An 83,685-nucleotide genomic window follows, 5' to 3' on the forward strand; every position below is an offset into this window, starting at 1 on the left:
AGTAGGACACCGCCGAACACAACATCCCAGAATGGCCCCCGACCACGGTCGAGGGCCATTCTGCATTTCGAAACCACCCATCACCACACCACGAGCATCCGACGAACGCGCGCGCACCTCACGAACGCGCGCACCCGACGACGAACGCGCACCCGCCACGAGTGCGGCCTGCCTGAACTAGTCAGCCGGCAGACGACGCCACCGCGGACGCTCTTACGAACGCGCGCGCCTTTGCGACGAGCGGGGTCTGTGTCTGAACTGGAGTGCGGGCAGACGACGCGACCGCGGACCACGAATCCGCACGCATCCGGTACGGTCCGGGCCTGGACCCGGTTGCCGACAGGCGACGCGACCGCGGACGCTCATAGGAGCGCAGACGCGCGCGCGTTCGCTATCCGCGCGCAGAATCGCGCCCCGACCACTCGCCATTTCCCGCGCACCTGACGAACGCGCGCGCGTTTGCGAAGAGCGAGGCCTGGACCCATGTGCCGGCGCGAGGTTGCGGGTTCGCAATCTCCATCTCGACTCAGCGAACGTCAGAAACGAGTAGTACCGGGCAGCGTCCAGGGTGTCGGTTCGATGTGTCGTCACTGTCGGGGTCTCACGGCATCGCAGAGAGGGCGTAGTCGACGCGAATCACCATCTGCGCCAGGAGAATTGGTGAACAACAGGTCCTTCGTCGTCACCCGCTGAATTTAATCGGTGGAGTTCGTCGCCGCAGCCGTGCATGATCGTGGCACAGGCACATCGCAGAGACCGTGGAGGTGGACAATGACAGCAGACGCGAATTCCGTGCGCCGTCGATTCGTCTACACGCGGATTGCCATGGCCGCCGATCATGCTCTCTGAGTGAGCCTTCGGCGCAATCGGCCGGTTCCTGCCGACGATATGCATCGATCGACTCAATACTTCGCCGCACAGCAATGCTCTGTGCTCGGCGTCCACTCTTGTTGTAGGAGAACAGATGTACCACTACGAACAGATCCTGAACGAACATCGACAACGCGTCGCGCGGGGTGCGCAGAACTACGAACGGCGTCGGGTCGCGGCGGAGAGAGCTGCCGAAGCAACTGTTGCAGAAGAGATTTCATGTGACGGTGGGGCTGCGGAGGACATGGCCTCGAAGGACTGCGAATCGGAATCCGAGATCAGCTTCGAGGTGATGTCGTCCCGTCGCTGACGGTCAGAGGACGGTCAGAGGACGGTCAGATGTGAATAGCGATCGCCCGCGGCTGCGATGAAGTCGCGAACGAACCAGCACGCGGGGACAACGCGCAGACCATGCGTGCTGGTGTCGTCGAGCGCGTATTCGGTGAGGGCGGCGGCAAGTCCTCGGCCGCGAAACTGCGGAAGCGTCACGGTGTGATGAAACGTTCGCGATCCGTCCGATTCGAGGTACTCCGAGTAGCCTGCCAGCTCGGAATCGACATGGATCTCGAACCTGTGGTCAACAGTGTCGTGGGTGATCTTGACCGGCATGGTGGTACCTCCTGGCCGAGTTTCGGTGTCACCACGGTAACCGGCACTCCTCCGGTGGGGCGTTCTGCGGTTACTCGAGCAGGCATCGACGCAGTAGGGTGAGGGAAACCGAGTCGTGCCAGCGCCACCCGTCGCAACACCGCTCTTCATAAGTACGGGTCGCTCTCGAGGCTGAAGGTGGCAATCCGTGGAAGACACATCCGACCGGGGAATCAAGGCATTCATTCGAACCGTCGCTCAGCGCGGTGGACGTGCGGAGCGGCTGACAACGTCGCGTCGAAATCCCGTGCAGGTCTGGTCGATGGACGGCACGTCGTCGTGCATAGTTCGCGTTCGATCGAAGGTGACGGGTGATTGGAAGGCCCGCAGGCAGGACGAATCGCTCGAGAGTGACGACACCGGATCCTCGTACTGGGTGTTCGTCGATCTCGCGAACGAAGAGCCGCGTTTCTACATGGTGTCGTCGGAAGAGATGGCCACCGACATTCGCGGAGAGGTCGACCTCTGGGTCCAGGATTCGCCACTGCGCACCAGGACCGGGCACCACGCAATCGCGGTGGACCGAGTGCTGCACGGCAGCGAGCGTTGGGACCTGCTTGGTCTGAGCTCGACGCTGGACACGACGATCGATGTCGGCCCCGAACAGACGTGGGTACGTACTCCCCGGGTGAAAGCACCCCGTAAGTCGGCCAAGGCGGCCTTGGAAGAAGAAGTGATCGACAACCGAGTACGCGTGGTCGCCGATTGCGAGGGCTATCGGCTGAGCGGACGCTACGATCCCGAAACGCAGCGACTCGAGATCACCGCAGGACCGATGGAAGGCCGACGGTTCGACAATCCTTCCGTCGCTGCCAGTGCGGTGGCAACGCATATCAGTGGTGATGTCGAAGAGCGTGACGGTTGGGAGTTCTGGCAACTGGACACTCCGGATCGTGCTCCGCTGGGATCGTTTCAGTAGAGAACCACAGCCCGGGACTGTGTAGTTGTGACTCCTCATCAAATCGCCTTTTCCGGTCAAAACCGGAGAAAGGTCCGATTAATCTGGCCCTGGTAGGACGAGCTCCCTGTTTTAGCCCCTGGGTCGAATCGATGTTCGAGAGTTCGTCCGATCATCGAAATTCGGGTACCAGCGAGCTCAACGGTCGACAGTGCGAGGGGTGCTGTCGACCGTGGGGAGAGGTCTTCACCATGGAACATTCCTTCCGGACGGGCTCCGCCCATGCGTCCCGCTTCCTGTTCCTCATCGCCCAGTTCGTCGATCGCAGGATCCCAGCCGAGTTCTTCTCGGCTCAGTTCCGCGAGCTGCAGAACACCCAATCCACGTATCTCGATGCCGACGTCTCTTCGGTCATCGGAATGCTGTCGGTCGACGTCGGCGCTTACCTTGGAGACGTCGAGGTCCGAGGGGTGGACTACATAGACTCCGAACAGCTCTGGCTGGCCGCCGGACAGGCGTTCCGTGATCTCATGACGGTCCAGTCCGAGCACTTCGAGCGCGAGGCCGGGTGACGGCAACCGTCATCGTCACCGGAATCGATCACGATGCCGCAGAAGGTCTTCGAGCCGAAATCGCCTGTGGGTGCCGCGCATTTCGATCGGTAGATCGCCCGCATCGGCCAACCGTCTGACATAGGTGTCCGAAACACCGAGCACCTCGGCAGCGTGCGAGGTGGTCAGCAACTCGTCCACGGTACCGACGGCCACCGCCCGGCCGGTCGCGAGCTGGGTGAGAAGTTCCAACACCGCGCTGCGTGTCGCGTCGTCGAGTCGGACCTCCGAACCGCCGATTCTGATGTCGACGTCTGACCCGGTGCGCTCGTGAACGACCGCCGCCAGCGAGGTGGCCGATCGCGAGTCGAGGGCAGGCATGACGAATCGGAAGTCCATTCGTCCAGGATAGGAGCGAGCGAACGCGGCGGTACGCATAGGCTCGAAGCACCCAGCATGTGAGGAGCGTTCAGTGCCGCAGTTGTTGCACCTCGATTCGTCCGCCGACCCGGTCCGCTCGACCAGCCGGCGGGTCACGGCCCGCTTCTCTGACGCCTGGCATGGGATCGGCACGGACCACTCGGTGATCCATCGAGACCTGCACACGAGTCCGCTGCCGCATCTGCCCACCTCCGCGCTGCATTGGGCACCTCATCTGCGAACCGCAGACGAAACCGTCGAGCCATCTGCCGAGGCGCTGCAGGTCGAACTGATCGAGGAACTGATCTCTGCGGACGCGGTGCTGATCGGTGCGCCGATGTACAACTGGTCGATCCCATCGACCCTGAAGGCATGGATCGACTACATACACGTTCCGGGCCTCACCGTGCCGTTCGACAGTGACACCGCACCCCTCGTCGGCAAGCCCGTCGTCGTGGTGACCAGTCGGGGTAACGACTACACCCCCGGTACGGACAACGCGTCCGCCGATCACACCACTGCACAACTGCGTCAGGTGCTCGGAGTTGCGCTGGGAATGGAGGTTCACTTCGTTCCGGTCGACTTGACGCTCGCCGAGCGGGTGCCGGCACTCGCGCCGCAGATTCCCAAGGCGCAAGCCAATCTCGAGGCGGCGTTCTCCGCCGTCGACGATCTCGCGCTGCGATTGGGTGGGACAACTGCCAGGTGAGGGCCCAGTAGCCTGGCGAAGTCCGCTCGAACGGCCAGGCAACGACACCACCCGAGGTCGGCGTCGTGATGTCGGTCAGAGCGTCGACGCGCTGAGCAGAACGTCCATCAGCTGCTTCTCGACCGCTGCGAACTGCGGCGTCGTGACGATCTCGAGCCCGCGTGGGCGGGGTAGCGTCACCTCGACCTGGCGTCGAACGTGGGCGGGTCTGGGGGAGAGGACGATCACGCGATCGGAAAAGTAGACCGCTTCACGGATGTCGTGCGTGATCATCAGTACCGTCCATCGAAACTCCGACCAGACCTGCTGCAACCAGGCCTGCATGTCGCTTCGCGTCAACGAGTCAAGCGCCCCGAAGGGCTCATCGAGCAGCAGTACCGATCGACCCTGAACCACCGTGCGCAACAGCGCCGCTCGCTGGCGCATACCGCCGGAGAGCTCGAACGGCCTGGCCGACTCGTACCCGTCCAGGCCGAAGACCGGGAAAAGCTCGCGTGCCCGCGCACGCGCCTCCTTCTTGGCGACGCCCTGCACTTCGAGACCGAGGGTGGTGTTGTCCAACACCGAACGCCACGGAAACAGCAGATCCTTCTGCGGCATGTAGGCGCACGGCGGTACGCGAACCGTGCCGGAATCGGGTCGGTCGAGCCCGGCGAGCATGTTGAACACAGTGCTCTTGCCCGAGCCACTGGGACCGATGATCGATACGAACTGACCAGGCTGCACCCCGAACGAAATGCCGTCGAGCACAGGCTTTTCGCCGAACGACTTGGTGAGATCGCGAACATCGATGAAGGTGTCGGGTTCAGACATGAAGACCCACCGTACCGTGGCGCGCCCAAGGTGCGACGAACCGCTCCACCACAAAGGTGGAGACGAACAGGACCACACTGATCACGGCCGTCACGGCAACCGCGGCGAGAACCAGATCGGTACGAAACGAGTTCTTCTGTTGACTCATGTAGATGCCGAGCCCTGCACTGGCTCCGGCATATTCGGCAAAGATCGCGCCGACCACGGCGTAGGTGATTCCGATGCGAAGAGAGGTGAAGAACCGCGGAAGCGCCGACGGTAGCCGCACGTATCGAAACTGTTGCCAGCGCGATGCTCCCATGCTGGCCAGCAGCGATCGTGCGTCTCGATCGGCCGCCGCGAAACCCTCGATGAGCCCGATGGCCATCGGGAAGAACGTGGCCAGTGCGATCACCAGGATCTTCGGAAGCAGCCCGAAGCCGAACCAGATGATCAGCAGCGGCGCGATCGCGATGATCGGGAGCGTCTGCGATACGACGAAGAGGGGAACGAACGCGCGCCGCAGCCACGGCGAGAAATCCACCGCGATGGCCAGCAACCACGCCAGGGCCAGGGAGACCGCGAAGCCGACGAGGGTCACCTGCAGGGTCGCCGCTGCGTTCTCGGCGATCGCGTCGCGCTGCGCCCAACCCTGGACCACCACGCGGCTCGGGGACGGCAGCACCTGCGGCCGGATGCCGCTGATCTCGACATAGATCTGCCAGGCGGCGATGAGTAGGACGACGACGGTCAGCGCGGGCCACGCCCACCGTAGCGAGGCTCGGATACCGCTGAACGAGTAGGAACCTCGGTCAGCGGCTACCGACTCATCGATCGCCGAGGTAGTCATTGGTGAAGTACGTCGACCAGTCCGGCTCCGCAGTCAGAGGCGCGCCGTTCTGATCGGCCAGCACACCGCTGTCGTAGAGGAATTTCGAGTAGGCGGCCCACTTGTCGAGGCTCTGTCGTCCCACCTCGCCGTTGGAGTCCTTCATGTACTTCGCGGCGAGCATCTCCTGGCTCTCGAAGACGAGCGATTCGTCGGTGAAGGTTCCCGGGTTGGCGTCGATCAGATCCTGTGCGGCCTTGTCCGGATCGTCGGCAGCGAGCTGGTAGCCGCGCTGCAGTGCCTGCACGAACTTCCTCGCCTCGTCCGGGTGGGCGTCGAGCCACGGTTCGTTGCCGCTGATCGTGATGGCGTAGGCGTCGGGAAATCCGTAGTCGGTGTAGTCGAAGTACTTCATCGGAGTTCCGCTGTGCTCGGCCTCGATGCCTTCCCACGCGAAGTAGGAGACGGTGAAGTCGGCGGTACCGGAGTAGACCGCCTCGTACGCCGATGTGCCCAGTACCACCGTCTCGTATTCGCCTGTGCCGCCGTCGTTCTTGATCACCTGTTGCAGGCCGGCCTGTTCGCCGGACTCGCCGAAGCCGGCATAGACCTTGCCGTCGAGTGCTTTCGGGCTCGGGATGTCGTCTCTGTCTGCACGAACTCCGATACCGGTCGCCCAGTGCTGGAGCGGCGCGAGGACCGAGACGGTCTGCGCGCCCGCCGAGGTGGCGAAGACGCCCGAACTCTGTGTGCTGATTCCGAACTCGGCGTTTCCGGCATCGACGAGAGTGTCTGCCGCGGTGTTGTTGTACGGGAGGATCTCCACGTCCAGACCTGCGTCTGCGAAATAGCCCTCTTGCAGGGCCACGTACAGGCCGGTGTGGTTGGTGTTCGGCGTCCAGTCGAGGGCGAACCGAATGGTGTTCGAGTCCGTCGAGTCCGAGCACCCCACCAGGCCGGTCGTGGCAACGACTGCCGCCGCCAACGCGGCGAGAATCCGAGTGGTTCTCATGCGTACACCGCACTCTCGGCCAGGGGCCATGGGGTGGGATGTAATGCGCTGTCCCAGAACATCAATTCGTATCTCGATGCCACGACGAAGGCGTCGATCATCTGTTCGCGCTGCGTCGGCGTCGCGGCCGCTGCGGCGTCATCGACGAATGTCCTGGCGGCGTCGACGATGGCATGGAATTCCGGCGCATCGTACGCGGCCACCCACTGCGCGTACGGATGCTCGGGATCTCGATCGAGAACAGCCTTCGCTGCACTGGCGAGTGAGCGACCGACGTCGGCGTAGATCCAGAAGCACGGCAGAACAGCTGCTGCCGCAACAGGATACGGTTCGGTTGCCGCCGTCGCGGTCAGGTAGGACGTGTAGCCCAGGCATGCCGGTGAGGGCTCGGGCGTCCGGGGCGACGGGGGCAGTGCTCCACCGTTCAGCATCGCTTCGTGCGATGCGGCTTCGTCCATCGCACTCGCGGCGGCGCTTGCCCAGAACGCGCCGACGGCCGGGTTCGGTGCGTGCGCTGCCAGCAGTGACAGCGATTTGACGTATCCGCCCAGATAGAGCGAGTCCTGTTCGAGGTACCGACGGAACGCATCGAGCGGAAGCGTCCCCGCCCCGAGGAGCCGAAGAAATTCGAGGTCGTCGATCGCCCGTCGAATGTTCTCGGACGCATCCCACAGTAGATCGGTGAAGCGGACCGGGTCCGCAGATACAACAGGCGTCATCGCCTTGACATCCCTTCGTCAGCATTACCTGCATCAGGTTCGGCGGGTTTGATCTCAGCATCCGCATCGGCGGACACACCCCGTGTCAGAACGACAGTGACAGTAACACCGGTCACTCGATGGTGCTGCTGTTGCCCCTGTATCTGCGGTCCGGCATCACCCCAGCATGTCTTCTAGCTCCATACCCTTGGTCTCCCGGATCTTGGCCTTGACGAAGAAGAACGAGAGCGCGGCGAACAACGCGAACCCTGCGTAGATCACCCACAGACCCACAGACGACGTCAGCGGCGGGAAAGCAAGCGTGACAGCGAAGTTGGCCATCCAGTTGGCTGCGGTACCGATGCCGAGTGCCATGGCGCGCATGCGGTTGGGGAACATCTCACCGAGCATGACCCACATGATCGGACCCCAGGTCGAGGCGAAGAAGATGACGAACAGATTGGCCCCGACCAAGGCGATCGCACCCCACGGAGCGGGCAAGGTGACGTTGTCGCCGCTGCCGGTCGCTTGCGAGAACGCCACCGACGCCATGACCAGTCCGCCGAACATGCCGATCGAGCCGGCCATCAGCAGTTTGCGCCTACCGATACGGTCGACGAACAGGATCGCCACGAACGTCATGACGACGTTGATCACCGCGGTGATGACGGAGGTGGTGAACGACTGATCCTCGGTGAAACCGACCGAACGCCACAGAGTCGTCGAGTAGTAGAAGATCGCATTGATGCCGACCAGCTGCTGCAGCACAGCCATGGTGATGCCCACCCAGACGATGGGTTGCAGGCCGAACTTCGGACCGCGAATGTCGGCGAACGACGAACGCGACTCCTTGCGCAGCGTCAGCCTGATCTCGTGGATGCGCTCGTCCGGGTGCAGTTCCCCGGTGATCTCGGCGAGGACTCGGGCTGCTTCCTCGTCGAGATGCTGACCGACGAGGTAACGCGGAGACTCCGGGATCAGGGTGGCCAGCAACCCGTACACGAGAGCGGGAACCACGCCGACCAGGAACATCCAGCGCCATGCCTCGATGCCGAACCACAGGTCGTTGGACGCGCCGTCGGCTGCGCCGGCGAGAAGGGCGTCGGACAGTAGAGCGGCGAAAATGCCGATGGTGATGGCCAATTGCTGGAGCGAGGCCAAGGAGCCGCGCCATTTGGCCGGAGCGATCTCGGCGATGTAGGCCGGGGCGATCACCGAGGCGATGCCGATTCCGAGGCCACCGAGTACGCGCCAGAGCATGAGGTCGGGGACGCTGAAGGCCAATCCCGAACCGATCGAGGAAATGACGAACAGGGCCGAGCCCAGCAGCATGACTTTCTTGCGTCCCCAGCGGTCTGCGAGGCTGCCGGCGAACCAGGCACCCACTGCGCACCCGATGAGCGCGATCGCGACCACGAAGCCTGTGGTGAACGAACCGAGGAGGAAGTGATCTTCGATCGAGTCGACAGCGCCGTTGATGACCGAGCTGTCGAAGCCGAACAGGAATCCGCCCACAGCAGCGGCGATGCTGACGCCGATGACCTTCGCTGTGTGGCGGTCCGAGGTCTGATTCATGAGTGATGCACCTTCCGGCCGCGCGCACAGGCGTCGGCCGCTGGGGAGACCGTACGGCAGGGATTGTCGTACCGTCCCCGGACATTACGCCTGGTTGTTTGCCGCGCGAACGAGACCGTCAACGAAGGTCGAAATCGTCGTCCGAGACGGTGAAACCGTGGCCTACCTGATCGGTGCACGTGACCCCGGTCTGCTCGTCGACGCTGCACTGGAGGCCGTTGGTGGAGCCACTTCCGGGGATTGTGAGCACTTCGCCGTACGGCAAGGCCGCCGCAGGGCCGTCGAAACGGTGGAACTTGGGATCACCCAAGCTCTCGAACTTCGCCGCAGACCCGGCAATCAGCTGCACAGCGTTGGGTTTCACCGCCGTTCCCGACGCCCCGCTGCCGGGAACCTCGGGTGCCGAATCAGGCAGTGACCCGTGGCATCCGGCGATCGAGGACTCGAGCACGGCGATACCGCACTCGAATTTTCCGCTCGGGCTCGTGAAGTAGTACCAGCCGGGTGCTTTGCCCGCGTAGTCCTGCGGTTCTGCCTGGGCTGCAACAGGACTCGTCGGTGCCGCCGTGGTGGACGTCGGCGTGGTCGTCGTTGGGGTGGACGGTGATGCCGGCGCGGCGGAGGTGACGGAGGGAGCCGTGGTGATCGGGGTGGGGCGGTCGGTGATCACGGTCGCCATCGGACCGTTGCCTTCCCCGCTCGAGCCGCAGCCTCCGAGCAGGCACGCCCCGACGATTGCCACTGCGGCACATCCGATTGTCTTCATCGCCGGTTCCTTCGCTCGCGGGCGTCGACGCTGTGCGTATCGTCGCCGAGGGGATGGTTGATGTTGGTACGTTGGGCAACGACCGAAGGGGAGGTTCCATGGACACCGCGTCTGACTCCGCTGCGTCCGATTCCACCGTGCTCGTGAGCACGCCCTACGGCGACGTTCTCGGCTATCCGGTCGCTGCCGATGCGTCGCCCATCGTGGCCTGGAGGGGTATTCCCTACGCGACGCCGCCGGTGGGCAAGCTCCGGTTCCGTGCGCCGCGTCCGTTGCAGCCCTGGTCGGGAGTGCTTGACGGCCTCGAGTTCGGTGCGATGGCTCCGCAGGGTCGCGACAGTCCGGTGCCGATCGATCCGTCGCTGTCGATTTCCGAGGACTGTCTCACGCTCAACATCTGGGCTCCCCGTCCCGGCGCGGAACTGCGGCCGGTGCTGGTCTGGATCCACGGCGGTGCGTACTCGCTCGGATCGTCCGCCCAGCGGGTCTACGACGGGAGGAACCTCAGCGAGAACGGCGACGTGGTGGTGGTGACCATCAATTTCCGGCTGGGCCCGTTCGGGTTCCTCGACCTTTCCTCGTTCTCCACCGACGAGCACACGTTCGAGACCAATTTGGGGCTGCGAGATCAGATTGCCGCACTGCAGTGGGTCCGCGAGTGCATCTCTGCGTTCGGCGGTGATCCCGATCAGGTGACGGTGTTCGGTGAATCCTCCGGGGGAGCGTCGGTCACCACGTTGATGACTTCTCCCAAGGCCGAGGGGCTGTTCCAGCGCGCTATCGTGCAGAGCGCGCCTGCGACCTCGGTGTACGGCCCCGACCGCGGAGCCGCGGTGGCGTCGAGATTCCTCGAATTGGTGGGCGTCGACCGGAAAGACATCGGCGAATTGTTCGACATGCATTTCACCAGGCTGGTCACCGCCGGCGACACGCTCTGTTACGAGATCCCGACGACAGTTCCTGGGACACTTGGTCTTTCGCCGGTCGTCGACGGCGATATCGTTCCGCGTTATCCCGTGGCTGCCTTCCAGAAGGGGCTCTCGCACAAGATCCCGTTGATCATCGGCACCAACCACGACGAGCCCTCGATCTTCCGATTCATGAAGTCTCCGTTGATGCCGATCACCTCGGACACCGTCTCCGAGATGTTCCGCGCCATCGCGCACGACCACGCGGATCTGCCGGCCTATCGTGTCGCCGAAATCATGGCGGCGTATCCGGACAGGGACAAACCCGCTGGAGCACAGGCTATTTCGCGGGACGCAGGATTTCTCATGCCCAGTTTGTGGATCGCCGACGCGCACAGCAGGCATTCGCCGACATGGATGTACCGATTCGATCATGCGACGCCGATGCTCAAGGCCGCACGGGTGGGAGCGGGACATGCGACCGAGCTGCCGTACGTCTTCGGCAATTTCGGAACGCTCAACCGAGACCCCACCTTCTGGCTCGGTGGCCGAAAGCCCGCAATGGCGGTGTCCGCGCGGATGCAGAGACGCTGGCTCGCTTTCGCGCGGTACGGTGTCCCCGCCGCGCTCGATGCGTCCAAGCATTGGGCTCCGTACACCGAGAAGACGCGCTGGACGCTGGTGATCGATGCATCCGACACTCTCGTCGACGACCCCGACGGTGACATGCGCGCGGCGTGGGGCGACCGCGTTCTCGGGTTCAGCTGACACGTCGTCCATGCAACGGAGTCGTTCCGCAGGCTCCACTCCTGCGCGTTCTGTCGCACGGACGTGGCTGACATGAATCGAACGTAACAGCAAGAACAGTGGTCGCTCGAGTCACACCGGTAACAATTGGATGTCAGCGCGCGGGAGTGGAGCCTGCGGAATGACCTGATCAGGCGAGTCTGTCGGTGGGGGCGGTTATGTTCGATGTGTGTTGATGTCGAAGATCGTCGAAACGTCCCGCGCAGTATCGGCGACGCGTTCGCGCAAGATCAAGATCGGGCAGATCGCTGCCCTGCTCGCCGAGGCCGAGACCGACGACATCGAGCCCGCTGTGTCGTGGCTGTCGGGGGAATTGCCGCAGGGGCGGATAGGAGTCGGCTGGCGCACCCTGGCCGATCTCGACGTGGCGGCCGCTGCCGACTCGACGCTGACGGTTGCCGAGGTGGACGAGGCGATATCTTCGGTCGCGGCGACGTCGGGGGCCGGTTCTGCTGCTCGGCGGGTAGCGATACTGACCGACCTGTTCTCGCGCAGCACAGCCGAGGAGCGTCGGTTTTTGATCCGGCTCGTCACCGGCGAGCTGCGTCAGGGCGCGCTCGAAGGAATCATGGTCGACGCTGTTGCCGCGGCCACGAACCTGCCGCAGGCACCGGTGCGTCGCGCATTCATGCTCTCGGGTCGTTTGCCTGCGACGGCCAATGCCGCCATCACCGGTGGCGTCGAGGCGTTGGATGCATTCCGGCTCGAGGTCGGTCGCCCGGTCCGTCCGATGCTTGCCTCTCCCGCGGAGTCTCTACACGCTGCCTGGGAACAGTTGTCCGGCGACCTCACCGTCGAATACAAGCTCGATGGTGCGCGAATTCAGGTGCACCGCTCCGGAACCGACGTGAGCATCTACACGCGAACCCTGCGCGACATCACTGCGAGTGTGCCCGAGCTGGTGGAACTGGTTCTCGAGCTGCCGTGCGATTCGGTGGTCCTGGACGGGGAGACCCTCGCGCTCGAAGACAGCGGACGGCCCAGGCCGTTCCAGGAAACGATGAGTCGGTTCGGTGCCGAGAGTGCACACGAGCTGCTGCTGCAGCCCTACTTCTTCGACTGCCTGCACCTCGACGGCGTGGACCTGCTCGATGCCCCGCTGGAGCAGCGCCTCGCCGCACTGGACCGGGTAGCGCCGGGGCACCGAATTCCGAGTGCCGTTCGGCCCGATGCGGACGCAGCAGCGGCCCACTTCGACGCTGCACTCGACGCCGGGCACGAAGGGGTCATGCTCAAAGCGCTCGGTGCGCCGTACGCCGCAGGCCGCCGCGGAAAGAGCTGGCAGAAGGTCAAACCCGAACACACGCTCGACCTCGTCGTCCTCGGAGCCGAGTGGGGATACGGGCGTCGCACCGGTTACCTGTCCAACCTGCACCTCGGAGCTCGCAATCCCGACGGCGGTGACCCGATCATGGTCGGTAAGACATTCAAGGGCCTGACCGACGTTCTGTTGCAGTGGCAGACCGACGAATTCCCGAAACACGAGCGCGAACGCGACGAGCACACGGTGTACCTGCGTCCCGAACTGATCGTCGAAATCGAACTCGACGGTGTGCAGGTCAGCCCGCGCTACCCGGGCGGCGTGGCCCTGCGATTCGCGCGAGTACTGCGGTATCGCCCCGACAAGGACCTCGCCACCGCGGACTCCATCGACGCCGTGCGCGCACTCCTTCCACACTCGTGAAAACAGTCCCGACGATTAATACATACGAAACCGGCCGAACGACCCCGTAACACGGCGCAAAATATTCTCGAGGGTGCAAGCCAGCGAGAGATGGAGTGCCAATGATGTCCACAGTTCGAGCTGCTCTGGTCCAAAGCAAGTGGACCGGTGACAAAGAATCGATGATCGCGGCACACGAGGGGTTTGCTCGGTCCGCCGCCGAGCAGGGCGCGAAAGTCGTCTGCTTCCAAGAACTTTTCTACGGTCCGTACTTCTGCCAATTGCAGGACGCGAAATTCTACGAATATGCCGAATCGGTACCTGGGCCTACCGTCGACCGTTTCGCCGCGTTGGCCAAAGAACTCGGCATCGTGATGATTCTGCCCGTGTACGAGCAGGAACAGCCCGGACTTCTGTACAACACCGCTGCCGTGGTGGACGCCGACGGCACCTATCTCGGCAAGTATCGAAAACACCACATCCCCCACGTGAACGGATTCTGGGAGAAGTTCTACTTTCGCCCCGGCAATCTGGGGTGGCCGGTGTTCGACACCGCGGTCGGGCGTATCGGTGTCTACATCTGCTACGACAGGCATTTTCCGGAAGGTTGGCGGGCGCTCGGTCTTGCCGGTGCCGAAATCGTCTTCAATCCGTCGGCTACCTCGCGTGGATTGTCGAACTATCTGTGGAAGCTCGAACAGCCCGCTTCGGCCGTCGCCAACGAGTACTACGTGGGCGCGATCAATCGAGTCGGAATCGAATCCGAATACGGTGACGACGACTTCTACGGGACCAGCTATTTCGTGGACCCCGAAGGTAAATTCGTCGGCGAAGTGGCGTCGGATACGGAACCCGAAATAATCGTGCGTGACCTCGACATGGACCTGCTCAAGGTGGTACGCGACCGGTGGGCCTTCTATCGTGACCGCAGGCCCGACGCATACGGACCGCTGGTGCAACCCTGATGGCCACCACCTTCGTGCACGGCGGAACCGTGGTATCCACCACCGGCGCACAGGAATTGGATGTGCTCATCGACGGTGAGAGCATCGTCGCCGTGCTGGCACCAGGATCGGTCTCCCTGGCCGCGGACCTGAAGACCTCGGCGGACGTCGTCGTCGACGCGACCGGCAAATACGTCATTCCCGGTGGGGTCGACGGACACACGCACATGGAGATGCCGTTCGGCGGTACGTTCGCCTCCGACACCTTCGAAACCGGAACGCGCGCAGCCGCTTGGGGTGGCACGACGACGATCGTGGACTTCGCGATTCAGACACCCGAACAGCGCGTCCAGGACACTCTCGCGCAATGGCACGACAAGGCCGCGGGGCAATGCGCTGTCGATTACGGCTTTCATCAGATCATCGGCGATGTCACCGACGATTCGCTGAAAGCCATGAGCGAGTTGGTATCCGAGGGCGTCACCAGCTTCAAGCTGTTCATGGCCTATCCGGGCGTGTTCTACTCCGACGACGGCAAGATCCTGCGCGCGATGCAGTCCGCCGCCGAAACGGGTGCACTGCTGATGATGCACGCGGAGAACGGCATCGCGATCGATGTACTCGTCGCTCAATCGATCGCGCGTGGAGACACGGCCCCGTACTTCCACGGCACGTCGCGGCCGTGGCAGCTCGAGGAGGAGGCGACGCATCGAGCCATCATGTTGGCCGACGTCACCGGTGCACCGCTCTACGTCGTGCACGTCTCGGCCAAGCAGGCTCTGGAACAGATCGCGCAGGCCCGGGGCAACGGGCAGAACGTGTTTGCCGAGACATGTCCGCAGTACCTCTATCTCTCGCTCGAGGAACAACTCGGTGCACCGGGCTTCGAAGGTGCCAAATGGGTCTGCTCGACGCCACTGCGGTCGCGAGCCGAGGGACATCAAGACGAGTTGTGGCGGTACCTGCGCACCGGTGACGTGTCGACCGTCAGTACCGATCACTGCCCGTTCTGTATGAAGGACCAGAAGGAGATGGGTGTCGGCGATTTCTCCAGGATTCCCAACGGGATCGGTTCGGTGGAACACCGCATCGATCTGATGTTCCAGGGAGTCAAGAGCGGCAAGATCACGCTGGAGAAGTGGGTCGATGTCTGCTGCACCACTCCGGCCAGGATGTTCGGGATGTATCCGAGGAAAGGCGTCATCACTCCGGGTGCCGACGCGGACATCGTGATCTACGACCCGAACGGACACACCAGCATCGGCGTCGACAAGACCCACCACATGAACATGGACTATTCGGCGTACGAGGGTTTCGAGATCGACGGGCATGTCGATACCGTGATCTCGCGTGGCCGGATCATCGTCGACGGTGGATCCTATTCCGGCACTGCGGGACACGGCCGATTCGTCCGACGCGACTTGTCTCAGAATCTGATCTGAGCCATGGACATCGGGGTAGTGCTCCAGTGCAATCCGCCGGCGTCCCGTGTTGTCGACCTGGCCAGACAGGCAGAGACACATGGTTTCTCGCATGTGTGGACGTTCGATTCGCACCTGCTGTGGCAGGAACCGTACGTCATCTACAGCCAAATTCTGGCCGCGACGAGGCGGGTGACCGTTGGCCCGATGGTCACCAATCCCGCCACCCGCGACTGGACGGTGACGGCATCGACGTTCGCGACGCTCAACGACATGTTCGGCAATCGGACCGTCTGCGGCATCGGCCGCGGTGATTCGGCCGTCCGTGCCCTCGGCGGCAAGCCGACAACCCTTGCAACGCTGCGGGAATCGATAGAGGTGATCCGTAACCTGGCCAACGGGCGGAGCGCCCGGGTCGGTGAGACGACGGTGCAGTTCCCGTGGGCGGAGCGGTCCCGGCTCGAGGTATGGGTTGCGGCGTACGGACCCAAAGCCCTCGAGCTCACCGGTCAGGTGGCGGACGGGTTCATTCTGCAGCTGGCCGATCCCGATATCGCGGCCTGGACGATCGGTCGGGTCCGCGCTGCGGCCGAGCAGGCGGGTCGCGACCCGGATTCGATCTCGATCTGCGTTGCAGCTCCCGCCTACGTGACCGACGGTACCGACGCAGGGCTCGAACACGCCCGAGATCAGTGTCGTTGGTTCGGCGGGATGGTCGGCAACCACGTCGCCGATATCGTCTCGCGATACGGCGGCGATGGCGGTGGTGTTCCGCAGGCTCTCACCGACTACATCGCAGCGCGCAAAGGGTACGACTACAACGAGCACGGTCGAGCAGGAAACTCGCACGCAGAATTCGTTCCGAACGAAGTGATCGACAGGTTCTGCCTACTGGGCACCCCGGCCGATCACATCGCCAAGCTGAAAGAGCTGGAAACACTCGGCGTCGACCAGTTCTCGGTGTACCTGCAGCACGACGCCAAGGCCGCGACACTCGAGGCCTACGGAGAGAGCATCATTCCGCAGATCCGCCCGAGCGTGACGGCAACGTCGTGACGAGTCTGCTCGATCAGGCTGCGGTGGTGGCACCCACTTCCGCCGGTGCGAATCGAGGAGTGCGGCGTCCGGTGATGGCAGTGGTGGCCGTCGGCTCGTTGCTGGCGGTCTGGGAGCTGGTGAAAGTGCTCGTCCCCGAGAACGGGGTGAGTGTCGCCGGAGTGCGGGTGCTGCCGCGCACCGACGACGGTGCACTACCGCACGTGTGGTCGGTGTTGGCGGCGCTGACCGAGCCCGAGGTGAACGTCGCCGGCGCTCGCAGTGTCGGTGCCGCGATCGTGTCCAGTGGACTGTTCACGTTCGGGCTCGCCGTACTCGGGTTCGCGCTGGGGACGGTGGTCGGGCTGTTGCTGGCCGTGACGATGCAACGGTTCGTGTGGGTCGAGCGGTCCGTGTCGCCGTATGTGATCGTCTCGCAGACGGTTCCGCTGATCGCGTTGGCACCGCTCGTCGCGGGCTGGGGCGGGAAGATCGCCATCGGCGGTTACGCCTGGCAGCCGTGGATGAGCATCACCGTCATCGCGTCGTATCTCGCCTTCTTCCCGGTGGCGGTGGGAATGCTGCGCGGCCTGCGTGCACCCGATCGGGCAGCACTCGATCTGATGCACAGTTACGCGGCCGGATGGTGGAGCACCCTCGTTCGACTTCGCCTGCCCGCCTCTGTGCCGCATCTGATTCCGGCGCTGCGTCTGGCTGCTGCCGCCGCCGTGATCGGTGCCGTGGTCGCCGAAATCTCCACCGGAACGACCGGCGGTATCGGTAGGCAGATCATCGTGTTCTCGCAGCAGGCAACTGGAGACGCGTCCCGCCTGTACGCCGCTGTTCTCGGCGCAGCGGTGCTCGGGTTGGTGGTGACCGCACTGGTATCGCTGCTCGATATCGCGCTCGGCCGTTATGCGGGCCGCTCGCCCGGTCGAAAGGATCGGTCATGACCGAGCATGCGGTACTCGTCGAGGGCGTGGGGAAGACGTTCGACGGGGGAGTGACTGCGCTGGAGGATGTATCGCTCGCGATCGCCCCCGGTGAATTCGTCTCGCTGATCGGGCCTTCGGGGTGCGGTAAGTCGACGTTGCTCCGCATCGTGGCCGATCTCGAGCAACCGACGTCCGGTTCGGTATCGGTGTTCGGCCTGTCTGCTCGCCGAGCCCGCGTCGAACAGAAGTACGGCATCGCCTTTCAACAGGCAGGGCTGCTCGATTGGCGCACAGTGCAATCGAACGTCGCATTGCCGCTGGAACTGCACAAGGTTCCCAAACGCCAGCGGGCAGAACGGGTTCGCGAGTTGCTGAACCTCGTCGGACTCACCGATTTCGCAGAGAAATTTCCCAGCCAGCTGTCCGGTGGGATGCAGCAACGAGTGGCGATCGCACGGGCGCTGGCTCGAACGCCTGGACTGTTGTTGATGGACGAACCGTTCGGGGCCCTGGACGAGATGACCCGTGAGAAGATGCAGAACGACCTACTCCGCATCGCCGAGGAGTCCAGCGCAGCAGTGGTGTTCGTGACCCACTCGATTCCCGAAGCGGTGTACCTGTCCGATCGGGTGGTTGTCATGTCACCTCGGCCGGGACGGATCGTCGACGCACTCACGATCGACAGTTTCGATGCGAACGGGGATCCACGCGAATCGGCGGAGTTCTTCGCGTCCATCACCGCGGTTCGTGACGCATTGCACGGCCGTGCGGTTCGCAGTGCGGATCTGCGATGAAGCTCTGGCTGCCACCGGTGGTGTTCGGCGCGGCGGCGCTCGCACTGTGGCAGTTGCTCACGGTCGTCGCGGGGGTTCCGTCGTTCCTGCTGCCGTCGCCGAGCGCCATCGCCGAGCAATTCGTGCGCAACCTCGGCAACATCGGATCGGCAAGTCTGGCAACGGGAACCAATGCTCTCGTGGGGTTGATTGCAGGTTCGGTCCTGGGTCTCCTCGCAGCAATGGCCGCGGTTCGCCTGCGGATCGTCGACGAACTGCTCACCCCGTTGGCGGCGGGTGCCGCAGCCGTTCCCATCGTCGCTCTTGCGCCGGTGTTCAACTCGATGTTCTCCTCGACCACCGACCTACCGCGGCGACTCGTGGTGACCATCGTCGTGTTCTTCCCGGTATTCGTCAGCGCGGCAAAAGGACTGCGGCAGGTCTCGGCTGTGCACCACGACCTGATGACGTCGTATGCCGTCGGCGGTTGGCAGTTCACCCGCATCGTTCGCCTCCCATCCGCCGTTCCGCACATCTTCACCGGGTTGCGGGTTGCCGCTCCCAATGCTGTCATTGCTGCCATCATCTGCGAGTACTTCGGTGGACTGCAGAACGGTTTGGGGTCGCGGATCACCTCCGCCGCGGCGAACACGGCCTACCCCCGGGCGTGGGCCTACGTGATGGGTGCCATCGCAGTCGGTTTGCTCTTCTTCGTGGTTGTTCTGTTGCTCGAGAAACTCGTGTCCCGGCGTCGTCCCCAGGAAAGATGGATATGAACATCACTCGAACCCCCCGACCCCTTCTCGCCGTCGTCATGGCTCTGGCGGTGGTCGCCTCGGCCTGCAGCACCACCACGACCGACACCGACACCGCGGCCGACGGGAACACCACGATCAAGCTGCAACTGCAGTGGTTCAAACAGGGCCAGTTCGCGGGCTACCTCGCCGCCGTCGATCAGGGTTTCTATGCGGAACAGGGGCTGGACGTCGAAATCCTCGACGGTGGAACGGATATCGTTCCGCAAACCGTGCTCGCCCAGGGGCAGGCCGATTACGCCGTCGCGTGGGTACCCAAGGCGCTCGCATCCCGTGAGGCCGGAGCCGGCATCACCGACGTGGCCCAGATCTATCAGAAGTCGGGCACATTGCAGGTCTCGTTCAAGGATCAGAACATCGCCACACCGGCCGACCTCCAGGGCAAGACCGTCGGAAACTGGGGCTACGGCAACGAATTCGAGCTGTTCGCCGGTATGACCAAGGCCGGGGTCAGTCCCTCCGACGTGACGTTGGTGCAGCAGCAGTTCGACATGAACGGCCTTCTGTCCGGAGATATCGCCGCAGCCCAGGCGATGTCCTACAACGAGTACGCCCAGTTGCTCGAGACCGTGAACCCCGCAACCGGTGCGCTCTACACCGAGGACGATTTCACGTCGCTGAACTGGAACGACGACGGCGTCGCGATGCTGCAGGACGCGATCTGGGCCAATACCGACAAGCTCTCCGACGAGGCGTACCGGGAGCAGACCGTCAAATTCTTGGCGGCATCGTTGAAGGGCTGGATATTCTGCCGCGACAACGTCGAGACGTGCCGCGACATCACCGTCGCTGCGGGCTCGACACTCGGCGCGAGTCATCAGCTGTGGCAGGTCAACGAAGTCAACAAACTGATCTGGCCGTCCGCGGACGGGATCGGAATGATCGACGAGGCGGCCTGGCAGCAGACGGTCGACATCGCGAAGTCCACCCGGAATGCCGAGGGATCGACGGTACTGACGGCCGACCCCGACGCCGAGGCGTACACCAACGAGTACGTCACCGAGGCTTTGGATTTGTTGAAGGCCGACGGTGTGGACGTGACCGGAGAGTCGTACGCTCCGATGGAGGTCACACTGGAGGAAGGCGGCAAGTAGATGGATCACGTGTTTTACTCCTGGTCGGCGCAGGCCGAACTGAATCCGATCACCGTCGAGGGTGCGGAGGGATCGTGGTTCTGGGACGACAAGGGCAAGCGATACCTGGACTTCTCGTCACAGTTGGTCAACGTCAACCTCGGGCATCAGCACCCTGACGTCGTCGCCGCCATCGTCGAACAGGCCCAGGTTCTGACGACCATCTCTCCGACCGTGGCCAACAACAAGCGCAGTGAACTCGCGGCGTTGATCGCCGAACGTGCGCCGGGTGATCTCGACCGAGTGTTCTTCACGACCGGTGGCGCAGAAGCCGTCGAGCACGCGGTGCGGCTGGCGCGACAGCACACCGGACGCACGAAGATGCTTGCGGCGTACCGCTCGTACCACGGTGGAACCGGAGTTGCGATCGGTCTCACCGGTGAGCCGAGGCGTTGGGGCACCGAACCCACCAACGTCGACGTCGTCCGGTTCTTCGGGCCGTATCCCTACCGGTCACCATGGGGGACAACGACTCCCGAGGACGAAACGGCCGCAGCACTGGCACACCTCGAACAGGTCATCGTGCTCGAGGGAGCGCAGAACATCGCCGGACTGATCCTCGAATCGGTCATCGGCACCAACGGTGTGCTGATCCCGCCGCCCGGATATCTGGCCGGCGTTCGGGCGCTGTGCGACAAGTACGGAATCGTCTACATCGCCGACGAAGTGATGGTCGGGTTCGGGCGAATCGGCGAATGGTTCGCATGCCAGGCCTGGGATGTGACACCGGATCTGATCACGTTCGCCAAGGGCGTCAACTCCGGGTACGTGCCTCTGGGCGGGGTGGTCATCTCGGAGAAGATCGCCTCGCAGTTCGATCACAAGCCCTATCCCGGCGGGTTGACCTACTCCGGTCACGTGCTCGGGTGCGCCGCGGGCGTGGCATCCATCGGAGTGTTCGAGCGCGACAAGATTCTTCCGCACGTGCGTCATGTGGGGGAGGACGTACTCGGGGCGGGCCTGTCCAAGCTGGCCGAATCTCATCCGAGCGTGGGCGAGGTGCGCGGCAAGGGATTCTTCTGGGCCGTCGAACTGGTCAGGGACGGCCAGACGAGGGAACCGCTGGTGCCGTTCGCCGCGTCGGGCAAGGACGCGGCGGCCATGGGCACGGTGACCGCAGCGGCGAAGTCCCGCGGTCTGTGGCCCTTCGTATCGGGCAATCGCCTCCAGATCGCGCCGCCGCTGACGACATCCGAGGACGAGATTCGTCAGGGACTGGAAATCCTCGACGAGGTGTTGACGGTGGCGGACGGGTTCACCGTCGACGGGTGATCAGAGCACCGCACCGGGGTTGAGGATGCCCGCTGGATCGAGTGCCGACTTGATTCGGCGGGTGAGTTCCATGACGTCCTCACCGACCTGATCGGGCAGCCAGGCCTTCTTGAGGCGACCGACGCCGTGTTCGCCGGTGATGGTGCCGCCCAACGAAATCGCCAGATCCATGATCGCGCCGAAGGCGATGTTGGCGCGCCGTGTCATGTCGGCGTCCTCGGGGTCGAAGACGATCAGGGGGTGGGTGTTGCCGTCACCGGCGTGGGCGATGACCGCCACCAGCACGTCGTATTTCCTGGATAGCTCGGCGATTCCGTCGACGAGGGCCGGCAGTGCGGGCAGTGGAACCCCGACGTCCTCGAGCAGCAGGCTGCCGAGTCGCTCGACCGCGGGAATGGCGAATCGCCGTGCGGCAGCGAAGGCCTCACCCTCGTCGGGGTCGTCGGTGGTGAAGACATCCGATGCGCCGGCCTCGGTGCACGCGGCCGCCATGATCTCGATCTCGCGACCTCGGTCGGCACCGGGGGAGTCGGACCGAGCAATGAGCATCGCTGCCGCCTCGCGATCGAGTCCCATGTTCATGGCATCTTCGACGGCACCGATGGACGCGCGGTCCATGAACTCGAGCATCGACGGCCGCAGGTTTCGGGTGATGGCCAGAATGGCGGCGGTCGCGTCGTGCACCGACGCGAACGACGCGACCACCGTACTGGCGGGTGGTTGCGCCGGAATCAATCGAAGAGTGATCTCGGTGATGATGCCCAGCGTGCCCTCGGAGCCGACGAACAGCTTCGCAAGGGACAGTCCCGCAACGTCTTTCATGCGTGGCCCACCCAGTCGGACGGCGGTACCGTCGGCCAGGACGACCTCGAGACCGAGAACGTAATCGGTGGTGACGCCGTACTTCACACAGCACAGGCCGCCCGCATTGGTGGCCGCATTGCCTCCGATGGAGCACATCTCGAACGAGGACGGGTCCGGTGGGTACCAGAGGCCGTGTTCTGCGACGGCCTTCTTGACCTCGACGTTGAGCAGCCCGGGTTGTACAACGGCGATGCGGGTCACCGGGTCGACGGTGATCTCACGCATCAACTCGGTGGTGAGCACGATTCCGCCGTCCACGGCGGTGGCACCACCGGACAGGCCCGACCCGGCGCCGCGTGGGACGACCGCCACGTTGTGCTCGGTGGCCCACCGCATGACGGCACGAACGTCCTCGGTGGATTGTGCGCGCACGACGGCCAGTGGGGTGCCGGCGTCGGGATCCTTCGCCCAGTCGCGGCGGTAGCCCTCGGTGATGTCCGGGTCGGTGACCACCGCGCCGGGTGACAGCAGGGATTCGAGCTCGCTCAGGCGGGCATCTGTATCGGTCGTCACCGACATCTCGGTCTCCTCACATCGAAGTTGTGACCGTCGCCACTCGAGTGTGTCACGGCCGCGTGTGCGGTGGAGTCGGGGCCGGTCGGCGCTCGGTCACTGATTGCGTTGCAGCGTCAGTTCTGCGAGTTCGGTGGCGGCGGCGCACGGGTCGGCCGGACTGGCGCCTCGGTACTGCACCCACCAAGTGATGACACCCGAGTACGCCGCGCTGATTCCGCACGACGACGGATCGTCCGGCCGTCGTGACAGGAACGCCGTGGTGCCGGCAACGGCGACGTCTTCGGTCGCGTAGCCGAGCCGATCGGCCAGGTCTCGCTCGCGCGGTAGTGCATCGTTCTCGAACCAGGCGAAAGTCACATCGATGAGTCCGCCGCCGCCGATGCCGGTCCACATGCACACTGCACCGTAGAAGTACTGCTCGACGAGGTCGGCACCCACTGTTTCGGCGATGGTGGGATCGGGGACGGCGATGCACTCCTCGAGCAGCTTGTCGAACTGCCCACTGCCGCCGGATCGAGCGGGCACGGCCGTACCGGTCACGGTGGTGGTGCATCCGGTACCGACGGCCGCAGTGACGAGGACAGCGGCGACGACGCGGCGGGTGGAATCGGCGGAGCGGAATGTCGACATCGGGCTACTTCGCCTTCGAGATCGTGGTTCTGGCCAGATCCTCGACGACGTCGCAGGAATCGCGGGGGCCGTCGACCACGAAGTTGACGGACCAGTGCACGAAGCCGTCTCCGTTCTCGACTCCGGCCTCGCACGACGCTCCCGACGCCGCGGCGGTGAATCCAGGGTGACCGTCCACATCGATGCGCTCGATGGTGCGACCGACGGCCTCGGCCACGGTACTCTCTCGGTCGATGGGGCTGCCGCGGTACCAGGTGAACATCGCGTACGCGCCGCTCGCGGATTCCCAGCGGCAACGAATGGCGTTCTCGGACACCGCCGTCAGGTCGGATACGGCCGTGAGTTCCTGCACTTCGGCGTCGTCCATCGAGCCGCATTCACCGACGAAGAGTTCTTCGGTGATGGGCCGGTCGGCCGTCTCGGACGTATCCGGACCGGCCTCGGTGGCCGGCGTGTTCGAGCATCCGACCAGCCCGAATGCGACCGCAGCGATCAAGGCTGCAACGGCTCGAGTGCGCACGAACTCGGACTTTACCCACCCTGTCGGGGAGAGGGTGAGCGTTTGATGGAAGAGAGTCACATCAGTAACACCAGCCTCAGGCGTTACCAGATCGATGCGTCGTCGACACGTAAATTTGTAGTTCGCCACGCTAGCGTCCAGCGCAGCGAACCTCGCACTCCACGCGGTGCGAGTCGACAAGGAGGCTGCACCATGATCGATCCCGGAAGTGACTCCTGGAACTACGTGGCCGCGATGTTCTCGTACGAATTTCTCGGGGGCGGAATCGAATACGACACCATCGAGCGCATTCACCGAGGCGAGATCGACGAGTGGGTTCAGGCGTTGACACAATCGGGGCTCTTCGATCGAGCAGCCATCGCGCAGATTGCCGACTCGTGGCATCAGGCCCCTCGCCAGTTGTTCGACATGCTGGTACTCGATGCGGACGAAATGACCGCCAGACGGTGCTCGCTGGCGTGGTCCTCGCTGGACCGACTCGCTCCACTTGCTCGCCTGGGCTGAAGACTCGCCCGGGCCGAAGGACGGTCAACTACCGAGCACACGCGTTCCCGACGCATCGACGACGATGGCCTGTTCGTCGGTCAACCCACGGCAGTCGATGCCGTCCCTGCGCAGGCGCTGCATCGTTGCATGCCCTGAATCATTCTCGTCCAGAACGGAATTCAGGTGCGGGACGATCGAGAAACCGACCAGGCCCAGTCCGGTCCACACCGGATCGATACCTGTCGCGGGCCGAACCTCGCCGGGGTCGTCCGCGTCCTCGACGCCGATCAACGACGGTGCGGCAACACACGCGCCCGCGCTGTATCCGCCGTACACGATCGATCCTCGCCGAACACGCTCGGCGATGACCTCGTCTGCGCCCGAGCGGGCGAGTTGAGCGCGCAGGACGAACGTATTGCCCCCGCGAACCCACACCGCGCCGAAGTCGTCGAGGGCGCGCTCGAGAGCAGCGGACCGACCCACGTACTCGCGCAGATCCAGCTCGGCAGGCCGATACCCGAGCGCCCGCAGCGGAACGAACTCGCTTGTGAGCGAGGATTCGCGAGCGGCGCGCGGCCACGCGTCCGATGCGTTCGCAATCACGGCGAGATCGGACGGTGGGCCGGTGAGCTCGACGAAAGCGTCGGAGTGGCCACCGAATCGGTACGACGACAGGAACAGCTTCATGCCGTCGGTTCGCCATCGAGCCGGGCCAACCCGACACGAACGGCGTCCGCGACACGCTCGGGCTCACTCAGACGACGTGTCACGAAGCCGGCCGCGAACCGGAAGCGGTCCCGATGCCAACGAGGCACCACGTGCAGATGCAGGTGGAAGACCGTCTGAAATGCGGCCTTACCGTCGTTGATCACGAGATTGGCTCCGTCGGCGCGCAGGTCCGAGTGCCGGACCGCGCGCGCCAGCGTGTGCCCGACGCGAAACACGTCTGCGGCCGCGTCCGGGTGGGTCGCATTCAGATCGGTGGCGTGCTCGCGCGGAACGACGAGCAGGTGGCCGCGAGTGACCGGCCGAATGTCGAGAAACGCGACAGCATGGTCGTTCTCGAACACGCGATGCGCGGGAGCGTCGCCCGCGACGATGGCACAGAAGATGCAAGGTTCCACGGTTGTCACTGTAGGGTCCGTTCATCACCGATAGACCCATATGGCGCGCATCACAATTGCGCTCCCCGTGGCCGAGGAATGTCGAAACGGACTCGATTCAGAACGAATCGGACTGTGTTCCGGGCTACCCGCGGTCTGTCTCCTCTGGCTACTATCAGGGACCTTGTGCCTTGTCGCATGGGTTCGTCCGCTCGTCGCAGGCTCGGAGCCGTTGGTCGATTCGTGGACACCATTCAACGCAGGAAGACGGAGATTTGGATACATCGCAGAGCACTGAGAAGGGTTCGGGATCCACGACTGTCGTCGGTGTGGTTCGGGAATCGGGGGAGGGCGAACGTCGTGTCGCTCTGGTGCCCAAGATCGTTGCCTCCCTGGCGGGCAAGGGCGTCGAGATCGTCGTCGAGTCCGGCGCCGGTCTCGGCGCTCTGATTCCCGACGAGTTGTACGTCGCCGCCGGAGCGACCATCGGTGATCCATGGTCGGCCGACGTCGTGGTGAAGGTCGCGCCGCCGTCCGACGCCGAGATCGCCAAGCTGACGTCGGGTTCGACGCTCATCGGATTTCTGGCACCGCGCAACGCGGAGAACAGCATCGGGGCGTTGAAGGCGGCCGGAGTACAGGCTTTCGCCGTCGAGGCGATCCCGCGGATCTCACGGGCGCAGGTGATGGACGCACTGTCCTCTCAGGCCAACGTCGCCGGCTACAAGGCCGTGCTGTTGGCAGCGTCGGAGTCCACCCGGTTCTTCCCGATGCTCACCACCGCTGCGGGCACCGTCAAGCCCGCTACCGTGCTGGTGCTGGGCGTCGGCGTGGCAGGTCTGCAGGCGCTCGCCACCGCGAAGCGTCTCGGCGGCCGCCCCACCGGATACGACGTGCGTCCGGAGGTGGCAGATCAGGTTCGATCCGTCGGCGCGCAGTGGCTGGATCTGGGGATCGACGCCGCTGGCGAGGGCGGATACGCGCGTGAGCTGACCGAAGACGAGCGGGTGCAACAGCAGAAGGCTCTCGAAGAGGCCATCAAGGGATTCGACGTGGTCATCACGACCGCGTTGGTTCCCGGACGCCCTGCCCCGCGATTGGTCACGGCCGCGGCCGTCGAGGGCATGAAGCCGGGCAGCGTCGTGGTCGACCTCGCAGGGGAAACCGGTGGCAACTGTGAACTCACCGAGCCCGGCGAGACCGTCGTCAAGCACGACGTCACCATCTGCTCCCCGTTGAACCTGCCGGCCTCGATGCCCGAGCACGCCAGCGAGCTGTACTCGAAGAACATCTCGGCATTGCTCGAACTCATGTTGGTCGACGGCAAGCTCGCTCCGGATTTCTCGGACGAGGTTCTCGCCGGTGCCTGCGTGACACGTGAGAAGGAGAACTGATGTACACCCCGCTGCTCGCGAACATCGCGATCCTGGTGCTGTCCGGGTTCGTCGGCTTCGCGGTGATCTCCAAGGTGCCCAACACCTTGCACACCCCGTTGATGTCGGGAACCAATGCCATCCACGGCATCGTCGTGCTCGGTGCCCTGGTGGTGCTCGGCAAGGTCGAGGATCCGTCCATCGGCCTGCAGGTCATCCTGTTCGTCGCTCTCGTGTTCGGAACGGTCAACGTCATCGGTGGATTCGTGGTCACCGACCGCATGCTCGGCATGTTCAAGTCCAAGCCCGTTCCCGCCAAGGCCACGAAGGGTGCTGACTCCTGATGGACAATCTCGTCAACATTCTCTACATCGTCGCCTTCGGCATGTTCATCTACGGACTGATGGGTCTGACCGGACCGAAGACAGCCGTGCGTGGCAACCAGATCGCCGCTGTCGGCATGTTCCTCGCCGTCGTGGCGACGTTGATCTCTGTTCGCGATACCGAAAACTGGATTCTGATCGTCGTCGGCCTGGTCGTCGGCGTCGCGCTCGGTATCCCGCCTGCTCGCCGAGTGAAGATGACCGCGATGCCACAGTTGGTGGCCCTGTTCAACGGCGTCGGCGGTGGAACGGTTGCGCTGATCGCGTGGGCGGAATTCCTCGACACGTCGGGATTCTCGAACTTCAAGCACGGTGAATCGCCGACGGTCCACATCGTCATCGGGTCGCTGTTCGCGGCCATCATCGGGTCGATCTCGTTCTGGGGATCGCTGATCGCGTTCCTCAAGCTGCAGGAGACCCTGCCCGGCTCGCCCATCACCATCGGCAAGTTGCAGCAGCCGCTCAATGCTCTGCTGCTGATCGGTGCTGTGGGCGCCGCCGTGGTCATCGGCATCAACGCCACTCCGGGCGGCGGGGTGTCGCAGTGGTGGATCGTAGCGGTTCTCGTACTCGCCGGAATTCTCGGTCTGACGGTCGTGCTGCCCATCGGCGGCGCAGACATGCCGGTCGTCATCTCGCTGCTCAACGCTCTGACCGGTCTGTCTGCGGCGGCCGCAGGCCTGGCGCTCAACAACACTGCGATGATCGTCGCCGGCATGATCGTCGGCGCGTCCGGCACGATCCTGACCAACCTGATGGCCAAGGCCATGAACCGTTCCATTCCGGCGATCGTCGCCGGTGGATTCGGCGGGGGCGACGCTGCTGCAGGTCCTGCGGGTGCAGGCGGCGGAACGGCGAAGGCCACCTCCGCAGCCGACGCTGCTATCCAGATGGCGTACGCCAACCAGGTCATCGTCGTTCCCGGATACGGCCTCGCCGTTGCGCAGGCGCAGCACGCGGTCAAGGACATGGCCAAGCTGCTGGAATCGAAAGGCGTCGAGGTCAAATACGCCATTCACCCCGTCGCCGGTCGCATGCCCGGGCACATGAACGTGCTCCTTGCCGAAGCCGACGTCGCATACGACGCGATGAAGGAGATGGACGACATCAACGACGAGTTCGCCCGTACCGACGTCACGTTGGTCATCGGCGCGAACGACGTCACGAACCCGGCGGCGCGCAACGATCCGTCGAGCCCGATTCACGGGATGCCGATCCTGAACGTCGATCAGTCGAAGTCGGTCATCGTTCTCAAGCGGTCGATGTCGTCCGGATTCGCAGGCATCGAGAACCCGTTGTTCTTCGCCGAGGGAACCTCGATGCTGTTCGGCGACGCGAAGAAATCGGTTTCGGAGGTGACCGAGGAGCTCAAGGCTCTCTAGTCACGGGCAGTCAGCAGTACCGATGGGGCGCTCCGGTTGTTCGTCACCGGGAGCGCCCCGTCTTGCGTCGAACGGCCAGAGCGGCCGTATCGATCGGGTTGCGCGCTTCACGGGCAGCTGCATCGGGCGAGAAGAGCATGACGATCGAGCACGCCGGCCACCACACGAACACGATCGATGCGGCGCTCACGATGCCGGTAATGGACGCGGATCCGACGATCAGGGCGGCCGCCGCCACCGCGAGTGTTGCGACGGTTCCCAGACCGAGGATCACGGGCCGCCACGCCGCGGACGCCACCATGGATGCAGCTCCAAGCAGCGAGGCCACGGCGACGAGTTGACCGCTAGGAAGGTCTGCGGACGGCATCGACGCTCCCATGATCTCGCGAGCGATCGCACTGGTCACGACGGCACCGACGGTGCAGGCGATCACCACCCCGATTCCGTACGGCAGCTTGCGTATCAGCGCCACGACGGCGAGCGCGGCTACGGCGATCAACACCGCGGTCACATCGATCGCATCGAGTAGATGAGCGGCCAGTGCCGCGGCCGGGGTCGATTCCCAGGACGTCGTGGTTGCGAGGTGCGGTGCCCACATCAGGAAGATCAGCAGCAGGACCGCAGAGGCGCCTGACACGGCCGAGCGCGCGATGACGGCTCGCCTGCGTCTGCGGCTCGAGGTGCTGGACGGCAGCGCAGTCGTCTCTGCGTCGGTCGACGCGCGAATCGGTCCGGAGTCCAGGCTCGGTGGTGGCATGGGTGCCACGGTGCCAGAACCTGCTGAACGGAGGATGTGAGGAACTTGGGAACCGGCTGATCACTGCTCTGGTAACGATTCGATCACACCGGGTCGCGTGTGCGGAACCATGAATCGTCGAGGGGCAGAGTCCGCCTCGTCAAATTCTCGAAGTTTGTTTCAGCGTCAAATGCAGGTGCACGAGCATGTTTTCATGCGTCCGAACAATCCTCTGACCTGCAACGGAGCGGAGTGGATTCGATTCGGTGGTGCTCATGTCCGAGTGCCGAACAGCACCCCGGGTCGGGCCTCGGCCCTCTCAGCTGGGCGTTTGTACTCGCATTGTTCCCCGTCACAGCAGTTCGTAAAGCGAACTATGGCTTCGTTGCAAAGCGTTGATCGGATGGGTAAATCTGTGTGACGATACTCACATAGTCCAGTTCACCCTGGGCGAGACCCACCGGAAAGGCGTAGTTTCAGCCGCATCGGAAACCCGCATTCGACCGTTACAGCCCGAACGATAACGATCTGGAAACGGACCGTGCTACCCGTCGTAACCCGTCGGCACGGGGTATTCGACAACTACGGACGCCGGACACTCGAAGGAGAAGAACATGACCGCAATGTCTCAGGGACAGCTCGACATGGTCCGCGCCTTCTTTTGCAACGAGTTCGAGGCGGACTCTCTCGACCGATCCACGGTGCCCGAGCCCACCGCCGAGGCCGTCGCCGAGTGGATCGATGCGCTGACCAACAGCGGCCTCTTCGCTCCGGCCGAGGTGCGCAACATCTCCTCGGTGTGGGCGTTCCAACCGGAGACGCTGGTCGCAATGCTGATCGGTGAAGTGGACGAAATCGCCGCCAAGCGCGGCGCAGCGGTGCCGGCCGCAGCACCGGATCTGGTCCCCGCGTTCGTGCGCGCCAGCTGACTCGTCCCGGGCCCGGAGTCTTTCGCATCAGGGCAGGTTCCGCTTCGCTACTATCGGTCGAATTCCGATGACGGCAGTCGACAACGGTGTCGCGCGGCGAAGTGAGGGTTCTGTATGGGCGCAGTGGGACTGGACGAAGACGCAGTATCGACCTGGATCGCAGGATTGGGGATAGGCGCAACCTCGCCCCTCACCTTCCAGCGGATCGGCAACGGTCAGTCCAATCTCACCTACGCCGTCCGCGACGCCGGTGGCAGTAACTGGGTGCTTCGACGTCCACCACTGGGGCATCTGCTGGCCTCCGCACACGATGTCGTGCGCGAACATCGAATTCTGTCCGGCCTGCAGAACACGGCGGTGCCGGTTCCGAAGATGATTGCGATCACCGAGGATCCTTCGGTGTCCGAGGTCCCGCTCGTGCTGATGAGTTTCGTCGACGGGATCGTCGTCGACTCGGTGGCGGCAGCCGAACAACTCGACCCCGATCACCGACGCCGCATCGGACTCGGCCTCACGGTGGCGCTGTCCGACATCCACCGCGTCGATCTCGACTCCGCGGGTCTGGCAGATCTGGCCAGTCACAAACCGTACGCCGCTCGCCAACTCGCCCGGTGGACGAAGCAGTGGCAATCCTCGCGCACTCGCGACGTACCCGGTATCGATTCGCTGGCAACTCGATTGGCAGCGGGGATTCCTCCGCAGCACGAGGTGACCCTGGTGCACGGCGACTTCCACCTCAGCAACGTCATCACGGCCCGCGAAGACGGCCGTGTCGCGGCGGTCGTCGACTGGGAGCTGTGCACACTCGGAGATCCGTTGGCGGACCTCGGCGGTCTGCTGGCCTACTGGCCGCAAGCCGACGACGGGGTCGCCGGTCCGTTCATGGCGTCGACTCTGCCGGGCTTTCCCACCAGGGCCGAGCTTGTCGAGTCGTATGCGCAGCACACCGGGCGCGACGTCTCCGACGTCGGATTCTGGCAGGTGTTGGCGCTGTGGAAGCTCTCGATCATCGCCGAAGGCGTCATGCGGCGGATGGAAGCCGACTCGCGAAACCGGGCCGTGGCAGGCGGGCCGACCACGACGCTCATCGACGACATCGTCACCAGGGCATTGCGTACGGCCGACGAGATCGGCCTCTAGTCGGTCAGCTCGACGCGGTCCCGATCACCAAAGTGCGCGCTGCGCTCTCGATTTCGGGCGGAATCGCCACCGGCTTACGGGTGACCCCATCGACGTACACGTGTACGAATCGACCCCTCGCCGCCAACTCCAACGCATCGTCGCCGGCCTCGCGGAACAACCCGAGCGAGTACACGATGCTTCGTGTGCCCAGCTTCTCGACGGCCAAGCCCACCTGAAGGCGATCCGGAAAGCTCAGCTCGGACAGGTAGCGGCACGAGGTTTCGGCGACGACTCCGATCGCCGGCAGTGTCCGGATATCGAGTCCCGTCGTCTCCATCAACCAACCGTTGACGGCGGTATCGAAATACGCGTAGTAGGTGACGTTGTTGACGTGGCCGTAGTGGTCGTTGTCGTCCCATCGCGTCGTCACGGGCCACAGAGCCGGAAAGTCCGATGCGTGCGACAACTCCGGCCCTGGGTTCACCTGATCGGTCATGAACGTGACCCTAACCAGTGGCGTCGGGAGCGGGCGTCGCCGGGGACCGACGACGCAGGATCGCACGGACCACCAGCCCGACCACCAGTGCCCAGAATGCGGAGCCGATTCCTGCGAATGTCAGGCCGGAAGCGGCGACGAGGAACGTCAGAACGGTCGCCTCCCTGTCCGATGCATGTTCGAGTGCACCGAACAACGACGCCGCGAGAGTTGCCAACAAGGCAAGTCCGGCAACGGTTTCGACCACGCCTGCAGGCGCTGCGGCAACCAGGGTTGCCAGTGCCGCGGACAGCAGCGCCAACACCAGATACGAGGAGCCCGCGGAGAAAGCCGCGACCCAACGCCGCTTCGGGTCCGGATGGGCACCGGGATTCGCCGCGAGCGCAGCGCTGATCGCGGCGAGGTTGATCGTGTGCCCACCCGCGAAAGCCCCGAGGACGGTTCCGGTTCCGGTGACGGTCATCGACGCACGCCAAGGAATTCGGTAGCCGAACGACGCCATGACGGTGGTGCCCGGGATGTTCTGCGACGCCATGGTGACGATGTACAGCGGCACCGCGATACCGACGGTCGCCTGCCACGTCCAGTGCGGAATCGTCCAGTCGATCCGAGGAATCAGATCGGATGCCGCGATGGGTGTGCCGCCGCCGATCAAGTCCGCTGCGATGACTGCAGCCGCCGCGAGGAACGCAGCGGGAACCGCCCATCGCGCGTTGAATCGAAGTACCAGGAGCCAGACGAGTACCACCGGAGCTATCCGGGCGGGTGAGTCGGCAAATGCAACGACCGGTGCCGCGCACAGCGGTAGCAGCACTCCGGCCAACATCGCCTGAGCGAGTGGTATCGGGATCTTCGAGACCGCGGCGCCGAGTCGTGGCCACAGGCCGGTCAGGACGATCAGCACCCCAACAGTGACGAACGAACCCACTGCGGCGGGCCACCCTCCGACCACCATGCCGGTTCCGGCGAGCAGCGCAGCGCCCGGCGTCGACCACGCCAGCGTGATGGGCTGTCTGTATCTGCGCGCGAGCCACATCATGCCCACGGCCTGGGTGACACACAGCGCCAGCAATCCGGAGGCCGCCTCGGTCGGGCTGGCCCCTACCGCCCGCAGGCCCGTCAGCACGACGGCGAACGAGCTGGTGAAGCCGACCAGTGAGGCCACGATTCCCGCGCTGATGGGGGTCGAGAGCGGCGTCGGTCTGTCGGCGGCGTCGGCAGTGGTCACGACTGACGATGATGCACTGTGGGCCGTCGCCTGTCGCGTCGTTTCCCGTCGAGCCGGGTCGGCGCTCCGAGTCGGTGGCCGAACGCTGTCGGGGCACGGTCGACGTGACGTAGTCTTTGGGTTGGACCGGACCAGTCCGTACCGCTGGGTCGGCGAGTGACGGAAAGGCCGGCGCAGTGGTGATGCCCGTACATCTGAGGGACAGTCAGGTTCCGAAGCACGAACAGCTTCGCGCGATTCTGTTGCACCGCTGCACCAAGGAGTTGCAGCCCGGCGATCTGATGCCCAGCGAGCGAAAACTGATGGAGGACTACGGCGTCAGCCGCATCACCGTCCGCGAGGCCATCGGCCAGCTCGTCAACGACGGACACCTGGTTCGGGTGCGTGGCAAGGGCACGTTCGTGGCCAGTCGCACCGTGCAGTCTCGTTTGCACCTGGCGTCGTTCTCGGAGGAGATGCGCGCGCAAGGATTGACGCCTACCACGGTGGTGCTGTTCGCACGGCTCGAAAGCCCTTCGGCGGCAACGACTCGCGCCCTCGGCCTGGCCGACGGAGAACAGACCTACCACGTCAAGCGTCTACGACTGGCCGACGCCGAACCGGTCAGCGTCGACGATGCGTGGTACCGGGCTTCCCTGCTCCCCGGCTTCATCGAGCACGACCTGAGCAAATCGGTGTACGAGGCCGTGCAGATCCATTACGGATTGACCATCGACCGGGCCGAGCAGACCGTCAAAGCCACTGCAGCAGACAGTGATACCGCCACCCTGCTCGGCACCAAGCGCGGTGCCCCCGTGCTGTACTTCGACCGTGTCTCCTTCAGCGGCGACGAGCCGCTCGAACATACCGAGAGCTGGTACCGCTGCGATCGGTATCAACTGTCGATGGAAGTCGAAGGCGGGCGACGCACCCCGCAGCGTCGGTGAGATCAGGGCAGCTCGAACAGAAGGTCGCCCACTGCCACGGTGTCGTCGATGCTCGCACTCGTGACCGAATCCGGCTTCGAATCCATCAACACCACCGGAACGACATCCGAGTAGCCCGCCGCCGCGATCGCTGCGGGATCGTAGGTGACGACGAGGTCGCCGGCCTCGACTCGATCGCCCTCTGCTGCAACGAGTTCGAAGCCCGCGCCCTTCATCTTCACGGTGTCGATGCCGATGTGCACCAACACGCCCGCCTTGTCCTCGGTGAAGACGACGAACGCGTGCGGGTGAAGTTTGAGAATCGTGCCCGCGACCGGTGAACGAACCTCGACGGACCCGTCGCTCGGAGCCGGGCGTAGCGCGACACCGGAGCCGACCATCTGCGCCGAGAACACCGGGTCGGGCACGTCGGCGAGCGAGATGACCTGCCCGGCAACCGGGCTGAGGATCGTCCTTGTGCTCACAGGATGTCGCCGATGTCTTCGGCGAGCGTGTCCGCTTCGGGACCGACGATGACCTGAACGGCGGTTCCCTTGTGAAATACGCCGTGGGCACCTGCCGCCTTGAGCGCCGCCTCGTTCACCAACGACCCGTCCTTCACCTCGGTGCGCAGCCGAGTGATGCACGCTTCGATCTCGACGATGTTGTCGGCACCGCCGAGGCCTTCGACGATCGCGTCCGCTTTGGACATGTGGATTCTCGCTTTCTGTCGGCTTGTATCTGTCGGGTGGATCACACGGCCGGGTTGACACGAGCCTGCCACCTGGCCAAACTACAACTGGTAATGACCGGACAGTACCCCTGATGGCATCCGGTCACAACAGCGAAATCGCCCTCGAAGGACCAGCCTCGAAGAGAAGGTCGCCATGACCCCGAAGAAGACGGACTCGATCGATACCGAGCCGAAGAAGGAATCACGATCATTGGCCGGGCTGCAGCGGTTCGGTCGCAGCCTCATGCTGCCGATCGCTGTTCTGCCTGCCGCCGGAATTCTCCTGCGGCTCGGTCAGGACGACCTGCTGGGGAGATTCAGCGCACTGGAGACCACTGCTGCGGTCATCTCCGCCGCCGGTCAGTCGGTTTTCACCTGGCTTCCCCTCATCTTCGCGGTCGGTATCGCCATCGGCTGGGCCAAGAAGTCCGATGGTTCGACCGCGCTCGCAGCGGTGGTCGGCTACATGGTGATGAACGGCGTCTTCACGGCAATGTCGCCGGTCGTGCTCGACGGAGAGGTCGATGCCAACGGTGACCCGGCCGTGATCGACTACGGCGTGTTGGCAGGAATCGTCATCGGACTGCTCTCGGCAATTCTCTGGCAGCGTTTCTATCGCCAGAAGCTGCCGGACTATCTCGGCTTCTTCAGCGGCCGTCGTCTGGTGCCGATCATGACGGCGATCACCGGACTCGTCGTCGCCGTGATCATGTCGTTCGTGTACCCACTCTTCTACAGCGCTCTACAATGGGTGGGCAACACCGTCGCCGACCACAGTGTGGTGGGCAGCGGAATCTACGGCTTCGCCAACCGCATGCTCATTCCCACCGGGCTGCACCACATTCTGAACTCCGTCGTCTGGTTCCTGGTGGGGGACTACCAGGATGCAAGCGGTCAATTGGTCCGCGGCGATCTGAACCGGTTCTTCGCCGGCGACCCGTCCGCCGGAGTGTTCATGACCGGATTCTTCCCGATCATGATGTTCGCCCTCCCCGCTGCGGCATTCGCGATCTACCGCAACGCCAAGCCGTCGCAGAAGAAGATCGTCGGCGGAATCATGTTGTCCACCGGCCTGACTGCCTTCGTCACCGGAATCACCGAGCCGCTCGAATACTCGTTCATGTTCGTGGCCTGGCCGCTCTACATCATCCACGCAGTGTTGACCGGAACCTCGATGGCGTTGACCAATGCCCTCGGAATCCACGACGGCTTCTTCTTCTCCGCCGGTGGCATCGACTACCTGCTGAACTACGGAATCGCCACCAAGGCATGGCTCCTCATTCCGATCGGCCTGGTGTACGCGGTGATCTACTACTTCCTGTTCAGCTTCGTCATCAAGAAGTGGAACCTGCGCACCCCCGGACGTGAGGACGACGCCGTGCTCGAACCCGATCGAGCATGACCGCATCCACTGCGACGACGCACCGCGGACGGGTCGTCACGCGCGACCGAGTGATCGAGGACGGCGTCGTCGCATCGACGGGAGACCGGATCTCGTGGGTCGGGCCGACATCGGCGTGGCCCGGTGAGGCCGTACCGCAAACGAATTCGACGATCCTCCCCGGGTTGGTCGATCTGCACTGCCACGGTGGAGCTGGGGCGTCGTTTCCGGATTCACCGGCCGTCGATCTCATGACGGCGGTACGGCATCACCGCTCTCGCGGGACCACGACGATGCTCGCCTCACTGGTGTCGGCACCGCCGGATCGGCTGATCGCGCAGACGTCGCTGTTGGCCGATCTGTACGAATCCGGTGACATCGCAGGCGTCCACCTCGAGGGGCCGTTTCTCGCCGTCGCACGCTGCGGCGCACAGGATCCGGCCTCGCTGCGCAGTGGAGATCCCGGACTGCTCCGCGACCTACTGGACGCGGGCCGCGGCGCGGTGCGGTCGATGACCCTGGCACCCGAGATCGACGGGTTCGCGGTCATCGCAGAGATGTTGCGGGAGAACGGAATACTGCCGAGCATCGGGCACACGGACGCCGACGCGCTCACCACCCGACGCGGTATCGAGTCGTTGGGGAACGGCCCCATGACTGCAACGCACCTGTTCAACGGAATGCCGACCTGGCATCATCGGTCGCCGGGCCCGGTGAGCGAGTGCCTGGCGGCCGCGGCACGCAGCGTGATGGTGCTCGAATTGATCGGCGACGGAGTGCATCTCGCCGACGAGACCGTGCGTGCGGTGTTCGATCTCGTCGGCGGCGCACGGATCGCGCTGGTGTCCGACGCGATGGCCGCAGCCGGCATGCCGGACGGTCGCTATCGACTCGGCCCACTGGATGTGACCGTCCACCACGCGGTTGCACGGTTGTCCCGCGACGCAGACAACGAGACCGCTCCGATTGCAGGCGGAACCGCTACCGTGCTGGACCTGGTGCGCCGAGCCGTGCTGGACGCCGGCGTGCCCCTGGTCGAGGCCGTGCGGGCTGCATCGTCGACTCCGGCAGCCTCGATCGGCCTCGACTCCGAGATCGGTTGCCTCGAACAGGGCATGAGAGCCGACGTCCTGGTGGTCGACGCGGCGTTCGAGCCACTGCAGGTGATCAGAGGCGGAACTGCAATCGGAGAGGACAGCTAGATGGAGGTAGTGATCCTAGAGGGGGTCGACGCAGTGGATCGAACGGCCGCCGACATCGTCGAACGAGTAGTACGAGCCGGCTCCACCGGCAACCTGTGCCGTTCCGCCGGCTCCACTCCTGCGCCCCTGGGTCGTTCCGCCGGCTCCACTCCTGTACTGGGCCTCGCAACCGGATCGACCCCGGTGGGCACGTATCGCGAATTGGCGCGGCGGCATCGGGAGGACGGCCTGTCGTTCGCGCACTGTCGCGCCTTCCTCCTCGACGAGTACATCGGACTGCCGAAAGCCGCTGAGCAGTCGTACTTCTCGTTCATTCGAGACAACTTCGTCGACCACGTCGACCTGGACGACGCCGCGGTCTTCTCGCCCGACGGCGAAGCGGACGACATAGCGGCAGAGGCGCAGCGGTACGACGCCGCGATCGCGGCCGCAGGTGGCGTCGATGTCCAGATCCTCGGAATCGGCACCGACGGGCACATCGGCTTCAACGAGCCCGGATCTTCACTGAAGTCGCGGACGCGGGTGAAGACGCTGACCGAACAGACGCGCGTCGACAATGCCCGGTTCTTCGATTCTCCCGAGGACGTACCGCATCACGTACTGACGCAGGGGCTGGGCACCATCGACGAGGCGCGCCACCTCGTGTTGATCGCAACGGGGGAGTCGAAAGCGGACGCGGTGGCGGCGGCCGTCGAGGGACCGCTGTCGGCGTACTGTCCGGCGTCGGCCGTTCAATGGCACCCGCACGCAACGGTGCTGTTGGACGAGGCCGCGGCGTCGTCGCTCGCACTCGCGGAGTACTACCGGTACGCCTACGCCAACAAGCCCCGGTGGCAGCACCTGTGAGTCACCTGCGCGAGAACTCCGATGCGCGCGCGATCTGTTCGTCCGACGGCCGGACTCCGGTGTAGAGGACGAACTGTTCTGCCGCCTGCAGGGCGATGACCTGAGCGCCGGTGATCACGGGTTTGTCGGCGGCCCGAGCGGCGACGATCAGGGGCGTCTCCGACGGCATGGCGACGACGTCGAACACGGCTTTCGCCGCGTCGATCTGCTCGTCGGTGAACGGTGCCGAATCAGCGTCCGGTCCACCGGCCATACCCACCGGGGTCACGTTCACCAGCAGGTCTGCGCCCACCGCTTCGGCGGACCAGTCGTAGCCGTAGGTCTCGGCGAGGGCAGGGCCGGTGTTCGAGTTGCGGGCGACGACGGTACCCCGGGTGTAACCCGAATCCCGCAGCGCGGCAACGACAGCTTTGGCCATACCGCCGCTGCCGGTGACGGCCACCGAGTAGTCGGTCGAGAATCCACTCGCGCCGAGTAGGTTCGCGACGGCCTGGTAGTCGGTGTTGTATGCGTGCAGGACGCCGTTCTCGTTGACGATCGTGTTGACGGATTCGATCGCGCTGGCGGACTCGTGCATCACGTCGACCAATTCGATGACATCTTCCTTGAACGGCATGGAGACGGCGCAGCCTCGAATGCCCAGCGCGCGAACGCCTCCCACCGCTGCGGCGAGGTCGGTGGTGGTGAACGCCTTGTAGACGAAGTTCAGGTCCAACTCGTCGTAGAGATAGTTGTGAAAGCGTGTTCCGATGTTGCTCGGTCGGCCGGACAGGGACATGCAGAGCTGTGTCTCACGGTCGAGGAAGCTGCGCGCGTGTGCTGGTGCCATCGCTGAGACTTTACGCCGCGCACGTCGAGGCGACCGAAGCGAGAACACCCTGATCGGCCTGGGTGATCGGCAACTCGTACTGGGCGGCGACCGACAGGTATTTTCCCGCGTAGAAGCAGTGGTAGGCCTCGTTCGGCGGTAACCATTGCGAGGGTGTCTTGTCGCTCTTGCTCTGATTGTCGGCTCCGTTGACCGCGAGCAGATTGAACGCCACGTCGTTGGCGAACCGAATTCGCTTGTCGGGCAACCACGTGTTCGCGCCCATGTCCCACGCGGCGGACAGGGGGTAGACGTGATCGATCTGAATCTTTCCGGCATCGGCCTTGGTGAACTGCATCGGCTCACCGGAGTACGGATCTGCGAGCGAACCCGACAGCACGACGCAGTCGCGGGTGCCGGCCCGGAACTCGACTTCCGTCATCGACAGCGCCAGGACGTTGTCGCGGGTACCGCAGCCGTCGTGACCACCCGGCCCGTCGTAGTCGTCCGTCCACGCCGGGCCGAACACACACCCTTCGCCGCTCTTGCATCCGCGCTCGTAGCCGAGGGCGTCGGGCCTGGCGGCGACCACGCGAACCTGCGCGAGCAACTGCTCGACCTGAGTGCGAGTGGGACTACCCGGAGCGGGTTCGGCGGGGGAGAAACCGGGGACGATGGGCCGGTCGCACGAGCCGAACACTGCCATCACGGCCGCAGCGATCACCAGCAGTACCGCCACCCACAGCTTTCTCACGCACGCCCCATCGTCGATCTCGGTACTCGGTCGTCGTTCCTTGTCATAGCAGTGTGCCGGAACGCACCGACAGTTCTCCGCTCCCGCGAACCCGGCATCAGCGAACCTCGACCACGACCTTGCCGAGCACGTGCCCGTCCTCGACCAGGGCGAGAGCCTCACCCGCACGCTCGAGCGGGAACACATGGTCGATACGCGGACGAATGATGCCCGACGCAGTCAGGTCTGCCAGCCGGGCGAATGCCGCGGTGGTGCGGTCGCGATCGACACCGGAACCACCCCACTGCGCCGCGAGCACCGGGTCTGCAACGCTGACGATCGGTATCCCCGCCGTCACAGCGGTCGCCGCGGCGCGCAAGCTCTCGCCCCCAACGAGATCGATGATGCCGTTCACCGGTCGTGACAGCGAGTCGACGAAATCGGGGCCGGAGGCGAGAAATTCGGCTCCGAGGCTCTCGATCCACTCCCGCTTGCCCGTACTCGCGACTGCGAGAACGTCGATACCGTCGGCTCGCGCGAGTTGCAGAACGGTCGAACCCACGCCGCCGCCCGCGCCGAGCACCAGGATGGAATCACCCGCGCCCACGGCGAGCCGCGCCAGCGCGTCGTATGCGGTCCCGGCGGCCACCGGCAGAGTGGCTGCGGCCGCCCAGGACACGGATTCGGGCTTGTGGGCTGTGCTCGACGCGTTGAGCACGGTGTACTGCGCATAGCCTCCGTATCCCGACGCGGTGGCTCCGAACACGTGGTCGCCCACCGAGAAGTCGGCCACACCGGCACCGGCCGACACGACCGTGCCCGATACTTCCCGGCCGAGAACCGCAGGCAGGGTGATCGGCACGGTGTCCTTGCGATTGCCCGCCCGCACCTTCCAATCCGCGGGATTGACGCCGGCGGCGTGGACCGCGACGAGAATCTGGCCAGGTCCCGGCTCGGCGACGGGTAGGTCCAGAAGGTATTCGGTGTCGGGTCCGCCGTATTCACTGAAGCCGTACGCGATCATGTACATACTGTGCCTCACCCAGCGACTCGCTCGAAGCGCCTCACCTGAAGTCTGTCGGTGCTTGCTGATTGGATGGACCGATGCTGCACGGTCTCTGGTCTCCCGGTGCCGGGCTGATGCTGTGGGACGACGAGATCACCACCGGGGATGAGCCCGACTTGCCGCCGACCCACGCGCACGTGCTCACCAGAACGTTTCGGCACCGTGCTGCGGTGTCGTTTCCGGCACCCGGACGCGCCGCCACCGCGCAGGCCCCGGTGCAGGTTCCGGCCATCGCACTCGCCCCGCACGACGGAGCCGATCTGCTGTTGCGGACGCCGCCGGACCACGCGGCGATCTCCGGTGACCTCCGTTACCTGGCGCATGTCGCCCGCGGAATCGAACGCTGGGTCCGCGGCGGTCGCGTCGTTCCGGCCCTGAAGTTGATGGACGGGCAGTGGTGGCCACGGTGGCGTCTGGTCGGGGGCGAGCGTCAACGTGCCTGGCTCAGCGAACTCGCCGTCGCGATGCCGTCGGTGCAGCGCGCAGGTGAGCGGCCCAAGAAGATTCTCGACGACATGGTGGAGGAGCTCACCGATCCGATCGTCAGATCGGTTCTGGGTAGACCCGAATCGGAGCATCCACTGTTGTCGGCTCTGGTTCGCGACGACCCGTATGCCGATGGCACTCAACAGATGTCGACGTTGCTCGAGAAGTGGCGCGGAAGCCTCACCGTCGACGAACCCTCGCTGGTGCTCCGGCTGCTCGAACCCGATGACGACGACGCCGTCGACAGTTCCTCCGAGGAAGCAGTGGAGTCGTACTGGACGCTGCAGGTGTGTCTGCGCGCGGACGGCGAAGCGCCGCGACCGGTTCCGATGAGCCGCAAGGTCGATGCCACGCTGCTCTCCATCGCCGTCCGCAAGCTCGGTGAGGCCGTGGCGGCGTACCCGAGACTGCGCGATCTGCCGTCGCAGGAAGGCACCCTGGACCTGTTGCTTCCGACGTCGGTGGTCATCGATCTCGTCGAACACGGTGCGACGGCACTGCAGGCCACCGGAACCACGGTTCTGCTTCCCCGGGCCTGGACGAGGCTCGATCCGTCGATGAGATTGCGCGTCGATTCACCGGCGGTGACGAAAGCGGCAGCCGATCGGGCGGTCGGCATGGACGAACTGGTGTCCTACGACTGGCAACTCCAACTCGGCGACATGGTGCTCACCGAGGCGGAGATGAGCAGGCTCGCCGTCTCGAAGGGCGATCTCGTGCGGCTCCGCGGTCAGTGGGTGCTCGCGGACGGCGGTCAGCTCGCGCGAGCCGCCAAGTACGTCGCCGAGCATCACGGCGACGGGACTGCGCTGAGCACGCTGATGCGCGAGATGACTCTGGCCGACCCACCGCCGGCTCCGGTCCAGGACATTCGTGCCTCGGGATGGGCGGCCACGTTGCTCGAGCCCGGTGCGGTGCCGGAGACGATCCCAGTGCCCGACGGTGTGAACGCGACTCTGCGGCCCTATCAGCAACGCGGACTCGACTGGCTCGCGTTCATGAGCCGGCTCGGTCTCGGGGCGGTACTCGCCGACGACATGGGGCTGGGCAAGACGCTGCAGGTGCTGACACTGCTCGCGTACGAGAAGAGTTCGACGCCTACGCTGCTGGTGGCACCGATGTCGGTGGTCGGCAACTGGCAGCGTGAGGCGGCGAAATTCACTCCGGCACTGCGGGTTCTGGTACACCACGGTCCGACGCGACTACGCGACGAGGAGCTCGACCGGGCGATCGCCGAGCACGATCTGATCGTCACCACGTACGCGCTGATGGCCAAGGATCGCGCGCAGCTGGCGGAGCAGACGTGGCGTCGTGTGGTCCTCGACGAGGCGCAACACATCAAGAACTCGGGCACCGTGCAGGCCAAGGCGGCGCTCGCGATCCCCGCGGATCACAAGCTGGCGCTCACCGGAACGCCGGTCGAGAATCGTCTCGACGAGCTGAGGTCCATTCTCGACTTCGCCAATCCGGGCATGCTCGGTAGGCCGTCGGATTTCCGAAAGCGATTCTCGGTTCCGATCGAGCGCGAGAACGACGAGAACGCGGTTTCCCGTCTGCGCGCCATCACGTCGCCGTTCATTCTGCGCCGTGTCAAGACCGATCCGACGGTCATCTCGGATCTGCCCGAGAAGAACGAGATGACCGTGCGCGCCAACCTCACGGCCGAGCAGGCTGCGCTGTACAAGGCGGTCGTCGACGAGATGATGGCGCAGATCGCCGACGCGAAGGGCATGAAGCGCAAGGGCGCGGTGCTGTCCGCGCTGACTCGCCTCAAACAGGTGTGCAATCACCCCGCCCATTTTCTGTCCGACGGCTCGCCGGTGCTCAAGAGGGGGCAGCATCGTTCCGGCAAGATCGGCTTGGTCGAGGACATGCTCGACTCGATTCTCGGCGACAACGAGAAAGCGTTGTTGTTCACGCAGTTCCGGGAGTTCGGTGAGCTCGTGGCACCGTACTTCGCCGAACGGTTCGGCACCGAGGTGCCGTTCCTCCACGGCGGGGTGAGCAAGGCCAAGCGCGACGAGATGGTGGAGAAGTTCCAGAGCGACGACGGTCCACCGATCATGATGCTCTCGCTCAAGGCCGGCGGCACCGGGTTGAACCTCACGGCCGCCAACCATGTTGTTCATCTCGATCGTTGGTGGAATCCGGCGGTGGAGAATCAAGCGACGGACCGGGCCTTCCGCATCGGGCAGCGCAAGAACGTCGAGGTGCGCAAACTGCTGTGCGTGGGCACCGTGGAGGAACGGATCGACTCGATGCTCGTCTCCAAGCAGGACCTGGCGAATCTGGCGGTGGGCACCGGCGAGAACTGGGTGACCGAGATGGACACCGCGGAGCTCCAGGAACTGTTCCGCCTCAGCGAGGATGCGGTGGGGGAGTGATGGTCGACTTCTCGCAGTACGGCAAGCGTCGAAAAGCCAAGGGCGGCATCGAGTCCAGAAACAAGCGCGGTGCCTTCGGACAGACGTGGTGGGGCAGGCATTTCGTGGCGGCCATGGAAGACCTCGCGGATCCGGGCCGGATCGCTCGGGGTAGAACGTATGCGCGCCAAGGGCAGGTGCTCACTCTCGGGGTCGAGCGCGGGCAGATATACGGCGAGGTGCAGGGCAGTCAGCTCGAGCCGTTCTCGGCCTCGGTCACCGTGGATCCACTGACGAAGGGTGAAGTGGCCGCGCTCGTCGATCGGGTGCGATCGAATCCTGGGATGCTGGCCGAGTTGGCCTCCAACGCGATCCCGCAGGCGCTGGCGTCGGTGTTGCTGCCGCACGACAAGGGGCAGCTCGATTTCGACTGCACGTGCCCCGACGACGGGTGGCCCTGCAAACACGCGGCGGCTCTGATGTACATCGCCGCCGAGCACATCGACGCATCCGCCGCCACCATCCTGACGCTGCGTGGAGTCGATCTCGATCAACTGATCGAGGGCGTCGGAGACGGGGACGACGAGTTCGACCCCGATGACTGGTTCGGCGATCGCGCGTCGTTCCCCGAACTTCCCCAGGTGTCGTTCGCTCCCGCGATGGACGATCTCGATCCGTTGATCCTGCGTCGAATCTTCCGCGCCGACGGCTCCTCCGAGGCCGAGGTCAGTCGCGCCGGTGCCGATCTGAGGCAGTTCTACGACCGAATGTGACGACTTCTGGACTTACGTGGACATCCGACTATAGGATGGGCGTACTTCACTTCCACGCTCGAGGACGGACAAACTCCATGGCTCGCGAACTCACGCACTTCATCGGCGGCAAGCATGTCGCCGGCACCTCCGGAAACTTCGGGGACGTGTTCGACCCCAACACCGGCGAGGTTCAGGCCCGTGTTCCCCTGGCCGACGTATCCGAGGTCGAGGCCGTCATCGCCGATGCCGAACAGGCCCAACGTGAATGGGCCAAGTGGAACCCGCAGCGCCGAGCGCGAGTCCTGATGAAGTTCCTGGCGCTCGTCACTCGCGACACCGAGGAACTGGCCCGCCTGCTGTCCTCCGAGCACGGCAAGACGATCGCCGACGCCAAGGGCGACATCCAGCGCGGCGTCGAGGTCGTGGAGTTCGCCGTCGGCGTCCCGCATCTGCTCAAGGGTGAGTACACCGAGGGTGCAGGCGGCGGAATCGACGTCTACTCGATGCGTCAGCCGCTCGGCGTCGTAGCCGGAATCACCCCGTTCAACTTCCCCGCGATGATTCCCCTGTGGAAGGCCGGCCCGGCCATCGCCTGCGGAAACGCGTTCATCCTGAAGCCCTCCGAGCGCGACCCGTCCGTCCCGCTCAAGCTCGCCGAGCTCTTCCTCGAAGCAGGACTGCCGCCGGGTGTGTTCAACGTCGTCAACGGTGACAAGACCGCCGTCGACGTACTGCTCACCGACGACCGCGTCAAGGCGATCGGGTTCGTCGGCTCGACTCCCATCGCGCAGTACATCTACGAGACCGCAGCGAAACACGGCAAGCGCGCACAGTGCTTCGGTGGAGCCAAGAACCACGCCCTGGTGATGCCCGACGCCGATCTCGACGAGGTCGCCGACGCCCTTCTCGGTGCCGCCTACGGTTCCGCGGGCGAGCGTTGCATGGCCATTTCCGTCGCGGTTCCGGTGGGTGAAGAGACCGCGGATGCGCTCGTCGCCAAGCTCACCGAGCGGGTGGCGAAGCTGAAGATCGGTCGCTCCGACGACGAGGACGCGGATTTCGGCCCGCTTGTGGGTAGCGATGCGTTGAAGCGCGTCAACGACTACACCCAGATCGGTGTCGACGAGGGTGCCGAGTTGGTCGTCGACGGGCGCGGTTTCAGCCTCGAAGGCCACGAGGGTGGATTCTTCGCGGGCGCCACACTGTTCGACAGAGTGACGACCGACATGCGGATCTACAAGGAAGAGATCTTCGGGCCCGTCCTGATCGTCGTTCGTGCGAAGGACTACGAGGACGCGCTGCGCCTGCCCACCGAGCACCAATACGGCAACGGCGTGTCCATTTTCACCCGTGACGGCGACACTGCACGCGATTTCTGCTCCCGCGTCCAGGTGGGCATGGTCGGGGTCAACGTGCCGATTCCGGTACCGATCGCGTACCACACGTTCGGTGGTTGGAAGCGTTCGGGATTCGGTGATCTGAACCAGCACGGACCCGATTCGATCCGCTTCTACACCAAGACCAAGACCGTCACGCAGCGCTGGCCGTCGGGCACCAAAGAGGCTGCGGCACAGAATCACTTCGTCATTCCGAACATGGACTGATTCGGCGATGTTCACATTGAACGAGGACGAGCGAGCGATCAACGACACCGCTCGTGAATTCGCCGACGAGTTTCTGGCCCCGAACGCGATCGAGTGGGACCAGAGCAAGCATTTCCCCGTGGACGTACTGCGCAAGGCAGCGGGACTGGGAATGGGCGGCATCTACATTCGCGAGGACGTGGGCGGATCGGGTCTGACCAGAGTCGATTCGGTGCGGATCTTCGAGCAGCTGGCCACCGGTGACCCGTCCATCGCGGCATACATCTCCATTCACAACATGGTCGCCTGGATGATCGACACCTACGGAACCGACGAGCAGAGGCAGCGTTGGCTGCCGGGCCTGTGCACGATGGATCAGTTGGGCAGCTACTGCCTCACCGAGCCAGGCGCGGGATCCGATGCGGCGATGCTCGGCACCAAGGCGGTGCGCGACGGTGACGAATACGTGTTGGACGGCGTCAAGCAATTCATCTCCGGCGCAGGCACATCCGAGGTGTACGTCGTCATGGCGCGCACCGGTGCACCGGGCCCTCGTGGCATCTCCGCGTTCATCGTGCCGAAGGACTCGGCGGGACTGTCCTTCGGAGCCAACGAGAAGAAGATGGGGTGGAACGCTCAGCCCACCCGGCAGGTCGTTCTCGAAGGAGTCCGCATTCCGGCCGAGAATCTGCTCGGCAACGAGGGCGACGGGTTCCGTATTGCCATGAACGGACTCAACGGCGGACGCATCAACATCGCCGCGTGCTCGATCGGCGGAGCGCAGTCCGCCCTCGACAAGGCCGTTGCGTACCTCGCCGAGCGCAAGGCGTTCGGGGCACGGTTGCTCGATGCGCAGGCGCTCCAGTTCCGACTGGCCGATTTCAAGACCGAACTCGAAGCCGCCCGCACGCTGCTGTGGCGGGCCGCGGATGCGTTGCAGAACGACGCTGCGGACAAGGTCGAGATGTGCGCGATGGCGAAGCGTTTCGGAACCGACACCGGTTTCGAGGTCGCCAACGGCGCGTTGCAGCTGCTGGGTGGGTACGGCTACCTCAGCGAGTACGGCGTCGAGAAGATCGTTCGTGACCTTCGGGTGCACCAGATTCTGGAAGGGACCAACGAGATCATGCGAGTGGTTGTGGCGCGTTCGATCGTGGGTGCCGCATGAGCGACGTCATCCTCGAGGTCTCCGGCGGAATCGGTCGGATCACCCTGAACCGCCCCAAAGCGATCAATGCGCTCGATCATGCGATGGTGCGTGAGATCGCGCCGGCGTTGGCGCAGTGGGCAACCGACGACGCTGTCGACGTCGTCCTTCTGACCGGAGCCGGTGAGCGCGGACTGTGCGCAGGCGGAGACATCGTCTCCATCTACCACGACGCCAAGGACGGTGGCAGCGGCAGCAAGGAATTCTGGCGCGAGGAGTATATCCTCAACGCGGCGATCGCTCGATTCCCCAAGCCGTTCGTCGCCATCATGGACGGCATCGTCATGGGTGGAGGCGTCGGGCTCTCGGCACATGCCAACACTCGCATCGTCACCGAGCGGTCGAAGATCGCGATGCCCGAGGTCGGAATCGGTTTCGTTCCGGATGTGGGTGGTACGTACCTACTTTCGCGTGCCCCGGGCGAGATCGGCACCCACTTCGCGCTCACCACGGCGCGGATGAATGCCGGCGACGCCATCGCAGTCGGTTTCGCCGATCACTACATCCCGTCCGACAAGCTGGAAGACTTCTACTCGGCACTCGAGACGGTCAGCGTCGGAGAGGCCGTCGCGACGTTCAGCGAGCCGGCACCGGAGTCCACGATTGCCGGTCAGCAGGGATGGATCGACGAGTGCTACGCAGGCGACGACGTCCAGGGCATCGTCGACGCTCTGGCAGCCAGCACGGTGCCGGAGGCGCAGAAGTCCGCAGAGGACATCGCGTCCAAATCGCCTGTGTCGCTGGCCGTGACGCTGAGGTCGCTGCGCCGGGCGGCCACGCTGCCGACGCTGGAGTCAGTGCTCGACGAGGAGTACCGCGTGTCGGTCGCATCCCTGAGCAGTCACGACCTCGTCGAAGGAATTCGAGCACAGGTGGTCGAGAAGGACCGCAACCCGCAATGGCAACCGCGTACGTCGGCAGACGTCACGCCCGAGGACGTCGACCGGTACTTCGCACCTCTCGGGGACGCGGAACTGGGCCTGTCGAACGCACACACAGAAGGTGAGCAGTCATGAGCGAGAAGACGATCGGCTTCATCGGCCTCGGCCACATGGGTGGACCGATGGCCGCCAATCTGGCTGCGGCCGGCTACACGGTGCAGGGCTTCGATCTGGTGCCCGCCGCGCTCGAGCAGGCCACGAAGGACGGCGTCACCGTGGTCGAATCGGCCGTGGCCGCCGTCGCCGATGCCGACATCGTCATCACGATGCTGCCCAACGGCAAACTGGTACTCGGGTTGTACGCGGACCTGCTGCCTGCTGCCGCGCCGGGCACGTTGTTCATCGACTCCTCGACCATCGACGTCGCCGACGCGCACACCGCGCACAAGCTGGTGCACGAGGCAGGCCACCGCAGTCTGGACGCACCGGTCTCCGGTGGTGTCGGGGGAGCGGCTGCGGGAACGTTGACATTCATGGTGGGCGGTTCCGAAGAGGATTTCGCCTCTGCTGCAGCAGTTCTCGACGTCATGGGTCGCAAGGTGGTGCACTGCGGCGCAGCGGGCAACGGCCAGGCAGCCAAGATCTGCAACAACATGATTCTCGGAGTGTCGATGATCGCCATCAGCGAGGCGTTCGTATTGGGGGAGAAACTCGGCTTGAGCAACCAGGCGTTGTTCGACGTGGCCTCGACTGCGTCCGGTCAATGCTGGGCACTGACGACCAATTGCCCGGTGCCCGGTCCCGTACCGACGAGCCCCGCCAACAACGAGTACAAGCCCGGCTTCGCCGCGGCGCTCATGGACAAAGATCTGGGCCTGGCCGCCAATGCACTGCGCGACAACGGTGTCGAGGGTGTCCTGGGCCTACGGGCGGCCGAGTTGTACGCTCGCTTCAAGGAAACAACCGGGGGCGGCACCGATGTGGACTTCTCCGGCATCATCAACGATATCCGCGAGCGCTCGAACGGAGCAGACCTGTGAGTGACTACGAGACCATTCTGCTCGAACGTCGGGGACGCGTCGGCATCATCACGCTCAACCGTCCCAAGGCGTTGAACGCGCTCAATTCCCAGTTGATGCGCGAGGTCGTCTCGGTGGTCGAGGAACTCGACGCGGACTCCGACATCGGTGCAATTCTCATCACCGGTTCCGAACGGGCCTTCGCGGCCGGGGCCGACATCAAGGAGATGCAGCCCAAGTCCTACATGGACGTGTATCTCGACGACTTCTTCGCCGCCTGGGACCGACTGGCATCGGCTCGAACGCCGTTGATCGCGGCGGTGTCCGGTTACGCACTCGGCGGTGGATGCGAACTCGCGATGCTGTGCGACGTTCTGATCGCCTCGGACACCGCGGTATTCGGGCAACCCGAGATCAAGCTCGGCGTTATTCCGGGAATCGGCGGGTCGCAGCGCCTGACGCGTGCAGTGGGCAAGGCCAAGGCCATGGAGATGTGCTTGACCGGTCGCAACATGAAGGTCGAGGAAGCCGAGCGAGCAGGGCTGGTCTCGCGCATCGTGCCGGTCGCGGATCTCCTCGACGACGCCATCGCGACCGCCACCACCATCGCCGAGATGTCGCTGCCGGTCGCCATGATGGCCAAGGAAGCAGTGAACCGATCGTTCGAGTCGAGCCTTCGCGAGGGTGTTCTGTTCGAGCGCCGCGTGTTTCACTCGACCTTCGCCACCGAGGACCAGAAGGAAGGCATGTCGGCCTTCATCGAGAAGAGAACGCCGAACTTCCAGCACCGGTAGCGTCGCCTTGTGGGTCGCCCTACCTGTCGGGGGACAGGAGGGCGGCCCCGCGTGCCGAGACCAACTCCGGCATCGACGGCACCAGCGTCGTCAGGCCGGTTCGCAGCTCGAGAGACCGCGCGATCGAGGTGATGTTCGCGCCGCCGCCCACCACGACGATGGACTGCGGTCTGGCACCGGACAATTCGATGGTCTGTTCCACCAGCATGCCCGCGTACCGCACCGGTCCGGCGATCAGATCGTCGAAGTCGCGTCGGGTCAGCACATGCCGCGCGGCACCGGATGGATCGGTGGTGCTGACGACGGAGTCGACGCTCAGCTGCTCCTTGATGGACCGGCTCGCGTCGATTCCGATACGAACACCGTTGGACGAGAGCAGCCGCCGAACCGAGTGATCGAGATCGTCGCCGCAGAACGTGGCCGTTCGCCGCGTCATGAGCGTGCGAGTGGACGCCAGGTCGATGACGGTGACAGTGGTTCCGGTGCTTCCGATATCGCACAACACGGTGACGCCGTGATTGGGCACCAGCCCGATGAAACGCAGATAGCGCACCTGCGCAGCGGTTTCCGGAACGAGCGAGGCCGTGCGGGCCGTACCGCTGGTGGCGACCGAGCCGGGATCGGTGGCAACCCGATACGCGATGGCGGAGAACTGAACCGGGAGCGACATCGTCGCGGCGATGGAGTGGATGGCGTCGACGCCGGTGGCGATCGTGGTGGACAGTGACTGACCCGGGGCTCGGCGCACCGTCCTGGACACGATGGGTGTGCGGTGGGGGCTGTCCAGATACGTCAGAATTGCGCGTGCGCCGTGCGCACCCGCCCCGACCCCCAAAACCAGCACCCCGCCCCGCCCTTCAGCAGATCGGCTCCGACCTGTTCCTGGAGCAATTGCACCACGAACGGTACGGGTGTGCCATTGTCTTGTGACGAGTCACGATCGAACTCAGAACGATGTAGTGATCTCGTCACTGTCGAAATCGCCTGCATCCGAACGGAGTTCCGCCAAGATCCGAACGAGCGCCAGTAATTTGTCCCGTGCCAGACCGGGGCGTGCGAATACCAGTGAGTTCAACCGCTCGGTGGCCTCGACTGCCAATGTGCGTCCCTGCTCGGTGATTTCGACCAGGGTGGTGCGCCGATCGCTCGGATGCGGGATGCGTCGAACGTATCCCACGGACTCGAGACGATCGACAGCGTTGGTCACGCTCGTGGGATGCACCTGCAGACGTGCGCTCGCCTTCGCCATCGGCAGAGCCCCGTTCTTGGTGAAGGTCAACAACGTCAGCAGTTCGTAGCGCGAAAAGGTCAGTCCCGTCGGCTTCAACGCTTCCTCGACTCGGGCGAGCATGATCTGCTGCGCGCGCATCAACGAGGTCACTGCGGCCATACCGTCGGCGGCGTCGGACCATCCGTGTTCGGTCCACTGGCGGTGTGCCTCTGCAATGGGATCGAGGGGAAGCGGAGACGGTGCTGGCATACCGACCATCCTCCCACGGTGTCCGGTTGCGGCGTCTACCGAATGACGACGCGAGGTACTGCGAGCGGAACCCGATCCGTGATCGCGGCGCGGGCAAGCGAGATCTGCTCGCGGGCTTCGGCTGTGCGGGCGGTATCGGTGTCGCCGGAGGCCAAGGTGCGGTCCAGCAAGTCCAGTTGAGTCAGTACGGCGTCGACGTTCTCGGAATCCTGTGCCGCACGACCCACTCGCTCGGCGAGGCGAATTCCGGCCTGCACCACCATGGGGCTGCCGGTGCCGTAGATCCGCACCGCATCGAGGGCATGGTCGATCAGTGACGGAACCGCGACGCGGCGGGTGATCACCCGAACGGTGCCGTCGGAGCCGCACCGAGCACGGGAGGGCCTGGGACGCTGGACGACCGCGACCAGTCCGACCGTGAGATCGTCGATGGCGTTGCGTGCCGTGTACGGGTCGTTGACGCCCGTCGACAGGGCGCGCACAGCCATTTCGGTCATCTGCTCGACGGCGAAAGCGATGTCGTGCCGCGGTGTTCGACTGGTGCCGATGGTGAACGACCCTCGAACCCGTCCGACCGCGTCGGCTGAGATGTTCGCCGATCGATCGGCCAGAACATCGGCGAGCGGTTCACCGGCAACGACGTGTTCACCGGGCACTCGATGAACATCGATCACGGTGTCGGTGTCGGCAGCGATGTTCAGCACTGCGTCTTCGTCGATGTCGATGATCACCCCGGACTCCTCGGCCAGCACCGTCGTGTAGACGGGCGGCTTGACGATGCCCTCTGCCGACGCCGAATCGGCGGGTTGCTCGGGCGGGTAGAGCGCGTCGACGGACTCCGACAGTTCGTCTCGGACGCGGCCGGACAGCGTCGCCACCTGGATCGACTGCGCGATGTGATGAATGAAGTAGACGAGCACACCCACGTCGACCACCGCGAGTGCGACGGCAACGTTGACGGCGATGTCCGGCACGAAGACCGAGCCGTCGGATTCGATCGAGCGAATCGACCGCAGCACCATCAGCGAGTACAGGAACGTGGCACCGAAGATGCCGAGCACCACCTGATTGCCGCGATCGGCCATGAAGTTGCGCACCAGGCGGGGACCGTACGAGGAACTGGCGGTGGCGAGGACGGAGATGGTGATGGAGAACGACGTCGCAGCCACGCCGAGCATGGACCCGCCGATGGCGCCGAGGATGTCTCGGCTGCCACTGGCACCCACGTGGTAGAGCAGCGAGCCCGTCAGATCCACCCGGGTATCGAGCAGATAGCGATCGAGACTCACCAGAGCCTGCGCGAGGACGAGTGCGACAACCCCGAGGACGGCGGGAATGAACCAGAACGATTCCCGCAGCTTCGCCATGTGTTCCTTCATGACGCACAGTCTTCCCGTAGGCGTCCGAATCAACCCTCGGTATCGAATCCCGTCGCTCGATTCAGGCCGTGTCAGGCCAGCAGGGCCGGCTTTCGTGCAACGGTGACCGCCCAGTCCGCGTCGGTGCGCCAGGGCCGGAGATCCCACGTGGCGAATCGGTGCTCGAGGACGAAGCCGACCGCCGCCAGATCCTCGTCGAGCATGTCCACGGTGTACTCCCGATCGGTGGCGAATCCGGTGACGAACACTCCGCCTTCGGTCAGATGTGCCCAGATGCGTTGGAGCGCAGTGCGTTCGGTACCGGGCTTCATGAAAACGAGTACGTTGCCCGCTGCCACGGCCGCGTCGAACGTCCGGCCCAGATCGAGCGTCGTCAGATCGGCGACATGGACGTCGAGTTCGGGGTGTGCTCGAGCGGCCTCGGCCAGAACGGGATCGAGATCCACTGCGGTCACACGGTGTCCGCGGCGGGCCAACTCGACACCGAGTCGGCCGGTCCCGCATCCGGCATCGAGAATGCTCGACGCGGGCGAGACCACCGCGTCGACCATGCGGGCTTCGCCGTGCAGATCCACGCCGCGTTCGGCCAGGCGGTCGAATCGCTCGATGTAGCGCGCGGAATCGTCTGCGGAGTTCTCGGCTTGCCAGCGTGTGGTCACCCCGCCAGGGTAGGTCAGGTCAGGGAGTCGAGAGCCGACCGGGCTTCGACGACCCGGGCGCGGGCTGCCTCGAGTGCCGCCGCCGTCGACTCCGCCTTTACGACACCGGCCTCGTGTGCTTCTCGCGCAGCCTGCGCGCGGGCTCCGGCAGCCTTCAGCTCGGTCTCGATTCGCTCGACTTCTTCTGCAGCGCTGCGCAGTTCGGACGCTTTTCGTTCGGTGTCCGCTTGGGCTTCGTCGACTTCGGTTCGCGCGGTATCGAGATCGGATTCGGCCGACTCGAGTTCGGCGAGCAGTCGGTTTCGTTCGGCTTCGTCGGTTTTCTCCCGGTTGTCCTCGACCTCGGCAGAAACCGGGTCGTCATCGGCGGTGGCGTCGTCATCGTCGGGCGAGTCCGGCACGATCGAGAGCAGCGCAGGCCCGAAGCCACTGTACGTTTCGGCCACCACGGTTCTGCCCGCGCGGACGCGGTCGCGTATCTCCGCATCGGCCATCGCCGCGTTCAGGGTGTTGGAGATCTCGCGGGCTGCGTTGTCGCCGACGGTCGCCCCGAGGTCGCGTCCGAGCGAGACTGCTCGATCGGTCAGGGCGCGTATCGAAGTGCTTCGGGCAGTGGACAATTCACGCAGTCGGGGGCCGTCGCCGCGCTGCTGTGCTCGTTCGAGTTGCTCACCCAGATCGAACAGTTCCGCCAGAGCCGATTCGTCTCGTCGAGCCAGTGTGTTCACCAACCACGCCACGACCGTGGGCTTGCGCAGGGCACCGATTCGGGTGGCAGCGGCTTTGTCGCCAGCCTTCTTGAACCGGGTGACGTACGCCGCACGATGCGAGACGAAATCAGCGGGAGGGAGTGAGTACAGGTCGTCGACGACGGTCTCGACTCGGGGGAGATTCTCGGACATCGAAGTCCACCGTCTCGTTCGAGCAGCCACCGTACGACGGTGACATGCGTGAAAGATGTGTGCCCCCGGCAGGATTCGAACCTGCGGCCTTTCGCTCCGGAGGCGAACGCTCTATCCCCTGAGCTACGGGGGCGCACCGGACTAACCGGTGTGCCTGTTGGGCTGTACGAAAGACTAGCGCATCCGCGACCCGAGCCGAAATCACCCCTCGGGCAGCGGCTGCGCACCCTTCTCGGCGAGCATCTGCTTCATCAGCGTCGACTCGCTGGTCTGGGTGGCGACCATGGAGTTCGCCAGATTGATCACCGCCGGTGACTGCGCGTGAGTCTGCGCGTACTCCATCATCGCCAGGCCGCCCTCGTGGTGGCGCAGCATGAGTTGCAGGAACATCACGTCGACATCCGAGCCGGTGGCTTGGCGAAGCGCGGCGAGCTCAGCGGAACTGGCCATGCCGGGCATGGCCCTGGTGGGATCCGAGGATCCGGGATCCATGGACATCCCGCCCATCGAGTGAGCGTGAGAGTCGTCCTCGGCCATCCAGGTCATGTAGCCGTCGGTCGAGATCGGCGCTCGGTCCCACAGGGCCAACCAGCCCTGCATCTGTCCCACCTGGTTCTGCTGCGAGGTGAGCATGTCGAACGCCAGGCTCTTGACGGCCTGATCCGGCGCGTTGGTCAACGCCACCGCCGCCATCTCGATCGCCTGGTTGTGGTGCACGGTCATGTCCTGCGCGAAGCCGACGTCCACCGAGTCCGCAGCAGGTGCGGTGTTGTCGTCCCGGAACGGACTCTGCACCAGAAAGCCCAGCGCGAAACCGATCGCCAGGACGGCGATCAGCGCCAGCGCAACCAGCGCGGTGCGCTGGCTCGGCTTGGTGGCGGACGCGGTGGCGTCCGCGCTGTCGTTTGTCGTCGGCTCGGTCATCAGTTGGTGGGGACCTGAAGATCGCTCGGCAGCTGAACTCCGCCGGTCCCGCCGGTCTCGCTGGCATCGGGGGTGATGCCGGCACCGTCCATCGGTACCGCGTCCGCGCCGGGTGCAGAGGCGTCGAACAGGGGCGGGTTGTCCGGGTCGAAGGCGTTGTCACCGGTTCCAGGCACCGATGCGCAGCTGGCCCCGACCTCGGGGTAGGCGAAACGGTTGAGGCGCAGGGCGGAGATGAACTGGCCGATGCGTTCGTCGTCCACACTGTCCAACTTGAGCTGGTGGCCCCAGGACTGCAGCGAGACCGGGGAATCGAGGCCGGGGTACGGCGACATCATCATCTGCGTTTCACCGTCGACGCGATCGGCCAGCGACTGGACCTGGTCCTCGTTCAGATCGTCGGGGTTGTAGGTGACCCAGACGGCACCGTGCTCGAGCGAGTGCACGGCATTCTCGGTGCGAATGGCCTCGGGGTACACGATTCCCGTGCAGGTGGCCCACACGGCATCGTGCGGTCCACCGAACGGCGGCGACTGGTCGTAGGCGACCCGCTGTGTGCGCCCGACGTGCAGAGCCGCGGGGTACTCCTGGATCGCGACACCCTCGATGCCGGTCGACGGATCCTGATTGGCCTCGCTCGGCGCGAACTTCTGCGCCTCGGCGCGGTCCTGGTACTTCGGATACAGATTGATCCCGAGGCCCGCAACGAGACCGACGACGACAACGACACCGGCAACTGTCAGCCAGGGAATCTGCCTGCCCGTCGCGGTGGGCACGCCGCCCTTCTTCTTGCGAGCTGACTTCTTGTTGGCTGCATTGATGGCTTTGTCTGCCTTCGCAGCCGACTTGTTCTGACTGCCTTTGTCGGGACCCGTTGGCATCGCTGTAGTTGCTCTCTCAGTCGAGGAAAGGTGGTGTTCGGTTGCGCTGGTGATGCGTATCTGCTGGTGACAGCATCGTCCGATGACCATCAGCGCAGAGCGCCCTCACTGTACGTTCTCTGCCTGAGAGCGTGCTCAGAGCCTGCGCGGACCGCGCAGTCCGAGGTTGCTCGCCGGCAGACGGGCAGTGGATGCGAGGACGCCGCGCACCAGCCAATAGGATAGCTACCTGTGACTCCCGCCGATCTTGCCGAACTGCTTCACGCGACCGCCGCGAAGGTGCTTGCCGACCGCGGCCTGGATGCATCAGTCCTCCCTGCGAAGCTGACCGTCGAGCGTCCCCGAAATCCCGAGCACGGCGACTACGCGACCAACGTGGCACTCCAGGTCGCGAAGAAGGCCGGAGCCAACCCCCGCGACTTCGCCGGCTGGCTCGCGGAGGCTCTCGCCGCCGACGCAGCCATCGCCGACGCCGACGTCGCGGGCCCCGGATTCCTGAACATCAGGCTGGCCGCTGCAGCGCAGGGCGAAATCGTTGCCCGCGTGCTCGCCGAAGGCGCGGCCTTCGGCAGCGGTTCCTCGATGACGGGCAAGAAGGTCAATCTCGAGTTCGTCTCGGCCAACCCGACCGGGCCGGTGCACCTCGGCGGTACCCGGTGGGCAGCCGTCGGCGATGCGCTCGGTCGCATCCTGACCGCACATGGTGCGGAGGTCACTCGCGAGTACTACTTCAACGATCACGGCGCACAGATCGCCCGCTTCAGCCGGTCGCTGATCGCCGCGGCCAAGGGTGAACCCGCTCCGGAGAACGGCTACGCAGGCGAGTACATCGCCGAGATCGCCGAGCAGGTGCTGGTGCAGGAGCCGGAAGCGCTCGCGCTGGCCCCCGAGGCCCAGGAAGAGACGTTCCGAGCCATCGGCACCCAGCTGATGTTCGACCGGATCAAGGCCAATCTGCACGAGTTCGGCGTCGACTTCGATGTCTACTTCCACGAGAATTCGCTGTTCGACTCGGGTGAGGTCGAGAAGTCGGTCGAATACCTCAAGAGCTCGGGGAGCCTCTACGAGGAGGATGGTGCCTGGTGGCTACGGTCCACCGAGTACGGCGACGACAAGGATCGTGTCGTCATCAAGAGCGACGGCAACGCCGCCTACATCGCCGGCGACATCGCCTACTTCCAGAACAAGCGGCAGCGCGGCTTCGATCTGTGCATCTACATGCTCGGAGCGGACCACCACGGATACATCGGACGGCTCAAGGCGGCCGCAGCTGCGTTCGGAGACGACCCCGCGACCGTCGAGGTGCTGATCGGCCAGATGGTCAACCTGGTGCGCGACGGCGTGGCCGTGAAGATGAGCAAGCGTGCCGGAACCGTCATCACCCTCGACGACCTGGTCGAAGCCATCGGCGTCGACGCCTCCCGGTACGTCATGATCCGGTCGTCCGTCGACTCCAGCATCGACATCGACCTCGCCCTGTGGGCGAGCGCAAGCAACGAGAATCCGGTGTACTACGTCCAGTACGCCCACGCCCGCCTGGCCTCACTCGCGCGCAATGCCGCCGAACTGGGAATCAGCGCGCAGCAGCCGGATCTGAGCCTGCTCACCCACGAGCAGGAAGGCGAGCTGATCAGGACGATCGGCGAGTACCCGCGCGTGGTGGCCAGCGCTGCCGAACTGCGCGAACCACACCGGATCGCCCGCTACCTCGAAGAGCTGGCGGGTGCTTACCACCGCTTCTACGGTGCGTGTCGAGTACTTCCACAAGGAGACGAGGAGCCCGGACCTGTGAACACCGCACGACTGGCGTTGGGTAACGCGACCCGGCAGGTCCTGGCCAACGGCCTCGAACTGCTCGGGGTCAGCGCACCGGAGCGCATGTGAGCGCACATCCGGCAGGACCCAAGCATGCCGACGCCCCCGCGAAGGAGTCGATGTCCCATCGCCCGGCCGACGCGTCGGAGATGACGACGCTGCCCGAGCAGGTGTGGCCCCGCAATGCCGAGCGCGGTGAGGACGGAACCGTCCGCCTCGCCGGAGTATCGGTCACCGATCTCGCGGAGCAGTACGGCACACCGTTGTTCGTCATCGACGAGGACGACTTCCGTTCGCGCTGCCGTGAGATGGCCGCCGCATTCGGGGCACCCGAACGAGTTCACTACGCCTCCAAGGCTTTCCTGTGCGGCGAGATCGCACGCTGGGTGGCCGACGAAGGGCTCTCACTCGACATCTGCTCCGGAGGCGAGCTGGCCATCGCGTTGGCTGCCGGATTCCCGGCCGACCGAATTGCCATGCACGGCAACAACAAATCGGTAGCCGAGCTCGAGGCGGGCGTGCGCGCAGGCGTCGAACATGTGGTGCTCGACTCCAACATCGAGATCGACCGTCTCGACTGCGTCGCCGGTGCGGCCGGTGTGGTGCAGGACGTTCTCATTCGCATCACCGTCGGTGTCGAGGCGCATACCCACGAGTTCATCGCCACCGCGCACGAGGATCAGAAGTTCGGATTCTCGCTCGCCGACGGCTCTGCGCTCGACGCCGTCCGGCGCGTGTTCGCTGCCGACAACCTTCGCCTCGTCGGACTGCACAGTCACATCGGTTCGCAGATATTCGAGGTCGACGGCTTCGAGTTGGCAGCGCACAAGGTCATCGGGCTGCTGCGAGACATCGTCTCGGAGTTCGGCGTCGACAAGACCGCGCAGATCTCGACGCTGGATCTCGGTGGCGGCATGGGTATTTCGTACGTGCCGAGTGACGATCCGCCGCCGGTGGAGCAACTCGCCGCGAAGTTGACCACCATCGTGGAGACGGAGTCCGCCGCAGTGGGACTACCGGTCCCGACGATCGCCGTCGAGCCGGGCCGCGCCATCGCCGGACCGGGCACCGTCACGCTCTACGAGGTCGGCACGATCAAGGACGTCACCGTCGACAAGTCGACGCGCAGGCGCTACATCAGCGTCGACGGCGGCATGAGCGACAACATCCGAACCTCGCTGTACCAGGCCGAATACGACTGTCGGCTGGTCTCGCGCACGAGCGATGCCGAGGCCGTCGTGGCTCGGGTCGTCGGAAAGCATTGCGAGAGCGGCGACATCGTCATCAAGAACACATGGATGCCGGCAGACGTCGGGCCGGGTGACCTGCTCGCGGTAGCGGCCACCGGGGCCTACTGCTACTCCATGTCCAGTCGCTACAACCTGCTGACGCGGCCCGCTGTGGTTGCGGTCAAGGACGGGCACTCGCGCCTGATCCTGCGGCGGGAAACCATCGAAGATCTGCTCAGCTTGGAGGTTCAGCCATGACATCGAAGCCGATAGGCGTCGCCGTACTCGGACTCGGAAACGTCGGCAGCGAGGTCGTTCGGATCCTCACCGAGAACGCTGACGACTTCGAGGCGAGAGTCGGTGCGCCACTGGAGATTCGTGGCATCGCTGTGCGTCGGGTCGACGGCGATCGTGGAGTTCCGGCCGAGCTGCTCACCGACGATCCGGCCGAGCTCGTGGGCCGCGACGACGTCGACATCGTCGTCGAGGTTCTCGGCGGCATCGACATTCCCCGCAAGCTGGTGCTCTCTGCCCTGGAGAAGGGCAAGTCCGTCATCACGGCGAACAAGGCTCTGCTGGCCGAGTACACCGGGGAACTGGCCGACGCGGCCGAGAAGTCGCGTGCCGACCTGTATTTCGAGGCCGCCGTGGCCGGAGCCATTCCCGTGGTCCGCCCGCTGATGCAGTCTCTCGCGGGTGACCGTGTGAACAAGGTTGCCGGCATCGTCAACGGCACCACGAACTTCATCCTCTCGGCCATGGACGAGACGGGAGCGGACTACGCCGAAACCCTCGCCGAGGCAGGGCGTCTGGGCTACGCCGAGGCCGACCCGACCGCCGACGTCGAAGGCTACGACGCTGCGTCGAAGGCCGCCATCCTGGCGTCCATCGCATTCCACACGCGGGTCACTGCCGGTGACGTCTACCGCGAGGGCATCAGCAAGATCACCTCGGACGATCTCGAAACCGCGAAATCCCTGGACTGCACCATCAAGCTGCTGGCCATCTGCGAGCGGATCGTCACGCCCAAGGGCAAGGAGCGAATCTCCGCACGGGTCTACCCCGCGCTCGTTCCGCTGAACCACCCGTTGGCGTCGGTGAACGGTGCGTTCAACGCCGTGGTCGTCGAAGCAGAGGCCGCCGGCCGCCTGATGTTCTACGGCCAGGGTGCAGGCGGAGCGCCGACCGCGTCCGCAGTACTCGGCGACCTGGTGATGGCCGCTCGCAACAAGTTCTACGGCGGACGGGGCCCACTCGAATCCAAGTACGCCAAGCTCAAGGTGGCCCCCATGGGTGACATCCTCACTCGCTACTACGTCAGCATGCAGGTAGCCGACAAGCCCGGCGTTCTCGCCACCGTAGCGGCCGAGTTCTCCAAGCGTGACGTCAGCATCTCCACGGTGCGTCAGCAGGGCTCGGGTGACGGAGCCAGGCTCGTCGTCGTCACGCACCTCGCGGCCGACTCCGCACTGTCCGACACCGTTGCATCCCTCGAGCAGCTCGACGTCGTCGTTCACGTCGCCAGCGTTCTCCGATTGGAAGGCACCACCGTATGAGCGTCCACACCCCCTGGCCCGGTCTGATCGAGGCATACCGTTCGCGTCTGGCGATCGGCCCGGATTGGAAGACCGTCACGCTGCGCGAGGGCGGGACCCCGCTGTTGCCGGCCGGGCACCTGTCCGAACTGACCGGGTGCACAGTGCATCTCAAGGTCGAGGGACTCAACCCCACCGGCTCCTTCAAGGACCGCGGGATGACCATGGCCGTCACCGACGCGCTCGCCCGAGGTCAGGAGGCCGTCCTCTGCGCCTCGACCGGCAACACCTCGGCCTCCGCAGCTGCCTACGCGGCCAAGGCCGGAATGAGCTGTGCCGTCTTGGTTCCGCAGGGCAAGATCGCCATGGGCAAGCTCGCTCAGGCAGTGATGCACGGAGCCAAGATCATTCAGGTGCAGGGCAACTTCGACGATTGCCTCGAACTGGCCCGCAAGACCACGGCCGAGTTCCCGACCATCGGTCTGGTCAACTCCGTCAATCCCGTCCGCATCGAAGGCCAGAAGACCGCGGCCTTCGAGATCTGCGACGCCCTCGGCGACGCACCGGACATCCACGTACTGCCGGTCGGCAACGCAGGCAACATCACCGCGTACTGGCGCGGTTACTCGGAGTACTTCCGTGACGGTCTCACCACGCGCAAGCCGCGGATGCTCGGAGTCCAGGCCGCGGGCGCTGCTCCGCTGGTTCACGGTGCGCCGGTGAAGGATCCGGAAACCATCGCCACCGCGATCCGGATCGGCTCGCCCGCATCCTGGAACGGCGCCGTCAACGCCAAGGAAGAATCGAACGGAGCATTCCGCGCCGCGACCGACGAGGAGATCCTCGAGGCGTACCGATTGATCGCCAAGACCGAGGGCGTGTTCGTGGAGCCGGCCTCCGCCGCCAGCGTCGCCGGGCTCCTCGCAGCTCGAAAGGAAGGCTGGCTCGAACCAGGCCTGACCGTCGTGTGCACGGTCACCGGAAACGGCCTCAAGGACCCCGATACGGCGCTGTCGGGAATGCCTGTCGTAGAACCCATTTCGGTCGATCCCGTCGCTGTCGCGGCTGCGCTCGAGCTGGCCTGAGTTGACGGAATCTCCGGCCATGACGACGACACTCCCCATCGGGCTCACGGTCACCGCGCGCGTCCCGGCGTCCAGTGCCAACATCGGACCCGGATTCGACAGTCTCGGAATCGCTTTGGGGCTGTACGACGAGATCGAGGTCACGACCACCGCGTCGGGACTGCGGATTCACGTCGACGGTGAGGGTTCGGCGGACGTGCCGTGGGGACCGACGCATCTGGTCGTACGCGCCATCGAGCGGGGACTCGAAGCTGTCGGAGTGTGGGCCGACGGCCTGGATGTCCACTGCCGCAACGTGATTCCTCACTCCAGGGGACTCGGTTCCTCGGCGTCGGCTGTGGTCGGGGGCCTTGCTGCCGCCAACGCACTGGCCGCGAAAGTGGATCGGTCGCTCGCGCTGTCGGAGGGTCAGCTGGTCCAGCTGTCATCGGAATTCGAGGGTCATCCCGACAATGCGTCGGCGAGTTGCCTCGGCGGTGCGGTGGTGTCGTGGAGCGAACCGCCCAATGCCAGTGTCACGGCGCGGAAGTACGCAGCCGTGCGGCTGGAGGTGCACCCGAGCATCAAGGTCGTCGTGCTCGTACCGTCCGAACGCTCGTCGACGTCGCACACGCGGGGACTGTTGCCCGAGTTGGTGCCCCACCGTGATGCGGCGTTCAACGTCAGCCGCAGTGCACTCGCGGTCGTGGCGCTGACCGAGCGCCCGGATCTGTTGATGTCCGCGACGGAGGACCTGCTGCATCAAGGTCAGCGCGCCCAGGCGTTACCCGACACGACTCGCTGGATAACTACCTTGCGCGCGCGGTCCATCGCGGCCGTGGTGTCCGGTGCGGGACCGACGGTCATGGCGCTGTGCACCGAGGAGTTTCCGGCCGATCTGCGCGAGGCCGCATCGGCCGAGGGGTGGCGGGTGCTCGACCTGGACGTGGCCGACGGAGTCACCGTCGCGTGACAAACGCGGCAGTAGGGTTCTTGCCGAGTGGGGACAACGGCGCTATGGTGAACCCTGTCCGTACATCGTGCGCTTCAGACGCCGGTTTCGTCAGGGCATTCAGGTCGCTGTATTCGGGGGATTCAAACGTCCGAGTGATGTGACGCTCCTGACTCGATCCTTCCCGTGGTTCTCTGCGGTCCGGATCGATGGTGTCGTCGACGGGGTGCGTCGAACATGAACGGCAATATCCGAGCTCGGCAGAACGCCGAACTGCGGAACGAACCCTCGGCTGCGCATCGAGCGAGCGAGGGAAGGAAAGGACCTCCGTGACCGATACGGAACTTATCTCTGCGCCCGAAACGTCACGCCGACGTGCTGGCCTGTCCGGAATGGTTCTCACCGAGCTCCGCAGCCTCGCTGGTGAACTCGGTATCAAGAGCGTTTCCGGGATGCGCAAGGGCGATCTGATCGCTGCGATTTCCGAGCGTCAATCGGGTAGCGCACCGGCCAAGACGGACGCACCGAAATCCGACGCACCCAAGTCGCGTCGCGCCGCTGCATCCGCGCCGGTCGTCGAAGATCGGCCCGCAGCCGAGGCGGCACCGAAGCAGTCGGCTCCAGAAGCGCCGTCCTCGGACGCGCCGGCGGCGCAATCGGGCGATTCTGCCGATGCCGCGCCCGAGACGGGCCGCCGAACACGCGGACGTCGCGCCGCAGGTCGGCGAGCCGGTGCTCCCGAACAACTCCCGCTCGACGACAGCAACGATTCGGCCGGATCCGCTCCTGCGGCGACCGATTCGCCCGCAGTCGCGCCGCAGGCGGAGAAGCCGGACGAGACCGGCGACAGCGCCGCCACCGAGCGCCCACGCCGTAGTCGCGGCGACCGCAACCGCCAGGACGGGTCGGAACGCGAACCCCGTGACGCCGACGGCAACCGCGACAACGCGAACCGCGACTCCGGAAGCCGCAATCAAGGCGACCGGGACGGCTCCAACCGCGAGAACGGCAACCGTGACAACGGAAACCGCAATCAGGGTGACCGCGACAACCGTGACGGTGGCGGTCGTAACCAGAACGGACGCAATCGCAACCAGGGCGACGGTCGCAACGACAACCGCAACGAGGATCGCAACAACGGTCCGCGCGACAACCGCGACAACAACCAGGACGACGACGGCGAAGGCCGCGGACGTCGGGGACGTCGGTTCCGTGAGCGCCGTCGCGGACGCGACCGTGGCGAAGGCAACGACGGTGGCGGTGGCCGCGAGCGCGATACCGAGATTCGCGAGGACGATGTTCTTCAGCCGGTAGCCGGCATCCTCGATGTTCTCGACAACTACGCGTTCGTCCGTACTTCCGGCTACCTCGCCGGACCCAATGACGTCTACGTGTCGATGAACCTGGTTCGCAAGAACGGCCTTCGCCGCGGCGACGCGGTGACCGGTGCGGTTCGGGTGGCACGCGAAGGCGAGCAGTCCAGCCAGCGGCAGAAGTTCAACCCGCTAGTGCGTCTGGACACCGTCAACGGGGGAGAGGTCGAGGCCGCGCGCAAGCGTCCGGAGTTCGGCAAGCTCACCCCGCTCTACCCCAACCAGCGGTTGCGTCTCGAGACTCAGCAGAACATCCTGACCACGCGCATCATCGACCTGGTGATGCCGATCGGCAAGGGTCAGCGCGCACTCATCGTCAGCCCGCCCAAGGCAGGCAAGACGAGCGTCCTGCAGGCCATCGCCAACGCGATCGCCATCAACAATCCCGAGTGCTACCTCATGGTCATCCTCGTCGACGAGCGTCCCGAGGAAGTGACGGACATGCAGCGCTCCGTCAAGGGCGAGGTCATCGCGTCGACGTTCGACCGGCCGCCGGGCGACCACACCGCGGTGGCCGAGCTGGCGATCGAACGGGCCAAGCGTCTGGTCGAAGCCGGCCAGGACGTGGTGGTTCTGCTCGACTCGATCACCCGTTTGGGACGTGCGTACAACAACAGCTCGCCTGCATCGGGCCGAATCCTGTCCGGTGGTGTCGACTCGACCGCTCTGTACCCGCCGAAGCGGTTCCTCGGCGCGGCTCGCAACATCGAACACGGTGGTTCGTTGACGATCATCGCCACGGCCATGGTCGAGACCGGATCCACCGGTGACACCGTGATCTTCGAGGAGTTCAAGGGCACCGGCAACGCCGAGCTCAAGCTCGATCGCAAGATCGCTGAACGCCGCGTGTTCCCGGCAGTGGACATCAACCCGTCGAGCACCCGCCACGACGAGTTGCTCCTTGCTCCCGACGAGGCCGCCGTCGTACACAAGTTGCGGCGCGTGCTGTCCGGACTGGACGCGCATCAGGCCATCGACCTGCTGGTCGACCGTCTGAAGAAGAGCAAGAACAACCTCGAGTTCCTGATGGAAGTCTCCAAGACTGCGCCGGGCGGGACGAACGACTGACAATTGTTTCCCGGATCTTTCGTCCGGGGAACAAGCCGACAGGTGCGCGCGTTGTAAGCATCTGTCGGCACAGAAGTACCGGCGATTAGCAGGTCAGATGCACGCTCTGGCATAATCAACGGCCGAGTCCGGTTCCGGTTCACGTCTTCGATCGGCGAAGACGACCCGGCGACCACTAGAGAGAACGGTAAGGACACCATGAAGGCAGGAATTCACCCCGACTACACACTGACGACAGTCGTCTGTGGTTGCGGCAATACTTTCGAGACCCGAAGCACCACCGACAAAGAGCGCATCAGCGTCGAGGTCTGCTCGCAGTGCCACCCCTTCTACACCGGCAAGCAGAAGATTCTCGACACCGGCGGCCGCGTCGCTCGCTTCGAGGCTCGCTACGGCAAGCGCGCCGGCAAGAAGGCCGACGCAGACAGCTAGCTGTTTCGCCGACGCCCGTCCTGTGCATCACAGGACGGGCGTCGGCTTTTTTGTGTCCACATTCAGTTGCACCGGCGTTCGAGAGTGAGTCATCAACATGGCGAGAACAGACAAGCCTTCGGCCATCGACGACATCCTCGCCGAACACTCCGGACTCGAGCAGCAACTCGCCGACCCAGCTCTGCACAACGACCCGTCCGCGGCCCGCAGAGCAGGCAAGAGGTTCGCCGAACTGGCCCCCATCATGTCCGCGCACACCAAGCTGACCTCCGCGCAGGACGACCTCGAAGCCGCGCGTGAGCTCGCCGCCGACGATTCCTCGTTCGCGTCCGAGATTCCCGAGCTCGAGGCGACCGTGTTGCACCTCGAGCAGACCCTCACCGACCTGCTCGCACCACGCGACCCGCACGACGGCGACGACATCGTGATGGAGGTCAAGTCGGGGGAGGGCGGCGAGGAATCGGCGCTCTTCGCGGCCGATCTCGCGCGGATGTACGTGCGCTACGCCGAACGCCGCGGGTGGCGGGTCGAGGTGCTCGACGCGAACGTCTCGGACCTGGGCGGATACAAGGACGCGACGCTGTCGATCAAGACCAGGGATCCCCTCGACGGCGTCTGGGCCCGGCTGAAGTTCGAGGGCGGCGTCCACCGCGTGCAACGGGTACCGGTGACCGAATCGCAGGGGCGCGTGCACACGTCCGCGGCCGGCATCCTGGTGTACCCCGAACCCGACGAGGTGGAAGAGGTTCAGATCGACGAAACCGATCTGCGCATCGACGTCTACCGCTCGTCCGGCAAAGGTGGCCAGGGCGTCAACACCACCGACTCCGCAGTCCGAATCACGCACCTGCCGACCGGCATCGTGGTGACCTGTCAGAACGAGCGGTCTCAGCTGCAGAACAAGGCGCGCGCGATGCAGGTGCTTGCAGCTCGCCTGCAGGCAGCAGCAGAAGAAGCGGCCGACGAAGAGGCATCGGCAGGCAGGGCCAGCCAGGTGCGCACCGTCGACCGCTCGGAGCGGATCAGAACCTACAACTTCCCCGAGAACCGCATCACGGACCACCGGATCGGCTTCAAGGCACACAACCTCGACTCACTTCTGGACGGCGAGATGGATGCGTTGCTCGACGCGCTGGCCAAGGCGGACCGCGACGCGCGCATGCAAGCAGAGTAGCTGCGGCACATAGCTTTACAGATTTCGCCGGGCTGCTGCACCGATAGGTGCGATACCCTGGCGGCCAGGTTCGACCCCGCAACAGCGCCCGAGAGGCACACCAGACATGAACCAGGCCCTGACCCCCGCAGGCGAGAACGCCGTGTCCGAGCTGTCCTCGCGCTACGGCATCTCGACCGATGCCGTCCGCACGATGCTCGACGCCGTCAACAACGGCCGCGGCAGCATGGCTCAGTTCAACATCCCCGAGCTCGGCGGCAGTGGGCAGTGGATGCGGGGCGGAATGACCATGGTGGGCAACATGTTCGACCACGGACTCAAGAGCCGGGTCGACGGTCTCTGCCGAGACCTGTCGGCGGTGCTGTCGCAGCATCAGGTGTACCCGCCCAGGGAGACCGGCAGCAGCTCGTTCGGTGGCAACTCGTTCGGCGGCGGCTCGTGGTGGCCGTCGGACCTCGGTGCGCCGAGCTCGAGCGGTGGCCAGAACGGCTCGCAGTACGCAGTGTTCCCGGGATCTCGACGCCTCGCGGTGTTGGTCGGCGGCGAACTGGCCGTGTACGACACTCTCGATCACTCCATCGGCGGAGTCCAGCAACAGCAGGGCGGTGGACCGGGCTCGCTGGAGTTCACCAGCCAGTACGGCACGTTCACTGCTGGCAGCCTGCCTCGAGTCGATCAGCAGTCGGGCGGGACGAACTCGCAGAACCAGTCGACGCCGCAACCCGCTCCGCAGACCTACGCGCAACCGTCCTCGTCGCACCAGTCTTCGCAGTCCTCGAACCATTCGCCTCAGGGCAACCCGTCAGGTGTGGACATCTCCGACATCACGGCTGCGATCGAGGCTCTCGCGGGTCTGCACGCGAAGGGCTTCCTCACCGACGACGAGTTCCACGCCAAGAAGTCGGAGTTGCTGGGACGCGTGTGACCGGGTTGTCGGTGCCTCGTGGCAGGCTGTTCGAATGAGCCGCAAGCCGTTACGCCTGGCCATCCTCGAAGCAACGTCGATGCTCGACGCTGCCGGTGTGCCGAGCCCACGGGTCGATGCGGAACTGCTCGCCGCACACCTCGTCGGCGTGGACCGCGGCCGTCTCGGTCTGGTTCCTCTCGTCGAACCCGAGGTCGTCGAGGCGTACTTCCGAACCGTCGAGCAGCGCGCGAAACGTATTCCACTGCAATACATCACGGGAACGACCTCGCTGGGCAACATCGACGTCGAAGTAGGGCCGGGCGTGTTCGTACCCCGGCCGGAAACCGAACTGTTGTTGGCCTGGGCACTCGCGTTCCTCGAAAACGTCGACCACCATCCGCCGGTGATTCTCGATCTGTGCACGGGCTCGGGGGCACTGGCACTGGCGATCGCCAACGCCCGGCCCGATGCCGTCGTCCACGCCGTCGAGCTCGACCCGTCGGCGTTGGCATGGGCCCGGCGCAATGCCGACCTGTGCAGCGGCCACGGCGATACCCCGATCACGCTGCACCACGGCGACGTCACGGCACGAGATCTGTTGACCGAACTCGACGGCGCTGTCGACATGATCGTCGCAAACCCGCCCTATATCCCGGAGGGGGCAGACCTCGATCCCGAAGTGATCGATCACGATCCGCACATGGCGCTGTTCGGCGGTTCGGACGGACTGTCCGTCATCGAACCGATGATCGGCAACATCGCCCGCTGGCTTCGGATCGGCGGCGGCGTCGCTATCGAACACGACGACTCCAATGGCGGCGAGGTGGTGGCGCTGCTGTCTCGGCGACGAGTGTTCACCGAGGTCACCGCACATCCGGATCTGTCGGGTAGGCCCCGGTTCGTCGTCGCCGCACGGGCGCACCCGGCCCAGGCCTGACGACGGGAACGGCAGGCGGGCGACACCTGACATCACTTCGTTATCGAAAGTGGAAGGATAGGTGCCGTGAGTACCGTCTACGACTGCCGTGAAGCCGACGCGCGCACTGCTGGATTGACCGCTGCCCGCGGTGCCCTCAAATCCGGCCGACTGGTCGTCATGCCTACCGACACCCTGTACGGAATCGCAGCCGATGCATTCGACGGCAGCGCTGTCACGGATCTGCTGCGCGCCAAGGGCAGGGGCCGCGATATGCCGGTTCCCGTGCTCGTCGGCTCCTGGAACACCATCGACGGCTTGGTTCAGAGTGTCCGGCCACGCACCCGAGATTTGATTCGTGCCTTCTGGCCCGGTGCGCTGAGCATCGTCGTGCAGCAGGCTCCGTCCTTGGCCTGGGATCTGGGCGACGCCCAGGGCACCGTCATGTTGCGGATGCCGCTGCACCCTGTCGCGCTCGAGCTGCTGCGTGAGGTCGGCCCGCTCGCAGTGTCCAGCGCCAACATCTCCGGCAGTCCACCCGCCACCACCGTGACGGAGGCACGAGATCAGCTCGGCGGCTCGGCCGCGGTGTACCTGGACGGGGGACCGGCCGACCACGCGGTGGCGTCGACCATCATCGATCTGACCAGCGATCGAGCACGAATTCTGCGGGTCGGTGCCATTCCCACCGAGAAGATTGCCGAGGTTCTCGGTGTCACCGCCGAAAGCCTGGTCCCGGGAGCGTCCTGACATGGCTGTCCATCCCGCACGCCTCCGCGCATGAGCGTCACTCGGGGAGGCATCCTTAACGAAAGTGTCGACGTGCTCGCTCAGTCGAATCTGGGTGCAGGCGTACCGATTCGCGAACTGCTCCTGGTGTTCCTCACCGCAGCGGTGGTCACGTTCTTCGCCACCGGCGGTGTTCGTGTGGCGGCCGTCAAGTTCGGTGCCGTCGCGGTTCCTCGTGATCGTGACGTCCACGTGCAGGCCACCCCGAGGCTCGGGGGAGTGGGCATCTACGTGGGCATGCTGGCTGCGTTGCTCTTCGCGTCACAGCTGCCTGCGCTGGCTCGCGGATTCGACGTCGCCTACAACCGCGACATTCCGGCCGCGCTGGTTGCCGGCTTCGTGATCGTGCTGGTCGGCGTCATCGACGACCGATGGGGTCTGGATGCCCTGACCAAGTTCGTCGGCCAGGTGACGGCGGCCGGGGTCCTCGTCATCATGGGCGTGAGCTGGGTCGTGCTGTACCAACCGTGGGGAGGCGAGCCCGGTCAACCGGGCAGCACCCTGGTGCTCGACCAACTGCAAGCCGGACTGGTGACCGTTCTCATCACCGTCGTGATCGTCAATGCGATGAACTTCGTCGACGGACTCGACGGGCTGGCGGCCGGTCTGGGGCTCATCTCCTCGGTGGCGATCTGCATTTTCTCGGTGGGGTTGCTGCAGGAGCAGGGCGGCGACGTCGGTGTCTACCCACCGGCGCTGATCGCGGCGGCATTGGCAGGCGCGTGCCTGGGGTTTCTGCCGCACAACTTTCAGCCCGCTCGCATCTTCATGGGCGATTCGGGATCGATGCTCATCGGTCTGACGCTTGCCACCATCTCGACCAGTGCGTCCGGGCGGATCCCGTTGACGGCGTACGGCCCACGCGATCTGCTGGGTCTGCTGTCGCCGCTTCTGCTGGTCGGAGCCGTGATGCTCATTCCGATCCTCGACCTGCTGCTGGCTGTCATTCGCCGGACCCGGGCCGGACGGAGTCCTTTCAGCCCCGACAAGATGCACCTGCATCATCGGTTGCTGCAGATCGGACATTCGCATCGCCGGGTGGTGCTGGTGATCTACCTGTGGGTCGGTGTCCTCGCCTTCGGGGCGGTCGGGTCGTCTCTGCTGGACCGCCGAATAGTGGTGCTTCTGGTTGCCGCAGGTCTGGTGTTCGCGCTGGTCGTCACTGCTGTGCCGACGCTGCGGGTGGACCGATCGCAGGGCTCGGAACCGCGAAGCGCTCGACGGGGCGGCTGATCCCGTCGGCTGTTCGCGGACGCGTGCTGGGTACCCTCGACAACTGTGACCTTCACTCCGCAGTCCATGCCCGACCAATTCGCCCCGCTTCGCGCCGCGGTTCGATACGGACTCATCGGACTGGTGGTGCTCACGGTGGTGAGCGTCGGAATCGCCGTCACGGCGGCCGGAACACCTGGTCTGTGGGGATCCCTCATCGGTGTTGCCATCGGCGGAGGCTTCGTCATCACGACGGCGTTGTCGGTGGCGCTCACCACGCGTTTTCCGGCCTCGGCAGTTGGAGCACTGCTTCTCGGCGGTTGGTTGGTGAAGATGGTGATCGCGCTGATCGTGTTGGTCGCACTCAAGGACGCCGACTTCTACAACCGGTACTCCTTGGGGCTGACGATTCTGGGAGCGCTCGTGGTCGTGCTCGGTGCGGAGGTCTTCGGGGTCGTCAAGACGAAAGTCGCCTACGTGGACAGCGTTCCCACCGAGGACAAGACCGACGATCGGTAGTACGACAGCCTGTCGTAATCGGTTAAGCTGAGGGCCGCCTACACAACGTCGTAGTTCTGTTGATAAAGTTTGCATCAAGCGGTGGGCAAGACTGGGACGAAAGAGACTTTTTCCCTGGACTGGACCCCCGCAGGTAGCAGTCAGCGTGAGCTTCCTTACAGTAGGCCCGGAGTCATCGACTTCGGCAACGTAAGGTTCCGCCCTGAGAGTTGCCGAGTCGACGTGAGTCGCCGACACCCGACAGACGCTTGGCCGATGAAGACCGGGCCTCAGCCTCTGACGATTGCGAGCCGATTTTCGTCGACTTGATAGATCGTCATTGTCCGATCGAACCGCAGTCGTTACCCGGCTGCGGCCCGAACACGGGAGAGACCGCTGAGCGTCACCACCCTGGCTGCGGAATACAGTCCGCCGTCACTATCCGATTTCTTTCCTCCCGCGGTGCTGTTCGAGGGGACCCCGTTCGAGCTCGACAGGCTGATGCTCATCCGCATCCTGATGTCGGCGATTCTGATCATCTTCATGGTGGTTGCCCTCCGCAGCCCGAAGATCGTTCCGCGTGGTCTTCAGAACGTCGGCGAGATCGCTCTCGATTTCGTTCGGATCCACGTCGCAGAAGATGTGCTCGGTAAAGAACAGGGTCGTCGATTCCTGCCCGTCATCATGACCATCTTCTTCACGGTGTTCGCGGTGAACGCGAGCGCTGTCATTCCGTTTCTGAACATCTCGTCGAATGCCCGCATCGGTCTACCGATCGTGCTCGCTGCGGTCGCGTACGTCGCGTTCATCTACGCAGGTGTCAAGAAGTTCGGTGTCGGGAAGTTCGTCAAGGGCACCATCGTCATCCCGGGCATTCCGCCGGCGATGCACGTGCTGCTGATCCCGCTGGAGTTCGTCTCGAACTTCGTACTCCGTCCGTTCACACTGACGGTGCGTCTGCTCGCCAACATGCTGGCCGGCCACATCATGCTCGTGCTGTTCTTCAGCGCGACCCAGTTCTTCCTCTTCGAGGCGTCGGCCGGGCTGAAGATCTTCGCAGCACCCTCGCTCATCATGGGCTTCCTGTTCACGATGTTCGAGATGCTGGTGATCTTCCTCCAGGCCTACATTTTCGCGCTGCTCACGGCGATCTACATCGATCTGTCGCTGCACGCCGACTCGCACTGACCGACCAACTGACCGAACCAGCTACACCGCCACCTCCGACACCCGGATGTGGACCGAAGAAAGGGAACGGAAAACCCAATGAGCCTTGAAGTTCTGGCCCAGGCGCAGGAAATCACCGCAAGCGGATACGGCGCCATCGGCTACGGCCTCGCAGCCATCGGCGGCGGCATCGGCCTCGGCCTCGTCGTCGCCAAGAACATGGAAGCAACCGCTCGTCAGCCCGAGCTGGCCGGTCAGCTCCGCACCACCATGTTCCTCGGCATCGCATTCACCGAGTCCCTCGCCCTGATCGGCCTCGTCGCCGGCTTCATTCTCTGAGAGCGCGATGACAAACGCGATTACGTTGCTGGCGGCGGAGGGGGAGGAGTACAACCCTCTTCTGCCCGCAACCTACGACATCGTTTGGTCGATCGTCTGTGTCGCGGCAATCGGCTTCCTCTTCTGGAAGTACGTGGTGCCGCGCTTCACCAAGGTTCTCGCTGAGCGTTCCGAGCTCATCGAAGGCGGAATCAAGAAGGCCGAAGAGGCACAGGCAGAGGCCAAGGCTGCTCTCGAGCAGTACCACGCTCAGCTGGCCGACGCCCGTTCCGAGGCCGCGCAGATCCGTGAGGAAGCGCGTACCCAGGGGCAGGCGATTCTCGCCGAGATGAAGGAAAAGGCGCAGGAAGAAAGCGACCGGATCGTGGCCGCAGGTCACAATCAGCTCGTTGCTCAGCGTCAGCAGATCGTCACCGAACTTCGGGGAGATCTGGGACGCACGGCCGTCGAACTCGCTGAGAAGGTCATCGGAGAGCAGTTGTCCGACGACGCGAAGCGTTCCAGTTCGATCGATCGCTTCCTCAACGAGTTGGATTCCGTCACCGCGGACTCCGCATCCGGAAAGTGAGTCGAACCATGTACGCAACTTCTCGTGAGGCACTCGCCCGCACGCGGTCGGTTGCCCACGAAGCTCTGGGGTCCGCGTCGGCAGGCGAGGCAACAGCCGTCGCTGCTCAGACCGGTGCCGAGTTGTTCGCCGTCGTCGAGACCCTCGACGCGCAGCGCACGTTGCGTACCGCTCTCGCCGACTCGTCGGTCGAGGGCGTTCGGCGAAGCGATCTGGCCGGAGAGGTCTTCTCCGGCCAGGTGTCGAGTGCAACGGCGACGATCGTCAAGGCCGCTGCCGGCGAAAGCTGGTCCACCGCTCGCGACCTGCTGAACTCGCTGGTCGAGCTGGGACGTGAAGCTCTGCTTCGCGCCGCGGCCGATCAGGATCAGTTGGACACGGTCGAGGACGAGCTGTTCCGCCTCGGGCGGATCGTGGCAGGAAACCCGCAGCTCGAGCAGGCCCTCTCGGATCGCTCGAAGCCCGCGCAGGCCAAGCGTGAACTGCTCGGTCGCCTGCTCTACGGCAAGGTCACCGCGGTCACCGAGGCGCTTGCAGTTCAGGCTGTGACGCGTCCGCGAAAGGCTGCTCCCGCCGACGTACTGAACGGACTGGCCGATCTGGCCGCCGAGCAGCGCGACCGCGCGGTTGCCCACGTCCGCAGCGCAGCACCACTGAGCGACAGTCAGCTCGAGAAGCTGACGGCCACCTTGACCCGCACGTACGGCAAGCAGGTCACGGTGCATGTAGAGGTCGATACCGAACTGCTCAGCGGACTTGTCGTTCGTATCGGCGACGAGGTCATCGACGGTAGCGGGGCAGGCCGCCTCGCTGCATTGCGAAAGACGCTCAAATAGTCCGACACGGACACAGTAACGAGAAGAAGCGTCTCGACTTTCGAGACATTTCACCCCGCGATCATTTGAAGGAAGAGCAGGAAACACTATGGCGGAGCTGACGATCTCCTCCGACGAGATCCGTAGCGCGATCGATAACTTCACCGCGAGCTACTCACCGGAGTCTTCCCGCGAGGAGGTCGGCACGGTTACGGACACGAGCGACGGAATCGCTCACGTGTCCGGATTGCCGTCGGCGATGTCCAACGAACTCCTGGAATTCCCCGGCGGAGTCCTCGGTGTCGCGCTGAACCTGGATGCCACCGAAATCGGTGCCGTCATCCTCGGTGACTACGAGCACATCGAAGAAGGCCAGGAAGTCAAGCGCACCGGAGACGTGCTGTCGGTCCCCGTGGGCGACGGCTACCTCGGCCGCGTCGTGGACCCCCTGGGCAAGCCCATCGACGGCCTCGGCGACATCGAGTCCTCCGAGACCCGCGCCCTCGAACTGCAGGCTGCCTCGGTGCTCGAGCGTCAGCCCGTCGAGGAGCCGCTGCAGACCGGTATCAAGGCAATCGACGCCATGACCCCGATCGGCCGCGGCCAGCGTCAGCTCATCATCGGCGACCGCAAGACCGGCAAGACCGCGGTCTGCATCGACGCGATCCTGAACCAGAAGGCCAACTGGGAGAGCGGCGACGAGAAGAAGCAGGTTCGCTGCATCTACGTCGCCATCGGCCAGAAGGGCTCGACGATCGCAGGCGTCAAGGCTGCACTCGAAGAGCAGGGCGCACTCGAATACACGACCATCGTCGCGGCTCCCGCGTCCGATTCGGCCGGCTTCAAGTGGCTCGCCCCGTACACCGGCTCGGCCATCGGCCAGCACTGGATGTACCAGGGCAAGCACGTCCTCATCGTGTTCGACGACCTGACCAAGCAGGCCGAGGCGTACCGCGCCATCTCGCTGCTGCTGCGTCGTCCGCCGGGCCGCGAGGCATACCCCGGTGACGTCTTCTACTTGCACTCCCGTCTGCTGGAGCGTTCGGCGAAGCTGTCCGACGAGCTCGGCGGCGGATCGTTGACGGCTCTGCCGATCATCGAGACCAAGGCCAACGACGTCTCGGCGTACATCCCGACCAACGTCATCTCCATCACCGACGGCCAGGTCTTCCTGGAGTCGGACCTGTTCAACAAGGGCGTCCGTCCCGCGATCAACGTCGGTATCTCGGTGTCCCGAGTCGGCGGCGCGGCACAGACCAAGGGCATGAAGAAGGTCTCCGGATCTCTTCGCCTCGAGCTCGCGCAGTTCCGCGAGCTGGAAGCCTTCTCTGCGTTCGCGTCCGACCTCGACGCGGCCTCCAAGGCTCAGCTCGAGCGCGGCGCACGTCTGGTCGAGCTGCTCAAGCAGGATCAGTACGCCCCGGTTGCCGTCGAAGATCAGATCGTCTCGATCTGGCTCGCAGGGCAGGGAACGTACGACTCGGTTCCCGTCGGCGACGTGCGTCGCTTCGAGACCGAGCTGCTCGAGGACCTGCACCGCAACGCCAGCGGCGTCTACGACAGCATTGCCGGTGGCAAGGCTCTCGACGAGGACAACCAGAAGGCACTGACCGAGGCGACCGAGAAGTTCAAGGCCGGATTCGTCGACTCGGACGGCAACCGCGTCGTCAACGAGGCCGAGGCAGACAAACTGAACGCCGACGAGGTCAGCCAGGAGCAGGTCAACGTCACTCGCAAGACAGTCAGCAAGTAGGCCTGCGATGACAGATGCCAAGACGAGCACAGAAGGGAGCGTGAACAGCTAGATGGCAAGCATTCTCGAGCTTCGCTCCCGCATCAAGTCGGTCAACTCGACCAAGAAGATCACCAAGGCACAAGAGTTGATCGCGACATCGCGAATCACCAAGGCTCAGGCCCGCGTTGCCGCATCGAAGCCGTATGCGGAAGAGATCACCAAGGTGCTCTCCGCGTTGGCGAGTGCATCGAGCTCGCTCGATCACCCGTTGCTCAACGAGCGACCCGAGCCCAAGCGTGCCGCGGTTCTGGTCGTGACCAGCGACCGCGGTATGTGCGGCGGCTACAACTCCAACGTGCTCAAGGAGACGGAGGAGCTGTTCCAGCTGCTCCGCTCCGAGGGCAAGGATCCGGTCATCTATGTCCTCGGCGCAAAAGGCCTGGGCTACTACACATTCCGTGAGCGGGACGTGAAGGGTGCCTGGACGGGCTTCTCTCAGGAGCCCGGATACGCCGACGCGGCCAAGGCCAGTAGGCACCTGGTCGAACTGTTCATGGCCGGCTCGGGCACCAAGGTCGAGGCTCCCAACGGTGAAGGCACCGTCGAGGGCGTGGACGAGTTGCACATCGTCTACACCCGCTTCGTGTCGATGCTCACGCAGAAGCCCGAAGTTCGCCGTATGGCACCGCTCGAAATCTCGTACACAGACGAGGAATTCGAGATGGGTGCGGATGCGCTGAGCGACTCACCGACCGCAGATGTGCAGGCACAGTACGAGTTCGAGCCGGAAGCGGGAACTCTGCTCTCGGCGCTGCTGCCCAAGTACATCAGCACCAGGATCTATGCGTCGTTGCTCGATGCAGCAGCGTCGGAGTCCGCGGCGCGTCGTACCGCCATGAAGGCAGCGACGGACAACGCGAACGAATTGGTCGAGACCTTGAGCCGTCAGGCCAACCAGGCTCGGCAGGCCCAGATCACCCAGGAAATCAGCGAAATCGTCGGTGGCGCCAACGCGTTGGCCGACAGCGCAGGAAGTGACTAAGCAATGACCGCAGCAGTAGCCCAAGAGAACGCGAGCGGAGCGGACACTCAGTCCGGCCGTGTCGTTCGGGTCATCGGCCCCGTTGTGGACGTCGAGTTCCCGCGCGGCTCGATTCCCGCACTGTTCAACGCCCTCAACGCAGAGATCACTCTGCCGACCGTGGCCAAGACCCTGACGCTCGAGGTTGCACAGCACCTCGGTGACAACTTGGTTCGCACCATCTCGATGCAGCCCACCGACGGACTCGTCCGCGGCACTGCAGTCATCGACTCGGGCAAGCCGATCTCGGTTCCCGTCGGTGACGTCGTCAAGGGCCACGTGTTCAACGCCCTCGGCGACTGCCTGGACACCCCCGGACTCGGCCGCGACGGCGAGCAGTGGGGCATCCACCGCAAGCCACCAGCCTTCGATCAGCTCGAGGGCAAGACCGAGATCCTCGAGACCGGCATCAAGGTCATCGACCTCCTGACCCCGTACGTCAAGGGCGGAAAGATCGGTCTGTTCGGTGGTGCCGGTGTCGGCAAGACCGTTCTGATCCAGGAAATGATCACCCGTATCGCACGCGAGTTCTCGGGCACCTCGGTGTTCGCAGGAGTCGGAGAGCGCACCCGTGAAGGCACCGACCTTCACCTCGAGATGGAAGAGATGGGCGTCCTCCAGGACACCGCCCTCGTCTTCGGCCAGATGGACGAGCCGCCCGGCACGCGTATGCGCGTGGCGTTGTCGGCACTGACCATGGCGGAGTACTTCCGCGATGTTCAGGGACAGGACGTTCTTCTGTTCATCGACAACATCTTCCGCTTCACGCAGGCAGGTTCGGAGGTGTCGACCCTTCTCGGTCGTATGCCGTCGGCCGTCGGTTACCAGCCCACGCTGGCGGACGAGATGGGTGAGCTCCAGGAGCGAATCACCTCGACCCGTGGACGCTCGATCACCTCGCTGCAGGCGATCTACGTTCCCGCCGACGACTACACCGACCCGGCTCCGGCCACGACGTTCGCGCACCTCGATGCGACGACCGAGCTCTCGCGTCCGATTTCGCAGATGGGTATCTACCCCGCTGTGGACCCGCTGAGCTCCACCTCGCGCATCCTCGAGCCCGGCATCGTCGGTGCGGAGCACTTCCGCGTCGCCAACGAGGTCAAGCGGATCCTGCAGAAGTACAAGGAGCTGCAGGACATCATCGCCATCCTCGGTATGGACGAGCTTCAGGAAGAGGACAAGGTTCTGGTCGGCCGCGCACGCCGCCTCCAGAAGTTCCTCGGCCAGAACTTCATCGTTGCCGAGAAGTTCACCGGCGAGGCCGGTTCGGTCGTGTCGCTCTCCGACACCATCGAGGCATTCGACAAGGTCACCAAGGGTGAGTACGACCACCTTCCCGAGCAGGCCTTCAACAGCTGTGGTGGTCTCGACGATGTCGAGGCAGCCGCGAAGAAGATGGCCGGAAAGTAGACCGACGTGACTTCTTCCGAGAAGAGCGGCATGGAGGTCTCTCTGGTCGCTGTGGAGCAAAAGCTGTGGTCCGGTACCGCGACCATCGTCAGCGCTCAGACCACCGAAGGTGAGATCGGCATCATGCTGGGCCACGAGCCTGTCCTCGGGCAGTTGATCGAGGGCGGCACGGTGTCGATCACGACCACGGACGGCGAAAAGCTCATCGCAGCCGTCCACGGTGGATTCCTGTCGGTGACCGGAAAGACGGTCACCGTGCTGGCAGAATCGGCCGATTTCGCCGACGACATCGATGTCGAGGCGGCACGGGCTGTAGTGGCAGAGAACGGCGACGACCTCGAGGCCATTGCTGTGGCCAAGGGTCGTGTCCGCGCTGTCGAGCGGTCCTAGGTTCACGAGAAGCCGCGACGAGACCTGCGATGCACTACGGATTGATTGTTCTGATCATTCTGGTTGTGCTGCTCGCAGGGCTCGTCGCGGCTTTTGCGTACCGTCTGATGGTTCTACGGCGCGGGGGAACCGCCGCGATCATGCGGGTGTTGCCGACGGACGGTGGTGCCGGTTGGCGTCACGGCATCATTCGGTACGGAGACAACACGCTCGTTTTCTTCAAGCTGTCCAGTCTCCGCCCCGGCCCCGATCATCGGCTGGGTAGGCAGGACATTCATGTGGGTGATCGACGAGCCCCACGAGACACCGAGTTCGACATCATGACACCGGACATCGCCGTGTTGGAACTGTCCGACAATGGTAAGTATTTCGAGATCGCCCTCGACAGAAGTGCGTTGACCGCTTTCCTGTCCTGGGTCGAATCTCGTCCCTCCGGCCGATCGCGTCGCCGCCGACCGGCGGCCTGATCAGCTGTCGCCGGTAGTCGGGTCGCTCGAGGCGCGGCTCGACCCGGGAACCCACTGGACGTCGCCCTCGGGGTTGGCGTATCGGCTCAGAATGAACAGCAGATCCGAGAGCCGGTTGAGGTATTTCGCCGGCAATGCACTCGTTGTTTCCGGGCTAGCGTGCACCGCAGCCCATGCCGACCGCTCCGCCCGTCGGGCCACCGTTCGCGACACGTGTAGCAACGCTCCCAGCGGCGTTCCGCCCGGCAGAATGAAAGACGTCAGTGCGGGGAGATCCTCGTTGAACTCGTCGCACCAGCCTTCGAGCCGGTCGACGTAGCTCTGATCGATGCGCAGAGGCGGGTACTGCGGATTCTCGACGACCGGAGTGGACAGATCGGCCCCCGCGTCGAAGAGATCGCTCTGGATGGTGCGGATCACCGAATGAACCGATTCGGGCGGGTTGCCGAGGGCGAGAACCACACCGAGACTCGCGTTGGTCTCGTCGCAGTCCGCGTAGGCAATGAGTCGTTCGTCGTTCTTGGACACCCTCGAGAAATCACTCAGCCCGGTGGTCCCGTCGTCGCCGGTTCTCGTATAGATGCGGGTGAGGTGGACGGCCATGCGCGCTACGGTACCGCGCGGGTGTCGGCCGGTCCCGCTGGCTACGCTGTCGAGGTGAGTGAACGCTTTTTGGTCAACGGTGGAAATCGCCTCGTCGGTGAGGTGGCGGTCGGTGGTGCGAAGAACAGCGTCCTCAAATTGATGGCGGCAGCGCTGCTGGCAGAGGGCACCAGCACGATCACCAACTGCCCCGACATCCTGGACGTGCCACTGATGGCAGAGGTGTTGCGCGGGCTCGGCTGTGAGGTCGAGTTGGAGGGATCGGTCGTTCACATCACCACTCCGGCCATGCCGAAGTATCACGCCGATTTCGCGGCGGTTCGCCAGTTCCGAGCTTCGGTGTGCGTGCTGGGGCCGCTGGTTGCGCGGTGCAAGAGAGCTGTCGTCGCACTGCCGGGCGGAGACGCGATCGGGTCGCGTCCCCTCGACATGCATCAGTCCGGTCTTCAATTGCTCGGGGCACGCAGCGAGATCCAACACGGATGTGTCGTTGCGGAAGCAGACGAATTGCGCGGCGCTAACATCAGACTGGCGTTTCCGTCCGTCGGTGCCACCGAGAACATCTTGATGGCCGCAGTCCTGGCCACCGGGGAGACGGTGATCGACAACGCCGCGCGTGAGCCGGACATCGTCGACGTATGCAACATGCTGAACGAGATGGGTGCCGACGTCCGCGGTGCAGGCACCTCGACTTTGACCATTCGTGGTGTGAGCGCGCTGAAGCCGACGACCCATCGGGTGATCGGCGATCGCATCGTCGCCGCCACGTGGGGAATCGCTGCTGCCATGACTCGTGGGGACGTGCGAGTCCGCGGTGTGAACCCCAAGCACCTGTCGTTGGTGCTGGACAAATTGAGGTCCGCAGGCGCAGAGGTCACCAGCGAGCCCGACGGCTTCCGCGTCGTGCAACACGAGCGACCGCGCGCGGTGAATTTTGCGACGCTTCCGTATCCGGGGTTCCCGACCGACCTGCAGCCGATGGCAATCGGACTTGCGACAGTCGCGGACGGTACGTCGATGATCACCGAAAACGTCTTCGAGGCACGATTCCGGTTCGTCGAGGAGATGATCAGGCTCGGGGCCGACGCGCGCACCGACGGCCACCACGCCGTGGTTCGCGGTGTGCCACAGCTGTCCAGCGCACCGGTGTGGTCCTCCGATATTCGGGCCGGGGCCGGCTTGGTTCTCGCGGGACTGGTGGCCGACGGTACGACGGAGGTGCACGACGTGTTTCACATCGATCGCGGCTATCCGCGATTCGTCGAGAACCTGAGTGCACTCGGTGGCAGTATCGAGCGGGTCAGCTGAGCAGCGTAGCTTCCAGCCCCTCGACCAATATGCTTATCGCATAGTCCAATTCGTCGTCGGAGACGGATCCGTATCCGACGACGATTCCACCCCGGGCTGTGTGGGAGCGGGTCGAGTGTTCGAGCGTCGGTACGTCCACGCCCCTCGCGGCGCATGAGGTAGCGACGTCGCGCGCTGCGGCACTGTCGAGTATCAACACGGTATGCAGGCCGGCTCCGACTCCGCGAAGTTCGCCGAACCTGGCCAGCGCGGCCGCGACCAGGCGGTCGCGGGCTCGATAGAGCCGCCGGGCCGTTCGGACGGCTCTGTCCCATTCGCCGTCGCGCAAGATGGACGTCATCGCATGCTGGACGGGAACCGAGGGATGATCGCCGATCACGCGGCGCGTTGCCGAGATGCGGTCGACCATCGACCGAGGTGCCACCATCCAGCCGAGACGGATCCCGGCACCGAGGGTCTTGGATACGGTGCCGAGGTACACGGTCCGGTCGGGTGCGAGTTCGGCCACGGTGGGCAAAGGTGCTACGCCGTAACGGAATTCGGAGTCGTAGTCGTCCTCGATGATCATGGAATCGTTGCTGTGAGCCCAGTCCGCCAGCGCACGTCGACGGCCGATGGGCATGAATGCGCCGGTCGGATATTGATGCGACGGCGTGACGTACACGGCCGGTGTTCGTGGGGGAGTCGAGTCGAGTTGTTCGACGATCAGGCCATCGCGGTCGACGGGGACGTCGTGCAAGGACCACCCGCGATGTGTCGCGAGCGCAGCGGCGGATTTGTAGCCTGGATTCTCCAGTGCCAGAACGTGTTCGACCGATTCGGCAGCGGAAAGCGCACCCAGGGCCAGGTCGAGGCCGTGAATGCTGCCCGTCGTGATAACGATCGACCCCGGTGTGGTGTGCAGTCCGCGTGCGCGGCGGAGTAGATCGGCGACGCGAGTCCTCAGTTCGAGCGTGCCGGTGGAATCGGGATAGTCGCCGGGAGGCGGTGTGTTGCCGACGTCGCGCCACGCGCGCTTCCAGGCATCGGATGCCGAGGGCGGAGTCCACGGGATTCCCGGACGGAGAGATATCCGCGGGGGTGTTCGTGGTGTGGTGTGTGCGCTCGACGCCATCGCAATCGATCGAGGTGCGCGGGGGATGCGTCGGACATAGTTACCCGAACCGCGTCGGGCATCGAGCCAACCTTCTGCGACAAGCTGTTCGTAAGCCTTCTCCACGACTGCACGCGCGATGCCCAGATCGACGGAAAGTGCTCGGGTACTGGGTAATCGAGAATCGGGCTGCAGGTCTCCGTCGTCGATTGCGGACCGGATGCGATCCGCCAGTTGGACGGGCAACGTCCGAGCGTCGGCGCGATCGATGGTGATCGATAGGGAGATCGGAAGCATGGGGTCGTGGTCTCTTTCGGTATCCGCGTCGAAGTGGCCTGAACAAAAGCAGCTCTATTGGACCATGACGAAAGGCCACTCGTCCCGGCATTCTGGAAACCATGACAGTCGACGACGTGCCTCTTTCCCCGACAGCGCGAACGGTAGTGATGCGGGGGAGGCATCGCGCCGGCCTCGAACGCGCAGCGCTGCTCGACGTACTGCGCTCGGCGCGCATATGCCACATCGGCGTGATCGTGGATGGAGTGCCGCGCGTCGTACCTACCGTGTTCGGCGTGGATCCCGCCGGTCCGGACAGGGAAGGCACGCTGTATCTGCATGGATCAGTGGCATCACGCAGCATGATCGACGCTCCGGATCAGGACATCTGCGTCACTGCGACTGTCGTCGACGGGCTCGTCCTGGCTCGATCGGCATTTCATCATTCGATGAACTATCGAAGCGCCGTCGTGGTCGGACGACCTCGCCGAGTGGAGGACACCGACGAACGGATTCGAGCATTGGACGCGATCGTCGACCAGGTGGTCCCCGGAAGAAGCATTCACCTGCGTTCACATACTCGGAAAGAGCTTGCAGCCACCGCGGTTCTGGCGCTTTCGATGTACGAGGCATCGGTGAAGTCGCGGTCAGGTGGACCGGTCGACGACGACCTCGACATCGAGCGGGGAGACGTATGGGCCGGAGTTGTTCCGGTGTGGGAGGCGCTCGGCGACGCCGAACCTGCCGCTGATCTCGCGGGGGACATTGCGGTGCCGGAGCACGTGGACGGTGTGCGTCGGAACGCGACTCGGGGGTGAACGATGTTGCCGCAGTGAAGGTTCGGGCTGTGGCTGGCATCACACGCGCACCCTGCAGCGTGTAGTGGGCGCGATGACCCGACGCCCCGGGGCCGAGCTGCGCGAATACCCCGCGAGCATGGGTCGACCTGCCGATTTGCGTTGGTGTGGTTGGTGGCGTAACTTTTGTCGAGTCAGAGCGACGGACACCGACCCGGTCTTCACGGACTGGGTGAACGAGGTTGGACGTGTGGCTTGGCAGGTTTTATCCCCCAAGAGTCGGGCCTTGTGTCCGAGACCAAGCTGGGATAGGCTGGAACAGTTGCCCTTGAGGCCGACGGACTGTGTGTCTGTGGGTCGTGAGTGTGTGCGTGTTCTTTGAGAACTCAACAGTGTGTCGATGAATGTCAGTGCCGAAATATTTTGTTTTGGTGAAAGCA

85 protein-coding genes, 1 tRNA gene and 1 riboswitch are annotated in these 83,685 nt (G+C 64.6%); of the genes, 55 read left to right on the forward strand and 31 right to left on the reverse strand.

The features are described from left to right. The first annotated feature begins 964 nt into the window (after positions 1 to 964). Entirely contained in the window at positions 965 to 1,180 is a 216-nt protein-coding gene (locus R3P93_RS22700) for a hypothetical protein (protein WP_317534178.1), read from the forward strand. 14 nt (positions 1,181 to 1,194) lie between these two features. Here R3P93_RS22700 and R3P93_RS22705 read toward each other — a convergent pair whose 3' ends face one another. After that, complete coding sequence (locus R3P93_RS22705; protein WP_317534179.1) at positions 1,195 to 1,479, reverse strand: GNAT family N-acetyltransferase; 285 nt, start codon at positions 1,477 to 1,479, stop codon at positions 1,195 to 1,197. A gap of 187 nt (positions 1,480 to 1,666) precedes the next feature. Here R3P93_RS22705 and R3P93_RS22710 point away from each other — a divergent pair, with 187 nt between their 5' ends. Next, the gene (locus R3P93_RS22710) at positions 1,667 to 2,437 is read left to right on the forward strand and encodes a hypothetical protein (RefSeq protein ID WP_094638615.1); all 771 of its coding nucleotides are present in this window, start codon (positions 1,667 to 1,669) and stop codon (positions 2,435 to 2,437) included. Positions 2,438 to 2,667: 230 nt separating this feature from the next. Further along, positions 2,668 to 2,988: a homoserine dehydrogenase gene (locus tag R3P93_RS22715; protein WP_068048442.1), complete on the forward strand. Its 321-nt coding sequence runs from the start codon at positions 2,668 to 2,670 to the stop codon at positions 2,986 to 2,988. Between the two features lie 15 nt (positions 2,989 to 3,003). On the opposite strand, the gene R3P93_RS22720 is transcribed toward R3P93_RS22715, so the two are convergent. After that, positions 3,004 to 3,366 (reverse strand): helix-turn-helix domain-containing protein, encoded by a 363-nt coding sequence (locus R3P93_RS22720; RefSeq protein ID WP_068048439.1) that lies wholly within the window; start codon positions 3,364 to 3,366, stop codon positions 3,004 to 3,006. Positions 3,367 to 3,439: 73 nt separating this feature from the next. Between R3P93_RS22720 and R3P93_RS22725 the strand changes: the two genes are divergently transcribed. Then, positions 3,440 to 4,096 (forward strand): FMN-dependent NADH-azoreductase, encoded by a 657-nt coding sequence (locus tag R3P93_RS22725; protein WP_068048416.1) that lies wholly within the window; start codon positions 3,440 to 3,442, stop codon positions 4,094 to 4,096. 75 nt (positions 4,097 to 4,171) lie between these two features. On the opposite strand, the gene R3P93_RS22730 is transcribed toward R3P93_RS22725, so the two are convergent. The 6 genes from R3P93_RS22730 to R3P93_RS22755 form a co-directional block, all read right to left on the reverse strand. Next, complete coding sequence (locus R3P93_RS22730) at positions 4,172 to 4,909, reverse strand: ABC transporter ATP-binding protein (protein ID WP_317534180.1); 738 nt, start codon at positions 4,907 to 4,909, stop codon at positions 4,172 to 4,174. Beyond that, positions 4,902 to 5,738 (reverse strand): ABC transporter permease, encoded by an 837-nt coding sequence (locus tag R3P93_RS22735; RefSeq protein ID WP_317534181.1) that lies wholly within the window; start codon positions 5,736 to 5,738, stop codon positions 4,902 to 4,904. Before R3P93_RS22735 ends, R3P93_RS22730 begins: the two co-directional genes overlap by 8 nt. Then, complete coding sequence (locus tag R3P93_RS22740) at positions 5,716 to 6,729, reverse strand: ABC transporter substrate-binding protein (RefSeq protein WP_317534182.1); 1,014 nt, start codon at positions 6,727 to 6,729, stop codon at positions 5,716 to 5,718. The genes R3P93_RS22735 and R3P93_RS22740 overlap by 23 nt, the downstream gene beginning before the upstream one ends. Beyond that, on the reverse strand, positions 6,726 to 7,448 hold the full coding sequence (locus R3P93_RS22745) for a TenA family protein (protein WP_317534183.1): 723 nt from the start codon (positions 7,446 to 7,448) through the stop codon (positions 6,726 to 6,728). Before R3P93_RS22745 ends, R3P93_RS22740 begins: the two co-directional genes overlap by 4 nt. Further along, positions 7,442 to 7,541: riboswitch (TPP riboswitch) on the reverse strand. Its footprint overlaps the gene before it by 7 nt. Positions 7,542 to 7,604: 63 nt before the next feature. Beyond that, positions 7,605 to 9,002 carry a sugar porter family MFS transporter gene (locus R3P93_RS22750; RefSeq protein ID WP_317534184.1) on the reverse strand — a complete coding sequence of 466 codons (1,398 nt, stop codon included), beginning with the start codon at positions 9,000 to 9,002 and terminating at the stop codon, positions 7,605 to 7,607. Positions 9,003 to 9,120: 118 nt separating this feature from the next. Beyond that, the gene (locus R3P93_RS22755) at positions 9,121 to 9,768 is read right to left on the reverse strand and encodes a hypothetical protein (protein WP_317534185.1); all 648 of its coding nucleotides are present in this window, start codon (positions 9,766 to 9,768) and stop codon (positions 9,121 to 9,123) included. 98 nt (positions 9,769 to 9,866) lie between these two features. Between R3P93_RS22755 and R3P93_RS22760 the strand changes: the two genes are divergently transcribed. The 10 genes from R3P93_RS22760 (at position 9,867) to R3P93_RS22805 (ending at position 21,474) form a co-directional block, all read left to right on the forward strand. Then, positions 9,867 to 11,444 (forward strand): carboxylesterase/lipase family protein, encoded by a 1,578-nt coding sequence (locus R3P93_RS22760; protein WP_269595602.1) that lies wholly within the window; start codon positions 9,867 to 9,869, stop codon positions 11,442 to 11,444. A gap of 208 nt (positions 11,445 to 11,652) precedes the next feature. Continuing rightward, complete coding sequence (locus tag R3P93_RS22765; RefSeq protein ID WP_317534186.1) at positions 11,653 to 13,167, forward strand: ATP-dependent DNA ligase; 1,515 nt, start codon at positions 11,653 to 11,655, stop codon at positions 13,165 to 13,167. A gap of 104 nt (positions 13,168 to 13,271) precedes the next feature. After that, positions 13,272 to 14,111 carry a nitrilase-related carbon-nitrogen hydrolase gene (locus R3P93_RS22770; RefSeq protein ID WP_197477958.1) on the forward strand — a complete coding sequence of 280 codons (840 nt, stop codon included), beginning with the start codon at positions 13,272 to 13,274 and terminating at the stop codon, positions 14,109 to 14,111. Then, on the forward strand, positions 14,111 to 15,532 hold the full coding sequence (hydA, locus tag R3P93_RS22775; RefSeq protein WP_317534187.1) for a dihydropyrimidinase: 1,422 nt from the start codon (positions 14,111 to 14,113) through the stop codon (positions 15,530 to 15,532). Before R3P93_RS22770 ends, hydA begins: the two co-directional genes overlap by 1 nt. 3 nt (positions 15,533 to 15,535) lie before the next feature. After that, positions 15,536 to 16,567, forward strand: coding sequence for a TIGR03842 family LLM class F420-dependent oxidoreductase (locus R3P93_RS22780; protein ID WP_149408066.1), 1,032 nt, complete (start codon positions 15,536 to 15,538; stop codon positions 16,565 to 16,567). Continuing rightward, the gene (locus R3P93_RS22785; RefSeq protein ID WP_317534188.1) at positions 16,564 to 17,499 is read left to right on the forward strand and encodes an ABC transporter permease; all 936 of its coding nucleotides are present in this window, start codon (positions 16,564 to 16,566) and stop codon (positions 17,497 to 17,499) included. The genes R3P93_RS22780 and R3P93_RS22785 overlap by 4 nt, the downstream gene beginning before the upstream one ends. After that, complete coding sequence (locus R3P93_RS22790) at positions 17,496 to 18,275, forward strand: ABC transporter ATP-binding protein (protein ID WP_149408064.1); 780 nt, start codon at positions 17,496 to 17,498, stop codon at positions 18,273 to 18,275. The genes R3P93_RS22785 and R3P93_RS22790 overlap by 4 nt, the downstream gene beginning before the upstream one ends. Beyond that, on the forward strand, positions 18,272 to 19,030 hold the full coding sequence (locus R3P93_RS22795; RefSeq protein WP_149408063.1) for an ABC transporter permease: 759 nt from the start codon (positions 18,272 to 18,274) through the stop codon (positions 19,028 to 19,030). The genes R3P93_RS22790 and R3P93_RS22795 overlap by 4 nt, the downstream gene beginning before the upstream one ends. Then, positions 19,027 to 20,163 carry an ABC transporter substrate-binding protein gene (locus R3P93_RS22800; RefSeq protein ID WP_094638603.1) on the forward strand — a complete coding sequence of 379 codons (1,137 nt, stop codon included), beginning with the start codon at positions 19,027 to 19,029 and terminating at the stop codon, positions 20,161 to 20,163. Before R3P93_RS22795 ends, R3P93_RS22800 begins: the two co-directional genes overlap by 4 nt. Then, positions 20,164 to 21,474, forward strand: coding sequence for an aspartate aminotransferase family protein (locus R3P93_RS22805; RefSeq protein WP_317534189.1), 1,311 nt, complete (start codon positions 20,164 to 20,166; stop codon positions 21,472 to 21,474). Here the strand turns inward: R3P93_RS22805 and R3P93_RS22810 are convergent, their stop codons facing one another. From R3P93_RS22810 to R3P93_RS22820, 3 genes are all read right to left on the reverse strand, one after another. After that, a complete protein-coding gene (locus tag R3P93_RS22810) occupies positions 21,475 to 22,857 on the reverse strand; it encodes an FAD-binding oxidoreductase (RefSeq protein ID WP_317534190.1) in 1,383 nt (460 codons plus the stop codon). Between the two features lie 90 nt (positions 22,858 to 22,947). Continuing rightward, positions 22,948 to 23,484 (reverse strand): DUF3558 domain-containing protein, encoded by a 537-nt coding sequence (locus R3P93_RS22815; RefSeq protein ID WP_269595612.1) that lies wholly within the window; start codon positions 23,482 to 23,484, stop codon positions 22,948 to 22,950. A gap of 4 nt (positions 23,485 to 23,488) precedes the next feature. Beyond that, on the reverse strand, positions 23,489 to 24,004 hold the full coding sequence (locus tag R3P93_RS22820; RefSeq protein WP_317534191.1) for a DUF3558 domain-containing protein: 516 nt from the start codon (positions 24,002 to 24,004) through the stop codon (positions 23,489 to 23,491). A gap of 192 nt (positions 24,005 to 24,196) precedes the next feature. Between R3P93_RS22820 and R3P93_RS22825 the strand changes: the two genes are divergently transcribed. Next, the gene (locus R3P93_RS22825) at positions 24,197 to 24,508 is read left to right on the forward strand and encodes a hypothetical protein (protein ID WP_068048371.1); all 312 of its coding nucleotides are present in this window, start codon (positions 24,197 to 24,199) and stop codon (positions 24,506 to 24,508) included. A gap of 24 nt (positions 24,509 to 24,532) precedes the next feature. Here R3P93_RS22825 and R3P93_RS22830 read toward each other — a convergent pair whose 3' ends face one another. Further along, positions 24,533 to 25,177, reverse strand: a complete 645-nt coding sequence (locus tag R3P93_RS22830; RefSeq protein WP_317534192.1) for a Type 1 glutamine amidotransferase-like domain-containing protein — start codon at positions 25,175 to 25,177, stop codon at positions 24,533 to 24,535. Next, a complete protein-coding gene (locus tag R3P93_RS22835) occupies positions 25,174 to 25,623 on the reverse strand; it encodes an HIT family protein (protein WP_394855348.1) in 450 nt (149 codons plus the stop codon). Before R3P93_RS22835 ends, R3P93_RS22830 begins: the two co-directional genes overlap by 4 nt. Positions 25,624 to 25,868: 245 nt before the next feature. Here R3P93_RS22835 and R3P93_RS22840 point away from each other — a divergent pair, with 245 nt between their 5' ends. From R3P93_RS22840 to R3P93_RS22850, 3 genes are read left to right on the forward strand one after another with little or no spacing between them, the layout of a single operon-like run. Then, entirely contained in the window at positions 25,869 to 26,987 is a 1,119-nt protein-coding gene (locus tag R3P93_RS22840; RefSeq protein ID WP_068048363.1) for a Re/Si-specific NAD(P)(+) transhydrogenase subunit alpha, read from the forward strand. After that, positions 26,987 to 27,310, forward strand: coding sequence for an NAD(P) transhydrogenase subunit alpha (locus R3P93_RS22845; RefSeq protein ID WP_068048360.1), 324 nt, complete (start codon positions 26,987 to 26,989; stop codon positions 27,308 to 27,310). Before R3P93_RS22840 ends, R3P93_RS22845 begins: the two co-directional genes overlap by 1 nt. Then, on the forward strand, positions 27,310 to 28,731 hold the full coding sequence (locus R3P93_RS22850) for an NAD(P)(+) transhydrogenase (Re/Si-specific) subunit beta (protein ID WP_149408056.1): 1,422 nt from the start codon (positions 27,310 to 27,312) through the stop codon (positions 28,729 to 28,731). The genes R3P93_RS22845 and R3P93_RS22850 overlap by 1 nt, the downstream gene beginning before the upstream one ends. 43 nt (positions 28,732 to 28,774) lie before the next feature. Here R3P93_RS22850 and R3P93_RS22855 read toward each other — a convergent pair whose 3' ends face one another. Next, positions 28,775 to 29,488, reverse strand: a complete 714-nt coding sequence (locus R3P93_RS22855; RefSeq protein ID WP_317534193.1) for a hypothetical protein — start codon at positions 29,486 to 29,488, stop codon at positions 28,775 to 28,777. Positions 29,489 to 30,081: 593 nt separating this feature from the next. Between R3P93_RS22855 and R3P93_RS22860 the strand changes: the two genes are divergently transcribed. Further along, positions 30,082 to 30,396: a hypothetical protein gene (locus R3P93_RS22860; RefSeq protein ID WP_317534194.1), complete on the forward strand. Its 315-nt coding sequence runs from the start codon at positions 30,082 to 30,084 to the stop codon at positions 30,394 to 30,396. 114 nt (positions 30,397 to 30,510) lie between these two features. Then, positions 30,511 to 31,536 (forward strand): phosphotransferase family protein, encoded by a 1,026-nt coding sequence (locus tag R3P93_RS22865; RefSeq protein WP_094669475.1) that lies wholly within the window; start codon positions 30,511 to 30,513, stop codon positions 31,534 to 31,536. A gap of 4 nt (positions 31,537 to 31,540) precedes the next feature. Here R3P93_RS22865 and R3P93_RS22870 read toward each other — a convergent pair whose 3' ends face one another. Together R3P93_RS22870 and R3P93_RS22875 are read right to left on the reverse strand one after the other, a co-directional pair. Continuing rightward, positions 31,541 to 32,014 (reverse strand): acyl-CoA thioesterase, encoded by a 474-nt coding sequence (locus R3P93_RS22870; RefSeq protein ID WP_149408053.1) that lies wholly within the window; start codon positions 32,012 to 32,014, stop codon positions 31,541 to 31,543. A 10-nt stretch (positions 32,015 to 32,024) separates the two neighbouring features. Then, positions 32,025 to 33,242, reverse strand: a complete 1,218-nt coding sequence (locus R3P93_RS22875; RefSeq protein ID WP_149408052.1) for a benzoate/H(+) symporter BenE family transporter — start codon at positions 33,240 to 33,242, stop codon at positions 32,025 to 32,027. 182 nt (positions 33,243 to 33,424) lie between these two features. Between R3P93_RS22875 and R3P93_RS22880 the strand changes: the two genes are divergently transcribed. Then, entirely contained in the window at positions 33,425 to 34,168 is a 744-nt protein-coding gene (locus R3P93_RS22880; protein WP_394855349.1) for a GntR family transcriptional regulator, read from the forward strand. A 2-nt stretch (positions 34,169 to 34,170) separates the two neighbouring features. Here the strand turns inward: R3P93_RS22880 and R3P93_RS22885 are convergent, their stop codons facing one another. Both R3P93_RS22885 and R3P93_RS22890 read right to left on the reverse strand, forming a co-directional pair. Further along, the gene (locus R3P93_RS22885; RefSeq protein WP_149408051.1) at positions 34,171 to 34,632 is read right to left on the reverse strand and encodes a PTS sugar transporter subunit IIA; all 462 of its coding nucleotides are present in this window, start codon (positions 34,630 to 34,632) and stop codon (positions 34,171 to 34,173) included. Next, positions 34,629 to 34,859 (reverse strand): glucose PTS transporter subunit EIIB, encoded by a 231-nt coding sequence (locus R3P93_RS22890; RefSeq protein WP_032393491.1) that lies wholly within the window; start codon positions 34,857 to 34,859, stop codon positions 34,629 to 34,631. The genes R3P93_RS22885 and R3P93_RS22890 overlap by 4 nt, the downstream gene beginning before the upstream one ends. A gap of 175 nt (positions 34,860 to 35,034) precedes the next feature. Here R3P93_RS22890 and R3P93_RS22895 point away from each other — a divergent pair, with 175 nt between their 5' ends. From R3P93_RS22895 to nagB, 3 genes are read left to right on the forward strand one after another with little or no spacing between them, the layout of a single operon-like run. Next, entirely contained in the window at positions 35,035 to 36,282 is a 1,248-nt protein-coding gene (locus R3P93_RS22895) for a PTS transporter subunit EIIC (protein WP_068048343.1), read from the forward strand. Beyond that, on the forward strand, positions 36,279 to 37,463 hold the full coding sequence (locus R3P93_RS22900; RefSeq protein WP_317534195.1) for an N-acetylglucosamine-6-phosphate deacetylase: 1,185 nt from the start codon (positions 36,279 to 36,281) through the stop codon (positions 37,461 to 37,463). The genes R3P93_RS22895 and R3P93_RS22900 overlap by 4 nt, the downstream gene beginning before the upstream one ends. Then, positions 37,464 to 38,309, forward strand: coding sequence for a glucosamine-6-phosphate deaminase (nagB, locus tag R3P93_RS22905; protein ID WP_317534196.1), 846 nt, complete (start codon positions 37,464 to 37,466; stop codon positions 38,307 to 38,309). A gap of 1 nt (position 38,310) precedes the next feature. Here the strand turns inward: nagB and R3P93_RS22910 are convergent, their stop codons facing one another. The 3 genes from R3P93_RS22910 to R3P93_RS22920 all read right to left on the reverse strand — a co-directional run bounded on the left by R3P93_RS22910 (position 38,311) and on the right by R3P93_RS22920 (position 40,874). Continuing rightward, positions 38,311 to 39,138: a shikimate 5-dehydrogenase gene (locus tag R3P93_RS22910; RefSeq protein ID WP_094669477.1), complete on the reverse strand. Its 828-nt coding sequence runs from the start codon at positions 39,136 to 39,138 to the stop codon at positions 38,311 to 38,313. Between the two features lie 10 nt (positions 39,139 to 39,148). After that, positions 39,149 to 39,871, reverse strand: a complete 723-nt coding sequence (locus R3P93_RS22915; RefSeq protein WP_317534197.1) for an HNH endonuclease family protein — start codon at positions 39,869 to 39,871, stop codon at positions 39,149 to 39,151. A 97-nt stretch (positions 39,872 to 39,968) separates the two neighbouring features. Next, positions 39,969 to 40,874, reverse strand: coding sequence for an NADP-dependent oxidoreductase (locus R3P93_RS22920; RefSeq protein WP_094688161.1), 906 nt, complete (start codon positions 40,872 to 40,874; stop codon positions 39,969 to 39,971). 80 nt (positions 40,875 to 40,954) lie between these two features. On the opposite strand from R3P93_RS22920, the gene R3P93_RS22925 reads away from it, so the two are divergent. The 7 genes from R3P93_RS22925 to R3P93_RS22955 all read left to right on the forward strand — a co-directional run bounded on the left by R3P93_RS22925 (position 40,955) and on the right by R3P93_RS22955 (position 50,004). Further along, entirely contained in the window at positions 40,955 to 43,786 is a 2,832-nt protein-coding gene (locus R3P93_RS22925) for a DEAD/DEAH box helicase (protein WP_317534198.1), read from the forward strand. Beyond that, complete coding sequence (locus tag R3P93_RS22930; RefSeq protein ID WP_317534199.1) at positions 43,786 to 44,538, forward strand: SWIM zinc finger family protein; 753 nt, start codon at positions 43,786 to 43,788, stop codon at positions 44,536 to 44,538. Before R3P93_RS22925 ends, R3P93_RS22930 begins: the two co-directional genes overlap by 1 nt. Before the next feature lie 77 nt (positions 44,539 to 44,615). Further along, a complete protein-coding gene (locus R3P93_RS22935; RefSeq protein WP_317534200.1) occupies positions 44,616 to 46,124 on the forward strand; it encodes a CoA-acylating methylmalonate-semialdehyde dehydrogenase in 1,509 nt (502 codons plus the stop codon). A gap of 7 nt (positions 46,125 to 46,131) precedes the next feature. Beyond that, the gene (locus R3P93_RS22940; protein ID WP_269595634.1) at positions 46,132 to 47,271 is read left to right on the forward strand and encodes an isobutyryl-CoA dehydrogenase; all 1,140 of its coding nucleotides are present in this window, start codon (positions 46,132 to 46,134) and stop codon (positions 47,269 to 47,271) included. Further along, positions 47,268 to 48,326 carry an enoyl-CoA hydratase/isomerase family protein gene (locus tag R3P93_RS22945; protein WP_317534201.1) on the forward strand — a complete coding sequence of 353 codons (1,059 nt, stop codon included), beginning with the start codon at positions 47,268 to 47,270 and terminating at the stop codon, positions 48,324 to 48,326. The genes R3P93_RS22940 and R3P93_RS22945 overlap by 4 nt, the downstream gene beginning before the upstream one ends. Next, positions 48,323 to 49,231 (forward strand): 3-hydroxyisobutyrate dehydrogenase, encoded by a 909-nt coding sequence (gene mmsB / locus R3P93_RS22950; RefSeq protein ID WP_317534202.1) that lies wholly within the window; start codon positions 48,323 to 48,325, stop codon positions 49,229 to 49,231. Before R3P93_RS22945 ends, mmsB begins: the two co-directional genes overlap by 4 nt. Continuing rightward, entirely contained in the window at positions 49,228 to 50,004 is a 777-nt protein-coding gene (locus R3P93_RS22955; protein ID WP_149408040.1) for an enoyl-CoA hydratase, read from the forward strand. Before mmsB ends, R3P93_RS22955 begins: the two co-directional genes overlap by 4 nt. A gap of 19 nt (positions 50,005 to 50,023) precedes the next feature. On the opposite strand, the gene R3P93_RS22960 is transcribed toward R3P93_RS22955, so the two are convergent. The 8 genes from R3P93_RS22960 to R3P93_RS22995 all read right to left on the reverse strand — a co-directional run bounded on the left by R3P93_RS22960 (position 50,024) and on the right by R3P93_RS22995 (position 56,229). Then, entirely contained in the window at positions 50,024 to 50,848 is an 825-nt protein-coding gene (locus R3P93_RS22960; RefSeq protein ID WP_068048313.1) for an Hsp70 family protein, read from the reverse strand. A gap of 102 nt (positions 50,849 to 50,950) precedes the next feature. Next, positions 50,951 to 51,484, reverse strand: coding sequence for a MarR family winged helix-turn-helix transcriptional regulator (locus R3P93_RS22965; RefSeq protein WP_300516076.1), 534 nt, complete (start codon positions 51,482 to 51,484; stop codon positions 50,951 to 50,953). Between the two features lie 35 nt (positions 51,485 to 51,519). Continuing rightward, on the reverse strand, positions 51,520 to 52,863 hold the full coding sequence (locus R3P93_RS22970; RefSeq protein ID WP_317534203.1) for a DUF2254 domain-containing protein: 1,344 nt from the start codon (positions 52,861 to 52,863) through the stop codon (positions 51,520 to 51,522). Between the two features lie 71 nt (positions 52,864 to 52,934). Next, a complete protein-coding gene (locus R3P93_RS22975; protein ID WP_094638668.1) occupies positions 52,935 to 53,522 on the reverse strand; it encodes a class I SAM-dependent DNA methyltransferase in 588 nt (195 codons plus the stop codon). Positions 53,523 to 53,536: 14 nt separating this feature from the next. Continuing rightward, complete coding sequence (locus R3P93_RS22980) at positions 53,537 to 54,424, reverse strand: hypothetical protein (RefSeq protein ID WP_317534204.1); 888 nt, start codon at positions 54,422 to 54,424, stop codon at positions 53,537 to 53,539. A 60-nt stretch (positions 54,425 to 54,484) separates the two neighbouring features. Next, a tRNA-Arg gene (locus tag R3P93_RS22985) sits at positions 54,485 to 54,557 on the reverse strand. Positions 54,558 to 54,625: 68 nt separating this feature from the next. Then, the gene (locus R3P93_RS22990) at positions 54,626 to 55,348 is read right to left on the reverse strand and encodes a DUF305 domain-containing protein (RefSeq protein ID WP_317534205.1); all 723 of its coding nucleotides are present in this window, start codon (positions 55,346 to 55,348) and stop codon (positions 54,626 to 54,628) included. Further along, on the reverse strand, positions 55,348 to 56,229 hold the full coding sequence (locus tag R3P93_RS22995) for a DUF3105 domain-containing protein (protein ID WP_068048298.1): 882 nt from the start codon (positions 56,227 to 56,229) through the stop codon (positions 55,348 to 55,350). Before R3P93_RS22995 ends, R3P93_RS22990 begins: the two co-directional genes overlap by 1 nt. Positions 56,230 to 56,460: 231 nt before the next feature. On the opposite strand from R3P93_RS22995, the gene argS reads away from it, so the two are divergent. The 22 genes from argS to R3P93_RS23105 all read left to right on the forward strand — a co-directional run bounded on the left by argS (position 56,461) and on the right by R3P93_RS23105 (position 79,168). Continuing rightward, positions 56,461 to 58,113: an arginine--tRNA ligase gene (gene argS, locus R3P93_RS23000; protein WP_094638671.1), complete on the forward strand. Its 1,653-nt coding sequence runs from the start codon at positions 56,461 to 56,463 to the stop codon at positions 58,111 to 58,113. Then, a complete protein-coding gene (gene lysA / locus R3P93_RS23005; protein ID WP_317534206.1) occupies positions 58,110 to 59,531 on the forward strand; it encodes a diaminopimelate decarboxylase in 1,422 nt (473 codons plus the stop codon). Before argS ends, lysA begins: the two co-directional genes overlap by 4 nt. Beyond that, positions 59,528 to 60,829 carry a homoserine dehydrogenase gene (locus R3P93_RS23010; protein WP_094669089.1) on the forward strand — a complete coding sequence of 434 codons (1,302 nt, stop codon included), beginning with the start codon at positions 59,528 to 59,530 and terminating at the stop codon, positions 60,827 to 60,829. The genes lysA and R3P93_RS23010 overlap by 4 nt, the downstream gene beginning before the upstream one ends. After that, positions 60,826 to 61,893 (forward strand): threonine synthase, encoded by a 1,068-nt coding sequence (gene thrC / locus R3P93_RS23015; RefSeq protein WP_317534207.1) that lies wholly within the window; start codon positions 60,826 to 60,828, stop codon positions 61,891 to 61,893. Before R3P93_RS23010 ends, thrC begins: the two co-directional genes overlap by 4 nt. Positions 61,894 to 61,912: 19 nt before the next feature. Beyond that, entirely contained in the window at positions 61,913 to 62,845 is a 933-nt protein-coding gene (thrB, locus tag R3P93_RS23020; protein WP_317534208.1) for a homoserine kinase, read from the forward strand. 188 nt (positions 62,846 to 63,033) lie between these two features. Beyond that, complete coding sequence (gene rho, locus R3P93_RS23025) at positions 63,034 to 65,265, forward strand: transcription termination factor Rho (RefSeq protein WP_394855350.1); 2,232 nt, start codon at positions 63,034 to 63,036, stop codon at positions 65,263 to 65,265. Positions 65,266 to 65,463: 198 nt separating this feature from the next. Next, a complete protein-coding gene (gene rpmE / locus R3P93_RS23030; RefSeq protein ID WP_008715081.1) occupies positions 65,464 to 65,697 on the forward strand; it encodes a 50S ribosomal protein L31 in 234 nt (77 codons plus the stop codon). A gap of 97 nt (positions 65,698 to 65,794) precedes the next feature. After that, entirely contained in the window at positions 65,795 to 66,871 is a 1,077-nt protein-coding gene (prfA, locus tag R3P93_RS23035) for a peptide chain release factor 1 (protein ID WP_068048269.1), read from the forward strand. 106 nt (positions 66,872 to 66,977) lie between these two features. Next, the gene (locus R3P93_RS23040; RefSeq protein WP_317534210.1) at positions 66,978 to 67,796 is read left to right on the forward strand and encodes an SHOCT domain-containing protein; all 819 of its coding nucleotides are present in this window, start codon (positions 66,978 to 66,980) and stop codon (positions 67,794 to 67,796) included. Between the two features lie 34 nt (positions 67,797 to 67,830). Further along, on the forward strand, positions 67,831 to 68,715 hold the full coding sequence (prmC, locus tag R3P93_RS23045; protein WP_149408030.1) for a peptide chain release factor N(5)-glutamine methyltransferase: 885 nt from the start codon (positions 67,831 to 67,833) through the stop codon (positions 68,713 to 68,715). 66 nt (positions 68,716 to 68,781) lie between these two features. Further along, entirely contained in the window at positions 68,782 to 69,444 is a 663-nt protein-coding gene (locus R3P93_RS23050; RefSeq protein WP_068048275.1) for an L-threonylcarbamoyladenylate synthase, read from the forward strand. A 30-nt stretch (positions 69,445 to 69,474) separates the two neighbouring features. Further along, positions 69,475 to 70,716, forward strand: coding sequence for a glycosyltransferase family 4 protein (locus R3P93_RS23055; protein ID WP_317534211.1), 1,242 nt, complete (start codon positions 69,475 to 69,477; stop codon positions 70,714 to 70,716). A gap of 66 nt (positions 70,717 to 70,782) precedes the next feature. Then, on the forward strand, positions 70,783 to 71,214 hold the full coding sequence (locus tag R3P93_RS23060; protein ID WP_317534215.1) for a hypothetical protein: 432 nt from the start codon (positions 70,783 to 70,785) through the stop codon (positions 71,212 to 71,214). A gap of 441 nt (positions 71,215 to 71,655) precedes the next feature. Then, positions 71,656 to 72,381 carry a F0F1 ATP synthase subunit A gene (gene atpB, locus R3P93_RS23065; protein ID WP_032393520.1) on the forward strand — a complete coding sequence of 242 codons (726 nt, stop codon included), beginning with the start codon at positions 71,656 to 71,658 and terminating at the stop codon, positions 72,379 to 72,381. Between the two features lie 78 nt (positions 72,382 to 72,459). Continuing rightward, positions 72,460 to 72,699 carry an ATP synthase F0 subunit C gene (locus R3P93_RS23070; RefSeq protein WP_008715092.1) on the forward strand — a complete coding sequence of 80 codons (240 nt, stop codon included), beginning with the start codon at positions 72,460 to 72,462 and terminating at the stop codon, positions 72,697 to 72,699. 7 nt (positions 72,700 to 72,706) lie between these two features. Continuing rightward, on the forward strand, positions 72,707 to 73,267 hold the full coding sequence (locus tag R3P93_RS23075; protein WP_032393521.1) for a F0F1 ATP synthase subunit B: 561 nt from the start codon (positions 72,707 to 72,709) through the stop codon (positions 73,265 to 73,267). Between the two features lie 8 nt (positions 73,268 to 73,275). Continuing rightward, entirely contained in the window at positions 73,276 to 74,103 is an 828-nt protein-coding gene (locus tag R3P93_RS23080; protein ID WP_149408026.1) for a F0F1 ATP synthase subunit delta, read from the forward strand. A gap of 88 nt (positions 74,104 to 74,191) precedes the next feature. After that, positions 74,192 to 75,835, forward strand: a complete 1,644-nt coding sequence (atpA, locus tag R3P93_RS23085; RefSeq protein ID WP_283347896.1) for a F0F1 ATP synthase subunit alpha — start codon at positions 74,192 to 74,194, stop codon at positions 75,833 to 75,835. A gap of 52 nt (positions 75,836 to 75,887) precedes the next feature. Continuing rightward, positions 75,888 to 76,859: a F0F1 ATP synthase subunit gamma gene (locus tag R3P93_RS23090; protein ID WP_317534212.1), complete on the forward strand. Its 972-nt coding sequence runs from the start codon at positions 75,888 to 75,890 to the stop codon at positions 76,857 to 76,859. Positions 76,860 to 76,862: 3 nt separating this feature from the next. After that, positions 76,863 to 78,311 (forward strand): F0F1 ATP synthase subunit beta, encoded by a 1,449-nt coding sequence (atpD, locus tag R3P93_RS23095; RefSeq protein WP_094638681.1) that lies wholly within the window; start codon positions 76,863 to 76,865, stop codon positions 78,309 to 78,311. A gap of 30 nt (positions 78,312 to 78,341) precedes the next feature. Beyond that, a complete protein-coding gene (locus tag R3P93_RS23100) occupies positions 78,342 to 78,701 on the forward strand; it encodes a F0F1 ATP synthase subunit epsilon (protein WP_037193376.1) in 360 nt (119 codons plus the stop codon). Positions 78,702 to 78,730: 29 nt separating this feature from the next. Then, complete coding sequence (locus tag R3P93_RS23105; RefSeq protein ID WP_068048245.1) at positions 78,731 to 79,168, forward strand: DUF2550 domain-containing protein; 438 nt, start codon at positions 78,731 to 78,733, stop codon at positions 79,166 to 79,168. On the opposite strand, the gene R3P93_RS23110 is transcribed toward R3P93_RS23105, so the two are convergent. Beyond that, a complete protein-coding gene (locus R3P93_RS23110; RefSeq protein ID WP_269595650.1) occupies positions 79,169 to 79,771 on the reverse strand; it encodes a cob(I)yrinic acid a,c-diamide adenosyltransferase in 603 nt (200 codons plus the stop codon). It abuts the gene before it with no gap. A 54-nt stretch (positions 79,772 to 79,825) separates the two neighbouring features. On the opposite strand from R3P93_RS23110, the gene murA reads away from it, so the two are divergent. Next, the gene (murA, locus tag R3P93_RS23115) at positions 79,826 to 81,079 is read left to right on the forward strand and encodes a UDP-N-acetylglucosamine 1-carboxyvinyltransferase (RefSeq protein WP_094614651.1); all 1,254 of its coding nucleotides are present in this window, start codon (positions 79,826 to 79,828) and stop codon (positions 81,077 to 81,079) included. Here murA and pdxR read toward each other — a convergent pair. Continuing rightward, on the reverse strand, positions 81,072 to 82,469 hold the full coding sequence (pdxR, locus tag R3P93_RS23120) for a MocR-like pyridoxine biosynthesis transcription factor PdxR (protein ID WP_317534213.1): 1,398 nt from the start codon (positions 82,467 to 82,469) through the stop codon (positions 81,072 to 81,074). The two genes, murA and pdxR, sit on opposite strands and share 8 nt — an antisense overlap. Positions 82,470 to 82,570: 101 nt before the next feature. Here pdxR and R3P93_RS23125 point away from each other — a divergent pair, with 101 nt between their 5' ends. Beyond that, positions 82,571 to 83,266: a pyridoxamine 5'-phosphate oxidase family protein gene (locus tag R3P93_RS23125; protein ID WP_149408021.1), complete on the forward strand. Its 696-nt coding sequence runs from the start codon at positions 82,571 to 82,573 to the stop codon at positions 83,264 to 83,266. Positions 83,267 to 83,685: the final 419 nt, after the last annotated feature.

This window comes from Rhodococcus cerastii, from assembly GCF_033042195.1.
In the GTDB taxonomy this organism is placed as follows: domain Bacteria; phylum Actinomycetota; class Actinomycetes; order Mycobacteriales; family Mycobacteriaceae; genus Rhodococcoides.

Bases quoted from the DNA above. Each gene is read 5' to 3' on its own strand.
- R3P93_RS22700 (WP_317534178.1), top strand. From the start codon at position 965: ATGTACCACTACGAACAGATCCTGAACGAACATCGACAACGCGTCGCG.
- R3P93_RS22705 (WP_317534179.1), bottom strand. From the start codon at position 1,479: ATGCCGGTCAAGATCACCCACGACACTGTTGACCACAGGTTCGAGATC.
- R3P93_RS22715 (WP_068048442.1), top strand. From the start codon at position 2,668: ATGGAACATTCCTTCCGGACGGGCTCCGCCCATGCGTCCCGCTTCCTG.
- R3P93_RS22720 (WP_068048439.1), bottom strand. From the start codon at position 3,366: ATGGACTTCCGATTCGTCATGCCTGCCCTCGACTCGCGATCGGCCACC.
- R3P93_RS22730 (WP_317534180.1), bottom strand. From the start codon at position 4,909: ATGTCTGAACCCGACACCTTCATCGATGTTCGCGATCTCACCAAGTCG.
- R3P93_RS22735 (WP_317534181.1), bottom strand. From the start codon at position 5,738: ATGACTACCTCGGCGATCGATGAGTCGGTAGCCGCTGACCGAGGTTCC.
- R3P93_RS22740 (WP_317534182.1), bottom strand. From the start codon at position 6,729: ATGAGAACCACTCGGATTCTCGCCGCGTTGGCGGCGGCAGTCGTTGCC.
- R3P93_RS22745 (WP_317534183.1), bottom strand. From the start codon at position 7,448: ATGACGCCTGTTGTATCTGCGGACCCGGTCCGCTTCACCGATCTACTG.
- R3P93_RS22750 (WP_317534184.1), bottom strand. From the start codon at position 9,002: ATGAATCAGACCTCGGACCGCCACACAGCGAAGGTCATCGGCGTCAGC.
- R3P93_RS22755 (WP_317534185.1), bottom strand. From the start codon at position 9,768: ATGAAGACAATCGGATGTGCCGCAGTGGCAATCGTCGGGGCGTGCCTG.
- R3P93_RS22760 (WP_269595602.1), top strand. From the start codon at position 9,867: ATGGACACCGCGTCTGACTCCGCTGCGTCCGATTCCACCGTGCTCGTG.
- R3P93_RS22770 (WP_197477958.1), top strand. From the start codon at position 13,272: ATGTCCACAGTTCGAGCTGCTCTGGTCCAAAGCAAGTGGACCGGTGAC.
- hydA (WP_317534187.1), top strand. From the start codon at position 14,111: ATGGCCACCACCTTCGTGCACGGCGGAACCGTGGTATCCACCACCGGC.
- R3P93_RS22780 (WP_149408066.1), top strand. From the start codon at position 15,536: ATGGACATCGGGGTAGTGCTCCAGTGCAATCCGCCGGCGTCCCGTGTT.
- R3P93_RS22790 (WP_149408064.1), top strand. From the start codon at position 17,496: ATGACCGAGCATGCGGTACTCGTCGAGGGCGTGGGGAAGACGTTCGAC.
- R3P93_RS22795 (WP_149408063.1), top strand. From the start codon at position 18,272: ATGAAGCTCTGGCTGCCACCGGTGGTGTTCGGCGCGGCGGCGCTCGCA.
- R3P93_RS22800 (WP_094638603.1), top strand. From the start codon at position 19,027: ATGAACATCACTCGAACCCCCCGACCCCTTCTCGCCGTCGTCATGGCT.
- R3P93_RS22805 (WP_317534189.1), top strand. From the start codon at position 20,164: ATGGATCACGTGTTTTACTCCTGGTCGGCGCAGGCCGAACTGAATCCG.
- R3P93_RS22810 (WP_317534190.1), bottom strand. From the start codon at position 22,857: ATGTCGGTGACGACCGATACAGATGCCCGCCTGAGCGAGCTCGAATCC.
- R3P93_RS22815 (WP_269595612.1), bottom strand. From the start codon at position 23,484: ATGTCGACATTCCGCTCCGCCGATTCCACCCGCCGCGTCGTCGCCGCT.
- R3P93_RS22825 (WP_068048371.1), top strand. From the start codon at position 24,197: ATGATCGATCCCGGAAGTGACTCCTGGAACTACGTGGCCGCGATGTTC.
- R3P93_RS22830 (WP_317534192.1), bottom strand. From the start codon at position 25,177: ATGAAGCTGTTCCTGTCGTCGTACCGATTCGGTGGCCACTCCGACGCT.
- R3P93_RS22845 (WP_068048360.1), top strand. From the start codon at position 26,987: ATGTACACCCCGCTGCTCGCGAACATCGCGATCCTGGTGCTGTCCGGG.
- R3P93_RS22850 (WP_149408056.1), top strand. From the start codon at position 27,310: ATGGACAATCTCGTCAACATTCTCTACATCGTCGCCTTCGGCATGTTC.
- R3P93_RS22855 (WP_317534193.1), bottom strand. From the start codon at position 29,488: ATGCCACCACCGAGCCTGGACTCCGGACCGATTCGCGCGTCGACCGAC.
- R3P93_RS22860 (WP_317534194.1), top strand. From the start codon at position 30,082: ATGACCGCAATGTCTCAGGGACAGCTCGACATGGTCCGCGCCTTCTTT.
- R3P93_RS22865 (WP_094669475.1), top strand. From the start codon at position 30,511: ATGGGCGCAGTGGGACTGGACGAAGACGCAGTATCGACCTGGATCGCA.
- R3P93_RS22870 (WP_149408053.1), bottom strand. From the start codon at position 32,014: ATGACCGATCAGGTGAACCCAGGGCCGGAGTTGTCGCACGCATCGGAC.
- R3P93_RS22880 (WP_394855349.1), top strand. From the start codon at position 33,425: ATGCCCGTACATCTGAGGGACAGTCAGGTTCCGAAGCACGAACAGCTT.
- R3P93_RS22890 (WP_032393491.1), bottom strand. From the start codon at position 34,859: ATGTCCAAAGCGGACGCGATCGTCGAAGGCCTCGGCGGTGCCGACAAC.
- R3P93_RS22895 (WP_068048343.1), top strand. From the start codon at position 35,035: ATGACCCCGAAGAAGACGGACTCGATCGATACCGAGCCGAAGAAGGAA.
- R3P93_RS22900 (WP_317534195.1), top strand. From the start codon at position 36,279: ATGACCGCATCCACTGCGACGACGCACCGCGGACGGGTCGTCACGCGC.
- nagB (WP_317534196.1), top strand. From the start codon at position 37,464: ATGGAGGTAGTGATCCTAGAGGGGGTCGACGCAGTGGATCGAACGGCC.
- R3P93_RS22910 (WP_094669477.1), bottom strand. From the start codon at position 39,138: ATGGCACCAGCACACGCGCGCAGCTTCCTCGACCGTGAGACACAGCTC.
- R3P93_RS22920 (WP_094688161.1), bottom strand. From the start codon at position 40,874: ATGATCGCGTACGGCTTCAGTGAATACGGCGGACCCGACACCGAATAC.
- R3P93_RS22925 (WP_317534198.1), top strand. From the start codon at position 40,955: ATGCTGCACGGTCTCTGGTCTCCCGGTGCCGGGCTGATGCTGTGGGAC.
- R3P93_RS22930 (WP_317534199.1), top strand. From the start codon at position 43,786: ATGGTCGACTTCTCGCAGTACGGCAAGCGTCGAAAAGCCAAGGGCGGC.
- R3P93_RS22935 (WP_317534200.1), top strand. From the start codon at position 44,616: ATGGCTCGCGAACTCACGCACTTCATCGGCGGCAAGCATGTCGCCGGC.
- R3P93_RS22940 (WP_269595634.1), top strand. From the start codon at position 46,132: ATGTTCACATTGAACGAGGACGAGCGAGCGATCAACGACACCGCTCGT.
- R3P93_RS22945 (WP_317534201.1), top strand. From the start codon at position 47,268: ATGAGCGACGTCATCCTCGAGGTCTCCGGCGGAATCGGTCGGATCACC.
- mmsB (WP_317534202.1), top strand. From the start codon at position 48,323: ATGAGCGAGAAGACGATCGGCTTCATCGGCCTCGGCCACATGGGTGGA.
- R3P93_RS22965 (WP_300516076.1), bottom strand. From the start codon at position 51,484: ATGCCAGCACCGTCTCCGCTTCCCCTCGATCCCATTGCAGAGGCACAC.
- R3P93_RS22970 (WP_317534203.1), bottom strand. From the start codon at position 52,863: ATGAAGGAACACATGGCGAAGCTGCGGGAATCGTTCTGGTTCATTCCC.
- R3P93_RS22980 (WP_317534204.1), bottom strand. From the start codon at position 54,424: ATGTCCGAGAATCTCCCCCGAGTCGAGACCGTCGTCGACGACCTGTAC.
- R3P93_RS22990 (WP_317534205.1), bottom strand. From the start codon at position 55,348: ATGACCGAGCCGACGACAAACGACAGCGCGGACGCCACCGCGTCCGCC.
- R3P93_RS22995 (WP_068048298.1), bottom strand. From the start codon at position 56,229: ATGCCAACGGGTCCCGACAAAGGCAGTCAGAACAAGTCGGCTGCGAAG.
- R3P93_RS23010 (WP_094669089.1), top strand. From the start codon at position 59,528: ATGACATCGAAGCCGATAGGCGTCGCCGTACTCGGACTCGGAAACGTC.
- thrC (WP_317534207.1), top strand. From the start codon at position 60,826: ATGAGCGTCCACACCCCCTGGCCCGGTCTGATCGAGGCATACCGTTCG.
- thrB (WP_317534208.1), top strand. From the start codon at position 61,913: ATGACGACGACACTCCCCATCGGGCTCACGGTCACCGCGCGCGTCCCG.
- rho (WP_394855350.1), top strand. From the start codon at position 63,034: ATGGTGTCGTCGACGGGGTGCGTCGAACATGAACGGCAATATCCGAGC.
- rpmE (WP_008715081.1), top strand. From the start codon at position 65,464: ATGAAGGCAGGAATTCACCCCGACTACACACTGACGACAGTCGTCTGT.
- prfA (WP_068048269.1), top strand. From the start codon at position 65,795: ATGGCGAGAACAGACAAGCCTTCGGCCATCGACGACATCCTCGCCGAA.
- R3P93_RS23040 (WP_317534210.1), top strand. From the start codon at position 66,978: ATGAACCAGGCCCTGACCCCCGCAGGCGAGAACGCCGTGTCCGAGCTG.
- prmC (WP_149408030.1), top strand. From the start codon at position 67,831: ATGAGCCGCAAGCCGTTACGCCTGGCCATCCTCGAAGCAACGTCGATG.
- R3P93_RS23055 (WP_317534211.1), top strand. From the start codon at position 69,475: ATGAGCGTCACTCGGGGAGGCATCCTTAACGAAAGTGTCGACGTGCTC.
- R3P93_RS23060 (WP_317534215.1), top strand. From the start codon at position 70,783: ATGCCCGACCAATTCGCCCCGCTTCGCGCCGCGGTTCGATACGGACTC.
- R3P93_RS23070 (WP_008715092.1), top strand. From the start codon at position 72,460: ATGAGCCTTGAAGTTCTGGCCCAGGCGCAGGAAATCACCGCAAGCGGA.
- R3P93_RS23075 (WP_032393521.1), top strand. From the start codon at position 72,707: ATGACAAACGCGATTACGTTGCTGGCGGCGGAGGGGGAGGAGTACAAC.
- R3P93_RS23080 (WP_149408026.1), top strand. From the start codon at position 73,276: ATGTACGCAACTTCTCGTGAGGCACTCGCCCGCACGCGGTCGGTTGCC.
- atpA (WP_283347896.1), top strand. From the start codon at position 74,192: ATGGCGGAGCTGACGATCTCCTCCGACGAGATCCGTAGCGCGATCGAT.
- R3P93_RS23090 (WP_317534212.1), top strand. From the start codon at position 75,888: ATGGCAAGCATTCTCGAGCTTCGCTCCCGCATCAAGTCGGTCAACTCG.
- atpD (WP_094638681.1), top strand. From the start codon at position 76,863: ATGACCGCAGCAGTAGCCCAAGAGAACGCGAGCGGAGCGGACACTCAG.
- R3P93_RS23100 (WP_037193376.1), top strand. From the start codon at position 78,342: ATGGAGGTCTCTCTGGTCGCTGTGGAGCAAAAGCTGTGGTCCGGTACC.
- R3P93_RS23105 (WP_068048245.1), top strand. From the start codon at position 78,731: ATGCACTACGGATTGATTGTTCTGATCATTCTGGTTGTGCTGCTCGCA.
- R3P93_RS23110 (WP_269595650.1), bottom strand. From the start codon at position 79,771: ATGGCCGTCCACCTCACCCGCATCTATACGAGAACCGGCGACGACGGG.
- pdxR (WP_317534213.1), bottom strand. From the start codon at position 82,469: ATGCTTCCGATCTCCCTATCGATCACCATCGATCGCGCCGACGCTCGG.
- R3P93_RS23125 (WP_149408021.1), top strand. From the start codon at position 82,571: ATGACAGTCGACGACGTGCCTCTTTCCCCGACAGCGCGAACGGTAGTG.